Genomic DNA, 114267 nt, shown 5'->3' with positions numbered 1-114267 from the left:
CAACTTGAATGGACTGGCTATGACACACGAGATGGAACAACAACTTCGAATTCGCCAACTGGTGGAAAACTGGGCCGTGTGGCGCGACGCCGGTTTGTGGGACCGTTTTCGCACGGTGTGGCACGACGACGGCGTGATGATGGCCACCTGGTTTCAAGGGCCGTTTGAAGAGTTCATCCGCGTCACCATCGAGGGGTGGAACAAGGGCGTGAGCATTCTGCACTTCTTGGGCGGTTCTTCCATTGATGTGCAAGGCACCCGCGCCATTGCGCAAACCAAGATGACCATTTCGCAGCGCGGCCTGATCGAAGGCGTGTTGTGTGACGTGGTGTGTACCGGGCGCTTCTATGACTTTTTTGAAGAGCGCAACGGCCAGTGGGGCTTGGTGCACCGTCAACCCATTTATGAAAAAGACCGCGTGGACCCGGTGGACTCAGCGGCCACCTTGCAGTTAGACCAAGCCGCCTTGGCCAACTTCCCCGAAGGCTACCGTCACCTGGCCTACATCCAAACCCGCATTGGTTACACCGTGAAGATGGACATGCCCATGCTCAAAGGCGAGGGCGTGCAAGACCTGTACCGTCGTGGTGCCAACTGGTTGGCTGGTAAACCGCTGGAGCGTTGAACATGGCCCACCCACGCCGCACCCACCTGAAACTCTTGGGCAGCCTGCTGGCGGGGGCGCTGCCTTTGCGCGTCTTGGCCCAAGACGCTTACCCCAACCGCGCGATCCGCGTCATCGTGCCGCAGCCCCCAGGCGGCGGTTTCGACTTTGTGGCCCGCGTGTTGGCGGACAAACTGGGCCAGGTGTTCAAACCCGGCGTGGTGGTGGAAAACCGCACGGGTTCGGGCACTTTGGTGGGCACCGATTTGGCCGCCAAAGCGCCGGCCGATGGTTACACCTTGTTGATGGGTTCGGTGTCCAACCTGGTGCTCAATGCGGGCTTGTACAAAAACCTGAGCTACGACCCGGTGAAAGACTTTGAGCCGATTGGCTTGGCCGTCTCCTACAGCTACACCTTGGTGGCGCGCAAAGACTTGCCTTTTGGCAACTTGGCCGAATTGGTGGCTTATGCCAAAGCCAACCCCAACAAAGTGAGCTATGCCTCGGCGGGCAATGGTTCAGGCCAGCACATCTTGGCCGCTGCCTTGTGGCATTTGGCCGGCGTGCAGCTCACCCATGTGCCTTACCGTGGGGCACAACCTGCCTACACTGATTTGATCGGTGGGCGTGTGGATGTGTTCTTTGACTTGGCTTCCACCGCACGCACGCATGTGGATTCGGGCAGCCTCAAGGCCTTGGCCGTGTCGAGTGCGACCCGCTTGCCCATGCACCCTTCGGTGCCCACCATCCGTGAAACCGGTGTGGCGCCCTTGGAGCTGGAGTCGTGGTTTGGTTACTTCGCGCCTGCGCGTACGCCTGCGGCCGAGCTCAACCGCTTGCGCACCGAGCTGCGCAAAGTCATCACCTCGCCCGATGTGATGGAACGTTTTGAAAAAGCCGGCGGCAAACCTTTGGCACTGATTGGCGATGACGCCAAGGCCGTGTTGCGGCGCGACTTGGACCGTTGGTTGCCCTTGATCAAGGCGGCAGGGTTTCAGCCGGAGTGATATGGCTCACACCCTGCGACTTCACCGAGTTCTTCGCGCGCCACCTGAGCGTGTCTACCGTGCGTTTCTTGACGCAGACGCCTTGGTCAAATGGCTGCCGCCCCATGGGTTCACGGCCAAGATGCATCACATCGAACCCATCGTGGGTGGCACGTTTCGCATGTCGTTCACCAATTTCAGTTCGGGCAACAGCCACAGCTTTGGCGGCGAATATTTGGAGCTGGTGCCGCATCAGCGCATTCGCTACACCGACAAGTTCGACGACCCCCATCTGCCAGGCACCCTCACCGTGACGGTTGAGTTAACGCCTGTGTCATGCGGCACAGAACTCAGCGTGGTGCAAGAAGGCATCCCAGAGGTCATCCCCCTAGAGGCTTGCTATCTCGGTTGGCAAGAGTCGCTGACGCTCTTGGGGCTGCTGGTGGAGGCGGACATTCCGGGTTAACCACCTCAAAACCCCTGCTGTCCCGTCCACTTACGCTCGTAGTCGTAGCGCTCAAACTCTTCCACCATGAAGTCGATGAAGCTGCGCACCTTGGCTGACAAGTGCTTGCGGCTGGGGTAGGCCAGGTTGATGTGCAGGCGTGGCAAGTCCCAGTCGTCCAGGATGGGCACCAAGCGCCCGGCCACGATGTCTTCGAACACGATGTAGGTGGGCTGCACCAAGATGCCCGTGCCCTCTAGCGCCGCAGCGCGCAAGATTTGCCCATCGTTGGATTCGAGCAAGCCCGGCGCCGGCACCACCACCGAGGCGTCACCTTGGGTGAAACGCAATTCGTTGGGGTTGTTGGCATGCAGGTACACCAGCAGTTGGTGGGCTGACAAATCGCTCGGGTCTTGGGGTGTGCCCATGCGTGCCAGGTATTTGGGCGAGGCCACCAAAATTCGCCGCGTGGTGGCCAAGCGGCGGATGGTGATGTTGCTGTCGGGCTCCATCTCACGCGTGCGCACCGCCACGTCAATGCCGTTGTCGATCAAATCCAGGTAGCGGTTCGAGGCCTCGATGTGCACCTTGACCTTGGGGTAGCGCTGGGTGTAGTCGCCAATGCGTGGCGCAATGAGTTGCATGGCAAACGACAACGAGGCGCTGATGCGCAGCGTGCCGCTGGGGTCGAGCGTGGCCGAGTTGACTTCGGATTCGGCATCGGCCAAGTCGTTGAGGATGGCGCGAGCCCGGCTGAAAAAAGCCTGACCTTCACCCGTCGGGTAGAGGCGGCGGGTGTTGCGCTCCACCAAACGCACCGCCAAGCGCGCTTCGAGGGAAGCGAGGTGACGGCTGGCAGCCGCATTGGACAGGTCCAGGGCCAAGGCCGCTTTGCTCAGGCTGCCGGTTTCGACCACGCGGACAAACAGTTCTAATTCTTTGAGGCGATCCATGTATCTTTCCGCTAGCCGGAACAATGATTTTCTATTTTGGGTCTTTCAATCGCCTGTCGCAAATCTTAAAGTCGCCGACACGTCATCACCCAAGGATTTGAGACATGCGTAATTTGAACCAAGACACCATCACGCAAGCTGTGATGGCACGCTTTGCCAACACCCCTGACCCGCGCCTGAAAGAAATCATCAACAGCTTGGTGCAACACCTGCATGCGTTTGCGCGTGAGGTGCGCCTGACCGAGAAAGAGTGGGAGCAGGGCATCGACTTCTTGACCCGTGTCGGCCACAAGTGCGACGACAAGCGCCAAGAGTTCATCTTGTTGTCTGACACGCTGGGCCTGTCCATGCTGACGGTGGCCATGAACAACGACAAGCCAGACGGCTGCACCGAAGCCACAGTGGTCGGGCCGTTTCATGTGGAAGATGCGCCGCACTACGAACACGGCGACGATGTGGGCAACGGCGCCGTCGGTCAACCCTGCTCGGTGCGTGGCACCGTGCGTGGCTTGGACGGCAAGGCCATTGCGGGTGCCACGATGGAGGTGTGGCAAGCCGATGCCAATGGCTTGTACGACGTGCAACTGCCCGATTACGCGCACGCGTCTGCACGCGGCATTTTGAAGTCGGGCCCAAATGGCGAGTTTCACTTTCGCTCCATCCTCGCCGAGTCCTACCCCATTCCGCACGACGGCCCGGTGGGCGAGATGCTGATTGCCACCAACCGCCACCCTTGGCGTCCCGCGCACTTGCATTTCATGATCGTGGCCGAGGGCTACGAGACCTTGACCACGCACGTGTTCCGCAACGACGACCAATACCTCGACTCGGACGCCGTGTTTGGTGTGCGCCAGTCCTTGGTGACTGACTGGACACAACAAGCCGATGGCAGCTGGTTGGTGGATTACGACTTTGTGTTGAACCCCGTGGCCGCCTGAGTGCTGGGTGTGTTGCCGGAGCCTTCATGATCTTCACCTTCATCCTGATCGACAAGCCCGACCACGCCGAGTTGCGTGCGCGCATGCGTCCTGAGCACAAAGACTACTTGGCGCAAGTGGCCGAGCACATCGCTTTTGCAGGGCCGCTGACGCATGACGACGGCCAGACCATGCTGGGCAGCTTGCTGGCGATTGACTTTGCCTCGCGCGACGCGGCCCATGCCTGGTTGAGCCAAGAGCCCTTTACCAAAGCTGGTTTGTATGCGCGCACCGAAGTGCACGCCTTCGTCAACCTGTGGCCGCAAAAAGCGGGTTTTCCGCCTGCGGCGCATTGAAAGGCACCCGCTGTGATCAAACACATCGTGATGTGGGACGTGCAGGGCGACACGCCTGCGCAAAAGCAAGCCAACCGCCAGCTGATTCAATCTCAGTTTGAGGCCTTGCGGGGGCATATTCCAGGCCTGTTGCATGTGGAGGTGGGCATTGACCACAGCCATGTCGACTATGCTTGCGATGTGGTGCTCTACACTGAGTTTGATTCGCAAGAGTCATTGGATGCGTATGCATCCCACCCCGCGCATTTACGCGTGAAGCAAACCCTAGGGGCGGTGCGTATTGCCCGCCACCAAGTGGATTTTGTGAGCACATCTGTTGCATAAATTTGTTTTTCTTTTTCTGAGGCTTTCATGACCATTTCCAAAGACGCCATCGACCATCTGTTCACCAACGCACGCACCGCCAACGGCTTCATCGACAAGCCCGTGCCTTTGAGCCTGCTCAAAGAGGTGTACGAGATCGCCAAGATGGGCCCCACCTCGATGAACACCCAACCCACACGCTACGTGTTCTTGACCACCCCCGAAGCCAAGGCTCGTTTGTTGCCCGCCTTGTCTCCCGGCAACGTGGACAAAACCAGCCAGGCACCTGTCACCGTGATCGTGGCCAACGACACCCAGTTCTTCGAGCACATGCCCGTGGTGTTCCCCAACAAACCCGATGCCAAAGAAATGTTCGCGGGCAACGCTGGTTTGGCCGCTGGCACTGCCACGCGCAACGGAACCCTGGGCAGCGCGTACTTCATGATTGCCGCCCGTGCCTTGGGCCTGGACTGTGGCGCCATGAGCGGCTTTGATGTGGCCAAAGTCAATGCCGAGTTCTTCCCCGACGGTCGTTGGCAAGCCAACTACTTGATCAACCTGGGTTACATGGACACCAGCAAGTTGTTCAATCGCAACCCACGCTTGACGTTCGAGCAAGCCACGCAAGTTCTGTAAGACAGCGCGAGACCCACCTCATGGCCACTTTGTTTGACTTCACTGCGTTCGCGCGCCCTTGGGGGCGTGGCTTGTCGGCTGTTGTGTTGGCGTGCATGGCCTCAGCCCCTGCGTTGGCGGCTGAGCCTGCATACCCCACCAAGCCCATCCGCATGCTGCTGGGTTTTCCGGCCGGTGGGGGCTCAGACATCGTGGCGCGTTTGGTGGCCAAGCCGCTCGGCGAGCGCTTGGGGCAAAACGTGGTGGTCGACAACAAGCCTGGGGCTGGGGGCAACATCGCCGCAGAAATGCTGGTCCGCTCGGCGCCAGATGGTTACACCTTGATCTTGCTGCCCAGTGGCCACGCCAGTGGCGCCGCCATGAAAAAGAGTTTGCCGTTTGACCCGGTGAAAGACTTCGCCTGGGTCAGCACCATCACCACCTATCCGCTGGCGCTGACCGTGGCGCCAGGTTCCTCCATCACCTCGTTTGCCGATTTGGTCAAACGCGCCAAGGCCGAGCCCAACAAATACACCTACTCCTCCGTGGGGGTGGGCACCGCCATGCACTTGGTGGCCGAATGGGCCTTCAGTGAAGCCGGTGTGCAAATCACCCATGTGCCGTTCAAGGGTGGCACGGGCCCCTTGACCGAGCTGTTGGCAGGACGTGTGGATGTGATGATCGACACCATGACGCTCACCGCTTCCTTGCTCAAAGACCAGCGCGTGCGCGCCATCGCCGTGACATCGCCTGCCGGCAACAGCCCGGTGCCTGGTGTGCCCACGGTTGCCGACACCTTGCCGCAGGTGGTGTTCGAGTCGTGGTTGGGCATTGCCGCACCGGTGGGCACACCGCCCGCCATCCTGGAGCGAGTCAACAAAGAACTGCGTGCGGTGTTGGCCCAAGACGATGTGCGCCAAAAGCTGATTGACTTTGGCGGTACGCCTCGCGCCAGCAGTCCAGCGGAGTTTCGTCAGCGCGTCGAGCGCGACATTGGCAACCTCAAAAAAGTGGTGGCCGATCGCCGCATTGAGCTGGAGTAAAACCCGTCGCGTTCAAAACGCGCAAGGGCATTCCATCCGCCATGAGCCGGCATCCCCAATGATCAAGGGGTGCTGGTGCGCACCTTGTGCGCTGCGGTTGGGTGTGGGAGCCTCCATGCCAGCACGTTTGTAGTAGCGGCCATAGTCTTTCATCGGCAGCCAGTCTTGGCGAATGGGCGGCGCGGCTTGGGCCAAGCTCTCATAAGTGCCGGCTCCGTACACCACGTTGCCACCCACCATGGTGAGCACTGATTCGAGGTTCTTGATCTCGTCCACCGGCATGTTGAAGTAGTCGCCCGACAAGAACACCAGGTCGGCAAACTTGCCCACTTCGAGCGTGCCTTTTTTGGTTTCTTCGTTGGACATCCAGGCGCCGCCCGTGGTGTACAGGCGCAAGGCTTCGGTGCGATCCAGCAGGTTGTGGTCACCTTGCAGCTTGGCGCCGCCGAGTGTTTTGCCCGTGATCAGCCAGTGCACGCCCACCCACGGGTTGTAGCTGGTGGCACGGTTGCCGTCGGTGCCTGCGGCCAGTGGGATGCCCATTTCGCGAATGCGCTGGATCGGTGGCGCGTTGGCTGAGACCTGGGGGCCATAGCGTTTGAGGAAGGCTTCGCCGTCCAAGGACATGCGGTTTTGGATGTTGATGCTGCCGCCCAGTGCCGCCACACGCTCCAGCGTTTGGGGCGACAGCGTTTCGCAGTGGTCCAAGCCCCAGCGCAGGCCGGTGAGCGGCACTTCGCGGTGCACTTGCTCCAGCACACCCAAGATGCGCTGCGCCGTGGCGTCAAAGCTCGCGTGCATGCGAAACGGCCAGCGTTGCCCGGCTAAAAACTTGCCCACGGCGGTGAGCTGGCTCTCCATCACGGCAGGGATGGTGGGCGGTGCCTTGTCAAAGTTGGTCACGTCACCGGCGGCCCAGACGATGTATTCACCCGCGCCGAGCATGCGGAAGTAGTCGTCGCCTTCGCCCACTTGAACCATCTTGCTCCAGGCTTGGTAGTTGTCGATCTCTTTGCCACCGGCTTGCGCAAACAACTCGTAGCCAATGCGCATGGTCATTTTTTTGTCGCGCGCCAACTGGGCGATGGCGGCGTAGTTGTCGGGGTAATTTTGGCCACCACCGCCGGCGTCGATCACGCTGGTCAGTCCCAGGCGGTTGTTCTCGCGCATGAAATGCTGGGTGGACAAAATTTGGTCATCGGGCGACAGGCGTGGAATCTTCAACCAGGTGTTGACCAGCGCAGGCAGGCCAATGGTGGCGACCAACAAACCGGTGGGGTTGCCCGCGCCGTCGCGCTCGATCTGGCCGCCAAAGGGGTTGGGTGTGTCTTTGTTCCAGCCCAGCACGCGCAAGCCTGCGCGGTTGATCCACGCACGGTCGTACAAGTGCATGATCATGGCGGGGGTATCGCCCGTGGCGGCGTTGATTTCGTCCAATGTGGGGAAGCGCTTTTCGGCAAACTGCGCCCAGGTCCAACCGCCAATCACCTGCACCCAATGCGGTGAGGGTGTGCGTTGCGCTTGGATGCGCAAAATTTCCAGGCCATGGCTGAGCGAGGACAAACCGTCCCAGCGCACTTCCATCGAGTAGGTCAAGCCGCCGCGGATGAAGTGGGTGTGGGCGTCGTTCAGACCCGGCACGATGGTGCGTTTTTGGGCGTCGATGACGCGGGTGTTGGGGCCCTTGTGGCGCATCACCTCGTCCTCGGTGCCAATGGCCAAGATCTTGCCGTCAGCCACCGCCAAGGCCGAGGCGGTCGGTTGCTTGGGGTTGAGGGTGGCCATGCGACCGTTGATGACGATGGTCTCCGCACTCACGCTGGGCGCCAGCATGCTGGCGCAACCGCTGATGGACGACAGGCTGCCGACCGCCACGCCGCCGCCAATCAAGTCACGCAAAAACTGGCGTCGCCCGAAATAACTTTGGGCGTTCTCTGACGGGGTTTGGCAGCTGAGGTCGGTGCAGTCGGGTTGCAGGCAAAGCATGGCGTGTCTCCTTATTTTGCCGCGCATCATGTCTGGCGACGCGGCTGGAGGCTGACACGTTGGTGACTGGACGACCTCAATGCTTTCAGGCAATGCTCGACATGGACAAAAACATGGGCGACGGATCTGGGGACTGATTGCCTTGCAGCAACACAAAACCGAGCTTTTGATAAAAGCCCACAGCGTTGGCGTCGGCATCCAGGTAGACGCCAAAACTGCCCACGTTGACGGCGCTCGCTTGAGCCGCTTGCAAGGCGATCTTGATCAACTGCTGACCCAGACGGTGCTGCTGGTAAGACTTGGCCACACCGAGCATCACCACCCGCGTGCAAGGGATGGTTCGGGGCATAGACCCTAGCTCAAGCACACTCAAGCGAGAGAGTTCGATGCTGTGGTTGGCCAGCGTGACAAAACCCACCAAACGCTGAGCGTCGTCGCTGTCCAGCAAGGCGTAGGCGACGCATACGCCTTGGCGTACTTGCTTGGACAAGTTGTGTCTGGCAAAACGGTTGATGGCATCCAAGCCGCAGTCGAAATCTTTCAGTCCTGGGTATTTGACCGTTGGGTCAAACAGCGATGAAACGATGTTCATTTTTTCTGCTGCGGCAGAGGGGGCAGGGCCATCAAGTCTTTCATGGCTTTGGTGGGCTTGGGGGACTGCATGACCAAACGGGCCAAGTTGAGTTGGCCTTCTTTGGACAAGGTGATGGCTGCATGTGCCAGCAACACTTTGCGCGCCTTTTCGATGGCAGAACTCATGACAAACGAAGACAAGTCCATGCCGTCTAACAGCGCGGCTTTGTTGAGAAGTTCTTTGGCATCCGCGGTGGTTTTGAGTTCCATGCGTGCACTTTTTAAGGCTGTGGCAGTCATCTGTTTCTCCGAATGAAGTGGCGTTAATGTACGGCTATTGGTCGTCTTTGTCAAAGAATGGGGCGATGCAAATACCCTGTCACCAAGGTACACAGCCAAAGGGAAAACGCTGACATCTGCACGGGTGATCTTCTTTAGCATGCTCACAGTTTTTGTAGAAACCTTCCCTCTTCAGGAGACGCCATGCCCAACTATTCACTCAATGTGGACGGAACCCCGCAGACCGTGCAAGCCGAGGTCGATGAACCTCTGCTGTACGCCTTGACCGACAAGCTCAAGCTCAAGGGGCCTAAGTTTGGTTGTGGCTTGGCCCAGTGCGGCACCTGCACCGTGTTGGTCGATGGCAAGCCAGTGCGCTCGTGTGTCACCCCAACCAGCGCGGTGGTGGGCAAGCCCATTCGCACGCTCGATGGCTTGGCCAAAAACGGTCAGCTGCACCCAGTGCAAGAAGCCTTTGTGCACGAACAGGCGGCGCAGTGCGGCTACTGCTCGAACGGCTGGATCATGAACAGCGTGGCCTTGCTGGAGAAAACGCCCAAGCCCACCCAAGCCCAAATCAAACAAGCGTTCGCGAATGTGCAATGCCGCTGCGGCACCCAAATTGCGATCATGCGCGCGGTCAAACGCGCCAGCGACACCATGACCCCCAACGCCAAAGCCTGAAGGAGCCACCATGAACACCCCCAAGCTTTCTCGTCGTGAATTCATGCAGACCCAAGGCGCGCTGATTGTGGGCGCCAGTGGTTCTGTGTTTGTGGGCGATGCCCTGGCGCAAGCCTCGCCACCTGTGGTCATCGGACCCCAACCCACCGCACTCGACACCTGGATTCGCATTGCCACCAATGGCCATGTGACCGCCAACTTTGGCAAGATGGATTGCGGCCAGGGCCTCGATACCGCCATCGCCCAAATCGTGGCCGAAGAACTCGATGTGTCGATGGACGCGGTCACCGTGGTGATGGGCGACACCCGCCTCACCCCCAACCAAGGCGGCGGCAGCGGCAGCACCGGTTTGCGCATGGGCTCCAACCCGCTGCGTAACGCAGCCGCTGAAGCCCGTCGTTTGTTGGTCGAAGCCGCCTCGGCCCGTTTGGGCGTGGCCGCCAGCGAGCTGGCCACCGAGAACGGCCGCGTGTTCGTCAAAGCCAATACGGCACAAAGCGTGAGCTATGCCGACTTGATTGGTGGCAAAGACTTTGGGGCTTCGTTGAAGTGGAACAACGCCATCGGCAACGGCATGAATGCCCAGGGCATGGCCAAACCCAAAGATGTGTCGCAGTACAAGATCGTGGGCCAAGGCATCAAGCGCAAAGACATTGCCGACAAGGTGGGTGCCAAAGAGCATTACACCGCGCACATCCGTCCTGACAACCTGTTGCATGCGCGTGCCGTGCGCCCGCCTGTGGCTGGGGCCATGCCGCTGTCGGTCGATGCGGCGTCGATTGCCGACATCCCCGGTGCCAAGCACTTTGTCAAAGGCGGCTTTGTGGCCGTGTTGGCCGAGACCGAGTGGAATGCGGTGCGTGCATCGCGCCAACTCAAGGTCACTTGGTCTGACGTACAAGGCCCGTTGGGTGGTGGCGAAGGCACGGTGTTTGAGCACATCCGCTCGGCACCTGTGACCGCGTCCAACGCCATCCCCATTTTTGGCGGTAAAAAAGCCTACGACGCCAAGCCCACCTTGACGGCGCTCGCCTCGTCCAAGCGCGTGATCGAGGCCGAGTACGAGTGTTCGTTCCAGTCGCACGCGCGCATCTCACCGTCGTGCGGCGTGGTCGATGTCAAGGGTGACCAAGTGCAAATTTGGGCCGATGTGCAAAAGCCCCACTACTTGCGTGAAGGCATTGCCAAGTTCTTGGGCCTGCCCGAAGCCAATGTGCAGGTGAAGTGGATGCACGGCGCGGGCTCGTATGGTCGCAGCGATGCCGATGAGGCCCCTTATGAAGCCGCGCTGCTGTCCAAAGAGTTTGGCCGTCCCGTGCGCATGCAATGGTCGCGTGCCGAGGGCATCGCCTGGGACCCCAAAGCTCCCGCTGCGGTGATCACCATGAAAGCGGGCCTCGATGAGGCCAACAACGTGACGGGCTGGTTGCTCAAGGCCAAGGGCTTCAACGGCTGGGACGTCAAGTTCAACGCTGAGAGTCCTGAGCACACCTTGGTCGGCATGCAAACCGGCCACAAGAAGTGGACCGCCTACAACTTCAACGTGCCCGAAGAAAGCTACAAGTTCAACAACCATGTGCACTGGTGGGAAACCATTCCTCCGTACTTGGAGCAAGCCTCGCCCATGCGCACCGCGCACATGCGTGCGCCGCAAGAAATGCAAACCCACTTTGGACAAGAGTGCTTCATCGACGAAGTGGCGCACGCCACCGGCATGGACCCGGTGGCATTCCGCATGAAGCACATGCAAGACCCGCGTGAGGCCGACGTGGTGAAAGCGGCTGCTGAAAAACTGGGCTGGGCACCGCGCACCAAAGCACGCGGCAAGTCGACGGCCAAGGTGATGACCGGTCGTGGCATGGCCTTGCACGCGGGTTACCAGTCGTATGCGGCCGTGGCCTGTGAGGTCGAAGTGCACCGCGACACGGGACGCATCTGGGTCAAGAAGCTGGTGATCGCCAACGACTGCGGCCTGATCGTCAACCCGATTGGTGTACGCGCGGCGATGGAAGGGCAAATCATGCAGGGCATCAGCCGCTCGTTGTATGAAGAAGTCCATTTCGATCCCCAGCGCGTCAACAGCGTGGACTGGAACAGCTACCGCATCGCCAGCTTGGACGACATTCCGGGTCAAGTCGAGATCGTCTTGCTCAATCGCCCCGACAAACCCATTGGCGGTGCCGGTGAGCCCGCCATCGTCTGCTTCCCAGCCGCCATCGCCAATGCGGTGTTTGACGCCACGGGTGTGCGCATTCGCCGCTACCCACTGGCGCCCGCCCGCGTCAAGCAGGCCTTGACCACCTGAGCGACGCACACACCATGTTCACGCCGATGCACCGTCGCAACTGGTGGCTGGCCTGTTGGGGCCTGGCACTGTGCAGCCCATGGCTCGCACAGGCGCAAGACAAATACCCAAGCAAAACCGTGACCTTGGTGGTGCCGCAAACCGCAGGCGGTGCCAACGACGCCATTGCCCGCGTGCTGGCGCAAAAGCTCAGCGAGCAATGGGGCCAACCCGTGGTGGTGGAAAACCGCCCGGGCGCCGGTGGCAATGTGGGCACAGCGTCGGTGGCCAAGGCCAAGAACGATGGCTACACCTTGCTGGTCAACGCCGACAGCGCCCAAGTCATCAACCCGTTTCTCTACCAGCGCACCGGCTTTGACCCGGTGAAAGACTTTGACCCCGTGGCACCCTTGGCCAAGGCCGGTTACGTGCTGGTGGCCAACCCGGCGTTGCCTGCCAACACCGTGGCCGAGTTGATTGCATTGGCCAAGTCCAAGCCCGAGCCGCTGGCCATTGCGTCGGCGGGCAATGGCACCTTGAACCACCTGATTGGGGAGATGCTGCAAAAGGCCACGGGCATTCAGTTGCAGCACATTCCCTACAAAGGCGCGGCCATGGCAGCGACCGATGTGGTGGGTGGGCAAGTGCCGCTGTCGGTGCAAAGCATGCCGTCCTCGATTGCCTTCATCCGCTCCGGCAAGCTCAAGGTCTTGGGGGTGGTGAACGAAAAGCGCTTGGCCGCACTGCCCGATGTGCCCACCATTGGCGAGACCGTCAAAGGCTTTGGTGCCACCCCGTGGTACGGCATGTTTGCACCCGCTGGCACGCCCAAGCACATCTTGGCGCAAATTCAAGACGAGGTGGCCAAAGCCCTGGACGCCAAGGAAACCCAAGACAAGTTGGCGACTCTGGGGTGCGAGCCTTTCAAAGGCAGCGCAGAGCAACTCGCTATCATCGTGCGCGACGACTTGCAGCGCTGGTCGCGCATCGTCAAAGATTCGGGTGCGAGAGTCGATTAGCCAGAGTGAGAACACATGAACATACGACAGTTGTTAGCGGCACTTTTGGGTGCCGCTTCTTTTTTGGGGGCCTCGGTTGCGTCAGCCGCTGAGCCTTTTCCCACACGGCCCGTCAAGTTGCTGATTGGCTTTGCGCCCGGCGGCAGCTCGGACACCGTGGCGCGCATCATGGCGCCGCGCATGGGCGAGTTGCTCAAGCAATCGGTGGTGATCGAAAACCGGCCTGGCGCCGGTGGCAACATCGCCTCTGAGCAATTGGTCAAAGCCCCCGCAGATGGCTACACCATCATGCTGGGCACCATCGGCTCGTTGGCGGTGAACCAGCACATCAACAAGCTCAGCTACAACCCCGTCACCGACATGCAGGCCTTGAGCATGGCCATCGTGTTCCCCAACGTTTTGGTGGTCAATGCCAACAGCGACATCCGCACCTTGGACGACTATGTGCGCCAAGGCAAGGCCGAGCGCTCGCGGGTGTCGTTTGGCTCTTCGGGCATCGGCAGTGCAGGGCACTTGGCGGGTGAGTTGTTCAAGGCCACGGCCAACCTCAACAACCAGCACGTGGCCTACCGTGGCGGCGCGCCCGCCATGAACGATTTGCTGGGCGGCGTGCTGCCCTCCATCTTCTCCAGCCCGACCGATGCCATGCAGTTCATCCAAAACGGCAAGCTGCGCCCGCTGGCCGTGACCAGTGCCAAACGCATGGACGTGTTGCCCAACGTGCCCACCATTGCCGAGTTGGGCTATTCGGGCTTTGAGGCCGTCAACTGGTATGCCTTCACCGCGCCCTTGCGCACGCCGCCCGACGTGGTGAAGCGTTTGAACGAGGTCATCACCACCACCTTGAACGACCCCCATGTGGCCGCGCAGCTGCGTAAGCTGGGCTTGGCCCCCACACCCACCTCGCCCGAAGACACCGCGCGCTACATGCGCGTGGAGAGCGACAAGTGGGGCGCGATTGTGCGCAATGCAGGCATCAGCGGAGATTGACATGAGCGCCACCATGGCTGAAAAAATACTGGCCCAACGTTCGGGCCAGACCCAGGTGCACGCGGGCGACATCGTCGTGGCCAACGTGGATTACGCGATGGTGCACGACGCCCGTGCACCCAACGCCATTCGCATGGTCGAGAAGATGGACGCCAAGCTGCCCTTTGCCTCCAAGACCGCGTGGGTGCTCGACCATTACTCACCCCCGCCCACGGTCGAGGCGGCACAAGGCCACAGTGCGATGCGCCGTTTTGCCAAAGAACACGGCAGCCAGCTGTACGACATTGGCGACGGCATTTGCCACCAGGTACTGCCTGAAGGCGGCCACCTGACCTGTGGTGACTTGGTGGTGGGCACGGATACCCACTCGGTCACCTACGGCGCGTTCAACGCGTTTGGCACCGGCATTGAAGGCACCGACGTGAGTGCGGTGATGGCCACCGGCAAGGTGTGGCTGCGTGTGCCCGAGTCGGTGCGCGTCACCCTCAACGGACGTTTGCAACCCGGTGTGTGGGCCAAAGACCTGACGCTGTACATGCTGGGTCGCTTTGGCGCGGAAGGCTTGAACTACCGTGCCATCGAGTACGTGGGCTCAGCCGTGAACGCCATGGAAATCGACGACCGCATGACCCTGGCCAACCACGCCGCCGAACTCGGTGCCAAGGCTGCGTTGCTCGAAGCCGATGACAAAACCTTCGCTTGGCTGGCGGCGCACGGTGCGCGTCCACCTCAGCCTGTGTTTGCCGATGCCGATGCGGTGTATGCCGATCGGCTGGACATCGACGCTTCGCAACTCGCGCCCCAAGTCGCGCGCAAGCATGCGGTGGACGATGTGGTGGCTGCTCACGAGGTGATTGGCCAAAAGATCAACTTCGCGCTGATTGGCACCTGCACCAACGGCCGCTTGGACGACATGCGCCAAGCCGCCGCGATTTTGAAAGGCCGTCGTTTGGCCTCGGGCGTGCGCATGATCATCACCCCGGCTTCGCGGCAAATTTATTTGGCGGCTTTGCGTGAGGGACTGATTGAGACCTTGACCGAAGCCGGTGCCTCGGTGGAAGCCGCAGGCTGCGGCACCTGCGTGGGCATCACCAACCATTTGATTCCAGGCGACCGCGAGGTGGTGATCTCCACCGCCAACCGCAATTTCCAAGGCCGTCTGGGCAACCACGAGGCCGAGATTTGGCTCGGCTCCGCAGCTACGGTGGCCGCGTCTGCCCTGACCGGGCGCATCACCGACCCTCGCACGGTTGAAGGCGGTCAATGGGAGGCCAGCCATGTCTGAGCATTTGATGGAAGCCACCGCCTGGGTGTTGGGTGACGACGTCAACACCGACCTCAACTGCTCGGGCAAATACCTGCCCGGCAAAGACGAGGCCTACATCGCGGCCCACGCCTTTGAAGCCGTCGATCCGAGTTTTGTGCAGCGTTTCAAGTCGGGCGACATCATCGTGGCGGGCACGCACTTTGGCATCAACTCCTCGCGCGAACAAGCGGTACACATCTTGCGCCGCATGGGTGTGGCCGCCATCGTGGCGCCCTCGTTCGGGCGCCAGTTTTTCCGCAACGCCATCAACAACGGGCTGTTGGTGCTGGAGTGCGACACCGCCGGTTTGCCCAACGGCGCGTCAGCGCGTTTGGACCTGCAAGCCCACACCTTCACGGTGACCCCCTCCGACGCCAGCCAGCCACCCATCACGCGCAGTTTCAGGGCTTTGCCTGAGGCCATCTTGGCCATCTTGCGCGAGGGCGGGCTGATTCCGTTCTTGAAAAAATACCCCAACTGGGAAGTCACCGCATGACCACCACCTCTCGCGCCCCGGGCCGCGTCTCGCGCATTCGCCAAGCCTTGCAACAGCGTTTGGCCACGGTCAAGCAGCGCGCCTTGGTGGCGCCTGGCATTTACGACGGCTACGGCGCACGCTTGGTCGCACAAGCCGGGTTCGAAGCCGCGTACATGACCGGCAACGGCGTGTCGGCCTGTTTGTTGGGTCGTCCCGATGTGGGGCTGATTGATTTGACGCAGATGGCCAACCATGCCCGCAACGTGGCCGCTTGCATGGACTTGCCGCTGATTTGTGACGCCGACACTGGCTACGGTGGCATCGTGGCCTTGCAGCGCACGGTGGCTGAGTTCGAGGCCGCAGGCGTGGCCGCCATCCACATCGAAGACCAATGCTCGCCCAAGCGCTGCGCCCAGTTGCCCGGCGCGCGCACAGTGCTGCCTTTTGACGAGGCGGTGGCCAAAATTGCCGCTGCTGTGGCGGCGCGCAACGACCCCGACTTCATGGTGATTGGCCGCACCGACAGCGCGGCCTCCATGGGGCTAGACGAAGCCATCCGGCGTGCCCAGGCCTTTGCGCAGGTTGGCGCGGGGGCGGTGTTTGTGGAACTCAAAGGCCACGCGGGCATCTTGGCTGACATTCGCCGCATCGCCGATGTGGTGCCGGTGCCCTGTGTGGTCAACATCGACGCCGGTGGCGCACTGGCCGAGGTGACCTCAGACCAGCTGCACACCCACGGCATTGGCGTGGCGATTTACCCCGGCATGATTCGCAACGCCGTGGGTTTTGCCATGCGCGAAGCCCTGGGGCATCTCAAGCACGACGGCAGCACCGCCCAAGTGCGCCCACGCATGCTGTCTTCACGCGAGTACACCGACGTGTTGGGTTTGCCCGATGTGGAGGCATGGGAACAGCGCTTCGACCCCAACACTTGAGGGATGTCCTAGGGTTTTTGAAGATGCGCACCCACCGCCCATTGACGCCCACGGTTCTTTGGAGGTTTAAACTTGCTCAATCGTTTCATGGAGAACGTTGATGTCTAGTTTGCTTGCCGAATTGTCTGAACGTGCCCGCCAGCTCTCACCACAAGAGCGGGCGCAACTTGCTGAAGGGCTCCTAGAGTCGCTCCAGGAGTTGTCATCGCCAGAAGTCGATGCCGCTTGGGATGCCGAGATTCTTAAGCGAATTGGTGAGTACGAGCGTGGCGAGGCTTTGCTTTTGCCTGCAGTCGATGTGTTTGCTGAAGCGCGCCGTCTTACTCAGTGATCAACGCACGCTTTCATAGCGAGGCTCGTCTTGAGTTTCTGGACGGGGTTACTTATTACGAAGCCATTGAGCTGGGCCTCGGAAACCGATTCCGTCAATCCGTTGAGGCCGCTGTGTCGCTGGCGCTATCGTTACCACTTGCCGGGTCTCCATACAAGCATGGAACGCGTCGCGTTTTTCCCAAAAAGTTTCCCTTCTCAATTGTCTACATGGTGGAGGAAAACGAAATTGTCATATTCGCCGTCGCGCACTTCAGGCGCAAACCCGGATACTGGAAAAGTCGTCGGCATAACACTTAACGGTCACACCATCGGATGGCAACGCTTATCGCTGAACAGCGCTTCGACCCCAAGATCTGAGGAGTGTCCTAGGGTCTTTACCTAGTATTCACGAGCAAGCCCCACAATAGACCCCCTTGCAGCCTGAGGCTGTGTTGATTTTGAGAGGGTCTATCCATGTTCCTGACTGTTCATCCCTTGTTCAAGCCCCTGGTGGCAGGTCTGTTGTTGGCTGTCTCGGCCTTGGCTTTGGCACTGCCCACCCCCAAAGACATTGAAACTGCGGTTCGCGAAGGCCACATGGCGCAAGCCGAGTCGATGCTGCGCGAAGTGATCCAAGAAAAGCCCCAAAGTGCCAAAGCGCACTACGAGCTGGGCCAAGTGCTGGCGCGCGAAGCGCGCTACCCCGAAGCCCTGACGGAGCTCAAGCAGGCCAAAACCATCGACCCGTCGTTGAAGTTTGCCGGCAGCGATGCCCAGTTCAACGCCGTGTTCGACAAAGTCAGTGCAGCGGCCACGCCCGCCGTGACGCACAGCACGCCGTCCACCGCTATGGTGCAAGCCGCGCCTGCGCCACAAGCCCCTGCGGCCTCTGGCAGCTCGCCGCTGAGCTACATCTGGATTGCCATTGCGCTGGTGGTGGTCGTGGCCTGGTTGGCACGCCGTTTTGTGGCCAACAACCCACCTGCGGGTAGCCCCATGCCCGCGCCCATGCAACCTCAGCCCGCACGTGGCTTTGGCGCGCAGTTCACGCCCAACCAGCCAGGCTACGCCCCCCAGGGCTACCCCGCACAAACGCCCAGTGGTGGCTCCACCATGACCGGCGCTGTGGTGGGGGGCTTGGCCGGTGTGGCCGCAGGTTATGCCTTGTCCAAAGCCTTGGAAGGTGACCACCACAGCAGCACCAGCGCGCCGGTGGTGGACAACAACGGCGGCTATGTGCCATTTGATGCACCTTCACGCCCCGACTTGGGCAGCTTTGATGCGGGATCTGGCAGTGGTTGGGACGACAGCGGCAGCGATGCCTCTGGCGGTGGCGACGACAGCTGGTGATGTCTTGGCTTTTTTCTGCGCGCGTCCGTCTGGCCTGTGGCGCGCTGCTGGTGGGGGTGTTGACGGCGTGTGCCAGCTCTGGCCCTGAGCGACAAGCGGCAATCCCCACCGCTGTTCAAACCTTGGGGCTCAAAGACACTGCCACCCCAGAGGTGGCCGCCGATTGGTGGCGCGCCATGGGGGACCCGGTGTTGAACCAGATCGTGACCCAAGCCCTACAAGGGCAGCCCACCTTGGTGGTGGCGCGTGCGCGCCTGGAGCGCATGCTGGCCATGGCCGATGTGAGCCGCGCCAACGGCCTGCCACAAACCTCGGCCGCAGTAGACCTGTCGCGCCAGCGCTTCACCGAGAACGGCCTCTACCCCAAGCCGATTGCAGGCGGTGTGTACAACACGGGCAACGTGCAGTTGGGGCTGGGCTGGACGCCGGATCTGTTTGGCCAACACACGGCCGAATTGGCGTCGGCCTTGGGGCAGGTGCAAGCCGCCCGTGCCGATGCTGCTGCTGCTGCGGTGACCTTGGCCTCGCAGGTGAGTCGCAGCTACATCGCCTTGGCGCGTGTGGTGGCACAGCACGCGTTGGCGCAAGCCACGCTCACGCAGCGCAGCCAATTGCAAGGCGTCACGCAAATGCGTGTGGCGGCGGGCATTGACAACCAATTGGAGTTGCACCAGTCAGACGTCGGGGTGTTGGAAGCGCGCACCCAGGTGCAGGCGCTGGACGAACAGATGGTTTTGCTGCGCCACCAGCTGGCGGCTTTGAGCGGGCAGGGCCCACAGGCTTATGACAGTTTGACGCCGCAACTCAGTGCCTTGCAACTGGAGGCCTTGCCTTTGAACTTGGGGGCCGATTTGCTGGGTCGACGAGCCGATGTGGTGGCGGCGCGCTGGCGCGTGGAGGCGGCCACACAAGATGTGGCGGTGGCCAAAACCCAGTTCTACCCGAACGTGAATTTGGGCGCTTTCGTGGGCGTGAACGCCATTGGTTTGGACAACTTGTTTGACAACGGCAGCCGCCAAGTGGGCATCAGCCCGGCTTTGCGCTTGCCCTTGTTCGATGCCGGACGTTTGCGCGCCCAACTGCGTGGCCGCGAGGGCGACTTGGACGTGGCCATTGCCAGCTACAACGCTACCTTGCTGGATGCGGTGAAAGAAGCCAGTGACGCCATCAGCAGCAGCCTGTCTTTGCGCGTGCAATTGCGCGACCAACAGCAGGCCCTGGTGTCTGCCCAAGCGGCATTCGCCACCCACCGTGCGCGCTTTGCCGCAGGCTTGGTCAATCAGGGCGTGGTGCTGAATGCGCAAAGCCAATTGCTGGCGCAACAACGTGCGTTCACCGAGGTTCAGGCCCGTGCCCTGGACAACCAGGTGGTGATGATGAAAGCCTTGGGCGGCGGTTGGCGCGAGTCGCCACAAGAACAAAAAAATTGAAAGAAATCGCATGAGCCAACTGTCTGCCAATGAAAAAGCCAACGCACGTCGCCGAGGCTTGCAAGCCATTGCAGCGACGATCGGTGTCGCAGCTTTGGTGTGGGGGGGCTGGCACTGGGTGTCGGGCCGACACCATGTCAGCACCGACAACGCCTATGTGATGGGCCATGTGTTGCAAATCACGCCGCAAATCACCGGCACGGTGGTGGCCATCCAGGCCGATGAAACCGACTTTGTGCGTGCAGGCCAGTTGCTGGTCAAGCTCGACGCGTCGGACGCCCGCGTGGCGCTGGAGCAAGCCCAGGCCCAGTTGGCGCAGACCGTGCGCGAGGCCCGCGCCTTGTTTGCCAACACGGGGGCTTTGGCCGCGCAGGTCAAGCTGCGCGAGGCCGATGTGCAACGCGCCCAAACCGATGTGCAGCGCACCCAAGACGATGTGAACCGCCGTGCACCGCTGGTGCCCAGTGGTGCCGTGAGTCAAGAAGAGTTTCAGCACATCAGCGCCCAACTGAGCGCGGCCAAGAGCGGCCTCAACGTGGCGCAGGCGGCACTCGACGCGGCCAAAGAGCAATTCAATGCCGGTCAAACGCAAACCGAAGGCACCCGCATCGAGAGCCACCCCAACGTGGCGCGTGCTGCGGCCAAGATGCGTGAAGCCTACTTGGGCCTGCAACGCGTGAGCTTGTTGGCGCCCATCGATGGGCACATTGCCAAGCGCAGCGTGCAGGTGGGGCAGCGCGTGCAAGCGGGTGCGCCCCTCATGACCCTGGTGGCGTTGAACCAGTTGTGGGTCGACGCCAATTTCAAAGAGAGCCAGCTCAACGAGCTGCACATCGGCCAAAGCGCCGAGCTGGAAGCCGATGTGTATGGCCACAAGGTGACGTTCCACGGCAAGGTGGCGGGTTTGGGCGCGGGCACGGGCTCGGCTTTCTCACTGCTACCCGCACAAAACGCCACGGGCAATTGGATCAAGGTGGTGCAGCGTGTGCCGGTGCGCATTGTGTTGGACCCCCAGGAGTTGGCCCAGCATCCGTTGCGGGTGGGCTTGTCGATGGATGTGACGGTGGACACCGCGGACCAAAGCGGTAAAAACCTGGCCGACACCCGCCGTGAGGGCGCGGTGTCATCGACCGCCATCTACGACACACTGCAAGCCGCCGCCGATGCCGAGGTGCAACGCACCATTGCCGCCAACCTGGGGACGCACAGCGCCAAACCATGAGCGACACACCTGCCGCTGACGCCGCACCCACTGCACCGCCCTCAGCCCCTGCCAGGCCCGAGCCACTGCATGGCTTGATGCTGCTGCTGGGCACGCTGTCTTTGTCGTTGGCCACGTTCATGAACGTGCTCGACTCATCCATTGCCAATGTGTCCATTCCGGCCATCTCGGGCGATTTGGGGGTGAGTCCGGGGCAGGGCACTTGGGTCATCACCAGCTTTGGGGTGGCCAATGCCATTTCGGTGCCGCTCACAGGCTGGCTCACACAACGCTTTGGCGCGGTGCGTTTGATCACCATGAGCATCTTGCTGTTTGTGTTGACCAGTTGGCTGTGTGGCTTTGCCCCTTCGCTGGAGTGGCTGGTGGTGTTTCGCGTGCTGCAAGGTTTGGTGGCCGGGCCCATGATTCCGCTCTCGCAAACGTTGCTGCTCTCCAGTTACCCGGCGGCCAAGGCCGGCACGGCCCTGGCCTTGTGGGGCGTGACCACGCTGGTGGCACCCGTGGTGGGCCCTTTGCTCGGGGGCTGGATCACCGACAACGTGTCGTGGCCCTGGATTTTTTACATCAACGTGCCGGTGGGCCTGGCCTCGGCGGCGCTGACCTGGGGCATTTACCGCAAGCGTGAAACGCCCACGCGCAAGCTGCCCATCGACAGTGTGGGCCTGACCTTGCTGGTGCTGTGGGTAGGCGCCTTGCAGTTGATGCTCGACAAGGGCAAAGAGCTGGACTGGTTTGCCTCCACCGAGATCGTGGTGCTGGGGCTGGTGGCCTTGATTGGCTTTGCCATTTTTGTGGTTTGGGAGTTGACCGACGAACACCCGGTGGTGGACCTGCGTTTGTTCAAAGGCCGCAACTTTGCGTTTGGCGCGCTGGCCTTGTCGATTGCCTATGGGCTGTTCTTTGGCAACGTGGTGCTGCTGCCTTTGTGGTTGCAGCAGTGGATGGGCTACACCGCCACCTCAGCCGGCATGGCACTGGCACCGGTGGGCATTTTGGCCATCTTCTTCACGCCGCTGGTGGGCAAGAAAGTGAACGCTTGGGACCCACGCTGGATGGCCACCGGAGCCTTCATTGTGTTTTCCATCGTGCTGGTGTTGCGCTCGCACTTCAACACGCAAACCGACTTTGCCCACATCTTGTGGCCCACCTTGATGCAGGGCGCGGCCATGGCGTTCTTCTTCATTCCCCTGACCACGCTCACCTTGTCGGGCTTGTCGCCAGAGCGCATTCCTGCGGCAGCGGGCTTGAGCAACTTTGTGCGCATCACCGCCGGTGCCATGGGCACTTCGATTGCCACCACGCTGTGGGAGAGTCGTGCCGCCTTGCACCACGCCCACCTGACCGAACCGTTGAATCAGGCCAATGGGGTGTACCTGGCCACGCTGGAAGGCTTGAAGTCTGCAGGCCTGAGCAGCGAACAGGCCATGGCGCAGGTCAACCGCTTGATCGATCAGCAGGCATTCACGCGCGCCGCAGACGATATTTTCTTGGCGTCAGCGGGTTTGTTCATCGCCTTGATTGGCTTCATCTGGCTCACCCGGCGGCCCGCCCGCCATGGTGCAGCCTTGGCACCTGATGCGGGCGGCGCGCACTGAATTTGCGTGTTGAGGTCTCAGAGTGTGTGAGCCAACAAGGCTTGGCCCACCACCTCTTGCGTCACACGCTGCGCGGCTTTGTGGGTTGACGTCATGGGGCGACGCGCCGACCACACCAGCATGAGTTGACTCAGCAGCCGCGGCCGCTCGATGCGGTGGGTGCTGAAGTCTTTGGGCTTGGCAAAGTTGCTCAGGGTGTAGGCGGGCAGCACGGCATAGCCCAGGCCTTCTTTGACCAATTCCAAAATCGCATTCAAACCATCGATCTCCAGCACGATGTGGGGCTTGCGGTTGAGGCGCTGCATTTCGGTGTCGATCAGCAAACGAAACGCGTTGGGTCGGCTGGGCAAGATCAGCGGCAAATCAAACAGCGCTGACAAGGCCACCTTGGGTTGCAGTGCAGCACCCGCCAGCTTGGCTTTTTTGCCGGCAATCAAAATCAAGGCATCTTCGTGCAGCACCGTCATCTCTAAATCAGGCGAGGGCGGCGGGTTGTAGAGCACGGCCATGTCCAGGCGGCCCGCTCGCAGGCTCTCAAGCATGGGCACCGAAAACCCTTCGGTCAGCGACAGCTGTGACTGCGGCAACTGGTCGCGAAACGAAAAGGTCAGCGGCACCGTGATCAGCTTGGACAGGCTGGGCGGCAACCCGATGGACACGCGCCCCGTGAGGGCGCCGCGCACCGAGGCCAGTTCTTCTTGTGCCACGCTCACTTGGTGCAAGATGCCGCGCCCGTGCTCCAGCATCACCAAGCCAGCTTCGGTCACGGTGACGCCGCGGCCGTTGCGCAGCAGCAGGTTTTGTCGCAATTCCACTTCCAGCTGGCGCACATGGCGGCTCAGCAGGGGTTGTGGCATGCCCAACGCAATGGCGGCTTTGGTGAAGCTGCCTAGCTCGGCGACCCGGACAAAGGATTCGATTTGCTTGAGTTCCATGGCTTTTTGAAAGTGAATAACCAATTGTCTGTTATTTAAATTCGTTATATCAGCTAGTTCTCCCCAAAACCCCTGACATGGCACCTGAAGCAGGGGGAGGTCTCTAGAATCCAGCCCATGCAAACCTCGACCTCTCCCCTTGTGCTGCGTGGTATTTCTTCCATGGCCACCAAGGCCATCCTGGCCGATTTGACCCAGGTCTACCAAGCTGAAACCGGCGTGGCCGTGCAGATCGAATCGGTGGGCGGCGTGGATGCGGCCAAGCGCGTGCAAGCAGGCGAAGCCTTTGATGTGGTGCTGCTGGCGTCGGACGCGATTGACCGCTTGATCGCCTCGGGCCATGTGTTGGCCGACAGCCGCAGCGACTGGGTGCGTTCGCCCGTGGCGATGGCGGTACAAGCGGGCGCAGCCCATCCCGACATCGGCACAGAAGCGGCGCTCAAAGCCGCTGTGCTGGCCAGTCCCAGCCTAGGGTTCTCCACCGGACCAAGCGGTGTTTACCTGAACCAATTGCTGGCGCGTTGGGGCATTGCCGAGCAGGTGAAGCCGCGCATGGTGGTGCCGCCTCCTGGCACACCCGTGGGCACGTTGGTGGCGCGCGGCGAGGTGGCCTTAGGCTTTCAACAACTCAGCGAACTGATTGCCTTGCCCGGCATTGAGGTGCTGGGCACGCTGCCGCCCGAGGTGGCTTACATCACCACTTTTTCGTCGGGCATTGCGCAAGTGATGGCCCATGATGCAGCGCGTGTTCAGGCGGTGCAGGCATTTTTGAAGTTCTTGGCTTCGGCTGACGTGGAAGACGTCAAGCGTCGCCAGGGCATGGACTGGCTCTGATTTTTTTCTCATCTCCAAACTTTTAGCCCTGAAGGTTTTTTATGTCTCTCATCATCGACGTACACGGTCACTACACCACCGCGCCCAAGGCGCTTGAAGACTGGCGCAACCGCCAAATCGCCGGTATCAAAGATCCCGCGTCCATGCCCAAAGTCTCGGAGCTCAAGATCAGCGACGACGAACTGCGCGAGACGATTGAGACCAACCAGCTCGCCAAGATGAAAGAGCGTGGCTCAGACATCACCATCTTCAGCCCACGCGCCAGTTTCATGGCCCACCACATTGGTGACTTCCAGGTGTCGTCCACCTGGGCGGCCATTTGTAACGAGCTGTGCTATCGCGTCTCGCAGCTCTTTCCCGACAACTTTGTGCCTGCGGCCATGCTGCCCCAGTCGCCTGGTGTGGACCCCGCCACCTGCATTCCAGAATTGGTCAAGTGTGTGGAGCAGTACGGCAATGTGGGCATCAACCTCAACCCCGATCCGTCGGGCGGCCACTGGACCTCGCCCCCGTTGAGCGACAAGTCGTGGTACCCCATTTACGAGAAGATGGTGGAGTACGACATTCCCGCCATGATTCACGTCTCCACCAGCTGCAACAGCTGTTTCCACACCACCGGCGCGCACTACCTGAACGCGGACACCACCGCCTTCATGCAGTGTTTGACCAGCGACTTGTTCAAAGACTTCCCGACCTTGAAGTTCTTGATTCCCCATGGCGGCGGCGCCGTGCCTTACCACTGGGGCCGTTTCCGTGGCTTGGCGCAAGAGCTGAAAAAGCCGTTGCTGTCCGAGCACCTGCTCAACAACATTTACTTCGACACCTGCGTGTACCACCAGCCAGGCATTGACTTGTTGACCAAAGTGATCCCGGTCAAGAACATCATGTTTGCCTCTGAAATGATTGGCGCGGTGCGTGGCATCGACCCTGAAACCGGCCACCCTTTTGACGACACCAAGCGCTACATCGAGGCCACTGCCAACCTGAGCGCCGAAGAACGTCACCAGGTGTACGAGGGCAACGCACGTCGCGTGTTCTCCCGCCTGGACACCAAGCTCAAGTCGCAAGGCCGTTGATTAATTTTCTGGAGAATCACCATGTACGAACTCGGCGTTGTTTACCGCAACATCACCCGCGCTGACCGCGCCACCACCGACAGCTTGGCCGCTTTGGGCTCTGCCACGGTGCACGAAGCCATGGGCCGTGTGGGCTTGATGAAGCCTTATATGCGCCCCATCTACCCCGGCGCGCAGGTGTCGGGCACGGCAGTGACGGTGTTGCTGCACCCCGGCGACAACTGGATGATGCACGTGGTGGCTGAGCAAATTCAGCCTGGCGACATTGTGGTGGCGGCCATCACGGCCGAGTGCACCGACGGTTACTTTGGTGACCTGTTGGCCACCTCGTTCATGGCCCGTGGCGCACGTGCCTTGATCATCGACGCAGGGGTGCGTGATGTGAAAGAGCTCACCAAGATGGGCTTTCCCGCATGGAGCAAAGCCATCAGCAGCAAAGGCACCATCAAGGCCACCATCGGCTCGGTCAACATCCCCGTGGTGTGTGCCGGCATGATCGTGCACCCTGGTGACGTGATCGTGGCCGACGACGATGGCGTGGTCTGCGTGCCCCAAGCCTTGGCTGCCAAAACACTGGCCACGGCACAAGCGCGTGAAGCCAACGAAGGCGAAAAACGCGCCAAGTTGGCCTCAGGCGTGTTGGGCTTGGACATGTACAAAATGCGCGAACCGCTGGCTGCGGCTGGCTTGAAATACATCGACTGATCGGACTTTCCCATGCGCACACTGCACCGCACGTTAGGACCTTGGCTGCTGGCAGCCTTGCTGGGTTTGGCTGGGTGCGTGCGCACCTGGGAGACGGGTGGTTCCTCGGTGCCCGCGCCTGCGCTGTCGCAGGTTGCGCCCGAGGTGCAGCAGGCGCTGGCGCCCACAGGCGTGTTGCGCGTGGGGGTGTATTTGGGCAGTCCTACCTCGTGGGTGCGTGACGCACGCACCGGCGCATCGCATGGTGTGGCGTTTGAGCTAGGCCATGCCTTGGGTTTGGCGCTGGGTGTGCCCGTGCAGGTGGTGAGCTACCCGCGCGTGGCCGAAGTGATTGAGGGACTCAAGCGGGCCGAGGTGGACATGACCTTCACCAACGCCACCGCGTCGCGTGCCAAGGACGTGGACTTCACACCGCCCTTGATTCAGTTGGAGCTTGGCGTGCTGGTGCCTGCCAACAGCCGCATCCAAAGCTTCGCCGATGTGGACCGTGCCGGTGTGCGTCTGGGCGTGAGCCAAGGCAGTTCGTCGCAGGGCGTGTTGGGCCAGCGTTTGAAGCTGGCGCGCTTGGTGCCGGTGGCGTCGTTGGAGGTGGCACAGCAGCAGTTGCAGCGCGGTGAGTTGGATGCCTTTGCCACCAACAAAGCCATCTTGTTTGAACTGTCTGAACAAGTGCCAGGCTCGCAGGTTCTCAAAGACCGCTGGGGTTTGGAGAATTTGGCCATCGCGATTCCGAAGGGGCGCGAGGCGGGCCGGGCTTATTTGAACGACTTTGCCCAAGCGCGTGTGCGCGAGGGCGATGTCAAGCGCATGTCCGAGCGCGCAGGTTTGCGTGGCTTGGCCCAGAACCCATAACCGCTTACAAGGAAGACCCATGAAATTGCTCACACGTTGGATGGCACGGCTGTGCATGTGCCTGGTGGCAGGCCAAGTCTTGGCGCAGGCCTATCCGAGCAAACCCATCAAAGTGGTGGTGGGTTATGCCGCAGGCGGCGCGGTGGATGTGGTGGCACGCACCATCGGGCAGAGTTTGTCCAGCAGCATGGGTCAGCCCGTGTTGGTAGAAAACAAACCCGGCGCGGGCACCAACATTGCGGTCAAGTCGGTGATCGGTGCCGAGCCCGATGGCTACACCTTGATGATGGCCGCCAATGCCTTGGCCGCCAATATGGCGCTGTACCAACCCATGCCCTTTGATGCCGAGCGCGACTTGGTGCCCGTGTCCTTGATTGGTCGCGTGCCGGTGGTGATTGCGGCCAACCCGAATGTGCCCTACGCCACTGTGAAGCAACTCATCGAGGCCGCCAAGGGCAAGCCCAACAGCATTGCCTTTGGCTCGCCCGGCAATGGCTCCACACCGCACATGGCGATTGAGTTGTTTGCACGCGCCGCAGGCATTGACTTGCAGCACGTGCCTTACCGCGGTGGCGCACCGGCCATCACCGACGCCATTGGCGGGCAAGTTGCTCTGGTTGCGGTGAATGCGCTGGAGGTGTTGCCACATGCCAAGAGCGGCAAGCTCAAGGTGTTGGCTGTGCTCAGCCCCAACCGCAGCCCAATTTTTCCGGATGTGCCCACCATTGCCGAGTCGGGCTTTCCAGGCTTTGAGGCCTCGGTGTGGTACGGCTTGGTGGCACCCGCTGCCACGCCCAAACCCATCGTGGCCAAGCTGCACGACGAAGTGCAAAAAGCGCTGCAAACCAAAGAAGTGCGCGAGCGCATGAGCGCGGTGGGCGGCGAAGTGGTGCCCGGCAGCGCGGACATGTTTGCCAACCTGATTCGCTCTGAGCGTCAGCGCTACACCAAGCTGGTGAAAGAAGCCAACATCCAACCCGATTGAGCACCTGCATAGCGATTGAACGATTGATACGAAAGAGAACTGAGATGGAATTTCAAAAAACCCCTGGCTGGCTCGACTGGTACAACGGCCCTACTAAACCCACCTTCAAATTGCCCGCAGGCGCGGTGGACGCGCATTGCCATGTGTTTGGACCCGGTGCCGAGTTTCCCTACGCGCCTGAGCGCAAGTACACGCCGTGCGATGCGTCCAAGCAGCAGTTGTATGCACTGCGTGACCACTTGGGCTTTGCACGCAATGTGGTGGTGCAAGCCACCTGCCATGGTGCCGACAACCGCGCCATGGTGGATGCGTTGGTCAGCTCGGGTGGCAAAGCGCGTGGCGTGGCCACGGTCAAGCGCAGTGTGAGCGATGCTGAGTTGCAAGCCATGCACGACGCCGGTGTGCGTGGTGTGCGTTTCAACTTTGTGAAGCGTTTGGTGGACTTCACGCCCAAAGACGAGTTGCTGGAAATTGCCGGTCGCATTGCCAAATGGGGCTGGCATGTGGTGATTTATTTTGAAGCGGTAGACCTGCCTGAGTTGTGGGATTTCTTCACCGCCTTGCCCACCACCGTGGTGGTGGACCACATGGGCCGCCCTGATGTGAGCAAGCCGGTGGATGGCCCTGAGTTCGAGTTGTTTGTGAAGTTCATGCGCGAGCACCAAAACGTGTGGTGCAAAGTGACATGCCCTGAGCGCTTGTCGGTGGCGGGCCCCAAGGCCTTGCACGGCGAACAAAACGCTTACCAAGACGTGGTGCCGTTTGCCAAGCGCATCGTGGACACTTTCCCAGACCGCGTGATCTGGGGCACCGATTGGCCACACCCCAACCTGAAAGACCACATGCCCGATGACGGCTTGTTGGTTGATTTCATTCCGCACATTGCACCCACAGCAGCCCAACAACAACAACTGTTGGTGGACAACCCCATGCGCCTGTACTGGCCTGAAGAGGTGGCATAAATGGCACTCGACAAACCTTACCTGGACGTGCCAGGCACGACGATTTTTGATGCCGAGCAATCGCGCAAAGGCTACTGGCTCAACCAGTTTTGCATGTCGCTGATGAAGGCTGAGAACCGCACGCGCTTCAAAGCCAACGAGCGTGCCTACCTCGACGAATGGGACATGACCGAGGAGCAAAAGCTGGCGGTCTTGGCGCGTGACTTGAACTGGTGCATCAGCACCGGTGGCAACATTTATTTCCTGGCCAAGATTGGTGCCACCGATGGCAAGAGCTTCCAGCAAATGGCCGGCTCCATGACGGGCATGACCGAAGAGGAATACCGCCACATGATGGTCGCAGGCGGACGTTCGGCCAACGGCAACCGCGTGGTGGGCGAAGACGGTGACGCACAAGCGCAGAACCAGCCCCAAGGCGCCGCAGGAAAGAAGAAAGACTGACATGGCAAAAATTACCGCATCTGTTTACACCTCTCACGTGCCCGCCATTGGCGCCGCGCTCGACTTGGGCAAGACCCAAGAGCCGTATTGGCAGCCTGTGTTCAAGGGTTACGAATACTCCAAGCAGTGGCTCAAGGACAACAAGCCCGACGTGATCTTTTTGGTCTTCAACGACCATGCCACGGCCTTCAGTCTGGAGATGATTCCCACCTTTGCCATTGGCACGGCGGCCCAATACCAACCGGCCGACGAGGGCTGGGGCCCGCGCCCTGTGCCGGTGGTGCAAGGCCATCCTGATTTGGCCGGGCACATTGCCCAGTCGGTGATTCAGCAAGACTTTGACTTGACCATCGTCAACAAGATGGATGTGGACCATGGCTTGACCGTGCCCCTGTCTTTGATGTGTGGCGAGCAAGACCCCCTCAAAGGCGCTTGGCCTTGCCCGGTGATTCCGTTTGCGGTCAACGTGGTGCAGTACCCCGTGCCCAGCGGCCAACGTTGTTTCAACTTGGGCCAAGCCATCCGCAAAGCAGTGGAAAGCTACGACGAAGATTTGAACGTGCAGATCTGGGGCACAGGCGGCATGAGCCACCAGTTGCAAGGCCCGCGTGCAGGCTTGATCAACAAAGACTTCGACAACATGTTTCTGGACAAGTTGATTGCCGATCCTTTGGCTGCTGCGGCCATTCCGCACATCGACTACGTACGCGAAGCCGGCAGTGAAGGCATTGAGTTGGTGATGTGGTTGATCGCGCGTGGCGCGATGTCTGACATCCAAGACGGCAAAGTCACTGGCCCCGCGCCTAAATTGAAGCACCGCTTCTACCATGTGCCCGCTTCCAACACGGCGGTGGGGCACGCGATTCTTGAAAACCAATAAAACCCCGGAGAAAAACGCATGAGTAAAACCATCAAAGTCGCCTTGGCGGGCGCAGGTGCATTTGGCATCAAACATTTGGACGGCATCCAAAACATCGATGGCGTGGAAGTGGTGTCGTTGGTCGGTCGCGAGCTGGATAAAACCAAAGAAGTGGCCCACAAATATGGCATCGGCCATGTGACCACCGACTTGGCCGAGAGCTTGGCCTTGCCCGAAGTGGACGCTGTGATTTTGTGCACGCCCACCCAAATGCACGCCGCACAAAGTTTGGCTTGTTTGAAAGCGGGCAAGCACGTGCAAGTGGAAATTCCCTTGGCCGACAGCTGGAAAGATGCTGACGAGGTGGTGCGCGTGGCCCAAGAAAAAGGCTTGGTGGCCATGTGTGGCCACACCCGCCGCTTCAACCCCAGCCATCAGTGGGTGCACAACAAAATCAAGGCCGGTGAATTCAACATCCAGCAAATGGATGTGCAGACGTATTTCTTCCGCCGCACCAACATGAATGCCTTGGGTCAGGCCCGCAGCTGGACCGACCACTTGCTGTGGCACCACGCGGCCCACACGGTGGATTTGTTTGCCTACCAAGCAGGCAGCCCGATTGTCAAAGCCAATGCGGTGCAAGGCCCGATTCACCCCACCTTGGGCATTGCGATGGACATGAGCATTCAGCTCAAGGCCGCCAATGGCGCCATTTGTACGCTGAGTTTGTCGTTCAACAACGATGGTCCTTTAGGCACTTACTTCCGCTACATCGGCGACACCGGCACTTACCTGGCCCGTTACGACGACTTGTACACCGGCAAGGAAGAGCAAATCGACGTGTCCAAAGTGGCGGTGTCGATGAACGGCATTGAGTTGCAAGACCGCGAGTTCTTCTCTGCCATCCAAGAAGGCCGTGAGCCCAACAGCAGCGTGGCGCAAGTGCTGCCTTGCTACAAGGTGCTGCACGACCTTGAGTTGCAACTGAACGCTTAACCCCACACCACAAGACCTGCCATGCAACAACGTCAGATTGGGCCTTTTTCTGTCTCAGCCATCGGCCTGGGCTGTATGAACCTGAGCCACGCCTACGGTGCGCCGCCTACGCCAGAGGTGGCGACCGCACTGTTGCACCGCGCGCTGGACTTGGGCTGCACACTGTTTGACACGGCAGCCCTGTATGGTTTTGGGGCCAATGAAACGCTGGTGGGCAAGGTGCTCAAGCCGTACCGCCAGCAGATCACGCTGTGCAGCAAAGGCGGCATGGCGGGTGTCACGTTCCCGGATGGGGTCAAGCGTGTGATTGATGGGCGCCCTGAAACCATCCGTCAAAACTGCGAAGACAGTTTGCGCCGCTTGGGCACCGACGTGATTGACCTGTACTACCTGCACCGTTGGGACAAGAAGGTGCCGATTGAAGACAGCGTGGGTGCCTTGAGCGACTTGGTGCGTGCGGGCAAGGTGCGCAGCATTGGTTTGAGCGAGGTGTCAGCCACCACGCTGCGCAAAGCGCACGCGGTGCACCCCATCGCGGCGGTGCAAACCGAGTATTCGCTGTGGACACGCAATCCTGAAATTGCAGTGTTGCAAACATGTCACGAGCTAGGCGCCACGTTTGTGGCTTTCAGTCCGGTGGCGCGCGGATTCTTATGCGGTGACTTGCGCGATGTGGGTGGTTTGGCGGCCAACGACATTCGCCGTGCCATGCCGCGTTTTGTGCCTGAAACCTATGCTGCCAATGTGGCGCTGCTGGACGCGTACCAAGCCTTGGCACGCGAGTTGGGATGCACGCCTGCGCAATTGGCACTGGCGTGGTTGTTGCACAAAGACAGCACGTTGATCCCGATCCCCGGCACACAAAATATTCGCCATCTGGAAGACAACATGGCAGCGGCGGCTGTGGTGCTCACGCCAGAGCAGATGCAGCGCGTGGAAGCCTTGATCAACACCCAGACGGTCAAAGGATTGCGCTACAACGCGCAAAACATGACGGAAGTGGATACCGAAGAGTTTGCGACGCTCTGAGTCTCGTCAAAGCAGGGGGCGTCGATAACCCCCTGTTTTGGTTTTGGGTGACAGCACCCATTGCCACAACTGCATGTCGCGAGCACGAAAGGCCCCGGCACAGGCCATCAGGTAATAACGCCACATGCGCTGAAAGCGCTCCGGGTAGCGTGATTTCAGCTCTGGCCATGCGGCGTCAAAACGTGCCAGCCAAGCCATCAAGGTGTGGTCATAGTCGGTGCCGAAGTTGTGCAAGTCTTCCACCACGAAGAGGCTTTCGCAATGCTGGCTCAGTTCACTGATGGCAGGCAATGCACCGTTTGGAAAAATATAGCGTTCGATCCACGGGTCTAGGCTCAAGGCCGGCGTGTTTTGACCAATGGTGTGCAGCAGGAACAGGCCTTGCTCGTGCAAGGACCGTTGCACGGCCTGGAAATAGGCCGGGTAGTTCTTTGGGCCCACATGCTCAAACATGCCGACAGAGGCCACCCGGTCGAACTTTTCAAGTCCCTGGGGGTTGAACAAGCGGTAGTCGGTGAGTTCAAACCGAATGGGTAAATGCGCTTTTTGTGTTTGTCCCCAAGCGGCTTGTTCACGCGACACCGTCAGGCCCACACATGACACGCCATGGTGTTGCGCGGCATAGCGCATCAGGCTGCCCCAGCCGCAGCCAATGTCCAGCAGACGCATGCCCGGTTGCAGTTGCAGCTTTTGACAGATCAATTCCAGTTTGGCTTCTTGCGCTTGTGCCAAGTTGTGGCTGTTGGCCCAATAGCCACAGCTGTAGGCCATGTAGGGGTCCAGCATGGCCTGAAACAAATCGTTGCCAAGGTCATAGTGCTCTTGGCCCACTTGCCAGGCGCGTGGCACCGATTGGCGATTCATCACCCGGGCTTTGAGTGCCGCCAACAGCAGTCCCGGTGGGCGGACTTGCTGGTCTAGCTTGGCGCGCAAGATCCGGTGCATCAACTCATCAATGCGTTCGCAATCCCACCACCCATCCATGTAGCTTTCTCCCAAACCCAGACTGCCCGAGCGCAGCACGCGGTGGTAGGTGTCTTCATGGTGTACCTGCATGTCCCAGGGACGGGTGCCATTGAGCGCGATATCTGCACGTGCCAGAAGCCGCACAAAAAGGTCGCGTACCTGGGGGCTTTGGGGGGGTGTGAAGGCTGTTTGTGGCATGGTCAGTTCAAAAGTGAATGAGCAGCAGATCGCCTGACAAGCCCGAAATTTAGCGCAAATTGCCTATTTGCGGGAGGCTGTTTCACACCGATTTCACGCCGATTGAACCAAGGTCAATGACGTGACTTTTCTTTCAGCAGCCTTGCAGGTGCGTCGCTTAAGATCAGGGGTTGTGAATCTCACTTCTTGACCCGTCAACCAACGTAACAAAGACACCATGGCTGCTGACAAATCCAAAATTATTTACACCCTGACCGACGAAGCGCCCTTGTTGGCCACTTACTCGTTTTTACCCATCGTTCGCACCTTTGCTGCACCTGCTGGCATTGAAGTGGCTGAGAGCGACATTTCGGTGGCGGCCCGCGTGTTGGGCGAGTTCCCAGAGTTTTTGACCGAAGCGCAAAAAGTGCCCGACAACTTGGCCGAGCTGGGCCGTTTGACCTTGCTGCCCGACACCAACATCATCAAGTTGCCCAACATCAGCGCTTCGGTGCCCCAGTTGATTGCGGTGATCAAAGAGTTGCAAGGCAAGGGCTACCACCTGCCCAACTTCCCAGAAGATCCAAAGACCGATGCTGACAAAGCCATTCGTGCGCGCTACTCCAAGTGCCTGGGCAGTGCTGTGAACCCTGTGCTGCGTGAAGGCAACTCGGACCGCCGTGCACCGCTGGCCGTGAAAAACTTTGCCCGCAAGAACCCCCACAGCATGGGCGAGTGGAGCATGGCGTCGCGTACCCACGTGGCGCACATGAAGCACGGTGACTTCTACCACGGTGAAAAGTCGATGACCCTCGACAAAGCCCGTGATGTGAAGATGGACCTGGTGACCCAGAGCGGCAAAACCATTGTGCTCAAGCCCAAGGTGTCGTTGCTGGCAGGCGAGATCATCGACAGCATGTACATGAGCAAAAAAGCTTTGTGCGACTTCTACGAAGAGCAGATGGAAGACGCACGCAAGACCGGCGTGATGCTGTCCTTGCACGTCAAGGCCACCATGATGAAGGTGTCGCACCCCATCGTGTTCGGCCACGCGGTGAAGATTTTCTACAAAGACGCTTTTGCCAAACACGGCCAGTTGTTTGACGAGCTGGGTGTGAACGTCAACAACGGCTTGGTCAACCTGTACGAAAAACTGGAGAGCTTGCCCACCACCAAGCGTGAAGAGGTCATCCGTGATCTGCACGCTTGCCACGAGCACCGCCCTGAGTTGGCCATGGTTGATTCGGCCAAAGGCATTTCTAACCTGCACGCACCCAACGATGTGATCGTGGACGCGTCGATGCCCGCCATGATCCGCATCGGCGGCAAGATGTGGGACGCCAACGGCAAACCCAAGGACACCAAGGCGGTCATCCCCGAGTCGACCTTTGCCCGTATCTACCAAGAGATCATCAACTTCTGCAAGACCAACGGCAACTTTGACCCCACCACCATGGGCACTGTGCCCAACGTGGGCTTGATGGCCCAACAAGCTGAAGAGTACGGCTCGCACGACAAAACCTTTGAAGTGCCTGAAGCCGGTGAAGCCCGCATCGTGGACATCGCCACGGGCGAGGTGCTGTTGACACAAAACGTGGAAGAGGGCGACATCTGGCGCATGTGCCAGGTCAAGGACGCACCGATTCGCGACTGGGTCAAACTGGCCGTCACGCGTGCGCGCAACTCGGGCATGCCGGCTGTGTTCTGGCTCGACCCCTACCGTCCACACGAAGCCGAGTTGATCAAGAAGGTTGAGCTGTACCTGAAGGACCACGACACCACGGGCTTGGACATTCAGCACATGTCGCAAGTGCGCGCCATGCGCTACACGCTGGAGCGTGTGGTGCGCGGCATGGACACCATCTCGGTGACCGGCAACATCTTGCGCGACTACCTGACCGACTTGTTCCCCATCATGGAGCTGGGCACCAGCGCCAAGATGTTGTCGATCGTGCCTTTGATGGCCGGTGGTGGCATGTACGAAACTGGTGCTGGTGGTTCTGCGCCCAAGCACGTCAAACAGCTGGTGGAAGAAAACCACCTGCGTTGGGACTCGCTGGGTGAGTTCTTGGCTTTGGCTGCCAGCTTGGAAGAGTTGGGCATCAAAACCAACAATGACAAAGCCAAAATTTTGGCCAAAGCCTTGGATGCCGCCACGGGCAAACTGCTGGACAACAGCAAAAACCCATCGCCTAAGACAGGTCAGCTCGACAACCGTGGCAGCCAGTTCTACTTGGCCATGTACTGGGCCCAAGAGTTGGCGGCACAGACCGAAGACCAAGAGTTGCAAGCCAAGTTCGCAAGCTTGGCCAAGACCTTGACTGACAACGAGCAGAAGATTCTGGCCGAGTTGCAAGCGGTGCAAGGCAAGCCTGTGGACATCGGTGGCTACTACATCTTGGATGCCAAGAAGGTCTCCGAGATCATGCGACCCAGCGCGACCTTGAATGCCGCCTTGAGCGCTTTCTGATCAAGACCTCGCGTTGATCGCATCAAGCGCCACCTCTTTGGAGGTGGCGCTTTTTTATGTCTTTGCATTGGGTGTTGCAAAAAGTTGCTCGCGCAACCAGGTATGTACAGGGTCGTTGTGGTGCCTCAAGTGCCAAATGGCGTACATCGGCATGGCAGGCGTCTCAAACGGGGCAGGCGCATCGGCCAGGCCATGCAACAAACCTTCGCGCAGCAGACCGGGCAGGGTGGTCAAGCGGTCAGTGCCGCGCACGAACGCCGCAATGCCCGCAAAACTGCTCAAGGTCACGGCAAAGTGGCGTTGCACGCCGCGTTTGAGCAGCAAATCGTCAATGTCCAACGCCCGTTTGGGTTGGTAGACCACGCTGACGTGCTCAGCGGCTTCATAGGCTTTGAGCGAGCGTGGCGCTTTGCGGACCTGAGGGTCATAAAACACGCGGTAGTTGTCGCTGAACAAGCGTTTGTGTTTGATGTCGGTGGCGTCAGGGGGGCGCGGGCTGATGACCAGTTGGCACTCTTCGTCACGCAACATGTCGGCGCTGGGAATGTCCGAGGCCAGTACCCGTAGCGTGACGTCTGGGGCCTGCGCACGCAAGCGGTTCAAGAGGCCAGGCAGCAGCAAGTCGCGTTGCATGTCGTTGGCGGCGATGGTGAAGCATTGCCGCAACCGGGCGGGCACAAAGCCCCCCGCATGGACGAAGCCTTGCATTTGCGTCAGCAGCCCTTGGGCTTGCTGCGCCAAGGCTTCGGCGCGCGCCGTGGGCACAATGCCGCGTCCCGATTTGACAAACAGGGCATCGCCCAGGATGGCGCGCAAGCGGTCGAGCTGATGGCTGACAGCCGACTGCGTGACGCCCAGCGTGCTGGCGGCGCGGGTGACCGAGCCTTGTTCGATGACGGTGCTCAAGAGCTTGAGCAAATGGCCATCCAAATCTAAATGATCGAATTTTTTCATGAAATAGATGAGCTTTACGCTGTTTATTTTATGAGTGAACCTCGCCACACTTCAACCTATCGCACCACTGCGTTGTTTGAGGAGACGACATGAGCACCCCCCTTGCCCCCATTCCAGGCACCACCTTGTTTGACGGCGAGCAAGCCCAAAAAGGCTATGCACTCAACAAGATGTGTTTTTCATTCAACAGCGCGGACAACCGCCATGCCTTCAAGGCCGACGAAGAGGCCTACATGCGCCACTACGGCTTGAATGCGCAACAAGCCGATGCCATTCGCACACGCAATGTGCTGGGCTTGATTGCTGCGGGTGGCAATGTGTACTACTTGGCCAAATTTGCCGGCATCTTGGGGCTGGATGTGCAAGACCTGGGCGCGGCACAAACCGGCATGAGCAAAGAAGAATTCAAAGCCAAGCTGCGTGCAGCGGCCAACCAATAACACGTAGGAGCACACACCATGGCACACATCGTTGGCGGTCTCGCCACTTCACACATTCCTTCCATTGGCAGCGCGATTGCCAAGGGCTTGCAGCAAGACCCGTACTGGAAACCATTCTTTGATGGTTTCCCCCCTATCCGTGAATGGTTGGGCAAAGCCAAGCCCGATGTGGCGGTGGTGTTTTACAACGACCATGGGTTGAACTTTTTCCTCGACAAAATGCCCACGTTTGCGGTGGGAGCAGCGGCGCAATACAACAACGCCGATGAAGGCTGGGGCATTCCCACCTTGCCACCGTTCAAAGGTGCGCCTGACTTGTCATGGCACATCATCAACCAATTGGTTGAGAAAGAGTTTGATGTGGTGACCTGCCAGGAAATGCTGGTGGATCACGCCTTCACGCTGCCTTTGAAGTTGTTTTGGCCAGACGATGTGTGCCCGGTGCTGACGGTGCCGATTTGCATCAACACCGTGCAGTTCCCACTGCCTTCGGCAAAGCGCTGCTACAAACTCGGCCAAACCGTGGGGGACGCCATTCGCAGTTGGGACAGCGATTTGAATGTGGTGGTGGTGGGCACCGGTGGCTTGAGCCATCAGCTCGATGGTGAGCGTGCCGGTCACATCAACAAAGCCTTTGATTTGGAGTTCATGCAAAGCTTGCAGAACAACCCTGAGTGGGCCACACAGTTCAGCATCCACGAGTTGGTGGAGAAGGCCGGCACCCAAGGCATTGAGCTGTTGAACTGGTTGGCCATGCGCGGTGCCTTGGGGCAAACCGTATCGACGGTGCATCAGAACTATCACATTCCAATTTCCAACACGGCGACGGGTGTGTTGGCGTTGCAGGCGGTGTGATACGTCGGGTATCACTTTTCAATAATTTCCACGAGATTTAAGTAGCTATTTTGTTTTTTAAACTAACTAAAATTAATACATAAATTATCAAAATATGAACTATGCTTTCCCGCAGGAGGGTTCGCATGGTGGCTTGGGGCAAACTAAATCAGAAGGGTGAAAGTCATTCGCTGATTTTTCATATGCTGGATGTCGCAGCTTGTTTTTATGCCGTTGCTCAGGTCAATTGCATCCGCCGTGCCATGGCGTCTGTAGCAGGTCGACAGCTATCCGATGTAGATGTGATGCGACTCGCTGCGCTGGCGTTCTTGCACGATGTGGGCAAGGCCAATGCAGGCTTTCAATCTAAGCGCTGGCGATCCACATCGCAACCAATACCACCGGGCTGGCCTGCCCCTGCTGGGCATACCAACGAAGCTCTGTACCTATTCAGCGAAGAAAATTTGCTCACCCAGTTGCCTGTGGATGAAATGGATGACTGGGGATCGGCATGCATGAGTCTGTGGCGAGCCTCCATCAGTCATCACGGACGTCCGGTAGAAGACTCGAGCTTGATTGATCGCAGAATTTGGCGTCCGGTTGTCTGTGACGGTCAAGTGCGTTACGACCCGCAGGCTACTTTGTGCGACATCGGGCAATGTTTGAAGAAATGGTTCGCTCCTGCATTTGATGCAGGCTCAACATTACCGGACAGTCCACAGTTCGCGCATTTGTTCGCAGGCTTGGTGCAGTTTGCCGATTGGCTGGGATCGGATACGCGTTTCTTCCCTTATGCCGAAGCAGGCGAAGACCGCAATCAATGGGTTTGGCAGTGCGCTTGCGAAGCAGTGCAAAAAATTGGTTTTGATCCCACACAGTGGCGACGTGTATTGCCCAGCACACCCAATTTTTCCGCGATTTTTAACGTACCGTCACCGCGACCTATTCAAGCCAAGATGGCGCAGCCAGGTTTAGGGCCATTGCTGATTTTGGAGTCCGAAACGGGTAGCGGAAAAACGGAAGCTGCCTTATGGCGCTTTGCGCAGCTTTTCCAAGCGGGCCAAGTGGATGGCTTGTACTTCGCATTACCCACCCGCGTAGCAGCAACCCAGCTATACAACCGCACGCTGCAATTCGCTGCCAACTTATGGCAAGACACAGGGCAGCCCCCCCCGTTGGTGGTGCGTGCACTGGCTGGCTATGAAAGCGCTGATGGACATAGCGTTGAAAAATTACCTGATTTCAAAGTGCTGTGGGCAGATCATCCAGCCGATCAAAAAGCCCACACCCGCTGGGCCGCTGAATCCAGTAAACGCTTTTTGGCTGCACCGTTGGCGGTGGGCACGATCGACCAAGCGCTGTTGGGTGCTTTGCAAGTTCGACACGCACACATGCGGCACAGTCTGCTGTCGCGAAGCCTTTTGGTGGTTGATGAGGTGCACGCCTCGGATGCCTACATGGCCACGCTGTTGGCGCATTTGCTCAAAGCGCATTTGAGCGCTGGTGGTCATGCGCTTTTGCTTTCTGCGACCTTGGGTTCTAGCGCTCGCCACCGTTATCAGCGGCTGATCTCACCTTCGGTGCCTATGCCTACATTGGCGGACGCCATGGCACAGCCTTATCCCGCACTCACCGATGGTGCTGCAATCAACGGATTGCCCGACTCTGGACGCAGCAAGCGTGTGCACTGGCAAGTCAACGACTGTATCGATAACGCTGAGGCCATTGCCACTTTGGCGATTGATGCAGCCAAGCAAGGAGCCAAAGTTCTGGTGATTCGCAACACAGTACCTACTGCATTGGCCACATTTCTCGCCATAGAAAACATGGCTCAGAAAAATGACTTGCAAGAAGTGCTGTTCAATATCAACGGCATCGCCACTGTGCATCACAGCCGCTACAGCCGTGAAGACCGTCCCAAGCTGGACGCAGCGGTAGAGCAACAGATCGGCAAGCACCGTACCAAACGCTTGCAAGCATGCATCGTCGTGGGAACGCAAACGTTGGAGCAAAGCTTAGACATTGACGCGGACTTGCTGATCACCGACTTGTGCCCCATGGACGTGCTATTGCAGCGCGTGGGCCGCTTGCACCGACATGAGAGAGCCCCTGAGGAGCGACCTGAAAGCTATAGACAAGCCAAAGCCGTGGTGCTGTTGCCTGCCGGTCACAGCTTAGAGGGGTGCCTCAAAAAATCACGCCATGGTTTGGGGCGATTTCACAACGGCGGGGGCATTTATACGGACTTGCGAATTCTTGAAGCAACGCGACGACTTATCAGTGGTGCAGACAGTCACCTTATTCCAAAAGATAACCGCGAATTGGTTGAGTGGGCGACGCATTCCGATGCACTGAGTGCAATCGAAGAAGAGCTAGGAGAGCCTTGGAAAGAGCACGGTCAGGCGGTGGATGGAAAGACTCAAGCAGAGCGTGTGATTGCCAAACTGAGTCAGTTGCAGTTCGAAAGTCCTTTTATTGACGAAGCAGGTAATGAACTTAGATTTTCGGATGCCGAGTTCAAAATTTCTAGCCGTCTCGGAGCTGCCGACTATCTCTTGACATTCGATCCAGCTATGCCTGGACCATTTGATCAGCCAGTGTGTCAGTTGCCTGTGCGTCACCACATGTGGCCTAAAGATGTGTCGCCTGATACCCAGCCGATGGTTCAAACCACTTGCCGCGAAGGCAGCTTCACTTTCACATTGGGCGCAGCCGCCTATCGCTACAGCCGCTTGGGGCTTGAGCGCATCACCGAACCCACGACCGGAGCAAATCCATGAATCTAAAAAACAGTGAGCCCAATGCTGAGCAAAAGCTGTTTGGCAATTTGCTTGATGAGCAAATCCTGCATTACCGACGAACCGATACGGGCAAGCGTATGGCAACCACATTGCCAGAGTTGTTCATAGCTATGGCCCAAGACCATGTGCGGGACTTTCCTGCGCTGCGCCCGCATCAACGTCACCCATGGCATGCTTTTTTGGTTCAGTTGGCCGCTATTGCCTTGCACCGATCCGGGCGCACAGAGCCTTTTGGTACAGCCTCGCAATGGCGTGCTGCATTACTGGCGCTTACGCCCGATGACCCGGATGGCGCTGCTTGGTGCCTGATCAGCCCGGTGAGTAGACCTGCTTTTATGCAAGCACCAGAACCTAGTGGAAGCATCAGTGACTGGAAGAACTCTCTTGTGGCCGCAGACGAGTTAGACATGCTGGTGACTTCAAAAAATCATGATTTGAAGGCTGCACGGATGTTGCGCTGTACACATGAAGAGTGGGTCTATGCCTTGGTTAGTTTGCAAACTCAAGAGGGTTTTTTAGGTTCAGGAAACTACGGTGTTTCTCGGATGAATGGCGGTTTTGCCAACAGGTGTGGTGTTGGCATCCATCCGAATGGGGGTTGGGGATCACGGTGGATACGAGACTTAGATGCTGTTTTTGGCTCTAGAGAAGTCGCAACAGAATCGTTTGGATTTTCAAGTGTTGACGGTCACGCGTTAGTGTGGATCATTCCATGGGATGGCGGAAATAGCTTGTCATTTGCAAGTCTTGACCCTTGGTATATCGAAATTTGCCGGCGTGTGAGATTGACTCAGGGTGATGGACTAAATGCTCACGTCATAGGTAGCAAAGTGGCTCGTATTGCGGCGAAAGAACTCAACGGTGTTACGGGCGATCCATGGATGCCCGTGGAAACTTCTGCTGCAAAGGCGTTGACCATCGGCGCTCGCGGCTTTGATTACAAATTGGCAACAGAGCTTTTGTTAGGCTCAAAGTACACCAAGTCCTTGGCACAGACTTGGTTGTCGACCGACGACACAGAAGGTGTTTGTTTGATCGCTCAAGGCGTGGCTCGTGGACAAGGAAAGACGGAGGGCTATCACGAAAGACGTATTCCTATTTCTAAGAAAGTACGACAGGCCTTGCTAACAAAGCACACGGATGACTTGGCAAAGTTGGCCGATGAACGTATAGCTGCAATTGGAGAGGTTCGAAAAATGCTTTGGGCTGCTTTAGCGGTCTTGTTTGGTAACGGTGCTAAAGATGACAGTGGTAAAGACAAAGAGGCTAACGATGCAGCCAAAGATCGCGCCAGTGCTTTCGCGCAGCCTTTCGAAGCCCTATGCGACGCACAGTTTTTCCCTGAACTGATGAGCGAAATCGAAGCAGATGATCGCGAAGCAGTACGCAATCAATGGCTTTTGGCTTTGGCCACGCGTGCAGAGCGAGTCTTGCAATCTGCTTTCGTTGCTGGCCCGCGCAACGGTCAACTTCGTTATCGCGCGCAATCCTCAGCACTTGGCCGCTTGCACTCAATGATGCGAGGTAACAAATTACCTGCTCTAGCCAACGCTCTGAAATTCAAAAAATCAAACCCACTCACACCATCTGACGAGGAGACCCATGAGCACACTTGAACTTTCAGAGCCTGATACAGAGCAAGCATTGCCTGCACCTGTAACTACTGCGGGCAATCCTATTGGCAAGCTCGCAGGCTTTATTGACCGCGCCGATCCGGGCACCCGCGCTGCGCTGGCGCGGCTAGACCCACAAGCCATGCGGCCTCATCAAATCGCCGCTTTGTCTCGGGCGTTGATTGAGGCAGGGTTGTCACCAGATACATGGCACACCACCACATGGAAGCGTTGGGCTTTGGTGGCGCACGGCATGGCGTTGGCAAGGCATGACAGTAAGGAACGTATTGGCATCCAACTGGCTAAGGCCGGGGTTGCCGAGGCGCGCGTCACTAAATTATTGGTTTCACGTGGCGATGCCTTCTTGCAAATCGTGCCGCGTTTATTGCGTTTATTGGCCAGCAAACAGGTCAAGCCTAACTGGTACGACCTGAGTCAGCTCATTCACAAGAACGACGCCAAGGAACCCGCACTTCAAGAGGACGCAGAAGCTCTGCGACTTCGCATTGCTGGTGATTACTTCAGCGCCATCGCGCGGTCCAAATAACTCAATTCCGAACTACTTCAACAAGGACATTCATCATGACAACGCTGCCCCGTTTCATCCAAATTCACACGCTGCACAACTACCCCGCAGCATTACTTAACCGCGACGATGCTGGTTTGGCCAAGCGCTTGCCTTATGGCAACGCCATTCGCACACGCATTTCTTCGCAGTGCCTGAAGCGTCACTGGCGCGTTGCAGATGATGTGTTTTCACTATCTAGTCTTGGCGTGCCTATGGCTATTCGCTCGCGTGAACTGCCCCGACAAATGCGCGACATGATGATTGCTCAAGGTATGACCGAAGCGTTGGCACAGGCCGCAGTCGAAGGTATGCGCAATGCAGGATTTTTGGATAAAGCAGGTAAGAGTCCACAAGGTGAAGATGCGTTAAGCACAGGGCAAGCCGTTTTACTTGGCAAAGCTGAACGCGACTACCTAATTGCCAAGTGTGTTGCTCTCGGTCAAGAACACACTGAGATCAAAGCCTTGAAAGAAGCTGTTGCTGCGTGGTTGAAAGAAAAAGACGAGAAGAAAAATATCGAAGCTATGAAACTGGGTAGCGGCTTGGAGTCTGCTTTGTTTGGCCGCATGGTCACGTCTGATGTGTTGACCAGCCGCGATGCCGCTGTGTATGTGGCTCATGCTTTCACCGTTCATGAAGCTCAGGTAGAAAACGACTACTTCACTGTTGTCGATGATTTGCTGCGAGAGTCGGGTGAGCTTGGCTCTGCTGGCATCTTTGACACTGAGTTGGCCTCTGGGCTTTATTACGGATACGTGGTGGTGGATGTGCCGCAGTTGGTGGCCAACCTAGAAGGCGTGAAGATAGAAGACTGCTTCAAGGTCAGTGCAGATCAGCGTGAATTGGCTGCTAAGGTTGTGCACCATTTGTTGCATTTGATTGCCACGGTCAGCCCTGGTGCTAAACGTGGCAGTACTGCACCGTTCGAATGGGCCAAGCTGATGCTGGTGGAGGCGGGTGATTGGCAGCCTCGCAGTTTGGCGGGCGCATTTCAAAATGCATTGAACACTGATGGCGACAAGATTCGCGAGCGTGCAGTCGGTCAATTGGCTGACGAGTTGCAACGACTTGATGCTGCCTATGGCGCACCCAGCGAACGCCGCTTTCTGAGTGTTGATGATTGCCAAGTTCCTGGAGCAGAGCGTTTGCCGTTGGCTAACTTGACGCAGTGGGTGCAAGACCGCATTGTGAGCGGCGCTGTGCAAGGGGTCTGAGATGGCTCGGCATTTGTTGATTCGGTTGCGAGCGCCTTTGATTGCGTTTGGTGGCGAGACGATAGACAACTACGGCGTCATCCGTGACTTTCCTGCCTTGTCTATGGTGACTGGTTTATTTGGTAATGCCCTGGGCTGGGACCGTAGCGATGACGTCAAACACAACCGCTTGCAAGAGCGGATGGTGATGGGTGCAAGGCTTGATGCAGGTGGGCAACGCTTGGTGGATTTTCAGACTGCGCAGCTTCAGGCCAACGACAAGGGCTGGACGACAAGAGGTTTGGTTGAAGAACGGGCTGGTGGGGCTGGTACTTACACAGGACCACACCTGCGTTACCGCCACTACCACGCAGACATGAACGTATTGGTTGCCTTGCGCCTCCAGTCTGCCGATGAATCGCCGACCTTGGACGAGTTGGCTGCTGCGCTCGATAAGCCTGCACGGCCATTGTTTGTTGGGCGCAAGAATTGTTTGCCCACAGACCGCTTGATGGCGGGTTGGGTTGAGGCTGACAATATGTTGAGTGCATTGCAATTGGCAGAGCCCGCTTTGCTAGGCGATGTTCGTGCGCAATGGCCAGACGGCGAAGGCCACCTACTGGGCCAACAAGATCGAAGCTTGGACGTGTGCGATGAACGTAACTGGACCAGCGGCGTCCACGGTGGCTGGCGTCCTGTGCGTGAGGGGCTGTTGCGTTTCGCACTTCTTAGCCCCGCTCACCAGGAGGTTGTATGAGTCAAGACCTTCATTTGATTCACTTGCGCCCTAACTTAAACCGTCTAGTGCCTTGGGCTCAACGGCAAGGCTTGGTCCCAGATCGGGGGCAGGGTGATTTGGGATACGCATTCCATGCGGCACTCAAGGCGGCATTTGGTGAATCGGCTCCTAAGCCTTTTAGCTACCGTACTGGTCAGGGCCTGCTGGCCTACACCGCGAAGGCTGAAGCCATGCGTTCAGCTGTAACCATGGCTACCCCCGAAGTGGCTGACATGCTGGGCCTTGATGTAAAAGCACAATCTCCCGGCTTACTCATTCGTCCATTCCCGCAAAGCTGGAAGGTCGGGCAGTTGCTGTCGTTTGAGGTACGCGTGCGCCCCGTGGTCCGCAAAGATGACAAAGAGTTGGATGCATTTTTGTCAGCAGCTCAACGCATGCCCGATGCCGTTTTGTCGCGTGAGGCGGTATATGCCGATTGGCTCAAGAGACAGTTTCAAAACGCCACTGATTTGCATGAAGTTCGTATGACCGAGTTCAGTCTTAGCACGGTAGTGCGTCGCGCTGCTCCCCACGCCAAGGGCAATCGCCCCAAGCGGCCAGTGCAAGGTCCTGCCGCCGTATTCACGGGGGTGCTGCAAGTTCGTGACAGTGATGCATTTGCGGCACTTATCTCGCGGGGCATTGGTCGACACCGTGCCTTTGGGTTTGGCATGCTATTGCTTAAACCCGCCGCCGCAACCTAGGACTGACGATGCTTAAAGGGCGCTTAGGTCTTGAAACAGCGCGGGTGCCGCATGCCGATAGACATGGCCTGATCTGGCTAGAGCGTGGCGAGTTGTGCGTGGTCAATGGTTGCTTGCACTTTGCACGCAATAAGGACACGTTGACGCCCACGTTTGACCAGATTCCACATCAAGCCGTGTCGATGATCTTGTTGGGACCGGGTAGCAGTGTCACGCACGATGCTTTGCGACTATTGGCAAGGCACGGCACCCTAATGGCGGCTGTTGGTATGGATGGCGTGCGCAGTTACACCGCACCACCCATGATGCCGGATAGGTCAGACATTGCTCGAAGGCAAGCAGAGTTGTGGGGTAATCCAAGACGGCGTATCAGTGTGGCCCGCCACATGTATGCGCTGCGTCTTGGTGAAGTTTTGCCGCACCGCGACTTAGACACATTGCGCGGCATTGAGGGCAGCCGAGTCAAAGCAACTTACCGACTAATGGCTGAAAGGTTTGGCATTGACTGGAAGGGGCGGCACTTTGATCGGGCCAACCCGGAAGCAGACGATCTGCCCAATCAAGCGATCAACCATGCCGCCACAGCCGTGCAAGCTGCAGCGGCTATTGCTGTGCAAGCGGTGGCTGCGATTCCACAACTTGGTTTTATTCACGAAGACTCAGGACAAGCCTTTGTGCTGGATATCGCAGACTTGTATCGTGACCACATCACACTAACGATTGCGTTTTCGGCAGTTAATCAAAGCGAGAAATCTGGCGAACTGATGGATCGAGTGGTTCGGCGTGAAGCAGCGCGGGTCTTTCGCAAGGAGTCGGTCATTCCATCAATGATTGATCGGATCAAACAAGTACTACGCATGGACGAGGTAGCTCATGGCTCTGGTAACGATAGTGACTCGTGATGTGACAGATCGCTTTCGTGGGTTTTTGGCGTCTGTGATGTTAGAGGTGGCTCCCTGCACTTATGTCAGTCCGCGCATGAGCAAAGGTGTGCGAGAACGAGTGTGGAGTGTGATGACTCAGTGGCATGGTGTTGAGCCACGGGGGAGCATTGTCATGATCTGGCGAGAAAGAGAAGCCACTGGTGGTGTGGGGCTTGCTCATTTAGGGACGCCAGTCAAAACATTGTTTGAATTGGATGGCATGTGGATTGCCCGTGCTGGGGTTTAGGCCCAACTGCTCTTTAAAAACTGAATCGAAATAGTGAAATTTATTTCTGGATCAATGACTTGCGATCTAGAGGTTCCCCCGCGCACGCGGGGATAGGCCCGGATATAGGCAGACTCTGCATTGTCTGCAAAGGGTTCCCCCGCGCACGCGGGGATAGGCCCGTCGTGATTACCGAAGACGATGCAGGAAATAAGGTTCCCCCGCGCACGCGGGGATAGGCCCGCGCCCTTATGGTGCAGGCCCGCACCATGGAGGGTTCCCCCGCGCACGCGGGGATAGGCCCGTAGACCGTGCGCTCATTCGCCCATACCTGGGGGTTCCCCCGCGCACGCGGGGATAGGCCCTCCTTGAGGGGAAACCCCTAGCATTCACGAGAGGTTCCCCCGCGCACGCGGGGATAGGCCCCTTTGCGGGCATGCCAACCACCACCCGAGATTGGTTCCCCCGCGCACGCGGGGATAGGCCCTTCACCGACATCACCTACGAGGTGGTGGCCCCGGTTCCCCCGCGCACGCGGGGATAGGCCCTGGCAGTCAGCCTTTTGCGCTACCGCGATATGGGTTCCCCCGCGCACGCGGGGATAGGCCCTGCCGCCACGCCTGAATATCGGTCTGCGCACTGGTTCCCCCGCGCACGCGGGGATAGGCCCCCAAACTAACACCGCACAGTGGCCCACACGCTGGTTCCCCCGCGCACGCGGGGATAGGCCCACGGCGCGTCCTGATTGATCGATTGACCTGATGGTTCCCCCGCGCACGCGGGGATAGGCCCCACTGATTTGTAAATGCTCAACGTGTTATCAGGGTTCCCCCGCGCACGCGGGGATAGGCCGTCGGCACACCTCGCTTGAGCGGTACCGCTCACGGTTCCCCCGCGCACGCGGGGATAGGCCCCTCTGGCAAGAGGCCGAGGCTGGCACCAGCGAGGTTCCCCCGCGCACGCGGGGATAGGCCCGTGTTCACTGTCAGCGGGGGTGGCAATTGACAGGTTCCCCCGCGCACGCGGGGATAGGCCCCTACACTGTGGATACCAGCCAGACAGTGGCGTGGTTCCCCCGCGCACGCGGGGATAGGCCCTGATGTTTATGACGTTGATATGCCTGATAAGGGGTTCCCCCGCGCACGCGGGGATAGGCCCTATGACTTTGCGGCGCAAGGTCAATTTGGAGCGGTTCCCCCGCGCACGCGGGGATAGGCCCGGCACCGTGTCGCTTTTCCCGGTGGACGTGGTGGTTCCCCCGCGCACGCGGGGATAGGCCCACGGCTTGGGCGTCGTACACCGTCAAAGCCAAGGTTCCCCCGCGCACGCGGGGATAGGCCCAGACGAGCCGCTAGAAAAGCCGAGACGAGACCGGTTCCCCCGCGCACGCGGGGATAGGCCCAGCCGTGAGCCTCGGCATGATGGCAATGGGAAGGTTCCCCCGCGCACGCGGGGATAGGCCCTACTTGTTTGCGACGAACAACGCAACTACCCTGGTTCCCCCGCGCACGCGGGGATAGGCCCTTGAGAAAGCGATTGACAGACATGCCCGGCGCGGTTCCCCCGCGCACGCGGGGATAGGCCGCGGGCGAAGGCCTAGCTTCAGCATGAAGGTAGGGTTCCCCCGCGCACGCGGGGATAGGCCCTTTCGGTCATGCGCTGAAATGACTGCGCGACAGGTTCCCCCGCGCACGCGGGGATAGGCCCGAGCTGCTGGACCCGCTGATCGACATGACGTTGGTTCCCCCGCGCACGCGGGGATAGGCCCCATGTGGCGGGATGTTGCAAACTTGCGCGTCAGGTTCCCCCGCGCACGCGGGGATAGGCCCCTTGAATTAGTTCGAGCTGAATTGATCAAAGCGGTTCCCCCGCGCACGCGGGGATAGGCCCTTGATGGCGTCTAAGTCGCGGCTCCTCAAATAGGTTCCCCCGCGCACGCGGGGATAGGCCCGGGTAAAGCGTTTTGCGAGAAAAGAGGATGGCGGTTCCCCCGCGCACGCGGGGATAGGCCCCAGATGTCTGGCCAGCGCGCGACGAGAGGCACGGTTCCCCCGCGCACGCGGGGATAGGCCCTTCAAAGGTGAAGGCGGCGTGGACGGCATTGTGGTTCCCCCGCGCACGCGGGGATAGGCCCGTCCAGCCCTCCACCGTATAGCGTATGCCTAGGGTTCCCCCGCGCACGCGGGGATAGGCCCTACACCAACGCGATCAAAACACAAGACATGGTAGTTCCCCCACGCACGCGGGGATAAGCACGCTGACATCGCGCGCTGATATTTATAAGAGGTCGATTCAGAGTTGTTAGAAGCGGATCAGACACTTGATGGTTCAAGATAGAGCCTTTGTGGTGATGACCACCAAGTAGCGCTGCATCAATTAAAAACCCCCGCAAGCGTTGGCCGCTTACGGGGGTTATGTGGGGTCCCAACGCATGGTTGGGAGGCTCAGGCTTAGATGGTGTCGATGAAGCTGCGCAGTTTGTCGCTGCGGCTGGGGTGCTTGAGTTTGCGCAAAGCCTTGGCTTCGATTTGACGGATGCGTTCGCGCGTGACGTCAAACTGCTTGCCCACTTCTTCCAGCGTGTGGTCGCTGGTCATCTCGATGCCGAAACGCATGCGCAGCACTTTGGCTTCGCGTGGGGTGAGGCCGTCCAAGATGTCTTTGACCACATCGCGCAAGCCCGCTTGCATGGCGGCTTCGATGGGGGCGGTGTTGACGCTGTCTTCGATGAAGTCGCCCAAGTGGCTGTCGTCATCGTCGCCGATGGGGGTTTCCATCGAGATCGGCTCTTTGGCGATCTTCATGATCTTGCGGATCTTGTCTTCTGGAATTTCCATCTTCTCAGCCAAGACGCTGGCATCAGGCTCAAAGCCAAACTCTTGCAAGTGTTGGCGGCTGATGCGGTTCATCTTGTTGATGGTCTCGATCATGTGGACCGGGATGCGGATGGTGCGCGCCTGGTCAGCAATGGAACGGGTGATGGCCTGACGGATCCACCAAGTGGCGTAGGTGGAGAACTTGTAACCACGGCGGTATTCAAACTTGTCGACGGCCTTCATCAAGCCGATGTTGCCTTCTTGGATCAAGTCGAGGAACTGCAAGCCACGGTTGGTGTACTTTTTGGCGATCGAGATCACGAGGCGCAAGTTGGCCTCGATCATTTCTTTCTTGGCGTTGCGCGAGTTACGCTCGCCTTCGTTCATGCGTTTGTTGATGTCTTTCAGTCGTTCCAGGGGCACGACCACGCGCGACTGCAAGTCCATCAATTTTTGTTGCAGTTCTTGAATCGGTGGAATGTTGCGGCCCATGGTGGCTGACCAAGGCTTGCCCGCAGCGGCTTGTTTTTCGACCCACTTCAAGTTGAGCAGGTTGGGTGGGAAGTCTTTGACGAAGGTGGCTTGTGGCATGCCACATTTGTCCACGATGATGCGGCGCAGTTCGCGTTCTTTTTTACGCACTTCGTCGACTTGGCCACGCACCATTTCGCACAGTTTTTCAATGGTCTTGGCGGTGAAGCGGATGGTCATCAGCTCCAAGGTCAGGGCCGTTTGTGCTTTTTCGTAGGCGGGTGTGCCATAGCCTTCTTTGTCGTAGATCTTGCGCAGTTTTTCAAACAGCGAGGACATGCGGTCAAAGTGTTCCAAGGCTTGGTTCTTGAGTTCTTCAAGCTTCTTGGTCAGGGCTTTGGAGCCGCCTTTGCCATCGTCGTCGTCGGCTTCATCGAACTCGTCAAAGTCTTCTTCGGCCACATAGTCGTCGGCTTCGTTGAGGTTGTTGAAGCCGTCCACCACGGTGGAGATCACCACCTTGTTTTCACGGATGTCGTTGGCCATTTCCAAAATGGCTGCGATGGTGGCTGGTGAACCGCTGATGGCTTGCATCATGTCCATCAAGCCGCCTTCGATGCGCTTGGCAATTTCAATTTCGCCTTCGCGCGTCAACAACTCCACCGTGCCCATTTCGCGCATGTACATGCGCACGGGATCGGTGGTGCGCCCGAATTCGCTGTCCACGGTGGACAGGGCGGCTTCGGCTTCTTCTTCGGCTTCTTCTTCGGTGGCTGCGGTGGGGGTGTTGTTGTTGAGCAGCAGGGTTTCTGCGTCAGGGGTGTGTTCGTACACCGCCACGCCCATGTCGTTCAACATGGAGATCACAACTTCCAGGGTTTCGGCATCGACCAACTTGTCGGGCAAGTGGTCGGAGATTTCGCCATGGGTCAGGTAGCCGCGTGTTTTGCCCAGCTTGATCAGGGTTTTCAGGCGCTGACGGCGTTTTTGCATGTCTTCTTCAGACAGCACGGTCTCGTCAAGACCAAACTCTTTCATCAAGGCGCGTTCTTTGGCCTTGCTGATTTTCATGCGCAGGGGTTTGACCTTTTCGGTCGTTGCCACTTCTTCGACTTCGAGGTCAGCCTCGATGTCGCTCATGTCTTCGTCGAGCACAGACTTACCGGCTTTGGCTTTGCCTGTTTTTTTGGCGGCAGCTTTGGGTGCTTTGCCTTCTACGGCAGCTGCTTTCTTTTTCGGTTCTTCGACTTTGGCCTTGGGTGCTTTGGGGATGGATTTGACGACGACGGGTTTGGCGTCAGCTTTGGCTTTGGATGCGGGCACTGGTTTGGCTTTCGTGGCAGGCTGAGTTGCTGTTTTGGCAGCAGATTTCGCAACGGGTTTTGTGGTGCTCTGGGTAACTGCCTTGGCGGCGGCTTTGACGGCAGGTTTCGCCGCAGTTTTGACGACAGGTTTGGCTGTCGTTTTGGCTGCTGGTTTGGCTACCGTTTTGGCCACTTTGGGGGCAGGCTTCTTGGACTTGTGGTCAGCGGGCATGGAAACTCCTAGACATCAAAGAAACAAATACACAGCACCACGCAACCCGGTGCAGGTAAAAAATGGGGGCAGTGGGTTTCAAAGGCAAGGGGGATGGGCGAACATTTGGTATGCAGTCCTTGCGGTAATTTGGCGAGTCGTGCGCTGTGTGTCACGTTTGGCCGGTCCGGAGGTGTTGCTGTCGCTCTTGCCGAGAAAGTTGGATTATACCCAACGAGCGGGGGGATGCCGCGCCAACAGGCGCTTTGTCTCTTAAGTTTCTTGTGAGGCGAGTTGCGCTGATTCGAGTTGGCGGCGACGCATTTGCAGGCTGCGGTAGCGCTGTAGGGCGGTCGGATCGTCTTTGGCGGCTGCAATTGCTTCGGTTTCTTGCGCTTTGAGGCTCTCAATCAGCATGCGGTTGAGCATGCCGCGCAGTTCCATCTGCGCTTCATGGGCCAAAGCTTCGGGCGTGGGGGCATCTTTGGGCAAGTTGCCATCTTCATCAAGCACAGGGGTGAAGGCGGTGGCCATGACTCGCACGGCCAAGTCTTCAGACTCGTGCCCGCGCAAGCCTTCGCGCAAGGCTCCCCAGGGTTGGCTGCCGTGTTCATGGTGTTGGTGGTCGAGCCACGCAAACAAGGGGCCATGGGGCGGAGCGAGGTCGCACAGCAGGTTGTGGTCTTCGCTGGAGAGGTCTTCCCAGATGGACATGTCGGACAGCAACACCCGTGCCGCGTGGTCAGCGCGACCCGCTGGAATTTGACGTGTGTTGCTGCGCCTCCAGCTTTGCGGAGCGCGTTCGCGCGGGCGGTAGTCTTTGGATTTTTGAAAGCTACCAGAGCGTGCAGCGGGTGCAGCCACTGGGGTTGGCAGCCAAAGCTCTTGCAGCTCGTGGGTACCCAGGTCGGCCAAGCTGGCAATTTCGCCCAGCAACTGTCGTTTGAGTGCGCCCTCAGGCAGCGCCATCCACAGGGGCTTGGCATTGCTGGCCATGTGGGCGCGGCCCTCCGCCGTGTGCAGGTCGCAGCCTTCGCGTGCCACCTCAATCAAAAAGCGGCTCAGCGGCATGGCTTCGGTCACGCAGTGGGCAAAGCCCTCTTTGCCGAATTCGCGGATGTAGCTGTCGGGGTCGTGCTCTGCCGGCAGGAACAAAAACTTCACACTGCGCACGTCGCTGGCGTAGGGCAGGGCGCCGTCCAGGGCTTTGCGTGCGGCACGCCGTCCGGCACTGTCGCCATCAAAGCTGAAGACCACCGCATCGGTGAAGCGAAAGAGTTTTTGCACATGGTCCGCGGTACACGCGGTGCCCAGTGTGGCCACGGCATTGGGAAAGCCCAGCTGGGCCAGGGCCACCACGTCCATGTAGCCTTCGGTCACCAACACATAGCCTGCATCGCGTAAGGCATGACGGGCTTCAAACAGGCCGTAGAGTTCGCGGCCTTTGCTGAACACGGGGGTTTCGGGCGAGTTGAGGTACTTGGGGGTGCCTTCGCCCAGCACTCGACCGCCAAAACCAATGCATTCACCTTTGACGTTGCGAATCGGGAACATCACGCGATCCCGGAAACGGTCATAACGTTTCTCGTCTTGGCCGTCTTCTTGGTTCACGATGACTAGGCCACTTTCGGCCAGCAGCGGGTCTTGGTAATCGGGGAACACACTGGCCAAGCTGCGCCAGCCTTCGGGGGCATAGCCGAGGCCAAATTGTTTGGCGATTTCGCCGCTCAGGCCGCGCCCTTTGAGGTATTCCACGGCTTTGGGCGACGACTTGAGGTGCTTGCGATAGGCTTCGCCCGCCTTTTCCAGCACGTCGGTGAGCGTGGCTTGTTTCTCGCGCTGTTGGGCGGCGCGCTCGCGGTCTTGGGGCGAAATGTCTTCTTCGGGCACTTGCAGACCCACGCCTTGGGCCAGGTCTTTGACGGCTTCGACAAAGTTCATGCCGGCGTGCTCCATCAAGAAGCCAATCGCGTTGCCGTTTTTGCCACAGCCAAAGCAGTGGAAGAACTGTTTGGCTGGACTGACCGAGAAAGAGGGCGATTTCTCGCCGTGGAAGGGGCACAAACCCATGAAGTTGGCGCCGCCCTTTTTCAGCTGCACATAGCGGCCGACCACCTCGACCACGTCAACGCGTGCGAGAAGTTCTTGGATGAAGGATTGTGGAATGGCCATGTGAAAAAAGGGTGAAGCCTGATTTTAGGCTCCACCCTTTGCATGGACTTGTTGACGTTACTTCGGTGCCAAGCGGATGGCGCCGTCCAAACGGATCACTTCCCCGTTGAGCATGTCGTTTTCAAAAATATGCAGCGCCAGTTTGGCGTAGTCCTGAGGGGTGCCCAAGCGCGACGGGAAGGGCACGCCAGCTGCCAGCGCGTCTTGTACTTCCTGGGGCATGCCAAACAACATAGGGGTGCCAAAGATGCCGGGTGCGATGGTCATGTTGCGAATGCCGTTGCGGGCCAGGTCGCGTGCGATGGGCAAGGTCATACCCACCACGCCGCCCTTGGACGCGCTGTAAGCCGCTTGGCCAATTTGCCCGTCATAGGCAGCGACCGAGGCGGTGGAGATCAACACACCGCGCTCCCCAGTGGCTTCGGGCTCGTTGTGGCACATGGCCTCGGCGGCTAAACGAATCATGTTGAAGCTGCCCACCAAGTTGACCATGATGGTTTTTGTGTAGACGCTCAAACTGTGCGCGCCGTTTTTGCCCACGGTTTTCTCCGCAGGTGCAATGCCTGCGCAGTTGACCAGGCCCATCAGCTTGCCCATGGACACGGCTTTGGCCACCACGGCCTGGCCGTCGGCTTCACTGCTGACATCGCATTTGACAAACGCACCACCTATGTCTTGGGCCACGGCTTCTCCCTTGTCGCTTTGCATGTCGGCGATGACCACTTTGCCGCCACGTGCCGCCAAAGCGCGTGCTGTGCCTTCGCCCAAGCCCGATGCGCCGCCTGTGACGATGAATACTTTGCCGTTGATGTCCATGAGTGATCTCCTGCTTAAAGGGTTGATGTTTGATGATTGACGTTTACGTTAACGTCAATTATCAGCCAAGTGCGGCATCCGGGACAATCGGCCACTCTTTGCATGCAACTGAAACGTTTGATGGCTTCTTTGTTTACTTTTTCCCACGCACTTTTCCCTGCTTTGCGCCGCAGCATGTGCGCGCTGTGCGTGTTGGCTCTAGCGGCTTGCACCACCTCTGGACCCGTGGCGCCGGTGGGGGACTCTCAGGGCGGAGCCAGTGCTCCGTCGGTGGAGGCACCAGCGCCCAAACGTCCTCCGCGCTTGGGGTTGGCATTGGGTGGGGGCGCTGCACGAGGGTTTGCCCATGTGGGGGTGTTGCAAGTGTTGGAAGAGGCGGGCATCAAGGCTGATTTGGTGGTGGGGACGTCGGCGGGCAGTGTGGTGGCTGCTTTGTATGCGAGCGGCAAAACGGGCGCACAGATGCAGACGGTGGCCGAGACGATGGAGGAGGCGACCATCACCGACTGGACCGTGCCCTTGCTTGGCCGCGGCATGATGCGCGGCGATGCACTGGCGCGCTATGTCAACGCCCAAACCGGTGGGCGACGGATTGAAGATTTCAAAATGCCGCTGGGCATCGTGGCGACCGATCTGCACTCGGGGCAGGGGGTGTTGTTTCAGCGTGGCGACGTGGGCACTGCGGTGCGTGCGTCGAGCTCGGTGCCGTCGGTGTTTGAGCCGGTGCGCATCGGTACCCGCGAGTATGTCGATGGTGGTTTGGTATCACCCGTGCCGGTGCGTTATGCGCGCCAGATGGGGGCCGAGTATGTCTTGGCCGTGGATATTTCAAGTGCGCCAGAAAGCGGCAAAACCGGCGATATTTTTCAAATCTTGTTACAGACCTTCACCATCATGGGCAAGAGCATCAATGCCTTTGAACTGCGTGAGGCCGATTTGGTGGTGCGCCCCGCTTTGGCCAATGTGGGCAGCGCCGAATTCAGCGCCCGCAGGCGTTCGATTGAAGCTGGACGAGCTGCCATGTTGCAGGCGCTGCCCAAACTGCGTGCCGCATTGGCCATGCCATAAAAAAAGGGGCCCGCCTTGCGGCGAGCCCTTGAAGGGATCCCTGCACCCGATGGTGACGAAAGGATCCGAGGAGACAATCGTTGACGAATTAACGCTTTTTGGTAGCGGTTTTCGTGGCTTTCACAGCCGTGTCGGTGACGGCTTGCAGATTGGTTTCAGCCAGGTCAGTGGCTTGTTTGACAACTTTTTGAACCGATTCCACAGCGTTGTTGCTGGCGGTCACGGCTTGCTTGAAGAAGGCCACGGCTGACTCAGAGCCAGCAGGTGCGTTTTTCAAAGCAGCGTCGATGTAACCCAACACAGCTTGTTGACCTTCTGTGGCTTTGGCTTCAATGGCCTTGCTCAGGTCAGCGCTTGTGCTGGAGGCGATGTCATAAATGTGGCGGCTGTAAGCAGCAGATTTTTCAGCCAAGGGCTGGATCAAACCAGCTTGCAGGGCCAACAGCTCTTGCGCGTCTTTCACGCTCAACACGGCTTTGGCGTGGTCAGCAGATTCAGACATGGCGGCGCGAGCAGCGGTCAGGTTGAGTTCAACCAGTTTTTCCACGCCAGCGAAGGCTTGGTTGGTCAGGCTGAACAGGTTGTTCAGGTTAGCTTTGTTGGTGGCGATGACTTGTTCAGCATTCAGCATGGGGTGACTCCAGAGGGTTGAGGTTGGAAATATGTTGCAGTGCAGCATGGGTTGAAGTTTAGGGTTATCCCTGGGTTTTGCAAGTCACTTTGACATGTTTAGAGGTGACGTTCTAAATCTTGATGGGCGTGGAGATTGGCCACAATGGCGGCCATCTCTCTTGTGATCAAAACGTCGATGCGTGCTTTTTATTCCGACCAGTTTGTGTTGCCCTTGCCACCCGGCCACCGCTTCCCAATGGCCAAGTACGCGTTGCTGCGTGAGCGCTTGGCCGTGGAGTTGCCAGACATTGTGTTGAACCCAGCTGAACCCGCCAGCAATGGGGAGCTGGCGTTGGTGCATTCCCCGGCTTATATCCAGTCGGTGATTGCAGGCACCCTCAGCGACGCTGCACAGCGCGAGATTGGATTTCCCTGGACACCTGCGATGGTGGAGCGCTCGCGTCGCTCGGCTGGTGCCACCGTGATGGCCGCACGTACCAGCTTGTTTGGAGCTGAAGGTATTGCGGCCAATTTAGCGGGAGGCACACACCACGCCTATGCTGAGCGTGGCAGTGGTTTTTGTGTGTTCAACGACGCCGCCGTGGCCGCGCGCTTGATGCAAGCTGAATGGGCACGCCAGCATGTGCAGCCGTTGAAGGTGGCGATCATTGATTTGGATGTGCACCAGGGCAATGGCACGGCGCATATTTTTGCCAATGACCCCCATGTGTTCACGCTGTCTCTGCATGGCGCACGCAATTTTCCGTTCGCCAAAGAGATGAGCAACTTGGATGTGGAGTTGCCCGATGGCTGCGGTGACGACGCTTACCTGGAGGCTTTGGATCAAGCCATGAGTACGCTGGAGACGCAGTTTGATCCAGGGTTGGTGATTTACCTCGCCGGTGCCGATCCACACGAAGGTGACAGGCTGGGCCGTTTGAAGTTGAGTTTTGATGGTTTGGAAGCGCGTGATCGACGTGTCTTTGACTGGGCGTTTCAACGCCGTGTGCCCTTGGCCTTTGCCATGGCGGGCGGTTATGGCAACGCCATCGAAGACACAGTTCAGGTGCAAGTCAATACCTACCGTGTCGCCCAAGCGTACTGGCGGGGCTGGCAAAATCTGCCCAGATGACACACACCTCCCAAGTTCGCATTCAGCCTGAGCCGCGCAGCGCGTTCAAGGCCTTTCGCCGCATTGATACGCGGTGGATGGACAACGATGTGTATGGGCATGTCAACAACGTTGTGTACTACAGCTGGTTTGACACGGCGGTGAATGCGCATCTCATAGAGCAAGGTGCGTTGGATATTCATCAAGGCGAGACGATTGGCTTGGTGGTCGAAACCCAGTGCAACTACTTTGCGCCACTGGCTTTTCCGCAGGTGGTGGAGGCGGGCATTCGGGTCGCACGCATGGGGGCGTCTAGCGTGCGTTACGAAGTGGGCTTGTTTGCCCAAGGGGAAGACTTGTGTGCAGCACGTGGCCACTTTGTGCATGTGTATGTGAGCAAAGAAACGCGGCGTCCTGTGACAGCTTTACCGATGAATTTAAAAACAGTTTTGGAGCAACTTGTATGAATGCAACGTCAACTTCTCACGATGTGGCTGCGGTCGACCATGCCATCACTTCGCGCATGTCGGTGCGTGCCTTTACTCAGCAGCCTGTGCCTCGGGAGTTAATTGCCGAGGTGTTGCAGGTGGCTAGCCGCGCGCCATCAGGCACCAACACGCAGCCTTGGAAGGTGTATGTGTTGCAAGGGGCCAGTCGCGACAGCTTGGTGGACAAGGTGTGCGCGACCCATGAGGCCATGCGCACCAACCCCGAGTTGGCCAAGGATTACCAAGAGCAGTACGACTATTACCCGGCGCAGTGGGTCAGCCCCTACATTGACCGCCGCCGTGAAAACGGGTGGAGCTTGTATGGCTTGTTGGGGATTGGCAAGGCCGACAAAGACAAGATGCACCAACAGCAGCAGCGCAATTTCCGCTTCTTTGATGCGCCTGTTGGCTTGATGTTCACGATGGACCCGGTGATGGGGCGCGGCTCGTTGTTGGACTTCGGTATGTTTTTGCAAAACATCATGGTGGCGGCACGTGCACGTGGTTTGCACACCTGCCCGCAGGCAGCTTGGAATGCGTTTCACAGCATCATCTTGCCGCACATCGGTGCAGGCGAAGGAGAGCGCATGGTCTGTGGCATGTCCTTGGGGTGGGCCGATGAGAGTGACAAGGTCAACACCTTGGTCACGCCGCGAGTGCCGGTAGAAGAATTTACACGTTGGGTGGATTGAACGTCATGATCATCACGAGCCTGCTTGACACCGATTTGTACAAGTTCACCATGATGCAAGCGGTGTTGCATCAGTTCCCCAGCGCGCAGGTCTCTTACAAGTTCAAGTGTCGCAACCCCGGCGTACAACTGGCCCCGTATGTGCAGGAAATTCGAGACGAAATTCGCTCGTTGTGCAGCTTGCATTTTCAAGATGCCGAGCTGGCTTGGTTACGCACCTTGCGCTTTATCAAGAGCGACTTTGTCGATTTTTTGGGACTGTTTCGCCTGAACGAAAAGTACATCCAAGTCACCGCCCTACCCAATGGGGAGATTGACATCAGCATCCAGGGCCCATGGCTACACACCATCTTGTTTGAAATTCCTGTGCTGGCCATCGTCAACGAAGTGTACTTTCGCAACACCCAGAAAGTGCCTGACTTTTTGGAGGGACGCAAACGCCTGGATCAAAAAATTGAAGCCTTGCACGCGGAGCGTTTGAGTGATTTGAAGATCGCCGACTACGGAACACGGCGACGTTTTTCGAAGGCCTGGCACGAAGAGTTGTTGCGAGTGCTCAGTGCCAAGTTGGGGACCGGGCCGCAAGGTCAGCTGGCAGGTACCAGCAACGCCCTGTTTGCCATGAAGCTCAACCTCACGCCCTTGGGCACGATGGCCCATGAGTATTTGCAAGCCTGCCAAGCGTTGGGGCCACGGTTGCGTGACAGTCAGGTGTTTGGTTTTGAAACTTGGGCCCGTGAGTACCGCGGCGACTTGGGCATTGCGCTCAGCGATGTGTACGGCATTGAGCCATTCCTGCGCGATTTCGACATGTACTTTTGCAAGTTGTTCGATGGCGCCCGCCACGACAGTGGCGATCCGTTCACTTGGGGCGAACGCATGATTGCGCACTACCGAAACAACCGGGTAGACCCCATGACCAAGACCTTGATTTTCAGCGATGGTCTGACGGTGGAGCGCATCATTGCGCTGTACCAGCAGTTTCGAGGTCGTTGTCAGTTGGCGTTTGGTATTGGCACCAACTTGACCAACGACCTGGGTTACGAGCCGTTACAAATTGTCATCAAGATGGTCAAGTGCAACGGTCAGCCGGTGGCCAAATTGTCGGATACCCCTTCGAAAAACATGTGTGAGGATGAAAAATACTTGGCTTATTTACGCCAGGTGTTTGACATTGCGCAGCCGGTCTAAAACAAACACGTATGTTGACTGCACTGGTTGTTATTTTTGTGCTGGCTTATGCCGCGATTGCGTTTGAGCACCCTCTCAAGATCAACAAATCAGCCTCAGCCTTGGTTGGTGCGGGTTTGTTGTGGACGATTTATGCGGTCAGCACTGGCGATGCACACAAGGTGGGAGAGCACTTGAACGAGTCGCTCATCAGTGCGGCTCAAATTGTGTTTTTCCTGATGGGCGCGATGGCCATCGTTGAAGTGGTTGACGCACACAATGGTTTTGAAGTCATCACATCGCGAATCAAAACCACCCAGCTTTCTGCTTTGATGTGGTTGGTTGGTTTTGTGTCTTTTTTCCTCAGCGCAATTTTGGACAACTTGACCACGACCATTGTGATGGTCTCTTTGATGAAGAAGTTGCTTGACCAACGTGAGGATCGGTTGTTCTTTGCCGGCATCATTGTGATTGCAGCCAATGCTGGTGGTGCTTGGTCACCCATTGGTGATGTGACGACAACCATGTTGTGGATTGGTGGGCAAATCACTGCGTTGGAAATCATCAAAGGGTTGTTTTTGCCGTCACTGGTGAATTTGCTGGTGCCTTTGTTGGTGACGGGTTTTTGGCTCAAAGGTCAACCGGTTGTTGCACCCGCAGCTTCTCAGGCCGACCAGTCCTCGTACGTCACCACGGCGTTTGAGCGAAACCTGATGTTCTTTTTGGGCTTAGGGATTTTGGTGGCCGTGCCTGCGTTTAAAACATGGACACATTTACCGCCATTCATGGGGGTGTTGTTTGGCCTGGGTGTTTTGTGGCTGGTCGGTGATTTGGTGCACCGTGATAAGGGCGATGAGGACAAGGCGCATTTGTCGCTCACACATGCGCTCACACGCATCGACATGTCATCGATTGTTTTCTTTGTCGGGATTTTGTTGTCGGTTGCTGTTTTAGAGCACACACATGTTCTGTCGAGTTTGGCAACCTGGCTTGATGAAACAGTAGGACGCCAAGATGTGATCGTGATGATCATTGGCGTGGTGAGTGCCATTGTGGACAACGTGCCATTGGTCGCAGCGTCGATGGGCATGTACAGCCTGACGCAATACCCCGCAGATAGCTTCTTATGGGAGTTCTTGGCCTATTGCGCAGGCACTGGCGGGTCTATTCTGATCATTGGCTCCGCGGCAGGTGTCGCTGCAATGGGGCTGGAGAAAATAGATTTTGTTTGGTACGTCAAAAAAATCAGTGCGCTTGCTTTGCTCGGTTACTTTTCTGGCGCTGTGTTCTACATCGCTCAATACACACTCACTCATTAATTGAAAGCTGTTTATGAAACCCAAAATCATCGTCGCCCGTCCTATTTTTGAAAGCGTCATACAGCGTCTGTCAGACCACTTTGACGTGACCGACAACCAAGCAGACCATCCATGGACCAAGGCGACTTGGACGGCGGCGTTGGCACAACACGCGGGTGCTTTCACCACTGGCTCTGACCCTGTGGACGCTGAGGTGTTGTCTGCTTGTCCTAATCTCAAGATGTGCGCCAACATGGCGGTGGGATTCAACAACTTTGATGTGCCTAACATGACCGCGCGTGCTGTACTGGCCTCTAACACGCCTGATGTGTTGACCGAGACCACAGCCGATTTCGGGTTCGCGTTGCTGATGGCCACTGCACGTCGCATGACCGAGAGCGAACATTATTTGCGCCGTGGTGAATGGAAACAATGGCGTTATGACATGTTTGCTGGTGCTGAGGTGCATGGCAGCACGATGGGTATTTTGGGCATGGGTCGCATTGGTCAAGCCATTGCACGCCGGGGTGCACATGGCTTTGGCATGAAGGTCATCTATCACAACCGTTCACGCCTGTCGTCAGAGCTAGAGACGGAATGCAAAGCCACCTATGTGAGCAAGGAAGAGTTGCTGCGCACGGCTGACCATGTGGTGTTGGTGGTGCCTTATTCGGCGGCTTCGCACCACACCATTGGTGCGGCAGAACTGGCGCAGATGAAGCCCACAGCCACCCTGGTGAATATTGCGCGTGGCGGCATTGTGGATGATGCGGCCTTGGCCGTGGCTTTGCGTGAGCGTCAAATTGCAGCGGCTGGTCTGGATGTGTTTGAAGGCGAACCCAAGGTGCATCCTGATTTGTTGACGGTGCCCAATGTGGTGTTGACACCGCACATCGCCAGCTCCTCGATTCAAACCCGCTTGGCGATGGCGAACTTGGCTGCAGACAATCTGATTTCTTACTTCACACAAGGCAAGGCCTTGACGCCCTTGAACACGCTGCCATGAATTTTGAGCTTGGATGGGGACTGGCGCTTGGCGTCTTGAACGCTGTGTTGTTGCTGGTTTTGTTGCGACGTTCGGGGTCGAGTAGCTCGGATGCTCAGACTGCGTGGGTGCTCAGTTTGCAGAACATGCAAGACAAACTGGAGCGCATGGAGCGCGAGTTGCGTCATGACATCAGTGAGTCATCACGGGGTGGACGCCAAGAGTTGACCCAAAGCTTGGCCACGTTTCAGCAAAGCCAAGTGCAGCAATTGACCTTGATGCAAAAGTCCATCAGCGACACCTTGAACCAGCAACTGCAACAGCTGCAACGCAGCAACGCCGAAAAGTTGGACGAAATGCGTCGCACCGTGGACGAGAAGTTGCAAACCACGTTGGAGAAGCGCTTGTCCGAGAGCTTCAAGCAAGTGGCCGAGCGTTTGGAGCAGGTACACAACGGTTTGGGCCAAATGCAAAAGTTGGCCGACGGTGTGGGCAGTTTGCAGCGCGTGTTGACCAACGTCAAAACGCGCGGCATGTTTGGCGAGGTGCAGCTAGAGGCCTTGTTGGAACAGGTGCTCACCGTCGAGCAATACGCCAAGCAGGTCGAAACCAAGCCTCGCAGCAACCAGCGGGTGGATTTTGCGATTCGCTTTCCAGGTCGAGGTGGCCATGACGGGGAGCCGGTGTGGCTGCCAATTGATGCCAAGTTCCCACGCGATGATTACGAGCGCTTGCTGGACGCTCACGACCGCGCCGATGCTTTGGCGGCCGAATTGGCCGCCAAAGCCCTGGAGACTCGCATTCGTACCGAAGCCAAGAGCATTGCTGAGAGTTATCTGGCACCACCGCACACCACCGATTTCGCCATTTTGTTTTTACCCGTGGAGGGCTTGTATGCCGAGGTGCTGCGCCGCCCAGGGTTGATGGACAGTTTGCAGCGCGATTACCGTGTCACGTTGGCGGGCCCCACGACCTTGTTGGCCATGCTCAACAGTTTGCACATGGGCTTTCGCACCTTAGCTTTGGAGCAGCAAGCCTCGGAAGTGTGGAAGGTTTTGGGGGCGGTCAAAACCGAATTCGAACGCTATGGCGATTGGGTGGAGAAGGTGCGCGAGCAAGTGCAAAAGGCTGCCGATACCTTGGACCGTGCCGATACCCGTAGCCGACAAATGCGCCGTGCGCTGAAAAATGTCGAGGCCTTGCCTGAGGGTGAAGCACAAGCGCTGCTGCCCAAGTTGGACGAGCCAGACGATACGGACGCTGCGTGAAACGCGAACTCGCCAAGTTGATTGCTGGGCAGGTTTGCCTGCATGCTTGCATGACAGGCATGCGCATGGCAGCCCCTTTGATGGCCTTGCGCAGCGGACAAAGCGAGGCTGCTGTGGGGGTGTTGCTGGCCTTGTTTGCCCTGACCCAAGTTTTCTTGGCCTTGCCAGCAGGGCGCTATGCCGATCGGCATGGCTTGAAACGACCTGTGATGTGGAGTGTGTTGACCTCTTTTGTGGGCGCGGGCATCGCTGCGATCTGGCCCATATTTCCCGTCCTGTGCGTGAGTGCGCTGTTGACGGGCGGTGCGACGGGCGCTGCGGTTATCGCCTTGCAGCGTCACGTTGGGAGAGCGGCACAAGACCTAACTCAACTCAAGCAGGCCTTCAGTTGGCTGGCCATTGGCCCCGCCATTTCTAACTTTATTGGTCCTTTCACTGCGGGTTTGTTGATTGACCATGCTGGGTTTCAATGGGCGTATGGCGCGATGGCTGTGTTGCCCCTGTTGACTTGGGCCTGGGTGCGTCAAACCCGTGAATTGCCCACTTTCGTCAAGCCCGAAGGACATGAAAAAAACAGAGCCTGGGACTTGTTGAATGCCCCCATGTTTCGCCGCCTGATGTTGGTGAACTGGTTTTTGTCGGCTTGCTGGGACGTGCATACCTTTGTGGTGCCGATCATGGGGCACGAGCGGGGTTTGAGTGCGTCGGCCATTGGCTCGATCTTGGGAGCCTTTGCGATTGCTGCTGCGTTGATTCGCATTGGCTTGCCATTTTTAGTCGCTCGCTTGCACGAGTGGCAGGTGCTGACCGGGGCAATGTTGATCACGTCGGTATTCTTGGCGCTATACCCGTTCATGAACACCGCCCTGAGCATGGGCTGTTGTTCGGTTCTGTTGGGTTTTTCGTTGGGTTCGGTGCAACCCATGGTGATGAGCACCTTGCACCAAATCACACCCGAGTCGCGCCATGGTGAAGCGATTGGCTTGCGTTTGATGGGCATCAACGCATCCAGTGTGGTCATGCCCATTGTGTTTGGTGCCGCAGGGGCTGTGGTGGGCATTGGCGGCGTTTTCTGGTGTGTTTCAGCCGTGGTGGGGCTGGGGTCGCGCAGCGCTTATCTGCTCAGAATTGGTAAAAAGCACGGATGACGTGCCATGCGTCCTCCACGCTGTCGACGTACTTGAACAGATCCAAATCTTCGGCGGATACTGCGCCTTCTTCGACCAACACCTGTGGGTTGAACAGGCGCTTCCAGTAGTCCGTGCCGAATAACACAATCGGCACAGGCTTGGCTTTTTTGCATTGAATCAATGTGAGCGTTTCAAACAGCTCGTCCAATGTGCCGAAGCCACCCGGAAAGGCCACCAAGGCTTTGGCGCGCATCATGAAATGCATTTTGCGCAAAGCAAAGTAATGGAACTTGAAGCTCAAGCCCGGCGTGATGTAGGGGTTGGGCGTTTGCTCATGGGGCAGGGCGATGTTGAGCCCCACGCTGATGCCGCCCGCTTCATGGGCACCACGGTTGGCAGCCTCCATGATGCCTGGACCACCGCCCGTGCAGATGAACATCTTGTTGCCATTGGTTTGCGTCAAGGTGTGTTGAGTGATGGTTTTACCCAGCGCACGCGCTTGTTCATAGAAATGGGCATTGCGCACCAAGGTGTGGGCGCGTGCCAAGGCCTCGGGCGAACCTTCTTGTTGTGCCAAGGTCAATTGCTGGGCTGCGACTTCTGCGCTGCGGAATCGGGCACTGCCAAACACCACCACCGTGTGCTCGATGCCCAAGGCCTGCTGTGCCAGGTCTGGCTTGAGCATTTCGAGTTGAAAGCGAATGCCACGCGTCTCTCGGCGCAGCAAAAACTCGGGGTCGGCAAAGGCCAGTCGGTTCGATTCGGGGACCAGCGCATCGGCATTTTCGTGTTGCGCCTTGAGAATTTCCCAGGCTTCGGCCAAGCGTTTGTCGTGAGGGTCAAGCATTCCATCCATGCACGGATGTTACTGGCATGCCGACGTGAAAAAGGCTCCCGAAGGAGCCTTTCTCAAAGAACACACGATAGGTTTAGACGCGTTTGCGGTATTCGCCCGTGCGGGTGTCGATTTCGACCTTGTCGCCTTGCGCCACAAAGATTGGCACACCGATTTCAAAGCCCGTGGAGATCTTGGCAGGCTTGAGCACCTTGCCAGAAGTGTCGCCTTTGACGGCAGGCTCTGTCCAGGTGATCTCACGCACCACGGTGGTGGGCAGTTCAACGGAAATAGCTTTTTCGTCGTAGAACACCACTTCGAGTGACATGCCGTCTTCGAGGTAGTTCAGGGCGTCGCCCATGTTGCTGGCTTCGACTTCGTACTGGTTGAACTCGGTGTCCATGCAGACATACATGGGATCAGCGAAGTAGGTGTAAGTGCACTCTTTTTTGTCCAAGATGACTTGGTCCATCTTGTCGTCGGCCCTGAACACGACTTCGGTGCCGAAGTTGGCGATCAGGCTCTTGAGCTTCATGCGAACGGTGGATGAGCCACGGCCGCCACGTTGGTATTCGGTGCGCAGGACAACCATGGGGTCTTTGCCGTGCATGATGACGTTGCCAGCGCGGATTTCTTGAGCGGTTTTCATAGTGTGTAGGGTTGATGAGTGAAATAGGGCCCACAAGCAACTCAAGCTGAGCAGGGCGAACTAAGCCTCTTATTTTAGCGGGTTTCAAAGTCGCCCCCGACGCTGCGATACCCAGCCGATCAACTGGGTACATAAATCGGTTTGTTTTCGCAATTGATCGCGACACGCTTGGCTCCAAGTCAACCAATCGGGGGGCAGTGTGTCAGGCCAATTGAGGGGTGTCGACGGGGGCACATGGTTCCAAACCTCATGGATTTGGCGCAGGTGACTTGGCATGCCGGTCGTTTGGCAGAACGCGCGCAGTTTGTCGTGGTGCGCCAAATCATCTTGTGGGTAGATGTGCCAAACCAAGGGCTTGCCCGCCCACAGGGCGCGAACCAGAGAGTCTTCACCTCGCACAAAGTTCAGGTCACAGGCCCAGAGCAGGTGGTCGAACTCGGTCTGACTCATGTAGGGCAAGTAGGTGATGTGCAAATGACCAGCACCTTGTGATGGCCATGCCAGCGTTTGGCAGGCTTGCGTTGTGGCCGCTTGCGCACGACCCGCAGTGACGCACAGGTACGTGGGTTGGGGGGCGCAGCTCAGGGCATGCAGCAGCGCCGGCAAGCCATGGGGTTCATAGCAAAACAGCGACATCCAGCGTTCTTGCGCGTGTAAGGGGTGCTGTCCACGTCGGACCGTACGCCAGGCGTGTGTGTCAAATTTTTGCTGCCGTGAGTCCAAATCAGGCTCGCGCAGCAACCCCCCTGTGCCTTCAGTAAAGCCAGGGTAAAAAAACCATTTGGTGGCACCGCGTGCGGGGCCCTGCATCACTGGGGAGGGCAAGCCGTGAGAGCGGCCGACATAGTCTTCGGCGCTGAGGTATTCGAGGTTGACCCATACCGTGCGCGGCTGTTTGGCAATGGCGCATTCGACCGCTTCGGGCAAATGACAGCCAAAGGCTTCAATGACCACGTGGCCGACTTCGGTGGTCTGTTCGGCCGCGGTCCATGGATGGACTTCAACGCCAGCGCAGCCAGAGGGGGCCATCCAAGCCAAGGCCGACGCATCGTCGACCCACAGGCGTACTTGGTGGCCGCGCGTGCCAAGGTCGGCGCACAGCCGCCAGCACACACCCAAGTCACCGTGGTTGTCGATGACGCGGCAAAAAATATCCCAAGTCCATGTGGTTTGTTTCACGCAGGGGATTGTCCACAATACGGGGATGCAAGAAGAACCCGTTTCCCGTCATTCGCCTGAGTTGTTGCAACAAGTGGCGGCCCTGCCTGCGTTGCCTGGTGTGTACCGCTACTTCGATTCGCAAGATCAAGTGTTGTATGTGGGCAAGGCCATCAGCCTGAAGAAGCGGGTGGCGAGTTATTTTCAAAAAGACCATGGCGGCACACGCATCGGGCACATGGTGAGCAAGATCGTGCGTCTGGAGACCACGGTGGTGCGCTCAGAAGCAGAGGCTTTGCTGCTTGAAAACAACCTGATCAAGTCACTCAAACCCAAGTACAACATCTTGTTTCGTGATGACAAGAGTTACCCCTATCTCAAGCTCACACGCGCCTTGCCCGTCAAGACAAAGGACGATGTGACAACGGCAGGCGTTGCCACGCCGAGCGCGACGCAAGTGCCGCGCGTGGTGTATTACCGCGGGGCGGTGGATAAACGGCACGACTACTTCGGACCTTACCCCAGCGTGTGGGCGGTGCGTGAAGCGATTCAGTTGCTGCAAAAAGTATTTCGTCTGCGCACCTGTGAGGACACCGTGTTCAGCAACCGCACCCGACCCTGTTTGCTGTTTCAAATCAAACGTTGCTCGGCGCCGTGCGTGGGGCATATTTCTGTGGCCGACTACCAACGCGATGTGGACAGTGCCATGCGTTTGCTACGCGGCCAAACGCAAGAGGTGATGACCTCGATTGAGCAGCGCATGATGGCGCATGCCGAGCGGCTGGAGTTTGAGCAAGCGGCTGAGTTGCGCAATCAAATGAGCGCCTTGTCCAAGGTGCTGCACAGTCAAGCCATGGACACGGTGGGTGATCAAGACGTGGACATTTTGGCCGTCAAGGTGCAAGGCGGCAAAGCCTGCGTGAACCTGGCGATGGTGCGCGGGGGGCGCCACCTCGGCGACCGGCCTTACTTTCCGGTGCATGTGGACGATGCCGAGCCAGTGGAGGTGTTAGAGGCGTTCTTGAGTCAGCATTACCTGGAGGTGCCGGTGCCTCCCGCGCTGATCACCAGCCATGCGGTCGACAAGGAGCTGATCCATGCGTTGATTGAGCAGACGGGGGTCAAGATATCGGCGGTGCATAACCCTCGCGAACAGCGTCGCGTGTGGCTGGAGATGGCGCAACAAAATGCCGACATTCAATTGGCGCGGTTACTGGCCGAGGAAGGGTCGCAACAGGCACGCACGCGTGCCTTGGTGGACGCGCTGGATTTGGCCCCCGAAGACATCGACAGCTTTCGCATGGAGTGTTTTGATATTTCGCACACGGCGGGTGAATCCACCCAAGCGTCATGTGTGGTGTTTCATCACCACAAGATGCAAAGCAGCGAATACCGCCGATACAACATTGAGGGCATCACGCCAGGAGACGATTACGCGGCCATGCGCCAAGTGCTGACGCGTCGTTACAGCAAATTGGCCGAGGCGGTGCGTGCAGGTGAGGGCAAGTTGCCTGACTTGGTGCTGATCGATGGCGGCAAAGGCCAGGTGTCGATGGCGCGCGAGGTGTTTGAGTCGCTGGGTTTGGACTTGTCGCGCATCGTGGGGGTGGAAAAAGGCGAAGGCCGTAAGGTGGGCCTGGAAGAGTTGGTGTTTGCCGATGGCCGTGAGAAGGTGTATTTGGGCCGTGACTCGGCGGCCTTGATGCTGGTGGCCCAGGTGCGCGATGAGGCGCACCGCTTTGCCATCACGGGCATGCGCGCTGCACGTGCCAAGGTGCGTGTGGGAGGCAGCAAGCTGGAAGAAATTGCAGGAGTTGGCCCCAAGAAACGCGCCAAGTTGTTGCAACGGTTTGGTGGCGCGCGTGGCGTGGCGGATGCCAGCGTGCAAGACTTGATGTCGGTGGATGGCATCTCGGCCGAGCTGGCACAAACGATTTACCAAGCCTTGCGTTGATCACCGGTGGCTGTCTGCGGGCGATGGCTTAAGCCTTCAATACCTCAAGCAAGCGGTCCAAGCCACCGGCATTGATGGCCACCATGGCTTGCTCTCGTACTCTGGGCTTGGCGTGGTAGGCCACGGACAAACCGGCTGCGCCCATCATCAACAGATCATTGGCACCGTCACCCATGGCGATGGCTTGTTGGGGGCTGATGCCCAGCTGAGCGCAGGTCTCCAACATCATCTTGCGTTTCTCAGCGCCGTCACAGATGTCACCCCAGGGTTGATCAACCATGCGACCCGTGAGGTGACCGTCGATGATTTCGAGCACGTTGCTGCGCGAATAGTCAATGTTGAGCAAGCCGCAGACACGCTCGGCAAAAAAAGTGAAGCCGCCGCTGACCAACAGCACTTTCATGCCGTGTGCTTTGCAGGTGTCGATCAGTGTTTTTGCGCCAGCGTTCACACGCAGACGCTTGTCGTACACCTCCCCCAGGGCCTGTTGAGGAACCCCTTTGAGCAGGGTGACGCGGCGACGCAGGCTTTCTTTGAAGTCTGTAATTTCGCCGCGCATGGCGGCTTCGGTGATGGCGGCTACTTCGGCTTTGCGGCCGGCTGCATCGGCGACTTCATCAATGCATTCGATGTTGATGAGGGTCGAGTCCATGTCGAACGCAATGAGCTTGAAGTCCTGCAAGCGCAATGGCGGGGTGAAACCTTGGAGAACCAAATCGGGGGCGAATTCGTAAGACATGTCTTGTCAGGAAAAAAATTAAACCTTGAGGTACATCTGGTCAGACCAAGTGGCCAACCATTGTGGGCGATAGGCGAGGAAGATGGCGCAGACCATGCCAGTGATGAACGCGTCACCCCAGGCCATGAGCCACAGTCCAATCATGGACAAGCTGCTGCTGACGTAGGGCACTTCATGTCCCAGGGATTGAGCCAGCACACTGGACAAAAAGATGCACAGCACGGCACCTAAAAAACCTCGTCCCAACACGTAAACAAACGGATGGTGGCTGACCCATCGCCGCAGTGCGGCGCCTAGCAGCAAGGTGAAGGTGGCAGGGACCAGGCCTTGCCATACCACCAAACCCAAGGCGGCTTCTGCACTGGTGCTGGAAATCACGGTGGTGATCGCCCCAATGGCGGTCAAGGTCAAGACGGCCAGGGGCCAGCCTAGCATCAGCGTGACCAGCGGCGCTCCCGACCAATGAAGTTGCAACGGCATGTGGTGCAAGTTGGGCAAGGCCCACAGCCAGGGGAGAAGCACCACGCTGGCCAGCATGGGGGTGAGTAATGCGGAGCCCGCACCCAGCATGCGCCAAGGCCGCATCCAAAGCGATGCGCCCAGTGCCAGCAGGGTCAGTGCAAGTTCGAGTCCCATCAGGCTTCAGTGCACGGTGGTTGCAGGGGCGGGCGGTGCAGCCGCTGTGGGTGTGCCCAGTGAGCGCAAGGCATCACGCACCATGTGTGCCCTTGCCTTGGGCTCAGGCAGATCACGTTCAATACGCAAGCGGTCATTGCCAGCAAGTTTGATGTGCTTGTTTTTTTGTACCAACTCGATGATGCGCATGGCGTCAAAGGGTGGGTTGGCTTTGAAGCTGATGTGGATCACGCCAGGTGCCGCATCGACTTTGGTGACCCCGTAGCTACGCGCCAGCACGCGCAAGCGGTGCACGTCGATCAAGGTCTGGGCTTGTGTCGGCAGTTTGCCGAAACGATCCACAATTTCTTCCAGCAAGGCGTCGATTTGGTCGGAGGTTTTGGCCGTGGCCAATTTTTTATAGAAGGACAAACGCAGGTGCACGTCGCCGCAATAGTCGTCAGGCAACAAGGCTGGGGCGTGCAGATTGATGTCGGTGGTGGCGCTCAAAGGGCTGAGCAAGTCTGGCTCTTCACCATTTTTGAGCGCACGCACGGCTTCGTTGAGCATTTCGTTGTAGAGCTGAAAGCCAACTTCCAGCATATTGCCGCTTTGGTTTTCGCCCAACACTTCGCCGGCGCCTCGAATTTCGAGGTCGTGCATCGCGAGGTAAAAGCCCGAGCCCAATTCTTCCATTTGCTGAATCGCATCCAAGCGTTGGGCGGCTTGCTTGGTCAGCCCTTGGGTGTCTGGCACCATCAGGTACGCATAGGCTTGGTGGTGGCTGCGTCCGACGCGCCCGCGCAGTTGGTGCAGTTGGGCCAAGCCAAATTTGTCGGCACGGCTCATGATGATGGTGTTGGCGCTTGGCACATCAATGCCGGTCTCAATGATGGTGGAGCACAACAGCACGTTGAAGCGCTGGGCCACGAAGTCGCGCATGACGCGCTCTAGCTCACGCTCTGGCATCTGGCCGTGCGCCACGGCAATGCGCGCTTCAGGTAAGAGTTCTTCCAGGCGCGCACGGCGGTTTTCGATGGTGTCGACTTCGTTGTGCAAAAAGTAGCACTGGCCACCACGTTTGAGTTCGCGCATCACGGCTTCGCGGATGACGCCATTGCCCTCGTTGCGTACAAAGGTTTTGATGGCCAGTCGGCGTTGAGGTGCGGTGGCAATGACGCTCAAGTCACGCAGGCCTTCGAGCGCCATGCCCAAGGTCCTGGGAATCGGCGTGGCAGTTAAGGTGAGCACATCCACTTCGGCGCGCATGGCTTTCATGGCTTCTTTGTGACGCACGCCAAAACGGTGTTCTTCATCGATGATGAGCAGACCGAGGTTTTTGAATTTGACCGATTCGCTCAACAGCTTGTGGGTGCCCACCACGATGTCGACTTGTCCTTCGGCCAAACCTTTGGCAGCGGCGGTGATTTCTTTGGTCGAACGAAAACGGCTCATCTCGGCAATCTTGACCGGCCATTTGCTGAAGCGGTCGGTGAGCGTTTGGTAGTGCTGCTCAGCCAACAAAGTGGTGGGGGCCAGCAAGGCGACTTGCTTGCCGCCCGTGACCGCCACAAAGGCCGCGCGCAAGGCGACTTCTGTTTTACCGAATCCCACATCACCGCAGACGAGGCGGTCCATGGGGCGTGGGCTGATCATGTCTTGTATGACGGCGTGGATGGCGGCGCGTTGGTCTGCCGTTTCTTCAAAACCAAAGTCGTTGGCGAAGGTTTCGTAGTCTTGTGGCGAGTAGCGGAAAGGGTGGCCTTGGCGCGCCGCACGACGGGCGTAAATGTTGAGCAATTCTGCGGCTGCATCGCGCACTTGCTCGGCGGCGCGGCGTTTGGCTTTGTCCCACTGCGCCGAGCCCAGTTTGTGCAACGGGGCCTCGTCGGCGCTGACGCCGGTGTAGCGTCCAATCAAATGCAATTGGCTCACCGGCACGTAGAGCACGGCCTGGTCGGCGTATTCCAGATGCAAGAATTCTTGCAGGGCAGGCGTGCCATCCGGGTTCTTTTCGCCCAAGTCCATGTTGACCAAACCACGGTAGCGACCAATGCCGTGGGCGTTGTGTACCACCGGATCTCCGAGGTTGAGCTCAGACAAGTCTTTGATGAGTGACTCGACGTCGCTGATTTGTTCTTGTTTTTTACGCCGACGTGTGGTGGCCCCTGCGGCAAACAACTCGGTCTCAGTGATCAGGTCGATGCCTGCTTCGGTCCAACTGAAGCCGACTTGCAGAGCCGATGTAGCAATGCCAATTTTTTCGTCGCTGGCTTGGAATTCAGCCAGTGAGTCAAAGGCAGGCGGGCTGAACTGGGACGCGCGCAAGAAGTCCAGCAGGCTTTCACGCCGGCCATCGCTCTCGGCCAGCACCAGCAAGCGTTGGGTGGTGTGCTTGGCGTGATGTTGCAATCGCTGCAAGGGCTCTGCCGCACCACGCACGACGGTCAGGTCTGGCAGTGTTTGGACAAAGGCATTGTCTGGAACGTCGGTGACCTGCGGCCGCAGCGAGAACTGGGCGTAGACGTTGGCTGCCGCATAAAACTGCTCAGCATTGAGGAATAAGTTGATGGGCGGCAGTGCGGGTCGTTCAGGGTCGCCTTGCACCAATCGGTAGCGGTCTTGGGTGTCTTGCCAAAACTGCTGAATGACGGGCTCCAAATCACCGTGCAACACCACGGTGGCGTGGGTGCCCAGGTAATCAAATACGGTGGCGGTTTCTTCAAAAAACAAGGGCAGGTAGTACTCAATACCCGCAGTCGCCACGCCATTGCCAATGTCTTTGTAGATCCGGCTTTTGGTGGGGTCACCCTCTAGCAGCTCTCGCCAGCGGCTTCTGAATTGCGTGCGTGCTGTGTCGTCCATGGGAAATTCACGGCCGGGCAGTAAGCGCACTTCTGCAACGGGATACAGGCTGCGTTGGGTATCAGGGTCAAAGGTTCTGATGGAGTCGATCTCGTTGTCAAACAGATCGACGCGATAAGGCACCAGAGAGCCCATGGGGAAGAGGTCAATCAAGCCCCCGCGTACAGCATATTCGCCCGGACTCACCACTTGGGTCACATGGCTGTAGCCTGCAAGCGTGAGTTGTGCTTTGAGCTTGGCTTCGTCTAAAGCTTGGCGGACTTTGAAGTGAAAGGTATAGCCGGCTAAGAAGGCGGGTGGCGCCAAACGGTAGAGGGCGGTGGTGGCTGGAATCAACACCACATCGGCTTCGCCTTGGGAGATGCGCCACAAAGTTGCCAGGCGCTCGCTGATCAGGTCTTGATGCGGTGAAAAGCTGTCATAGGGCAAGGTTTCCCAATCGGGGAACAGCACGCAACGAAGATCAGGCGCAAAGAAGGCCATTTCGTCTTGTAGACGTTGCGCATCGGTCGCGTTCGCGGTGATGATGGCAACCCGTTGTTGGTTGGTTTTTTCGCGTGCGCTGAGTTGTGCCAACAGCAAAGCGTCCGCAGAACCAACAGGGCGGGGCATGGCAAATCGCTTGCCGGGACTCAAAGAGGGCAGATGCATTGCCGCAATTCTAGAATGGTGGACCGGATGAAGATCCGCATTTATCCCTCTATAACCCTCATGCCCCATTCCTCTGCCCGCTTCTTCGCTTTGATTCCGTGTGCAGGCTCAGGTAGCCGTGCAGGCACATCGCGTCCCAAACAGTACCAAGAGATTGCTGGTTTGCCGATGGTGATGCATACGCTCAGGGCTTTTGCGGCTGTGTTACGCCTTACGCGAGGGTTGTTGGTTGTGGCACCCGATGACTCCCACATGGAGGAGGTGATGGCAGCCGATCCTCAACCTTTGTTCACGGTGGCCCATGTGGGTGGGGCTAGCCGTGCCGCCAGTGTGATGGCCGGTTTACGTGAACTTTCTGCACTAGGCGCGCAAGAGACAGACTGGGTACTGGTCCACGATGCCGCGCGCTGTTTGGTGACACCAGAACAAATCAATGCCCTGATCGACGCCTGCCAAGGCGATGCTGTGGGTGGATTGTTGGCACATCCGGTGGCTGATACGCTCAAGCAAGAGTTTCGTGGCCGTGTGAGCAGCACCATTGCGCGTGACAGCAAATGGCTTGCTCAAACGCCGCAAATGTTTCGCAAGGGCGAGCTGTGGGCTGCGCTAACGCATGCCGGTCATGACGTGACGGATGAGTCCAGCGCCATGGAGGCTGCAGGTTTTGCGCCTCGACTGGTTGCGGCAAGTGCCCAAAATTTCAAAGTGACTTATCCAGAGGATTTTGCTTTGGCGCATGCCGTTTTTATGTTGCGATTGGAAAAGAGATGAAACGATGACAACACCTAGATTTCGTGTTGGTGAAGGTTGGGATGTCCATGCGTTGGTCGAAGGTCGTCCACTCACGATTGGAGGCGTGCAAATTCAACACACGCATGGATTACTTGGGCACTCAGACGCCGATGTGTTGATGCACGCCATCACAGATGCCTTGCTAGGTGCCGCTGCCCTTGGAGATATTGGGCGCCATTTCCCTGATACAGACGCACGCTTTAAAGGTGCCGATTCTTGGGGTTTGTTGCAACAGGCAGGGGCCCGGGTACGCGAGGCTGGCTGGCGTATAGGCAACGTGGACAGCACGGTGATTGCCCAGGCACCTAAGTTGGCCACGTACATACCAGCGATGTGCTTGCGGATTGCACAAGCCTTAGCGATCGAAGTCGATCAGGTCAATGTGAAAGCAAAAACAGCTGAAAAAATGGGCCCCGTTGGTTTGGGGCAGAGCATCGAAGCCCGTGCGCTGACTTTGATTTACTGATCTTTTGCGCTCAAGGCCGCCAATCCGTCAACGACTTCACGAATGACCCGGCGGTGCTCGGGTTGAAGGGCAAAGTAACTGGCGATCAACTGCTGGTCAACCAAGTTCATGGCTTCTTCTTTGCCGGCAGCGTTGTTGGTGCCTACTGGGGGGGTGCCAAATAGTAGGCCTTCTGGAGATACCTTCAGCCATCTCGACAACACCAATAGTTTGTCTTGTTTGGGAATGGATACGCCCATCAGCCAATTGCGCGCGGCATGGGATGAAATGCCATCCCCCCAATAACGCAAATTGAATTCGCTGGCGACGATGGTTGCTGAGACACGAACGCCTGCATCTTTCAAAGCCTCACGGAGGCGGTCTGCAAACGTTCCCGGTACTTTTCTGTTGCTTTTTGTCATGACTCAAGCCTAAAAGGTAATCCGATGAATGAACTAATTCTAAGTTAAAAAACATAGTAAGTTACACCTAAAGAATTACTTCGATGCTTGGTGTTGTCTATGGCTAGATTTATTGTGCGGTCCAGCCACCATCCATGTTCCAAGCTACGCCGCGAACGTTGTTGGCGGCTGTTGAGCACAAAAAGACAGCCAGTTCACCCAACTCTTCTGGTGTCGTGAACTGCATGGACGGCTCCTTTTCTCCCAACAATAGTTTGGTTGCCTCTTCGTTGGAGAGTGACAGTTCGTGGGCTTTGGCGTCGACTTGTTTTTGGACCAAAGGTGTCAGCACCCAGCCAGGACAAATGGCATTGCATGTGATGCCTGAGGTGGCGTTTTCCAGGGCGGTCACTTTTGTGAGTCCCACGATGCCGTGTTTGGCGGCGACATAGGCCGACTTCTGTGCGGAGCCGACCAAGCCATGTACGGATGCCACATTGAGGATGCGGCCCCAATTTTTTTGTTGCATGTACGGCAATGCCAACCGTGAGGTATGAAACGCACTACTTAGGTTGATGGCAATGATGGCATCCCAGCGTTCGACTGGGAAATTCTCAACAGCTGCCACGTGTTGAATTCCTGCGTTATTGACCAAGATGTCTACACCCCCAAAGGCCTCGCTGGCGAACTGCATCATGGCCTGAATTTCTGACGCCTTGCTCATGTCTGCACCGTGGTAGCGAACTTGGACGCCCAAAGCCTCCACCTCGGCTTTGGGGGCTTGGTAGTCACCAAATCCATTCAGCACAATATTGGCGCCTTGTTTTGCCAAGCACTTGGCAATGCCTAAGCCTATACCGCTGGTGGAACCGGTGACCAATGCTGTTTTACCTGAAAGCGTGCGTTCAGCCATGAAAAACTCCATATGAATTACGATGAGAATCGTTTGACATTATGGAGTTTTCAGTTGTCAGTTAACTGAATGCATTTTTCGCTTTTATGAAACAAACTTCAGCCATCTCCCCACAGCCCTTGATGCTGAATGCGACGTTGCAGGACTTGCCTGATCAGCCGGATGCACTGGCGCGTGCGCGAGCATTCGTCGAACCTTTGTTCAGTGGCGCGAGCCTGGATACCGGCGAAGATGTTTTGCAGCATGCAGATGGTGTGGCCACTATTCTGGGTCAAATTGGTGGGTCAGAAGCCATGCAAGCAGCCTGCTATTTGGTTTATGCGACAGAGTTTCTCAACAAACCTGAAGATGTGATCTCCAAGGCGTTTGGCCCCAGTTATGCCGAGCTTGCTTTAGAGACTGTACGTTTGATCCGTGTGCAACGACAGGCACGTGTTGTTGCCTCTGACAAACCTGCTGCGAACTTGCAAACCGAGAATGTGCGAAAAATGCTCTTGGCATTTTCCCGGGACCTGCGTGTTGTCCTTTTACGTTTAGCTTCGCGTTTACAAACCTTACGCTATTACGCAGCCAGCAAGAAAAGTGTGCCTCATGGTTTGGCTCATGAGTCGTTGCATGTTTTTGCCCCTCTTGCCAATCGTTTGGGTATTTGGCAAATCAAATGGGAAATCGAGGACTTATCCCTGAGATTTCTTGAGCCTGAGACATACCGTGAAGTCGCGCGTTGGTTGGATGAGAAACGTGCTGAGCGAGAAAAGTACATGGTTGAGTTGCAGCAACAACTCTCCAGTGCATTGAAAGAGCAACGGATTGAGGCAAGTGTTCAAGGACGGCCCAAGCACATTTACAGCATTGTCAAAAAAATGCGTGGCAAGTCGTTGGGTTTTGAGCGTGTGTTTGATGTGCGCGCATTGCGTGTGATTGTGCCCTCCGTGCCAGATTGCTACGCCGTATTGAGTTGGGTTCATACACATTTCACTCCTATCGTTGAAGAGTTTGACGATTACATTGCGCGTCCTAAGTCGAATGGGTACCAGTCTTTGCATACGGTCGTGCGCGATGCACAAGGACGACCCATCGAAGTGCAAATAAGAACTCGTGCAATGCACGAACATGCAGAGCAGGGCGTTGCTGCACATTGGGCGTACAAAGAAGCCGGAGCACGCGGGTATGCCGGGGTATCTGCTTCAGGTGCTTATGACGCCAAGATTGCTGTCTTGCGTCAATTGCTGGCCTGGGAGCGAGAGTTGGTATCTGCATCCCAGAATGGTTCTGCGGCACCGTCCACCAAGACCGATGCTCTGAGTGATCGCATTTATGTTTTGACGCCTGATGCTGCTGTGGTGGAGTTGCCGCAAGGTGCAACGTCCATTGACTTTGCCTATGCGTTACACACGAATTTAGGTCACCGCTGCCGCGGTGCTCGTGTGGATGGCGCGATGGTGCCCCTTCATACCGTGTTGAAAAATGGTCAAACTGTTGAGGTCACTGCTGTGAAAGAAGGCGGGCCTTCGCGGGACTGGCTGAATACCGAATTGGGGTTTCTTGCGAGTCCAAGAGCGCGTTCAAAAGTACGGGCATGGTTCAACGCACAAGCGATGCAAGACACTGTCGCAAAGGGTCGAGAGGCCGTTGAGAAGTTGTTGCAACGTGAGGGAAAGACGGCCATCAAGCTGGATGACCTTGCGTCTCAACTTGGCTTCAAATCCTCGGATGCTCTGTTTGAGGTTGTGGGTAAAGATGAATTTTCTTTGCGTAACATTGAGACGCTGCTGAATCCACCGGAACCCAGCTTGGCGCCAGATGACTACGTGCTGTTAAAGAAGTCGCGCCATACGGAACAAAATCCCAAAGGCGGCGTGTTGGTTGTCGGCATTGATTCTTTGTTGACCCAATTGGCAAAGTGCTGCAAGCCAGCGCCACCTGACGATATACGGGGGTTTGTGACGCGTGGCAAAGGTGTCAGCATTCACCGTGCTGATTGCGGTAACTTTCGCCAAATGGCGCTGCGTAATGTTGAGCGTGTGATTGAGGTCGACTGGGGTAAATCAAAGCAGGCCCAAGATCAGATCTACCCTGTGGATGTGTATATCGAAGCGTTTGATCGTCAAGGTTTGCTGCGTGACATATCGGAGGTTTTTTCCAAAGAGAAAATGAACGTGATCGGCGTCCAAACACAATCGATCAAAGAGTTGGCTTTGATGACATTCACGGTCGAGGTCAGTGACTCGGGACGTTTGCAGAAAGTTTTGACGGCTGTGCGCGATGTTTCTGGTGTACGTTCTGCCCGTCGTCGCTGAGTCTGCTATACTCACGACTTCGAACAATTAGGCGCGTAGCTCAGCTGGTTAGAGCACCACCTTGACATGGTGGGGGTCGTTGGTTCGAGTCCAATCGCGCCTACCAATTGTTACCCGTCCAGCCCGGCACTGTCAGAGCAGTGACGGGCTTTTGTTTACAACGGGAGCTGACTCATGAGCAGCAAAAATTACATGCGCCCTGCTGAAGACGACAGACGCATCATCAAAAAATACCCCAATCGTCGGCTTTACGACACATCTTCGTCCAGCTATGTTGCGTTGGGTGACATCAAGCGCTTGGTCATGGAAAACACACCTTTTGTGGTGCGCGATGCCAAGACTGGGGCAGATCTAACCCGTAGCATCTTGCTGCAAATCATTCTGGAAGAAGAGTCTGATGGTTCTCCGATTTTGACGGAGCCCATGTTGGCCAACATCATTCGCTTTTATGGCCACGCCATGCAAGGATTCATGGGGTCGTATCTGGAAAAGAACGTGCAGACCTTCATGGATTTTCAAGCTCAGTTGGCTGGAACATCCAAGGATTTGGCGCCCCTTCCCATGATGCAGGGCTTGGTTGGGCGATATGTCGACCAATCAACACAAGTTCTGACAGAAATGCAAGAACAGATGCAGCAACAATTTAAGAAACAAACCGAGCAGATGATGGATGTGATGAGGCTGAAACGCTGATGAATGACGTGACGACACCAAAAGTGGGTTTTGTCAGCTTGGGCTGTCCCAAAGCATTGACAGATTCCGAATTGATCTTGACTCAGCTCAGTGCTGAGGGATACCAAACATCGAAAACCTTTGCCGGTGCTGATTTGGTCATTGTGAATACCTGTGGATTCATTGATGACGCTGTCAAAGAAAGTCTCGACACGATTGGCGAGGCCTTGGCTGAAAATGGCAAAGTTATTGTCACGGGATGTTTGGGTGCGAGAAGCGGTGAAGGTGGAGCCAATCTGGTTCAGCAAATTCATCCGCGCGTGTTGGCTGTCACTGGCCCCCATGCCACGCAAGAGGTGATGGATGCGGTGCATGCACATTTGCCTAAGCCACATGATCCTTTTCTGGATTTGGTGCCCCAAGCTTTTGGTGAAGCAGGTATCAAGCTCACGCCCAAGCATTACGCATATTTGAAAATCAGTGAAGGCTGTAACCATCGCTGTACGTTTTGCATCATCCCTTCAATGCGCGGAGACTTGGTGAGTCGCCCCATCGGTGATGTGCTCAAAGAAGCGCGTGCTTTGTTTGAAGGAGGTGTCAAAGAGTTGCTGGTGATCAGCCAAGACACATCGGCGTACGGCGTTGACGTCAAATACCGCACAGGTTTTTGGGATGGACAGCCGATCAAAACGCGGACCTTGGAGTTGGCGCAGACCTTGGCACAGCTGGCGCAAAGCTATGGTGCGTGGATTCGTTTGCATTATGTGTACCCATATCCCAGCGTGGATGACATCATTCCCTTGATGGCGACTGGACATGTGTTGCCCTATTTAGACGTGCCGTTTCAGCACAGCCATCCGGACGTCTTGAAACGCATGAAAAGACCTGCAAGTGGTGAGAGGAACCTAGAGCGTATTGCTCGTTGGCGAGAGTTGTGTCCTCAGATCGTGATTCGCAGCACATTCATTGCAGGCTTTCCTGGTGAAACAGAGGCTGAGTTTGAACATTTGTTAGATTTTGTCCGTGAAGCCGAAATCGATCGCGCCGGTTGCTTTGCTTATAGCCCGGTAGATGGCGCAACAGCCAACGAATTACCGGGCATGTTGCCTCAAGAGGTTCGTGAGGCGCGCCAAGCGCGTTTCATGGCAGTGGCAGAAGAGGTGTCCATCCAGAAGCTCAAGCGTCGCATAGGTTCTACTTTGCAAGTTTTGGTAGATGAGGCACCGGGTAATGGACGCAAAGGTGGCGTGGGGCGCAGCTACGCAGATGCGCCTGAAATTGATGGTGTGGTCAAGCTGTTGCCATCTGAAAAAATCAGCAAAGTTTTGCGAGTTGGTGAATTCACACGTGCACGTGTGGTGGCCACTGACGGGCATGATCTTGTTGCGTTGCCTGTTTGAAGAGCAAAAACACAAAAGCCACCGTGAAGGTGGCTTTCATTTAACTTATATTGGTGCCCAGGAAGGGACTCGAACCCCCACGATGTTACTCGCTAGTACCTGAAACTAGTGCGTCTACCAATTCCGCCACCTGGGCATTTCAGGAAAGAAAGGCATTGTATCAAAAATTTATCAACAACCAGCGGATTGCTGGAAGAGTTTGAAGGCACCGTCTTCGGTCACCGTGATGGTCATGGCTTTGTGCAGCGCGATGATGGAGCGGCAGATATTTATCTGCCTCCAAATGAAATGCGTGCTGTGCTGCATCGCGATCGTGTCAAAGCACGCGTGGTACGTTTCGATAAAAAAGGGCGTCCAGAAGGACGCGTGGTCGAAATCATGGAGCGTTCGAATCAGCCGATCATTGGCCGCCTACTTCAAGAAAGCGGCGTATGGTTAGTTGCGCCTGAGGACAAGCGCTATGGTCAAGATGTGTTGATTCCCAAAGGGGCGACCGGTCGCGCGAGCACGGGGCAGGTTGTCGTGGTCGAGTTGACCGAGCCTCCGAGCTTGTATGGACAGCCCGTAGGTCGCATCAAAGAAGTTTTGGGCGAAGTTGATGACCCAGGCATGGAGATCGAAATCGCGGTTCGTAAATACGGCGTACCGCACGAATTCTCTGAAGCTTGCTTGGCTTTGGCCCGCGGGTTGCCTGACAAGGTACGTCCTCAAGATAAAAAAGATCGCGTTGATTTGACCGATGTGGCTTTGGTCACGATCGATGGCGAAGATGCGCGTGACTTTGACGATGCTGTGTATTGCGAGCCTGCCAAAGTGGGCCGTGGCAAAGGCTGGCGTCTGTTGGTGGCTATTGCCGATGTGAGCCACTATGTGGAGACGGGCAGTGCGATTGATATTGACGCTTATGACCGCGCCACCAGTGTGTACTTCCCACGTCGGGTCATTCCGATGTTGCCTGAGAAACTATCAAATGGCTTGTGCTCACTCAACCCCGACGTTGAGCGCTTGTGCATGGTGTGTGACATGTTGATCACGGCTAGCGGTGAGATCCATGCCTATCAGTTCTATCCGGCGGTCATGCATAGCCATGCACGTTTTACCTACACCGAAGTGGCGGCTATTTTGGCTAACACACGCGGGCCAGAGGCTGCCAAGCGCAAAGAACGTGTGCCAGATCTGATCAACTTGCACGATGTCTACGGCGCTTTGCTGAAATCACGCCGTGTCCGTGGTGCCGTAGATTTTGAAACCACCGAAACACAAATTGTGTGCGATGACAGTGGTCGTATTGAAAAAATTATTCCTCGTATACGTAACGACGCCCATAAGTTAATTGAAGAAGCGATGTTGGCTGCCAATGTGTGCAGTGCAGACTTCATTTTGCAAAGCAAGCACCCAGGTTTATTTCGAGTTCACGAAGGGCCAACGCCTGAGAAAAAGGACATCCTTCGCAATTACTTGAAGGCGACGGGTGTGGGGTTGACGATCACCGATAACCCCAAGCCTGGAGAGTTTCAGGCGATTGCAGAAGCGACCAAAGAGCGTCCTGATGCGCAGCAAATTCATTCGATGCTGTTGCGTTCAATGCAGCAAGCGATTTACACCCCGATTAACAGCGGTCACTTTGGTTTGGCCTTTGAGGCCTACACCCACTTCACCAGTCCTATTCGGCGCTACCCCGACTTGCTTGTGCACCGTGTGATCAAGGCTATTTTGCTCAAGCGCCGTTACCAATTGCCGGTGTTGCCCACGCCGGGTGAAGCACATGCCAAACTGGCACGTCGCTTGGCAACGCGTGTCCGGGAACCGTCACAAAAGCTGGAGCTAAAAACCAAACCGACACCCGATCAGCAGGCATGGGAAGCTGCGGGCCTGCATTGCAGTGCCAATGAGCGTCGCGCAGACGAGGCCAGTCGCGATGTAGAGGCTTGGCTCAAGTGCAAATACATGCGTGAACATTTGGGAGAAGAGTACGGTGGGGTGGTCACTGCGGCTACAGGCTTTGGCTTATTTGTGACCTTGGATGCGATGTATGTAGAGGGCTTGGTCCACATCACCGAACTGGGAGGCGAGTACTTCCGCTTTGATGAAGCCCGACAAGAGTTGCGTGGCGAACGAACTGGCATTCGTTATGCCATTGGCTCACGAGTTCGGATTCAGGTCAGTCGCGTGGATTTAGACGGTCGAAAAATTGACTTTCGTTTGGTCCGTGACAGCGAGGATGTGTTGCCACGTTCACCCAAAGAGACGACCAAATCTCCGATGCAAAACTTCAAGGCCGCTGTCAAAAAAGCGTTCACAAAGACAAATGATAAGTCGGGTAAACCCAGTGTCAAAAAGTCCGGTGGGGTGAAGAGTAAGAGTCGCAGATCCCGTTGATCGGTTAGCGAATGGATGCTGCCAATAAGGCAGCATCCAACGCTGGGCCTGTTGTTGGCCAAGTGTCTGCGATCAGCCCGTGTGCATGTGCGCCATGGCAAGCAGCTTCAAACGCGCTTTGTCCTTGTGCCATTTTGGCCCCAATGAAACCGGCAAGGACGTCGCCCGTTCCTGCTGTCGCTAGTAAAGCACTCCCTGTGTGGTTGATCACAGGCGTCATCCCTGAGCAGGCAATCACTGTGCCGGAGCCTTTGAGAACGACTACAGCACCGGTCAACTCTGCGAGTTGCTGAGCGGAATGCAGGCGGTTGTTTTGTATGTCGAGCGTGCTGCATTTGAGCAATCGGGCGGCCTCCCGTGGATGTGGCGTGAGCACGGTGGGACGCCTGTTTTGTGTTCGATTCCTCACTAGTTGCAAGAGCGATGCATCGCTCGCAATGGCATTCAATGCATCTGCGTCCAACACCAATTGTGCGGCTGTGCTCAACACCTTTGGCAAGATGGCGCGTACGTCATCTCCTGCGCCGCAGCCACAAACGACACATGCTGTTTTTGGTTCCAGCGTGTCCACCGCGCGAACCATCAAGGCCGGATGCTGAGCTGTCACGCTGGATCGTGAGGCTGCATCCAGCAAGCCCAAATACACGCGACCAGCACCTCCATGCAGTGCCGCCACGCCTGCCAACACGGCCGCACCTGTCATGCCAGATGCTCCACCCATCACGATGAGTTCCCCGAAACTGCCTTTATGGCTGTTGTGTGGGCGCTGTGTGCTCGGGTGGACTGAGACTTGAAGGTACGCAACAGGCGGTGTTGAATGAACTGTTTTGTCAGTTGGAGTGGATACCAAATCGTCAAACCAAACTTGGCCTGCGGCGTCTCGCCCGTCGGCCGTGAAAAGACCCGGTTTGAGGGTGAGTAAGCTCAAGGTATGACGTGGTGATGTGCTTTGATGTGTGTTGTCGCTGCGAAGCCATTCCCCCGTGTCTGCGCACAAGCCGGTGGGCAGATCTATACACAAAACGGGGACATTGCTGGTTTGCATGGTGTGGAGCCAATTGGCGATGGTGCCATCCGGCGCTCTGTTCACACCTAATCCCAGCAAGGCGTCTATGGCCAAATCAAAAGTTTCTGGTGGATCTTCTGCAAAAGTTATGCCTGCTTTGATAGCTCGCTGTCCAGCTCTTTGGGCGTCACTTGGCGTGTTTTGCTTGTTTCCTAGCCAAGTGACCACCACTTGTTTGCCCCAATGCTGGAGGCGAATCGCAGCTTCAAGCCCATCGCCGCCGTTGTTGCCTGGGCCGCAAGCGATCCAAATTCTTTGTGCGTGCGGTGCAATGGCCAATGCCAATTGTGCTGTCGCAAGACCTGCGCGTTCCATCAAGGTGTGCTCAGGTAAAGCCGTCTTGAGTTCGGCCTCAATGTGTTGCGTGCTCAATGTGTCATACAGCGGCCATGCTTGATACGCCGTGAGGGGACAAACAGTCACTGTAGGACGTGTCATCTCTGCGGCTTCAATCGCTCAATGCCAAGACCTTCAAGGTCAATTTCTGGCGTCAGTCTTGACATGCTGTCTGCCAGTGCCTTTGCGCTGCCACACGACAGTGCCCAACCGCTGGATCCGTGGCCTAAATTCAACCAAATACCAGGAATACCACTAGGTCCTATGACAGGTGGTCCATCAGGCAACATGGGACGAGAACCTTTCCATACTTGCACACTGTCTTGTGTGCGCGCTGCGCCGGGAAACCAGTCGTCCAGCACCCGATAGAGCGTCTTGACGCTGGCTGCGTGGTGCTGGCGAGCATTTCCACCAATTTCCGCACTTCCTGAAACGCGCACTCTCTGTCCAAGTCTTGAAATCGCAACTTTATAGCGTTCATCCATGACGCCGCTGCGAGGGGCATCCAGCGGTTCGCGCACAGATGCACTCACAGAATAACCGTGAACAGCTGCCAATGGAATATGCAGGCCCACAGGTGCCAAAAGACGCGCGCTGCCCAAACCGGCGCACACCACAACCTCATCGAACACGATGCCTGGATCTGCTGTGCCGATTCGGATTCGACGCGGCTCACTGGGAGAAAGCGCTTGTACGCTTGCATTGAAATGAAATTTCACACCCTTAGATTCCGCAATGTTTTTCAGCAGCAAGGTGAATTGGCGGCAGTTCCCTACTTCATCGTTGGGAAAATGCAAGGCATAGGCCAGGGGCGTGTCGGGGTTCAACGCTGGTTCGATGCTGCGTGCTTCTGATGCGCTCAAGGTTTTAAAGCTCAAGCCTGCGTCACGCATGATTTTTAGCGACGGTTGCACCATTTGGTGCTCCTGTTCGCCGCGCAACAACACCATATAACCTGGTGTTCGGTCGTGCTCTATGTGAAGACGCTCCGTCAAGCGCTGCAGCCTTTGATGGCTGTAGGTTGATAGGCGTAATAAATGCGCTCGATTTTGGATAAAGGTGTTCTCGTCACAGGCACGCCACCATCGCCACAGCCACTTGACTTCGTCCCAGCTCGGGTGCGACAAGCGGACGGGGCTGTGAGCCCTCCACAAATGTTTCAAGATATGCAGGGTCATCCCTGGTTTTGCCCACGGTGTTACATACCCCGGAGAAATAACGCCTGCATTGGCAAAGCTGCAGCCTTCGGCTGATGAACTGCTGCGTTCATAGACGCTGACATCATGGCCCTGGGCCGCCAGTTCGTACGCTGTTGTCACCCCTATAACACCAGCCCCAATCACTGCGACTTTCATGCACTATGCCTCGCGATGCGTGGTCGTACCTGGGAGTGCTGGGGGGCTTGCTGTGCTAGAATCATTGGGTTTTGTAAGTGTCTCCTTGTTGGGGAGACTTGTTAAAACATCACTCGCAAATCAGCCCACTCAAGGTGTTGCCAAAGATTTTCAAATGAAAATTAGCGGCGATGACGGGCTGAATTTTAGACTCAACCTTTGGAGTAATCACATGTCAGTCACTATGCGCGAAATGCTCGAAGCCGGCGTCCACTTTGGTCACCAAACTCGCTTCTGGAACCCCAAAATGGCGCCGTTCATTTTTGGGCATCGCAACAAAATTCACATTATCAACCTTGAAAAATCGCTTCCGATGTTTCAAGATGCAGCCAAGTTCGTCAAGCAACTGGCTGCCAACCGTGGCACCATTTTGATGGTGGGTACCAAGCGTCAGTCGCGCGAAATCGTTGCTGCTGAAGCGCAACGTGCTGGTGTTCCCTTTGTCGACCAACGTTGGTTGGGTGGTATGTTGACCAACTTCAAAACTGTCAAAACCTCTATCAAGCGTTTGAAAGACATGAAAACGCAGCAAGAAGCTGGTTTGGACGCGCTGTCGAAAAAAGAACAGCTGATGTTCAAGCGCGAGATCGAGAAGCTCGAAAAGGATATCGGTGGTATTCAAGATATGGCAACTTTGCCGGATGCCATTTTTGTCATCGACGTGGGCTATCACAAAATTGCGATCGCAGAAGCCAAAAAGCTTGGGATTCCTTTGATTGGTGTGGTGGACTCTAACCACTCGCCTGAAGGCATCGATTATGTGATTCCAGGTAACGATGACTCTTCCAAAGCCGTGACCTTGTACGCCCGCGGTATCGCTGACGCGATCCTTGAAGGTCGTGCCAACGCTGTCAATGACGTGGTCAAGGCAGTTGCCGAAGCTGGTGACGAATTCGTTGAAGTCGCTGCGTAAGCGACTCCCCAACTTTGAGAAGGGGCTCGTGCAGCCCCTTTTTCACACCCTGATTGAATTGAACTGAAGACGGAGAAACATATGGCAGCTATTACTGCAAGCATGGTCGCTGAACTACGCGCCAAAACAGATGCCCCCATGATGGAGTGCAAAAAGGCCTTGACTGAAGCCGATGGTGACATGGCCAAAGCTGAAGAACTGCTGCGCGTTAAACTTGGCAGCAAAGCAGGCAAGGCCGCAAGTCGTATCACTGCAGAAGGCGTGATCGCCAGCTTCATTGACGGCAACAAAGGTTCGTTGCTTGAAGTGAATTGCGAAACAGACTTTGTGACTAAAAATGACAGCTTCTTGGCGTTGGCCCAAGCAGCAGCCAAGTTGATTGTTGAGCACAACCCCGCCTCTTTAGAGGCCTTGGGTGCTTTGTCTTACAGCCAAGATGGTTTTGGCCCTACGCTAGAAGATGTGCGCAAGGGCTTGATTGGCAAGATCGGCGAGAACATGAGCTTCCGTCGTTTCAAGCGTTTCGAAGGTGCTCAAGTGGCTTCTTACCTGCACGGCACACGCATTGGTGTGGTTGTGGAGTTTGATGGTGACATGACTGCTGCCAAAGACGTTGCCATGCATGTGGCTGCGATGAAACCAGTGGCTTTGACCAGTGCCGATGTGCCTGCTGAGTTGATTGAGAAAGAGCGCTCAGTCGCCACAGCCAAAGCTGCGGAGTCTGGCAAGCCAGCTGACATCGCCAGCAAAATGATTGAAGGCTCTGTGCAGAAATACCTCAAAGAGGTGTCTTTGTTCAATCAGCCTTTTGTCAAAAACGACAAGCAAACCGTTGAGCAAATGCTCAAAGCTGCGAACACCAACGTCAAAGCATTTACTTTGTATGTGGTGGGCGAGGGCATTGAGAAAAAGGTAGACGACTTTGCTGCCGAAGTGGCGGCTCAAGTCGCCGCGGCCAAGCAGTCGGCCTAATCACAAAAAGGGGAGCATCGGCTCCCCTTTTGACGTCAACCTCGCACCCCCATCAAGATAGACCAAGGAGTTTTCTCATGACATCAGTCCAGCCAGCCCACAAGCGTATTTTGCTCAAGCTGTCCGGCGAAGCTTTGATGGGGGACGATGCATTTGGTATCAACCGGGCCACGATTGTGCGCATCGTGGATGAAGTGTCTGAGGTCATTCGTCTCGGGGTTGAGGTCGCCATCGTGATTGGTGGCGGCAACATCTTTCGCGGTGTTGCCGGTGGTGCCGTCGGTATGGACCGTGCAACGGCAGATTACATGGGTATGTTGGCCACGGTGATGAATTCATTGGCTTTGGCAGACACCATGAACAAGGCTGGTTTGACGGCACGGGTCATGTCAGCGATTGCCATTGACCAAGTGGTCGAGCCTTATGTCCGTCCCAAAGCGCTGCAATACCTTGAGGAAGGTAAAGTTGTTATTTTTGCGGCGGGTACAGGCAACCCATTTTTCACCACTGACACAGCAGCAGCTTTGCGTGGCGCTGAAATTGGGGCTGAAATGGTGCTCAAGGCTACCAAAGTGGACGGTGTGTATACCGCTGATCCCAAAAAAGACCCGACAGCAACTCGCTACAGCGAGCTGAGTTTTGACGATGCCATCAGCCAAAACCTTGGCATCATGGATGCCACGGCATTTGCGTTGTGTCGCGATCAAAAATTACCAGTGAAAGTCTTTTCAATTTTTAAAAATGGTGCGCTCAAACGCGTGGTCTTGGGTGAGGATGAAGGCACGCTTGTGCACGCTTGAGCCCACGGTTTTTGAGACTTTTCACGCCTAGATTCAGGAGGAACACATGACGATTGCTGACATCAAGAAAAATATCGAAACCAAGATGGATCAGTCCATTGCGTCTTTCAGCAGTAGCCTGACGAAAATCCGTACGGGTCGCGCCAGTCCAGCTTTGCTGGATGCTGTGCAAGTTGATTACTACGGTTCGATGGTGCCAATCAGTCAAGTGGCCAACGTGTCCTTGCTTGATGCGCGCACCATCAGCGTTCAGCCTTGGGAGAAAAGCATGTCTGCCAAGATTGAAAAAGCCATTCGCGACAGCGACCTAGGTTTGAATCCCTCGTCAATGGGTGAGCTCATTCGCGTGCCCATGCCACCGATGTCTGAAGAGCGTCGCAAAGAGTTGACCAAGGTGGTTCGCTCTGAAGGTGAAAACGCCAAAGTTGCGGTACGTAACCTGCGTCGCGACGCCAATGAGTCCGTTAAGAAATTGGTCAAAGATAAATTGGCATCAGAAGACGATCAAAAACGTGCGGAAGCAGACATTCAAAAAGTGACCGACAAACACATTGCTGACATTGACAAAGTGATCGCCAGCAAAGAACAAGAAATCATGGCGGTCTAAGCACCCCATGCTCAAGCAACGCATCATCACGGCACTTGTGTTGTTGGCGCTTTTGTTGCCAGCACTTCTGGCTTCCACGGCGGAACCGCTTGCCACCTTCACCTTGGTGTTGATTGCTGCCGGTGCTTGGGAGTGGGGCCGTTTGAATGGTTTGGGCATGCGCGGTGCATTGCGATGCGCCGCGGTTTGTTTGTTCGCTTGCTTTTTGACTTGGGCCGCGCATTGGGCTTACCACCCCCCCGTCTGGGTCTGGCCGATTGCTGGTGGTTTGTGGGTGTTGGGGGGCGGAGCGTTGATTCGTGGCGGGGTTGAGGCATGGCCTCGCATTCCGCGTATGTTGCGTTTGATCGTTGGTTTGTTGGCCTTGTGGGCGACTTGGCTTGCTCTGTACCAAGCCAAGGTTATGGGTACCAACTTTTTGCTGTCTTTGCTGCTGATTGTTTGGATGGCCGATATAGCTGCTTACTTTTTTGGGCGTGCCTTTGGTCGTCGTAAGTTGGCGATCCACATCAGTCCCGGTAAAAGTTGGGAAGGTGTGTGGGGTGGGATGGCCGGGGTGCTTCTGATGGCCTTGGTTTGGATCTGGCTCGATACCCAATACCCCATGGATAGCCAGAGTTTATTCACGCACTTACAAGCGCGTGGTTGGCCATTCTTGCTGTTGGCCACTTTATTTTTAGTGGCAATGAGTGTGATGGGGGATTTGGTAGAGTCTTTGGTCAAACGCAGTGCCGGTATGAAAGACAGCAGCCAGTTATTGCCCGGACACGGAGGGGTGTTGGATCGGGTGGATGCCTTGCTGCCTACCTTGCCGATTGCCCTCATGCTGATGCAGTCACTGTGATGAACGCATTGGACCGACTCAAGCCGCAAAAGCTCACCGTATTGGGCTCAACGGGCTCCATTGGCACCAATACTCTGGACGTGGTCGCACGTCACCCAGATCGATTCCAAGTCTTTGCTTTAACGGGTGCCTCTCAAGTGGACTTGATGCTGCAACAGTGCGTGCAATTCAAACCCCAGGTTGTCGTGATGGCGCACGCGCAGGCCGCACGCTCACTCCAAGACAAAGTGCACGCGCAAGGCTTGGATGTGCAGGTGCGTACCGGTGCGCAAGCACTTGAAGACGTGGCCTCACATCCCGAGGTTGATGCCGTGATGGCGGCCATCGTTGGCGCTGCTGGATTGGCACCTTGTTTGGCTGCTGCACGAAGCGGTAAGCGTTTGTTGCTGGCCAACAAAGAGGCTTTGGTCGTTGGAGGTGAAGTCTTTTTGTCTGCTGTCAAACGCGGTGGTGCCACTTTGTTGCCTATCGACAGCGAGCACTCTGCGATTTTTCAATCCTTGCCTGAAGATCCTCACACGTGGGATTCACGCGTCGAAAAAATCATTTTGACGGCGTCGGGTGGCCCGTTTCGCACCCGCGATGTGAAGACCCTCAAAGACGTCACGCCTGAGGAAGCTTGCGCTCATCCCAATTGGGTCATGGGGCGAAAGATTTCAGTGGATTCAGCCACGATGATGAACAAAGCCTTGGAGGTCATTGAGGCGCGTTATTTGTTTGGCTTGCCGCCAGAGCGGATTGATGTCGTGATACATCCGCAAAGCGTTATTCATTCGATGGTGCAATACCGCGACGCTTCGGTGGTTGCGCAGTTGGGGACTCCGGATATGCGAGGTCCTATCGCTTATGGTTTGAGTTGGCCTGAGCGCATTGCTTCGGGGGCTCAAGCGCTGGATTTCCACACGCTGTCAGCGATGACGTTTGAGGCATTGAACGACCATGGCCATCCCGAGCGGTTCGCTGGTTTGCGCTTGGCGTGGGACGCCTTGCGTGGTCCCTCAGGCACCACTGCAATTTTGAATGCGGCCAATGAGGTTGCTGTGGCTGCATTCTTGGATCGTCGCATCCGATTTGACCAAATCCATCATCTTAATGTGGCCTGTATCGATCAATTACAGCCTTCGCCACCACACGACTTGATGGATTTATTAGCGCTCGATGCACAAGCTCGCGTCACAGCTGAAACGCTCGTTCAAAAATTTGCATTGCCATGACCGTGTTGGTCTTTCTCGGCACTTTGGGTTTGTTGGTTGCCGTACATGAATGGGGGCATTACAGAATGGCTGTGGCCTGCGGGGTCAAAGTGCTCACGTTTTCTGTGGGTTTTGGTCGACCCTTGCTGAGATGGCGCGCTCGCCGTCCTTTCCCTGGACAGAGTACCGAGTTCATGATTTGTCTCATTCCCTTGGGCGGCTACGTCAAGATGTTGGATGAAAACGAGGAAGTCGTTGCTCCCGGTGATGTCTCCATGGCCCTGAACCGTCAGAGCTTATGGCGACGTGCAGCCATCGTCTCAGCAGGACCCTCGGCCAACCTGTTGCTCGCGGTGGTGTTGTATGCCGCGACTTTTTGGTTAGGGCAGTATGAGTCAAAACCGCTACTGGCGTCGCCTGCCTTGGGTTCTGTGGCCGAGTCCGTGGGTTTGCGCGGTGGCGATTTGGTACTGCGTGTCGGTTTGTCTGAAGCGACCTTGCACGAGGTCGAATCTATGGAGGCCTTGCGTTGGTGGGCCCTGCAAGAAGACACCCTCCATGAGCCATTGGTGTTGGAAGTTGAGTCAGCACACAACCATCGCATTCATACCGTGTCATTGCTGGCTCCTGCTTCGATAGCCGAGAACGCGCAAGATCTATCAGGCTTGTCTGTCTATGGGCTAGGACAGCTCTGGAGCCCTGCTGTTATCGGTAACGTACAGGAGGGGAGTGCAGCGCAGCGTGCCGGTTTGCAACGCGGCGATGTGGTGTTGCACATTGATGGACACCGCATGGAAGACGCTGCCATGCTGCGCGCATGGGTGCGTGCCGCTGGCGAGCGTGGCCCTGTGCCTCTTCAAGTATGGGCGATTCGACGACCTCACCAAGGTGAGCTGATGGTAGAGGTCACGCCTGAGCGCGTGTGGGACAAGGACCGCTATGTCGGGCGTATCGGTGCGTATGTGGGCGAGCCACCCGCGCGTGTTTGGGTGCAAGCTGGGTTCATCGATGGCGTAAGCCGTGCATTTGTACGCACGTCGGAAGTGATCGGACTGACGTTGGACATGGTGGGGCGCATGGTCGTTGGCAGTGCTTCACTCGATAATCTGAGTGGGCCTTTGTCAATGGCTGATTACGCGGGACGCTCAGCCAGTATCGGCTTGTCTGCGTATTTGTCGTATTTGGCCTTGATCAGCATCAGTCTTGGGGTGCTCAATCTGATGCCTTTGCCCGTCCTCGACGGGGGGCACCTGTTGTATTATCTTTATGAGGCTTTGACCGGCCGTCCCCCCGCAGCACAGTGGCTCGACGTTTTACAACGCTTGGGTTTGTTGATGTTAGTGGCACTCATGTTTTTTTCTCTCTTCAATGATTTGGTCCGTCTGGGCTGGCTCAGTTAAGCTCCTTCATCATTCACCCAGACCCTGAAGTTTTCTCTTCATGAACAAGCAACCTATCAGTTTCACCCGCGCTCCGCTGTCTTATGCTGCTGCTTTGTTGGCGGGCACTGCGCTGGCTTTCAATGCTTGGGCCGTCGATCCTTTCACAGTTCGCGACATCCGTGTCGAGGGCTTACAGCGTGTGGAGCCTGGGACGATCTTTGCATCTATTCCTTTCCGCGTTGGGGATGATTACACCGACGACAAGGGCGCTGCTGCCATTCGCAGTTTGTTTGCCCTGGGGCTCTTCAAGGACGTTCGCATTGAAGTCACGGGTGATGTGTTGGTGCTGATTGTGGAAGAGCGTCCGAACATCGCTGCGGTGGAGTTCATTGGCACAAAAGAGTTTGACAAAGACATATTGCGTAAAGCTTTGCGCGACATCGGCTTGGCCGAAGGACGGCCTTTCGACAAAGCGTTGGCTGATCGTGCAGAGCAAGAACTCAAGCGTCAGTACGTCAGCCGCAGTCTGTACGGTGCTGAGGTGATCACCACCGTGACGCCGAGCGACCGTAACCGGGTCAATTTGTCTTTCACCGTCGTGGAAGGCGATCTGGCCAAAATCAAAGAAATCCGAGTCGTTGGTAGCAAAACCTTCAGTGAATCCACACTGCTTGATCAGTTTGACCAAAGTACGGGCAATTGGCTGAGCTGGTACACCAAGTCAGATCGCTATTCGCGTGCCAAACTGAATGCTGACCTGGAAACTTTGCGTGCTTGGTACATGTCTCGCGGTTATTTGGAGTTTCGAATTGATTCCACGCAAGTGGCCATTTCACCTAACAAGCAAGACATCAGCATCACCATCAGCATCACAGAGGGTGACCGTTTCGTGGTGTCTGAGGTGGCTCTGGAGGGGTATTACCTGGGCAAAGATGACGACTTCAAGTCATTGATTGAAATCAAAGCAGGTCAACCCTACAACGCAGACGATGTCGCCAAAACCACCAAAGCCTTCAATGAATACTTTGGCAACTTCGGGTTTGCGTTTGCCCGCACCGATGTGCGACCTGAGATTGACCGAGCGACCAATCGCGTCAAGCTGGTCTTGGTGGCAGATCCGTCACGTCGTGCCTATGTGAGGCGTATCAACATTCTGGGGAATAACCGAACCCGAGATGAAATTGTGCGCCGTGAGTTCCGCCAGATGGAGTCATCTTGGTATGACGGCGAGCGCATCCGCTTGTCACGCGACCGCATCAATCGCTTGGGCTACTTCAAAGAGGTTGATATAGATACCCAAGAAGTTGCCGCTTCACAAGATCAGGTGGACTTGAATGTCAATGTGACGGAAAAGCCCACAGGCATGCTCACACTGGGCGCTGGGTTTTCGAGTGCTGAAAAGGTCACCTTTTCTTTTGGCATTCAGCAGGAAAACGTTTTTGGTTCGGGCCAAAACTTAGGACTCCAAGTCAGCACCAGCAAGTACAACCAGTACTACGTGATCAGTACAACCGATCCGTACTTCACCCAAGACGGTGTGTCGCGCACCTTTGATTACTACCATCGGTCGAGCAAACCTTACGTGGAGCAGGGCGGAGATTACCGACTTGTGACTTCTGGCCTTGGCATCCGTTTTGGCGTTCCATTTAGTGAGCTGGACCGCGTTTTCGTAGGTACATCGCTCGAACAGACCGAAATTATTCCCGGCACCAATTTGCCAGCCTCTTGGCTGGTGTACGCATACAACCACGGGTACACCACCAAAACTGTGCCTGTGACTTTGGGCTGGGCGAGAGATGGTCGTGACAGTTACCTGAATCCATCGACGGGTAAGTTGATTCGAGCCAACACCGAAGTGGGGGCAGCAGGCGACACGCGCTACGCCAAGATCGGTGGTCAATACCAACAGTACTTCGCACTCAGCAAGCAATACACATTTGCATTCAATGCCGATTTAGGCGTTGGTAAAGGCTTGCAAGGGCAAAGCTTCCCAGTTTTCAAGAACTACTTCTCGGGTGGTTTAGGCTCCGTGCGTGGCTTTGAGCAAGGCACCCTGGGCCCTCGTGACGTCTACGGCATTGTGTCGGGTGGTACCAAAAAAATCACCCTCAACAGTGAGTTTTTGATGCCATTCCCAGGTGCGGGTAACGACAGAAGTCTGAGGCTCTATGGCTTCTATGACATGGGTAACGTGTTTGGTGAGTTCGACAAAGTTCAGTTGAACCAACTTCGTAGTTCATATGGCGTGGGGCTGAGTTGGGTCTCTCCCATGGGGCCTCTGCGCTTTGCCTGGGCCTTACCCGCCAGAACCTTCACTGGCGATAGAATTCAAAGATTGCAATTCCAAATCGGGACATCTTTCTGATGAAAAAGTTTTTTAGCCAACTTTCTTTGGCGTTGATGGTGGGCGTGGTCAGCTTGACTGCCTATGCTGACGAAATTCGTATTGGCTTTATCAATACAGACCGTATTTTCAAAGAAGCCAACACGGCCAAGCAGGCACAGCAGAAATTAGAGCAAGAGTTCTCCAAGCGCGACAAAGAACTCAATGATGCGGGTGCTGCCTTGAAATCTGCTGTTGAAAAGTTCGAACGTGAAGCCCCCACTTTGTCAGAGTCACAGCGCTTGAGCCGACAAAAGCAATTGGGCGAGCAAGACCGCGACTTTCAACGCAAGCGTCGTGAATTTCAAGAAGAACTCAATGCGCGCAAAAACGAAGAGTTCCAACTGGTTCTTGAGCGCACCAACCGCGTGATCAAGCAAGTGGCTGAAGCCGAAAAATACGACCTCGTTTTGCAAGAGGCGGTCTATATCAGCCCTAAGCACGACATCACTGACAAAGTGCTCAAGGTCATCAATTCGACCAAGTAATCTGCCGTGGCACTGCGTCTCGGCCAAATCGTTGAAAGTCTTGGGGGCCAGCTGCATGGAAACCCCGAGCAATGGATTCAAAAACTCGCACCGCTTGACACTGCGCATGCCGATGCCTTGAGTTTTCTAAGTAATCCCAAATACCAATCTCAACTCACGACGTCTCAGGCAGCTTGCGTGATTGTGTCGCCCATGATGGCGACACTGGCGCAAGCACGTGGTGCCTGCATCGTGACCGACAACCCCTACCACTACTTTGCACGTTTGACGCAGTTGTGGCGTGCTCAGCATCAGCAGCACGATGAGCCGATGGTTCATCCAAGCGCCGTGATTCATCCCTTTGCACACGTTGACGCCAGCGCACGCATTGGTCCTTTGTGTGTGATTGAACGCGGTGCACGTATTGGTGCGCACACTTGGCTCAAGTCTGGTGTGACTGTGGGTGAAGATTGCGTCTTGGGGCAACGCTGCATCGTGCATGCTGGTGTTGTCATCGGTGCAGATGGGTTCGGTTTTGCGCTGTTTGAAGGGCGCTGGGAAAAAATTGAACAACTCGGTGCAGTGCACATTGGCAACGATGTCGAGATCGGTGCCAATACCTGCATTGACCGTGGCGCTCTAGATGACACCGTGATTGAAGATGGTGTGAAGCTCGATAACTTGGTGCAAATAGGCCATAACGTTCACATTGGCGCACACACGGCCATGGCTGGTTGCGCAGGCGTGGCAGGTAGCGCACGCATCGGCGCTCACTGCACGGTCGGTGGTGGAGCCGTGGTGTTGGGGCATTTGGAGTTGGCCGATGGTGTGCATATTTCTGCTGCATCGGTCGTGATGCGTTCAATTCGTCAGCCTGGACAGTACAGCGGCGTGTTTCCCATCGACGACAATGCCTCGTGGGAAAAAAATGCTGCCACCTTGCGTCAACTGCACCGTTTGCGTGACCGCATCAAATCTCTTGAATCAGCTTTAGAAAGTCAAAAAAAATGAGCATGGACATCCATCAAATCCTGAAGCAATTGCCGCACCGCTATCCCATCTTGCTGGTTGACCGCGTGTTGGAGATCGAAAAAGGTAAACGCATCAAGGCGCTCAAGAATGTCTCAATCAACGAACCGTATTTCACCGGTCACTTTCCGCATCGCCCTGTGATGCCGGGTGTGTTGATGCTGGAGGCCTTGGCCCAAGCAGCCGCTTTGCTGGCATTTGATGCCGTGGGCGTGACCCCAGATGACAAAACGGTGTACTACTTCGCTGGCATCGATGGTGCGCGTTTCAAACGACCAGTTGAGCCAGGCGACCAGCTGATTTTGGAAGTTGAGCTGGACCGCATGAAAGCTGGCATTTTCAAATTCAAAGCCCGAGCCAAAGTGGGGGATGAAATTGCCACCGAAGCCGAGTTGATGTGCACCATGCGCACCATTGCCTGATCAACACCCTGCGACGATGAGTCTTATCCATCCCTCGGCGATTGTTGACCCCCGAGCCGAGCTCGACAGCTCGGTGCAAGTGGGGCCATACACCATCATTGGCCCCCATGTGTGTATAGGGGCGGGTACCACGGTCGGTGCCCATTGCGTGATCGAAGGCCACACCACCATTGGGCACGACAACCGTATTTTTCAATTCAACTCTTTGGGCGCGATCCCGCAAGATAAGAAATACGCGGGGGAGCCCTGCGAATTGGTGATCGGTGACCGCAACACCATCCGCGAGTTTTGTACCTTCAACATCGGTTCTCCCGGCGACACGGGTGTGACGCGTGTGGGTGATGACAACTGGATCATGGCCTATGTGCATTTGGCGCACGATTGTGTGGTGGGCAACCACACAATCTTTGCCAACAGTGCGCAATTGGCTGGCCACGTGCACGTGGGTGATTGGGTGATCTTGGGTGGGTTTACCGTGGTGCATCAGTTTGTGCGTATTGGCGCTCACAGTTTCACGGCTATGCATTCGTTGCTGTTTGCAGATTTGCCACCTTTTGTGATGTGCCAAGGGCAGCCGGCAGAGGCGCGCTCCATGAATTACGAAGGGCTGCGTCGTCGCGGCTTTTCCCCTGAGCGTATCAGCGCAGTCAAGGCCATGCACAAGGCCTTGTACCGTGAAGACTTGACGCTCGACAAAGCCAAAGAGCGCATCGCAGCGCTGGTGCAATCCAAACCTGAATCTGCACCCGATGTGCAGATGATGCTCGACTTCTTGAACCAGACCTCGCCACAACGTGGCATCGTGCGCTGAGCCTATGTCGGCACTTGTGACCTTCTCGCTTGTCGCTGGCGAGGCCTCGGGTGATTTGCTCGCAGGCCTGTTGCTGCAGGGAATGCACCAAACATGGCCCGAGATGCGAAGCACCGGCATTGGGGGGCCGCGCATGGCGCAGCAAGGGTTTGAAGCTTGGTGGCCCTACGAAAAATTAGCTGTGCGTGGCTATGTGGAAGTGCTGCGGCACTACCGTGAAATTGTGGGTATTCGTCAGCAGCTCAAAGCGCGTTTGTTGGCCCAACCACCCAGCGCCTTCATTGGTGTGGATGCGCCAGACTTCAATCTTGACTTAGAGCATGATCTGAAGGCGAGCGGCATTCCGACAGTGCATTTTGTGTGTCCTTCTATTTGGGCTTGGCGTGCTGACAGAGTCGACAAAATTCGACGCAGCGTAGACCATGTGCTGTGCATCTTTCCGTTTGAAAAAGCCTTGCTCGAAGCGCACGGCATTGCTGCCACCTACGTGGGGCATCCACTGGCACAAACGATTCCTGAACATGTTGACCGTGCTGCGGCACGTGTTGCACTGGGCTTGCCACAAGACGCGACTGTGGTTGCGTTATTGCCTGGCAGTCGACATTCTGAAATTGAATATTTGGCACGTCGTTTTTTACAAGCGGCGCAGCGCATGGCCCAGCAACAGCCTGGGCTGATCTTTGTCTTGCCCGCCATGTCTGCGTTACGTGCCCGCATCGATGCGCTGGTTCGCGAGGTAGGTGGCGTGCCTGGGCTGACGGTGTTGACCGGACAATCGCACACTGCTCTGGCCGCTTGCGATGTGACACTGATTGCCAGTGGTACCGCCACGCTGGAAGCCGCGCTTTTCAAACGTCCGATGGTCATCGCTTACAACATGAACTGGATCAGTTGGCAAATCATGCGTCGTAAAAAACTCCAACCCTGGGTGGGTCTGCCCAATATCTTGTGCCAGGAGTTTGTGGTGCCTGAGTTGTTGCAAGACGCTGCCACCCCGGACGCCATGGCGCATGAGGTATTGCAGTGGCTGGCACAACCCGCCGCCATGACCGCCGTTCAACAACGTTTTGCCGCACTGCATGACAGTTTGCGCTGTGACACCCCTGCATTGGCTGCCCATGCGATCCAAAAAATTCTTGCGCGCTGAACAGGCTTCGCTGGTCTGGGATGCCCCGGGTCTGATTGCCGGCGTGGATGAGGCTGGGCGAGGTCCTTTGGCTGGGCCCGTCGTGGCCGCTGCCGTCATCTTGGATGACTTGAACCCAATCGTGGGCTTGGCGGACTCCAAAAAACTCACGGCCTTGAAGCGCGAGCGTTTGTATGAGGAGATCCGTGCCAAAGCTCTGTGTTGTTCGATTGCTGAGGCCTCGGTGGAGGAAATTGACAGTCTGAATATTTTGAATGCCACCCTTCTCGCGATGCGTCGGGCGGTAGAAGGGTTGCGCCTCAAGCCGCACAAAGTGTTGGTGGATGGCAACCGTCTACCTGTCCTCGATGTGTTGGCCGAAGCCATTGTCAAAGGCGACAGCAAGGTACCCGCCATTTCTGCCGCATCCATCTTGGCCAAGGTACACCGTGACCGCTGGTGTCTGCAATTGCATGCTCAATACCCAGAGTACGGCTTTGACCGTCACAAGGGATACGGCACCGAAGCACATTTGCAGGCTTTGCGTACCCATGGGGCCACGCCCTGGCATCGTCACAGTTTTTCACCCGTTGCCGAGGTGCTGCGATGAACGTGATTACTTCGCGTGACAACCCCTTGGTCAAAGAGCTGCGTCGCCTGTCGCAAGACAGCACGGCCTATCGCAAACTCGGTCGTGTTTGGTTGGAAGGCGACCACCTGTGTCGTGCGGCGTTGGCACGTGGTGTTCGGCCTGAGCATGCCGTGTTTGCACAATCGCAATGGGACATCGCTCCGCGCGACTGGACCGAGGCTGCCCCCCGCAACACGGTGTTGCCCGATGCCCTGTTTGCCGAGGTGAGTGGACTCGAATCCCCCGCGCGGATGGGGTTTGTGATGACGGTGCCAGTGGCACCCGACATCTTGCGTCACACCCCCACCGTGGTGCTGGATCGGGTGCAAGACGCGGGCAACGTTGGCTCAATTTTGCGCAGCGCGTCCGCCTTTGGTTTTGGCCAGGTGTTGGCCATCAAAGGTGCTGCTGCCCTGTGGTCTCCTAAAGTCTTACGCGCTGGCATGGGCGCGCATTTTGGTTTGCATTTGGTGGAGGGCCTGGAGCCTTCGGCGTTGGACGCACTGGACATGCCTTGGGTGGCCACCAGTTCGCACCAAGGCCCATTCCTGCACCAGTTGCTCGCTCAGCAGGCATTGCCCATGCCGTGCGCCTGGCTGATGGGGCATGAGGGGCAGGGCGTTTCACCTCAGCTCGCCGACCATGCGGCATTGTCGGTGCGTATTGCGCAACCCGGTGGCGAAGAGTCATTGAATGTGGCCGCTGCTGCCGCGATTTGTTTGCACGCCAGTGCCACTTGTCGTGTGACGTGACGCAAGGGTAAACGAGTGCCTCGGATATAATGAGAGGCTTTCCCGCATCAACCTGTACGCCCCAGCTCAACCAAGGCCCATTCCTCGAACAAGCAGCCAAAAAGAGACCCGTTCTCTTGTAAGCGCTGAGGCGTACCCGAACTACTCCGGAGAACCCAGTGCTTTTGTCTCTTCAGGGAACCTTCCCGCCCGCCATCTTGGCGCTTGCAGACGGCACGGTCTTTATCGGCAATTCGATTGGAGCCTCTGGCTCCACCGTAGGCGAGGTGGTGTTCAATACATCGCTCACCGGCTACCAAGAAATTCTGACCGACCCCAGCTATTGCCAGCAGATCGTCACCTTGACGTACCCGCACATTGGCAACTATGGCGTCAACGTGGAAGACATCGAAGCTGACAAAGTCCATGCTGCTGGCCTGATCATCAAAGACCTTCCTTTGGTGGCCAGCAACTTTCGATCACATCAAACCTTGTCGGCTTATCTGACCGAGAGTGGCACGGTGGCGATTGCCAATATCGATACCCGTCAATTGACACGCATCTTGCGTACCAAAGGGGCGCAAAACGGTGCGATCTTGGCCCTGGCGCCAGGTCAGCAAGTCAGCCAAGCGCTGAAAGAACAAGCCATTGTCGCCGCCCAAGGGGCACCCAGCATGGCCGGTCTCGATTTGGCACAACAAGTCACCGTGACCGCGCCCTATGCCTGGACGCAAACCGAATGGGCGCTGGGCAAGGGTTATGGCGAACAAACCACGCCTAAGTTTCACGTCGTGGCGTACGACTTTGGCGTCAAGAAAAATATCTTGCGTATGTTGGCCGAGCGCGGTTGCAAAGTGACCGTGGTGCCCGCCAAAACTTCGGCAGCCGAAGTGCTCAAACACCAGCCGGATGGGATCTTTTTGTCCAACGGTCCCGGCGACCCGCAGCCGTGCGACTACGCCATTGCCGCTACGGCCGAGTTGATTGAAACAGGTATCCCGACTTTTGGTATCTGTTTGGGTCATCAAATCATGGCCTTGGCCAGCGGTGCCAAAACCTTCAAGATGAAATTTGGACACCACGGTGCCAACCACCCGGTCAAAGACCTTGACAGTGGCCGCGTGTCGATCACCAGCCAAAACCACGGTTTTGCGGTGGATGAAAAAACATTGCCTGCCAATTTACGAGCCACCCACGTGTCCTTGTTTGACGGCACCTTGCAGGGCTTGGCCCGCACAGACAAACCCGCGTTTTGTTTTCAGGGACACCCCGAGGCATCGCCTGGTCCTCATGACATCACCTATCTTTTCGACCGCTTCATCAACTTGATGGAGAAAAAATAAATGCCTAAGCGCACCGACCTAAAAAGCATCCTCATCATTGGCGCTGGCCCCATCATCATTGGGCAGGCGTGTGAATTTGACTACTCTGGTGTGCAGGCTTGCAAAGCCTTGCGTGAAGAGGGATACAAAGTCATTTTGATCAACAGCAATCCCGCCACGATCATGACTGACCCCGCCACGGCAGACGTCACGTACATCGAGCCCATCACCTGGCAAACGGTTGAAAAAATCATTGCCAAAGAGCGTCCAGACGCTATCTTGCCCACCATGGGTGGGCAGACCGCTTTGAACTGCGCTTTGGATTTGTGGCACCACGGGGTGCTTGATAAATACAAAGTGGAATTGATCGGTGCCACACCCGAGGCGATTGACAAAGCGGAAGACCGCTTGAAGTTCAAAGATGCCATGACCAAAATTGGTCTGGGCTCAGCACGTTCTGGCATTGCCCACAGCATGGAAGAAGCTTGGGATGTGCAACGGCAGGTGGGCTTTCCTACCGTGATTCGTCCCAGCTTCACCTTGGGTGGCACCGGTGGTGGCATTGCCTACAACCCGGAAGAGTTCGAGGTCATCTGCAAGCGTGGCCTGGAAGCTTCGCCTACCAATGAGTTGTTGATTGAAGAGTCGCTGCTGGGGTGGAAAGAGTACGAGATGGAAGTGGTGCGCGACAAAGCGGACAACTGCATCATCATTTGCTCGATCGAGAACTTGGATCCCATGGGGGTGCACACCGGTGACTCGATCACCGTGGCTCCGGCCCAAACCTTGACCGACAAGGAATACCAAATCATGCGCAACGCCTCGTTGGCTGTGTTGCGTGAAATTGGTGTGGACACGGGGGGCTCGAACGTGCAGTTCTCCATCAATCCCAAAGATGGTCGCATGGTGGTGATTGAGATGAACCCGCGCGTGTCGCGTTCATCTGCTTTGGCGTCCAAGGCCACGGGCTTTCCGATTGCCAAGGTAGCGGCCAAGTTGGCCGTGGGTTACACGCTTGATGAGTTGCGCAACGAAATCACCGGTGGTGCTACGCCCGCGAGCTTTGAGCCCAGCATTGACTACGTGGTCACCAAAATCCCACGTTTTGCCTTTGAAAAATTTCCCACAGCCGACAGCCGCTTGACCACCCAGATGAAATCGGTGGGCGAAGTCATGGCCATGGGCCGTACCTTCCAAGAGTCGTTCCAAAAAGCCCTGCGCGGCTTGGAGGTTGGCGTGGACGGGATGAACGAAAAGACCCAAGACCGCGAAGTGCTTGAAAAAGAGCTGGGTGAGCCCGGCCCTGAGCGCATTTGGTATGTGGGCGACGCGTTCGCCCAGGGCCTGAGCGTCGACGAGGTGTTTGAGTTGACCAAAATTGACCGCTGGTTCTTGGTGCAAATCGAAGAGATCGTGAAAATTGAGTTGGAACTCGAAACTACGACGCTGGATGCCATCACCGCTGACGAGTTGCGCGCCTTGAAGAAAAAAGGCTTTTCCGACCGTCGTTTGGCCAAGCTGCTCAAAACCACTGAGCATGTGGTGCGCGCCAAGCGTCATGCCTTGAATGTGCGCCCTGTCTACAAACGCGTGGACACCTGCGCCGCAGAGTTCTCCACCGATACCGCCTACATGTACTCCAGCTACGAAGGCAACGGAGACGGCGAGTGCGAGGCTGAGCCGACACAGAACAAGAAGATCATGGTGTTGGGCGGAGGCCCCAACCGCATTGGTCAAGGCATTGAGTTTGATTATTGCTGCGTCCATGCCGCACTCGCCATGCGCGAAGACGGCTACGAAACCATCATGGTCAACTGCAACCCAGAAACGGTGTCGACCGACTACGACACGTCGGACCGTCTGTATTTCGAGCCTTTGACACTGGAAGACGTGTTGGAGATTGTGGACAAAGAAAAGCCTACCGGTGTGATTGTTCAGTACGGTGGCCAAACCCCCTTGAAACTGGCCCTGGGTCTTGAGGCGGCAGGCGTGCCCATCATTGGCACCAGCCCAGACATGATCGACGCAGCCGAAGACCGCGAGCGCTTCCAGCACCTGTTGCAAGAGCTGGGGCTGCGTCAACCGCCCAACGCCACCGCACGCACCGAACCCGAAGCTTTGGAAAAAGCGGCTGCCTTGGGCTATCCCCTGGTGGTGCGTCCCAGTTATGTGCTGGGTGGACGCGCCATGGAGATCGTGCACGAGCAACGCGACTTGGAGCGCTACATGCGCGAAGCCGTCAAAGTGAGCCACGATTCACCGGTGTTGTTAGATCGCTTTTTGAACGATGCCATCGAGTGTGATGTGGACTGCCTACGTGATCCAGAAGGCAAAACATTCATCGGTGGCGTGATGGAGCACATCGAACAAGCTGGCGTGCACAGTGGTGACTCGGCTTGCTCGTTGCCACCGTACTCGCTGTCTGCAGAGACCGTGAACGAACTCAAGCGTCAATCTGCCGCCATGGCCGGTGCCTTGAACGTGGTGGGCTTGATGAACGTTCAGTTCGCCATTCAGCATGTGGATGGCAAAGACGTGATCTATGTGTTGGAAGTCAATCCACGCGCTTCACGCACGGTGCCCTACGTGTCCAAGGCCACAGGCATTCAGCTGGCCAAAGTGGCTGCGCGTTGCATGGCCGGTCAGACACTGGCCTCGCAAGGCATTCTTCATGAAGTGACGCCACCTTATTTCAGCGTCAAAGAGGCGGTGTTCCCGTTCGTCAAGTTCCCTGGCGTCGACACCATCCTGGGCCCTGAGATGAAGTCCACGGGTGAAGTGATGGGGGTTGGCAAAACCTTTGGCGAAGCTTTTGTCAAAAGCCAATTGGGCGCTGGCACCAAGTTGCCCCGCCCACACCAAGCCGACGGCTCATCCACGGGCAAAGTGTTCATTTCGGTCAAAAACAACGACAAGGTGCGAGCCATTGAGGTGGCTCGTCAACTGGTCGCCCAAGGTTTTGAGTTGATCGCCACCAAAGGTACTGCTTTGGCCATCACCACAGCGGGTGTCGCCTGTGCCACGGTGAACAAGGTGACCGAAGGTCGTCCGCACATCGTGGACATGATCAAGAACAATGAGATCGCCTTGGTGATCAACACCGTCGAAGAGCGCCGCAACGCGATTGCGGACTCGCGTCACATTCGCACCTCTGCCTTGCTCAACCGTGTCACCACCTTCACCACCATCGCAGGTGCTGAAGCGGCGGTGGAGGGGATGAAGTACATGGACCAACTCGATGTCATTTCTGTGCAAGAGATGCACGCTCAGTTGACTGCTTAAAGAACACAAGCTTATGACCACCATTCCTATCACCAAGCGCGGTGCCGAAAAGCTCAAAGAAGAGCTGCACAAACTCAAAACTGTGGAGCGTCCTTCAGTCATCAATGCGATTGCTGAGGCACGCGCTCAAGGCGACTTGAGCGAAAACGCTGAGTACGACGCAGCCAAGGACCGTCAAGGTTTCATCGAAGGACGCATTCAAGAAATTGAAGGCAAGCTGTCTGCCGCTCAAATCATTGATCCAGCTGCCGTCGATGCGGGTGGTCGTGTGGTGTTTGGGGCCACGGTTGATTTGGAAGACGAAGACTCAGGCGACGCCGTGACGTATCAAATCGTGGGTGAAGACGAAGCCGATCTGAAGCTCGGTCTGATCAATATCAGCAGCCCGATTGCCCGCGCCTTGATTGGCAAGGAGGAGGGCGACGTGGCTGAAGTTCAGGCGCCTGGCGGTATCAAACGTTACGAAATCGTCGCGGTGGCTTACCGCTGATCATCCCGTGGCGCGGTTGCAAATTTATTTGGCAGCGCTGTGGTGGGGCAGCATGACGACCATCGGCTTGCTGGTGGTGCCCTTGTTGTTTGTGCATTTGGACACGCCAGCCATGGCCGGCCTTATGGCGGCCAAGCTGTTTGCAGCGCAAACCTGGCTGTCTCTCGCATGTGGCATGTTGCTGGTGCTGTCGGCGCAGCGGCAAGCCCGTGCAAAAGGGCTGACACAGTCCCCCTCACCTTGGGTGTTGGGCGGGGTGTTGCTGGCTTTGCTGTTGGAGTTTGCGGTGGCACCACACATCGTGGCGCGTGACAACTTGAAACTTTGGCACAACCTGGGCAGTGCTTTGTATTTGGCGCAGTGTTTGTGTGCTGCGAAAGTGCTCTGGGACACTCAATCGCCAGTTGCTTGAGCTGGCCTGAGTGCGGGCCGATTAGCCCAGCGTGCGCTTTTTGACCGATGTTTTCTTCGGCTTGGCGCGTTTGACTTGACCGCCAGAGGTCAGTCGTTGGTTGCCCAATACGCGCAACATCTTGACTTCGGGGCGTTGGCCACCACGTTTGCTGTACTTGAGCACTTTGACATCGCGTGGGCCTGGCAAACGATCTTCGTCCACTTCGCGGACTTTTTCAGGTTGTGGGCGCCACAGAACCAGCAACTTGCCAATGTGTTGAATCGGTGCTGCATTGAGTTGGTCTGCCAAGGCGGCAAACATCTCTTCGCGCGCGGCGCGGTCATCGCCCAAGACGCGAATTTTGATCAGGCCGTGGGCGCTGAGCGCCATCTCGGCTTCTTTGAGGACGGCAGGCGTTAAACCATCATTGCCGATCATCACGACGGGGTCGAGATGGTGGGCTTCTGAGCGGTGGATTTTGCGTTGTGCAGGGGTGAGTTGAATTGCGGGCATGGGGGTATTATCCCCGCTCGTTCAAAGGTATGAATTGAAAGTTAAAACTAAAAGCAAAAAGGTCAACAAGTCATGGCTCAACGACCATGTCAACGACCCTTACGTCAAGATGGCGAAGAAGGATGGCTACCGCGCGCGTGCTGCGTTCAAGCTGAAAGAAATTGACGAGCAACTGGGCTTGATCAAGCCGGGCCATCTGGTGGTTGATCTGGGTTCCACGCCTGGTGCCTGGAGTCAATATGTGCGACGTCGCTTATCACCCGAAGGGGCTGCGGTTGGCACCTTGAATGGCACCATCATCGCGTTGGATATTTTGCCGATGGAGCCTGTAGAAGGCGTTCAATTTTTGAACGGTGACTTTCGCGAGCCTGAGATGTTGGTTCAGCTCGAGCAGGCCTTGCAAGGTCGTCTGGCCGATGTGGTGGTGTCTGACATGGCCCCCAATTTGTCCGGCATCGAGTCAGCAGACGCGGCCCGTATTACCCATCTGGTGGAGTTGGCGGTCGATTTCGCACAACACCATATGAAAGACGAAGGCGCCTTGGTGGTCAAACTCTTTCATGGCAGTAGCTACGGCCCACTCACCAAGTTGTTCAAGGACACTTTTCACGTAGTCAAACCGATCAAACCCAAAGCCAGCCGTGATAAATCAAGTGAAACCTTTTTGGTTGGTATCGGCCTGAAACATCGCCATGTGGCAAACCCTTGACGCCGGGATGGCTGATTCCTGCAAATAACGCGGGTTGATGGCTTGAAAGGCCTAAAATGGGGCGCATCTAAGTACGACCCGTACTCTCTTTCTATTCGGAGCCCACATTGAACAATCAATGGTTCTCAAAAGTCGCTGTTTGGTTGGTGATCGCCTTGGTGCTGTTCACCGTGTTCAAACAATTTGAAACACGTCCCGGCGCTGGCTCTGGCTACATGGGCTATTCGGACTTCCTTGAAGAAGTTCGAGCTAAGCGCATCAAGACCGCCACCATTCAAGAAGGTCAAGGGGGCACCGAAATCGTCGCTGTCACCAACGACGAACGAAAAATCCGCACCACCGCTACTTACCTGGACCGTGGTTTGGTGGGCGACTTGATTGCCAATGGTGTCAAGTTCGATGTCAAACCGCGCGAAGAAGGCTCTTTGCTCATGACCTTGTTGGTCAGTTGGGGCCCCATGTTGCTGTTGATTGGCGTGTGGGTGTACTTCATGCGTCAAATGCAAGGCGGCGGTAAAGGCGGGGCCTTCAGCTTTGGCAAAAGCAAAGCGCGCATGCTCGACGAGAACAACAACACCGTGACCTTTGCCGACGTGGCCGGTTGCGATGAGGCCAAAGAAGAAGTCAAAGAAGTGGTCGACTTCCTCAAAGACCCGCAAAAATTCCAAAAGCTCGGTGGACGTATCCCTCGTGGCTTGCTGCTGGTCGGGCCTCCAGGTACAGGTAAAACCTTGTTGGCCAAAGGCATTGCTGGCGAAGCCAAGGTGCCGTTCTTCAGCATTTCAGGCTCGGACTTTGTGGAGATGTTCGTTGGTGTCGGTGCAGCCCGTGTGCGCGACATGTTTGAGAACGCCAAGAAAAATGCACCTTGCATCATCTTCATCGATGAGATCGACGCAGTAGGTCGCCAACGTGGCGCAGGTTTGGGTGGCGGCAATGATGAACGCGAACAAACCCTGAACCAAATGCTGGTGGAGATGGATGGTTTCGAAACCAACCTCGGCGTGATCGTGGTCGCGGCCACCAACCGTCCCGATATTTTGGATGCTGCCTTGCTGCGTCCAGGCCGCTTTGACCGCCAGGTCTACGTGACACTGCCCGACATCCGTGGCCGCGAACAAATCTTGAACGTTCACATGCGCAAAGTGCCTTTGGGCCAAGATGTCAACGCCAGCGTGATCGCGCGCGGTACACCCGGCATGAGCGGTGCTGACTTGGCCAACCTGTGTAACGAAGCCGCCTTGATGGCCGCGCGTCGCAACGCCCGTGTGGTTGAGATGGTCGACTTTGAAAAAGCCAAAGACAAAATCTTGATGGGGCCTGAGCGCAAGAGCATGGTCATGCCGGAAGAGGAGCGTCGCAACACGGCGTATCACGAGTCTGGTCATGCCTTGATTGGCAAGCTCTTGCCTAAGTGCGACCCTGTGCACAAAGTGACCATCATTCCCCGTGGCCGCGCCTTGGGTGTGACCATGAGTCTGCCGGCGCAAGACCGCTACAGCTACGACCGTGAATACATGTTGAACCAAATCAGCATGCTCTTTGGTGGCCGTATTGCAGAAGAAGTGTTCATGCACCAAATGACCACCGGTGCGAGCAACGACTTTGAACGTGCCACCTCGATCGCCCGTGACATGGTGATGCGCTACGGCATGACCCAGGCATTAGGACCCATGGTGTACGCCGAAAACGAAGGCGAAGTGTTCTTGGGCCGCTCGGTCACCAAGACCACCAACATGTCCGAAGCCACCATGCAAAAAGTGGACATGGAAGTGCGCAGCATCATTGACGCGCAATATGCCTTGGCGCGCGGTCTGATTGAAGAGAACGCCGACAAAATGCACGCCATGGCCAAAGCGCTGCTGGAATGGGAAACCATTGACACCGAGCAGCTCGATGACATCATGGCTGGCCGTGAGCCACGTCCTCCCAAAGACTGGACACCTCGCACCCCTTCGTCGGGTGGTGGCAGTGGTGGCACGCCGGCTGTTCAACCTGATCCAGCCCCATCGGCTGCGTGATGGAGGTTCAGTCAGTGGATGACATCAACCAACGGGGCGCAAGCCCCGTTTTTCATGGACGCTTTATGTTTTGGCAAACCACACGCTTTCGCATTGACCTGAGCCGCCCCCAAGTGATGGGCATCGTCAACGTCACACCAGACTCCTTTTCAGACGGTGGCCAGCACCCCACCACACAAGCCGCCTTGGCGCATGCCGAGCAATTGCTCAAAGAAGGGGCCGATATGCTGGACATTGGCGGGGAGTCAACCCGTCCTGGAGCGCCTGCGGTGTCGTTGGAGGAGGAATTGGCGCGCGTGCTTCCCGTGGTGCGAGAGGCTTTGCAGTGGCAGGTGCCGCTGTCGATAGATACCTACAAACCACAGGTCATGCAAGCCGTGTTGGATGCGGGGGTTGACATCGTGAACGACATCTGGGCTTTGCGCCAACCGGGTGCCCAGGCCGTGCTGGCAGCACACCCGAGTTGTGGTGTGTGTCTGATGCACATGGCGGGTGAACCACGCACCATGCAATTGCGTCCGATGGAAGGTTTGGCCTTGCCTGTTGTCCGTGAGTTTTTGAACGAACAGGCGCAACAACTACATGCTTTGGGCGTATCCCGTGAGCGCATCACGCTTGATCCGGGGGTAGGGTTTGGCAAAACAGTGGCACAGAATTTTGAATTGCTGTCTGGCCAAGCCGAGTTGCTTGCTTTGGGTTATCCCTTGCTGGTGGGGTGGTCGCGCAAGTCCTCGCTCGGTGCTGTGACTGGCTGTGAGGTGCACGAGCGCTTAGTGCCCAGTGTGGCGGCTGCGCTGTTGGCGGTTGAGCGAGGCGCACGCATTGTGCGTGTGCATGACGTTGTGCAAACTGTCCACGCCTTGAAGGTCTGGCAGTCAGCCACTCTTTGAGACAATCTCTCCATCATTCCTCAAAAAACAAAAAATATGACACGTCAATACTTTGGCACCGATGGCATTCGTGGCACCGTGGGGCAAGCTCCCATCACGCCTGACTTTGTGTTGCGTTTGGCTCATGCCGTGGGCCGTGTGCTCAAACAAACCGAGGCCAACCCCACGGTGTTGATTGGCAAAGACACCCGCATTTCAGGCTACATGCTGGAGTCTGCCCTGGAGTCAGGCTTTAACTCTGCGGGTGTTCATGTGGTGCTGCTGGGCCCTTTGCCTACGCCGGGTGTGGCCTATCTCACACGTGCGCAGCGTGCGAGCTTGGGCGTGGTCATCAGTGCCAGTCACAACCCTTTTGCTGACAACGGCATCAAGTTCTTCAGTGCCCAAGGCACCAAACTCAGCGACGCGTGGGAACAAGCCGTGGAGACCGCGTTAGAAGAAGCCCCCGTCTGGGTGGATTCCGCGAACCTGGGCAAAACCCGCCGTTTGGACGATGCGGCAGGTCGCTACATCGAGTTTTGCAAAAGCACCTTTGCACATGACTTGACCCTCAAAGGCCTCAAAGTCGTGGTCGATGCCGCGCACGGTGCGGCCTATCACATCGCCCCCAAAGTGTTCCATGAGCTCGGCGCAGAGGTGGTGGCGATTGGTTGTAGCCCCGATGGCCTCAACATCAACCACGAGGTGGGGGCTACCCACCCCGAGGCGTTGGTACGCGCGGTCAAAGCCAACCATGCTGACTTCGGCGTGGCTCTGGATGGCGACGCCGACCGTCTGCAAATCGTGGATGACCAAGGTCGCCTGTACAACGGTGATGAGTTGCTGTATCTCATGGCCGATGACCGCTTGGCCAGAGACGAGGTGTTACCTGGCGTGGTGGGCACACTCATGACCAACATGGCCGTTGAAGTGGCCTTGACCCGCCGTGGTGTGCAATTTGTGCGTGCCAAGGTCGGCGACCGTTATGTGTTGGAAGAGCTTGAAAAACACCATTGGATCTTGGGAGGCGAGGGCTCCGGGCATTTGCTGGCGTTGGACAAGCACACCACGGGCGATGGCTTGGTCAGCGCTTTGCAGGTGCTGCAAACTTGCGTGCGCAGTGGCCGCACCATGGCTGATTTGCTCAAGGATGTCACCTTGTTCCCGCAAACGCTGGTCAATGTGCGCTTGCGTCCAGGCCAAGACTGGCAGGCCAACACCCGCATGCAAGAAGAAACCGAGAAAGTTCGCACCGAGTTGGGCCAGAGCGGACGCGTGTTGATTCGCGCCAGTGGCACCGAGCCTCTGGTGCGCGTGATGGTGGAAGCACAAGATGCAGACCAAGCCCAGCGCTGCGCACAGCGTATTGCCGACACCTTGCTTGTCTGAGCATGATCAAGCGATGCGCTGGCTTGGTACTGTGGTGTGCGCTGGGTTGCAGCAGCACACAGGCTGAGGAGCCTTCGTACAAGTTCACCACCGGTGTGTACGCCTTATCTGGCGGGGGGCTGTCCAACAGCCATGGGTTGGACATCAATGTCCGGCAAACGTCCCAGCTAGGCAATATCTGGGGGGCTTGGTACCGTTCACCCGAGCAGCAAGTGTCTCAACCTCGCATGGGGTGGGACAAAAGCTTCGAGGCCTCGCACTGGCGCATCATGCCTTCGGTGCAAACCGCTTCCGGTGGTTTTTGGGGGGGGAGTTTGCCGGTTGAAACGGGCGACACATTGTTTGCGGGGGTCGGCTTAGGACGTACCAACCTGCACCCCTACGTCAACCTCAACTTTGACCCCAACGATGCCTGGATGGCCTCTGTGGGCTACCGTTGGTCGTCCTTGCAATCGGTGTCTGTGCAAGTGGTGCGAGACAACCGCCAAAACCCCGATCAACAGCATCTGCACTTGCTGTATCGCACCCCCATGCCTGATGGTCAGCGCTTGACGCTCGATGTGTTGTTCAAAAGTGGTCTGGTCGAAGACCGCATGGTGCACCGCACGGGCCTGAGTGTGACGTATGACTTTGCGCACTTCTTCACCCGCATTGCTTATGACCCGGTAATCAACTTCACACCGCAGACCATGTGGCGTTTCTCGGTGGGGCATCGTTATTGAGTGCTTGAACGTGTAAGTTAGGGTTTTCGTCACGAAGCTGTCACAAAGTGTTCATACAGTACACACATCTCTTCATGACCTACAAGGAAACTCCATGAAATCAAATGTCATTCAATCACTGCTGGCCATCACCGCTCTGGCTTTTGGCGGTGTCACCGCTTCGGCGCAAGACATCACGGGCGCTGGCGCCAGTTTTCCTGCCCCCATCTACAGCAAATGGGCGGCTGAGTACAACAAAGCCACGGGCCACAAGGTCAACTACCAATCAGTGGGTTCAGGTGCTGGCATCAAGCAAATCGATGCCAAGACGGTGGACTTTGGCGCGTCGGACATGCCCTTGAAAGATGAAGAGCTGGCTCAGAAAAACCAAATGCAATTCCCCACTGTCATTGGTGGTGTGGTGCCTGTCGTCAACATCGCCGGTCTGACTCCTGGTCAGTTGAAGCTAACGGGCGAGGTGCTGGGTGACATTTACCTGGGCAAGATCACCAAGTGGAGCGACGCTGCCATCAAGGCCTTGAACCCTAACGTCAAATTGCCCGATGAGACGATTGCTCCAGTGCGCCGCTCTGACGGTTCCGGCACCACCTTCTTGTTCACCAACTACCTGAGCAAAGTCAATGCCGATTGGAAAGCCAAAGTCGGTGACGGTACAGCTGTGAACTGGCCCACAGGTGCAGGTGGCAAAGGCAACGAAGGCGTGGCAGCGTTTGTGAGCCGCTTGCCCAACTCCATTGGCTACGTGGAATACGCTTATGTGAAGCAAAACAAAATGGTTTTTGCGCAAGTCAAAAATGCTTCTGGCAACTTTGTCTCGCCTGACGACTCAGCCTTCAAGGCGGCTGCTGCCGGTGCCGACTGGTCCAAGAGCTTCTACCAAATTTTGACCAACCAAGCTGGCAAAGATGCATGGCCCATCACTGGCGCCACTTTCATCTTGATGCACAAAGTGCAAGACAAGCCTGACAACGGCTCTGCAGCGCTCAAGTTCTTTGACTGGGGTTACAAAAACGGTGACAAGATTGCCGACGATCTGGACTATGTGCCCATGCCCGACAAGGTGAAAGACGTCATCCGTAAGTCGTGGAGCCAAATCAAAGACGCTTCCGGCAAGTCGGTCGCGTTCTAAATTTATTCATCTTGAAACCAAGACCCCAGACGTGACGAGTCATACACTCTCAGACCGTGGGCCTGCTGTTTCCGGCGGCCCCTTTTCACGACGTGACGAGCGAGACATGAATCCACCACCTTTACCTCCCAGTTTGCGCATGGGGTCCTTCATTGACCGTTTGTTTGGCTGGGCGGCACTTGCTGCGGCATGTCTGACCTTGGCGTTGTTGTTTGGTATTTTGTTGTCCTTGGTGGTGGGAGCATGGCCTGCCATTGATGCCTATGGCCTGGGCTTTTTGACCCGCACCGTGTGGGACCCCGTGAAGAACGACTACGGCGGCTTGGTCATGATTTATGGCACGCTGACCACCTCGTTCATCGCGTTGTTGATTGCAGTGCCGGTCAGTTTTGGCATTGCCTTGTTTTTGACTGAGCTGTCGCCCGCCTGGCTCAAACGTCCTCTGGGGACTGCCATCGAGTTGTTGGCCGCTATTCCCTCTATCGTCTATGGCATGTGGGGCCTGCTGGTGTTTGGCCCCATTTTGTCGACCTATGTGCAAGTGCCCTTGCAAAAGTTGTTGACGGGCGTGCCGTATTTGGGGGCCATGGTTTCCGGGCCGCCAGTGGGGATTGGTATTTTGTCTGCTGGCATTATTTTGGCCATCATGATCATTCCGTTCATCGCATCGGTCATGCGAGATGTGTTTGAAGTCACGCCTCCTTTGTTGAAAGAGTCTGCCTACGGCTTGGGGGCGACCACTTGGGAAGTGGTGTCCACCGTGGTGTTGCCCTACACCAAAGCGGGTGTCATCGGCGGCATCATGTTGGGGTTGGGCCGTGCCTTGGGCGAGACGATGGCCGTGACTTTTGTGATTGGCAACATGAACCAACTCAACTCCCTGAGTGTGTTTGAGGCCGCCAACAGCATCACGTCTGCATTGGCCAATGAGTTTGCAGAAGCTTCAGAAGGGCTG

The 114267-nt window shown here is 56.9% G+C and carries 106 protein-coding genes, 2 tRNA genes and 1 CRISPR repeat array (1 of these 109 running past the window's edge); of the genes, 85 read left to right on the top strand and 23 right to left on the bottom strand.

The window, feature by feature from the left end:
• Positions 1-19: 19 nt before the first annotated feature.
• From B9Z41_RS09640 to B9Z41_RS09630, 3 genes are read left to right on the top strand one after another with little or no spacing between them, the layout of a single operon-like run.
• The gene (locus B9Z41_RS09640) at positions 20-625 is read left to right on the top strand and encodes a nuclear transport factor 2 family protein (RefSeq protein ID WP_100146851.1); all 606 of its coding nucleotides are present in this window, start codon (positions 20-22) and stop codon (positions 623-625) included.
• A 2-nt stretch (positions 626-627) separates the two neighbouring features.
• Positions 628-1611 (top strand): tripartite tricarboxylate transporter substrate binding protein, encoded by a 984-nt coding sequence (locus B9Z41_RS09635; protein WP_100146850.1) that lies wholly within the window; start codon positions 628-630, stop codon positions 1609-1611.
• Between the two features lies 1 nt (position 1612).
• Complete coding sequence (locus B9Z41_RS09630) at positions 1613-2056, top strand: SRPBCC family protein (protein WP_100146849.1); 444 nt, start codon at positions 1613-1615, stop codon at positions 2054-2056.
• Positions 2057-2061: 5 nt separating this feature from the next.
• On the opposite strand, the gene B9Z41_RS09625 is transcribed toward B9Z41_RS09630, so the two are convergent.
• Positions 2062-2988, bottom strand: coding sequence for a LysR family transcriptional regulator (locus B9Z41_RS09625; protein WP_100146848.1), 927 nt, complete (start codon positions 2986-2988; stop codon positions 2062-2064).
• Between the two features lie 104 nt (positions 2989-3092).
• Between B9Z41_RS09625 and B9Z41_RS09620 the strand changes: the two genes are divergently transcribed.
• From B9Z41_RS09620 to B9Z41_RS09600, 5 genes are read left to right on the top strand one after another with little or no spacing between them, the layout of a single operon-like run.
• Positions 3093-3926 carry an intradiol ring-cleavage dioxygenase gene (locus B9Z41_RS09620; RefSeq protein WP_100146847.1) on the top strand — a complete coding sequence of 278 codons (834 nt, stop codon included), beginning with the start codon at positions 3093-3095 and terminating at the stop codon, positions 3924-3926.
• 26 nt (positions 3927-3952) lie between these two features.
• Entirely contained in the window at positions 3953-4261 is a 309-nt protein-coding gene (locus B9Z41_RS09615; RefSeq protein ID WP_100146846.1) for a YciI family protein, read from the top strand.
• 12 nt (positions 4262-4273) lie between these two features.
• The gene (locus tag B9Z41_RS09610) at positions 4274-4585 is read left to right on the top strand and encodes a Dabb family protein (RefSeq protein ID WP_100146845.1); all 312 of its coding nucleotides are present in this window, start codon (positions 4274-4276) and stop codon (positions 4583-4585) included.
• A gap of 27 nt (positions 4586-4612) precedes the next feature.
• Positions 4613-5200 (top strand): malonic semialdehyde reductase, encoded by a 588-nt coding sequence (locus B9Z41_RS09605; protein ID WP_100146844.1) that lies wholly within the window; start codon positions 4613-4615, stop codon positions 5198-5200.
• Positions 5201-5220: 20 nt separating this feature from the next.
• Positions 5221-6222, top strand: coding sequence for a tripartite tricarboxylate transporter substrate binding protein (locus B9Z41_RS09600; RefSeq protein WP_100146843.1), 1002 nt, complete (start codon positions 5221-5223; stop codon positions 6220-6222).
• A 12-nt stretch (positions 6223-6234) separates the two neighbouring features.
• Here B9Z41_RS09600 and B9Z41_RS09595 read toward each other — a convergent pair whose 3' ends face one another.
• The 3 genes from B9Z41_RS09595 to B9Z41_RS09585 form a co-directional block, all read right to left on the bottom strand.
• Positions 6235-8208, bottom strand: a complete 1974-nt coding sequence (locus B9Z41_RS09595) for an amidohydrolase (RefSeq protein WP_233202614.1) — start codon at positions 8206-8208, stop codon at positions 6235-6237.
• 85 nt (positions 8209-8293) lie between these two features.
• The gene (locus B9Z41_RS09590) at positions 8294-8800 is read right to left on the bottom strand and encodes a GNAT family N-acetyltransferase (protein WP_100146842.1); all 507 of its coding nucleotides are present in this window, start codon (positions 8798-8800) and stop codon (positions 8294-8296) included.
• Positions 8797-9081 (bottom strand): DUF1778 domain-containing protein, encoded by a 285-nt coding sequence (locus tag B9Z41_RS09585; RefSeq protein WP_108301181.1) that lies wholly within the window; start codon positions 9079-9081, stop codon positions 8797-8799. Before B9Z41_RS09585 ends, B9Z41_RS09590 begins: the two co-directional genes overlap by 4 nt.
• Positions 9082-9264: 183 nt before the next feature.
• On the opposite strand from B9Z41_RS09585, the gene B9Z41_RS09580 reads away from it, so the two are divergent.
• The 13 genes from B9Z41_RS09580 (at position 9265) to B9Z41_RS09520 (ending at position 22665) form a co-directional block, all read left to right on the top strand.
• A complete protein-coding gene (locus B9Z41_RS09580; protein WP_100146840.1) occupies positions 9265-9744 on the top strand; it encodes a (2Fe-2S)-binding protein in 480 nt (159 codons plus the stop codon).
• Positions 9745-9754: 10 nt separating this feature from the next.
• A complete protein-coding gene (locus B9Z41_RS09575) occupies positions 9755-12049 on the top strand; it encodes a molybdopterin cofactor-binding domain-containing protein (RefSeq protein ID WP_100146839.1) in 2295 nt (764 codons plus the stop codon).
• A 14-nt stretch (positions 12050-12063) separates the two neighbouring features.
• Positions 12064-13047: a tripartite tricarboxylate transporter substrate binding protein gene (locus B9Z41_RS09570; RefSeq protein ID WP_100146838.1), complete on the top strand. Its 984-nt coding sequence runs from the start codon at positions 12064-12066 to the stop codon at positions 13045-13047.
• 15 nt (positions 13048-13062) lie between these two features.
• Positions 13063-14037 carry a tripartite tricarboxylate transporter substrate binding protein gene (locus B9Z41_RS09565; RefSeq protein WP_100146837.1) on the top strand — a complete coding sequence of 325 codons (975 nt, stop codon included), beginning with the start codon at positions 13063-13065 and terminating at the stop codon, positions 14035-14037.
• 1 nt (position 14038) lies between these two features.
• Positions 14039-15322, top strand: coding sequence for a 3-isopropylmalate dehydratase large subunit (locus tag B9Z41_RS09560; RefSeq protein WP_108301176.1), 1284 nt, complete (start codon positions 14039-14041; stop codon positions 15320-15322).
• On the top strand, positions 15315-15839 hold the full coding sequence (locus B9Z41_RS09555) for a 3-isopropylmalate dehydratase (protein WP_199172967.1): 525 nt from the start codon (positions 15315-15317) through the stop codon (positions 15837-15839). The genes B9Z41_RS09560 and B9Z41_RS09555 overlap by 8 nt, the downstream gene beginning before the upstream one ends.
• The gene (locus tag B9Z41_RS09550; RefSeq protein ID WP_100146835.1) at positions 15836-16756 is read left to right on the top strand and encodes an oxaloacetate decarboxylase; all 921 of its coding nucleotides are present in this window, start codon (positions 15836-15838) and stop codon (positions 16754-16756) included. The genes B9Z41_RS09555 and B9Z41_RS09550 overlap by 4 nt, the downstream gene beginning before the upstream one ends.
• 100 nt (positions 16757-16856) lie before the next feature.
• Positions 16857-17087: an addiction module protein gene (locus B9Z41_RS09545; protein ID WP_100146834.1), complete on the top strand. Its 231-nt coding sequence runs from the start codon at positions 16857-16859 to the stop codon at positions 17085-17087.
• Positions 17084-17386 carry a type II toxin-antitoxin system RelE/ParE family toxin gene (locus tag B9Z41_RS17335; RefSeq protein ID WP_100146833.1) on the top strand — a complete coding sequence of 101 codons (303 nt, stop codon included), beginning with the start codon at positions 17084-17086 and terminating at the stop codon, positions 17384-17386. Before B9Z41_RS09545 ends, B9Z41_RS17335 begins: the two co-directional genes overlap by 4 nt.
• Positions 17387-17542: 156 nt before the next feature.
• Positions 17543-18418 (top strand): tetratricopeptide repeat protein, encoded by an 876-nt coding sequence (locus tag B9Z41_RS09535; RefSeq protein WP_100146832.1) that lies wholly within the window; start codon positions 17543-17545, stop codon positions 18416-18418.
• Entirely contained in the window at positions 18418-19848 is a 1431-nt protein-coding gene (locus tag B9Z41_RS09530; RefSeq protein WP_100146831.1) for an efflux transporter outer membrane subunit, read from the top strand. The genes B9Z41_RS09535 and B9Z41_RS09530 overlap by 1 nt, the downstream gene beginning before the upstream one ends.
• 10 nt (positions 19849-19858) lie before the next feature.
• Complete coding sequence (locus B9Z41_RS09525) at positions 19859-21070, top strand: efflux RND transporter periplasmic adaptor subunit (protein WP_100146830.1); 1212 nt, start codon at positions 19859-19861, stop codon at positions 21068-21070.
• The gene (locus tag B9Z41_RS09520) at positions 21067-22665 is read left to right on the top strand and encodes a DHA2 family efflux MFS transporter permease subunit (RefSeq protein WP_100146829.1); all 1599 of its coding nucleotides are present in this window, start codon (positions 21067-21069) and stop codon (positions 22663-22665) included. Before B9Z41_RS09525 ends, B9Z41_RS09520 begins: the two co-directional genes overlap by 4 nt.
• A gap of 17 nt (positions 22666-22682) precedes the next feature.
• Here B9Z41_RS09520 and B9Z41_RS09515 read toward each other — a convergent pair whose 3' ends face one another.
• Positions 22683-23600 carry a LysR family transcriptional regulator gene (locus B9Z41_RS09515; RefSeq protein WP_100146828.1) on the bottom strand — a complete coding sequence of 306 codons (918 nt, stop codon included), beginning with the start codon at positions 23598-23600 and terminating at the stop codon, positions 22683-22685.
• A gap of 117 nt (positions 23601-23717) precedes the next feature.
• On the opposite strand from B9Z41_RS09515, the gene B9Z41_RS09510 reads away from it, so the two are divergent.
• The 10 genes from B9Z41_RS09510 to B9Z41_RS09465 are packed head-to-tail and all read left to right on the top strand — an operon-like array spanning position 23718 to position 32339.
• Positions 23718-24434, top strand: coding sequence for an extracellular solute-binding protein (locus B9Z41_RS09510; protein ID WP_233202613.1), 717 nt, complete (start codon positions 23718-23720; stop codon positions 24432-24434).
• 41 nt (positions 24435-24475) lie between these two features.
• Positions 24476-25510, top strand: coding sequence for an amidohydrolase family protein (locus B9Z41_RS09505; RefSeq protein WP_100146826.1), 1035 nt, complete (start codon positions 24476-24478; stop codon positions 25508-25510).
• 21 nt (positions 25511-25531) lie between these two features.
• Entirely contained in the window at positions 25532-26215 is a 684-nt protein-coding gene (gene ligK, locus B9Z41_RS09500; protein WP_100146825.1) for a 4-carboxy-4-hydroxy-2-oxoadipate aldolase/oxaloacetate decarboxylase, read from the top strand.
• A gap of 12 nt (positions 26216-26227) precedes the next feature.
• On the top strand, positions 26228-27067 hold the full coding sequence (locus B9Z41_RS09495) for a transporter substrate-binding domain-containing protein (RefSeq protein ID WP_100146824.1): 840 nt from the start codon (positions 26228-26230) through the stop codon (positions 27065-27067).
• 19 nt (positions 27068-27086) lie between these two features.
• The gene (locus B9Z41_RS09490; RefSeq protein WP_100146823.1) at positions 27087-28052 is read left to right on the top strand and encodes a tripartite tricarboxylate transporter substrate binding protein; all 966 of its coding nucleotides are present in this window, start codon (positions 27087-27089) and stop codon (positions 28050-28052) included.
• A gap of 44 nt (positions 28053-28096) precedes the next feature.
• Positions 28097-29014, top strand: coding sequence for an amidohydrolase family protein (locus tag B9Z41_RS09485; protein ID WP_100146822.1), 918 nt, complete (start codon positions 28097-28099; stop codon positions 29012-29014).
• Entirely contained in the window at positions 29015-29455 is a 441-nt protein-coding gene (gene ligA, locus B9Z41_RS09480; RefSeq protein WP_100146821.1) for a protocatechuate 4,5-dioxygenase subunit alpha, read from the top strand.
• Between the two features lies 1 nt (position 29456).
• Positions 29457-30335 carry a class III extradiol dioxygenase subunit beta gene (locus B9Z41_RS09475; RefSeq protein WP_100146820.1) on the top strand — a complete coding sequence of 293 codons (879 nt, stop codon included), beginning with the start codon at positions 29457-29459 and terminating at the stop codon, positions 30333-30335.
• Positions 30336-30353: 18 nt separating this feature from the next.
• Positions 30354-31310 carry a Gfo/Idh/MocA family oxidoreductase gene (locus tag B9Z41_RS09470; protein ID WP_100146819.1) on the top strand — a complete coding sequence of 319 codons (957 nt, stop codon included), beginning with the start codon at positions 30354-30356 and terminating at the stop codon, positions 31308-31310.
• Positions 31311-31331: 21 nt separating this feature from the next.
• The gene (locus B9Z41_RS09465) at positions 31332-32339 is read left to right on the top strand and encodes an aldo/keto reductase (protein ID WP_100146818.1); all 1008 of its coding nucleotides are present in this window, start codon (positions 31332-31334) and stop codon (positions 32337-32339) included.
• Between the two features lie 6 nt (positions 32340-32345).
• Here the strand turns inward: B9Z41_RS09465 and cfa are convergent, their stop codons facing one another.
• Positions 32346-33503, bottom strand: coding sequence for a cyclopropane fatty acyl phospholipid synthase (cfa, locus tag B9Z41_RS09460; RefSeq protein ID WP_100146817.1), 1158 nt, complete (start codon positions 33501-33503; stop codon positions 32346-32348).
• Positions 33504-33720: 217 nt separating this feature from the next.
• On the opposite strand from cfa, the gene B9Z41_RS09455 reads away from it, so the two are divergent.
• Positions 33721-35952, top strand: coding sequence for an NADP-dependent isocitrate dehydrogenase (locus B9Z41_RS09455; protein ID WP_100146816.1), 2232 nt, complete (start codon positions 33721-33723; stop codon positions 35950-35952).
• A 54-nt stretch (positions 35953-36006) separates the two neighbouring features.
• On the opposite strand, the gene B9Z41_RS09450 is transcribed toward B9Z41_RS09455, so the two are convergent.
• Complete coding sequence (locus B9Z41_RS09450) at positions 36007-36906, bottom strand: LysR family transcriptional regulator (protein WP_100146815.1); 900 nt, start codon at positions 36904-36906, stop codon at positions 36007-36009.
• Positions 36907-36995: 89 nt separating this feature from the next.
• Here B9Z41_RS09450 and B9Z41_RS09445 point away from each other — a divergent pair, with 89 nt between their 5' ends.
• From B9Z41_RS09445 to cas2e, 10 genes are all read left to right on the top strand, one after another.
• Positions 36996-37346, top strand: a complete 351-nt coding sequence (locus B9Z41_RS09445; protein ID WP_100146814.1) for a protocatechuate 4,5-dioxygenase subunit alpha — start codon at positions 36996-36998, stop codon at positions 37344-37346.
• Positions 37347-37364: 18 nt separating this feature from the next.
• Positions 37365-38201 (top strand): class III extradiol dioxygenase family protein, encoded by an 837-nt coding sequence (locus B9Z41_RS09440; RefSeq protein ID WP_100146813.1) that lies wholly within the window; start codon positions 37365-37367, stop codon positions 38199-38201.
• 101 nt (positions 38202-38302) lie between these two features.
• A complete protein-coding gene (locus B9Z41_RS09435) occupies positions 38303-40960 on the top strand; it encodes a CRISPR-associated helicase/endonuclease Cas3 (RefSeq protein WP_100146812.1) in 2658 nt (885 codons plus the stop codon).
• On the top strand, positions 40957-42597 hold the full coding sequence (locus B9Z41_RS09430; protein ID WP_100146811.1) for a type I-E CRISPR-associated protein Cse1/CasA: 1641 nt from the start codon (positions 40957-40959) through the stop codon (positions 42595-42597). Before B9Z41_RS09435 ends, B9Z41_RS09430 begins: the two co-directional genes overlap by 4 nt.
• On the top strand, positions 42584-43141 hold the full coding sequence (casB, locus tag B9Z41_RS09425) for a type I-E CRISPR-associated protein Cse2/CasB (RefSeq protein ID WP_100146810.1): 558 nt from the start codon (positions 42584-42586) through the stop codon (positions 43139-43141). The genes B9Z41_RS09430 and casB overlap by 14 nt, the downstream gene beginning before the upstream one ends.
• Positions 43142-43176: 35 nt before the next feature.
• Positions 43177-44376, top strand: coding sequence for a type I-E CRISPR-associated protein Cas7/Cse4/CasC (gene cas7e / locus B9Z41_RS09420; RefSeq protein ID WP_100146809.1), 1200 nt, complete (start codon positions 43177-43179; stop codon positions 44374-44376).
• A gap of 1 nt (position 44377) precedes the next feature.
• The gene (gene cas5e / locus B9Z41_RS09415; protein WP_100146808.1) at positions 44378-45112 is read left to right on the top strand and encodes a type I-E CRISPR-associated protein Cas5/CasD; all 735 of its coding nucleotides are present in this window, start codon (positions 44378-44380) and stop codon (positions 45110-45112) included.
• On the top strand, positions 45109-45837 hold the full coding sequence (gene cas6e, locus B9Z41_RS09410) for a type I-E CRISPR-associated protein Cas6/Cse3/CasE (protein WP_100146807.1): 729 nt from the start codon (positions 45109-45111) through the stop codon (positions 45835-45837). Before cas5e ends, cas6e begins: the two co-directional genes overlap by 4 nt.
• A gap of 8 nt (positions 45838-45845) precedes the next feature.
• A complete protein-coding gene (gene cas1e / locus B9Z41_RS09405) occupies positions 45846-46739 on the top strand; it encodes a type I-E CRISPR-associated endonuclease Cas1e (protein WP_100146806.1) in 894 nt (297 codons plus the stop codon).
• On the top strand, positions 46711-47007 hold the full coding sequence (gene cas2e / locus B9Z41_RS09400) for a type I-E CRISPR-associated endoribonuclease Cas2e (RefSeq protein WP_100146805.1): 297 nt from the start codon (positions 46711-46713) through the stop codon (positions 47005-47007). Before cas1e ends, cas2e begins: the two co-directional genes overlap by 29 nt.
• Before the next feature lie 71 nt (positions 47008-47078).
• A CRISPR array of direct repeats spans positions 47079-49242; the repeat unit is 29 nt; unit sequence GGTTCCCCCGCGCACGCGGGGATAGGCCC.
• A 194-nt stretch (positions 49243-49436) separates the two neighbouring features.
• Here the strand turns inward: cas2e and rpoD are convergent.
• The 3 genes from rpoD to B9Z41_RS09385 all read right to left on the bottom strand — a co-directional run bounded on the left by rpoD (position 49437) and on the right by B9Z41_RS09385 (position 54776).
• Entirely contained in the window at positions 49437-51809 is a 2373-nt protein-coding gene (rpoD, locus tag B9Z41_RS09395; RefSeq protein WP_100146804.1) for an RNA polymerase sigma factor RpoD, read from the bottom strand.
• 252 nt (positions 51810-52061) lie between these two features.
• A complete protein-coding gene (dnaG, locus tag B9Z41_RS09390) occupies positions 52062-53960 on the bottom strand; it encodes a DNA primase (protein ID WP_100146803.1) in 1899 nt (632 codons plus the stop codon).
• Positions 53961-54017: 57 nt separating this feature from the next.
• Positions 54018-54776, bottom strand: a complete 759-nt coding sequence (locus B9Z41_RS09385) for a 3-hydroxyacyl-CoA dehydrogenase (RefSeq protein WP_100146802.1) — start codon at positions 54774-54776, stop codon at positions 54018-54020.
• 174 nt (positions 54777-54950) lie between these two features.
• Here B9Z41_RS09385 and B9Z41_RS09380 point away from each other — a divergent pair, with 174 nt between their 5' ends.
• Positions 54951-55844 carry a patatin-like phospholipase family protein gene (locus B9Z41_RS09380; RefSeq protein ID WP_100146893.1) on the top strand — a complete coding sequence of 298 codons (894 nt, stop codon included), beginning with the start codon at positions 54951-54953 and terminating at the stop codon, positions 55842-55844.
• 88 nt (positions 55845-55932) lie between these two features.
• On the opposite strand, the gene B9Z41_RS09375 is transcribed toward B9Z41_RS09380, so the two are convergent.
• Positions 55933-56475 (bottom strand): phasin family protein, encoded by a 543-nt coding sequence (locus B9Z41_RS09375; RefSeq protein ID WP_100146801.1) that lies wholly within the window; start codon positions 56473-56475, stop codon positions 55933-55935.
• Positions 56476-56652: 177 nt separating this feature from the next.
• Between B9Z41_RS09375 and B9Z41_RS09370 the strand changes: the two genes are divergently transcribed.
• The 8 genes from B9Z41_RS09370 to B9Z41_RS09335 are packed head-to-tail and all read left to right on the top strand — an operon-like array spanning position 56653 to position 64615.
• Positions 56653-57588 (top strand): histone deacetylase, encoded by a 936-nt coding sequence (locus tag B9Z41_RS09370; protein WP_100146892.1) that lies wholly within the window; start codon positions 56653-56655, stop codon positions 57586-57588.
• Positions 57585-58034 carry a thioesterase family protein gene (locus tag B9Z41_RS09365; protein ID WP_100146800.1) on the top strand — a complete coding sequence of 150 codons (450 nt, stop codon included), beginning with the start codon at positions 57585-57587 and terminating at the stop codon, positions 58032-58034. The genes B9Z41_RS09370 and B9Z41_RS09365 overlap by 4 nt, the downstream gene beginning before the upstream one ends.
• Entirely contained in the window at positions 58031-58747 is a 717-nt protein-coding gene (locus B9Z41_RS09360) for a nitroreductase (RefSeq protein ID WP_100146799.1), read from the top strand. Before B9Z41_RS09365 ends, B9Z41_RS09360 begins: the two co-directional genes overlap by 4 nt.
• A gap of 5 nt (positions 58748-58752) precedes the next feature.
• Positions 58753-59937, top strand: coding sequence for a nicotinate phosphoribosyltransferase (gene pncB / locus B9Z41_RS09355; protein WP_100146891.1), 1185 nt, complete (start codon positions 58753-58755; stop codon positions 59935-59937).
• 11 nt (positions 59938-59948) lie between these two features.
• Entirely contained in the window at positions 59949-61235 is a 1287-nt protein-coding gene (nhaD, locus tag B9Z41_RS09350; protein WP_100146798.1) for a sodium:proton antiporter NhaD, read from the top strand.
• Between the two features lie 13 nt (positions 61236-61248).
• Positions 61249-62220 carry a D-glycerate dehydrogenase gene (locus B9Z41_RS09345; RefSeq protein WP_100146797.1) on the top strand — a complete coding sequence of 324 codons (972 nt, stop codon included), beginning with the start codon at positions 61249-61251 and terminating at the stop codon, positions 62218-62220.
• Positions 62217-63467, top strand: a complete 1251-nt coding sequence (locus tag B9Z41_RS09340) for a DNA recombination protein RmuC (protein ID WP_100146796.1) — start codon at positions 62217-62219, stop codon at positions 63465-63467. The genes B9Z41_RS09345 and B9Z41_RS09340 overlap by 4 nt, the downstream gene beginning before the upstream one ends.
• Positions 63464-64615 carry an MFS transporter gene (locus tag B9Z41_RS09335; protein WP_100146795.1) on the top strand — a complete coding sequence of 384 codons (1152 nt, stop codon included), beginning with the start codon at positions 63464-63466 and terminating at the stop codon, positions 64613-64615. Before B9Z41_RS09340 ends, B9Z41_RS09335 begins: the two co-directional genes overlap by 4 nt.
• Here the strand turns inward: B9Z41_RS09335 and B9Z41_RS09330 are convergent.
• From B9Z41_RS09330 to earP, 3 genes are all read right to left on the bottom strand, one after another.
• Positions 64590-65453 carry a TIGR00730 family Rossman fold protein gene (locus B9Z41_RS09330; protein WP_100146794.1) on the bottom strand — a complete coding sequence of 288 codons (864 nt, stop codon included), beginning with the start codon at positions 65451-65453 and terminating at the stop codon, positions 64590-64592. The two genes, B9Z41_RS09335 and B9Z41_RS09330, sit on opposite strands and share 26 nt — an antisense overlap.
• Before the next feature lie 73 nt (positions 65454-65526).
• Entirely contained in the window at positions 65527-66081 is a 555-nt protein-coding gene (gene efp, locus B9Z41_RS09325) for an elongation factor P (RefSeq protein WP_100146793.1), read from the bottom strand.
• 84 nt (positions 66082-66165) lie between these two features.
• A complete protein-coding gene (gene earP / locus B9Z41_RS09320) occupies positions 66166-67260 on the bottom strand; it encodes an elongation factor P maturation arginine rhamnosyltransferase EarP (protein WP_199172966.1) in 1095 nt (364 codons plus the stop codon).
• Positions 67261-67285: 25 nt separating this feature from the next.
• Here earP and uvrC point away from each other — a divergent pair, with 25 nt between their 5' ends.
• Positions 67286-69193 (top strand): excinuclease ABC subunit UvrC, encoded by a 1908-nt coding sequence (gene uvrC / locus B9Z41_RS09315; RefSeq protein WP_100146791.1) that lies wholly within the window; start codon positions 67286-67288, stop codon positions 69191-69193.
• Positions 69194-69221: 28 nt separating this feature from the next.
• Here uvrC and serB read toward each other — a convergent pair whose 3' ends face one another.
• From serB to mfd, 3 genes are read right to left on the bottom strand one after another with little or no spacing between them, the layout of a single operon-like run.
• Positions 69222-69932, bottom strand: coding sequence for a phosphoserine phosphatase SerB (serB, locus tag B9Z41_RS09310; RefSeq protein WP_100146790.1), 711 nt, complete (start codon positions 69930-69932; stop codon positions 69222-69224).
• Between the two features lie 18 nt (positions 69933-69950).
• Complete coding sequence (locus tag B9Z41_RS09305; RefSeq protein ID WP_100146789.1) at positions 69951-70568, bottom strand: hypothetical protein; 618 nt, start codon at positions 70566-70568, stop codon at positions 69951-69953.
• A gap of 6 nt (positions 70569-70574) precedes the next feature.
• A complete protein-coding gene (gene mfd / locus B9Z41_RS09300) occupies positions 70575-74063 on the bottom strand; it encodes a transcription-repair coupling factor (RefSeq protein WP_100146788.1) in 3489 nt (1162 codons plus the stop codon).
• A gap of 60 nt (positions 74064-74123) precedes the next feature.
• Here mfd and ispD point away from each other — a divergent pair, with 60 nt between their 5' ends.
• Both ispD and ispF read left to right on the top strand, forming a co-directional pair.
• Positions 74124-74834: a 2-C-methyl-D-erythritol 4-phosphate cytidylyltransferase gene (gene ispD, locus B9Z41_RS09295; protein WP_369823315.1), complete on the top strand. Its 711-nt coding sequence runs from the start codon at positions 74124-74126 to the stop codon at positions 74832-74834.
• Between the two features lie 4 nt (positions 74835-74838).
• A complete protein-coding gene (ispF, locus tag B9Z41_RS09290; protein WP_100146786.1) occupies positions 74839-75321 on the top strand; it encodes a 2-C-methyl-D-erythritol 2,4-cyclodiphosphate synthase in 483 nt (160 codons plus the stop codon).
• On the opposite strand, the gene B9Z41_RS09285 is transcribed toward ispF, so the two are convergent.
• Both B9Z41_RS09285 and B9Z41_RS09280 read right to left on the bottom strand, forming a co-directional pair.
• Complete coding sequence (locus B9Z41_RS09285; protein WP_100146785.1) at positions 75315-75722, bottom strand: hypothetical protein; 408 nt, start codon at positions 75720-75722, stop codon at positions 75315-75317. The genes ispF and B9Z41_RS09285 overlap by 7 nt on opposite strands.
• Before the next feature lie 109 nt (positions 75723-75831).
• Positions 75832-76614, bottom strand: coding sequence for a 3-hydroxybutyrate dehydrogenase (locus B9Z41_RS09280; protein ID WP_100146890.1), 783 nt, complete (start codon positions 76612-76614; stop codon positions 75832-75834).
• 86 nt (positions 76615-76700) lie between these two features.
• Here B9Z41_RS09280 and B9Z41_RS09275 point away from each other — a divergent pair, with 86 nt between their 5' ends.
• From B9Z41_RS09275 to rimO, 4 genes are all read left to right on the top strand, one after another.
• Positions 76701-78914, top strand: coding sequence for a bifunctional (p)ppGpp synthetase/guanosine-3',5'-bis(diphosphate) 3'-pyrophosphohydrolase (locus tag B9Z41_RS09275; RefSeq protein WP_100146784.1), 2214 nt, complete (start codon positions 76701-76703; stop codon positions 78912-78914).
• Positions 78915-78943: 29 nt separating this feature from the next.
• Positions 78944-79020, top strand: a tRNA-Val gene (locus tag B9Z41_RS09270).
• A 68-nt stretch (positions 79021-79088) separates the two neighbouring features.
• Positions 79089-79607, top strand: a complete 519-nt coding sequence (gene phaR, locus B9Z41_RS09265) for a polyhydroxyalkanoate synthesis repressor PhaR (protein WP_100146783.1) — start codon at positions 79089-79091, stop codon at positions 79605-79607.
• Positions 79608-79615: 8 nt separating this feature from the next.
• Positions 79616-80986 carry a 30S ribosomal protein S12 methylthiotransferase RimO gene (gene rimO, locus B9Z41_RS09260; protein WP_369823314.1) on the top strand — a complete coding sequence of 457 codons (1371 nt, stop codon included), beginning with the start codon at positions 79616-79618 and terminating at the stop codon, positions 80984-80986.
• 51 nt (positions 80987-81037) lie between these two features.
• Here the strand turns inward: rimO and B9Z41_RS09255 are convergent.
• Positions 81038-81122: transfer RNA gene (locus tag B9Z41_RS09255), tRNA-Leu, on the bottom strand.
• A gap of 50 nt (positions 81123-81172) precedes the next feature.
• Between B9Z41_RS09255 and rnr the strand changes: the two genes are divergently transcribed.
• Positions 81173-83365, top strand: a complete 2193-nt coding sequence (gene rnr / locus B9Z41_RS09250; protein ID WP_100146781.1) for a ribonuclease R — start codon at positions 81173-81175, stop codon at positions 83363-83365.
• Between the two features lie 4 nt (positions 83366-83369).
• On the opposite strand, the gene B9Z41_RS09245 is transcribed toward rnr, so the two are convergent.
• Positions 83370-84869, bottom strand: a complete 1500-nt coding sequence (locus B9Z41_RS09245; RefSeq protein WP_100146780.1) for an NAD(P)H-hydrate dehydratase — start codon at positions 84867-84869, stop codon at positions 83370-83372.
• Positions 84866-86122: a D-amino acid dehydrogenase gene (locus B9Z41_RS09240; RefSeq protein WP_100146779.1), complete on the bottom strand. Its 1257-nt coding sequence runs from the start codon at positions 86120-86122 to the stop codon at positions 84866-84868. Before B9Z41_RS09240 ends, B9Z41_RS09245 begins: the two co-directional genes overlap by 4 nt.
• A gap of 211 nt (positions 86123-86333) precedes the next feature.
• Here B9Z41_RS09240 and rpsB point away from each other — a divergent pair, with 211 nt between their 5' ends.
• The 19 genes from rpsB to B9Z41_RS09145 all read left to right on the top strand — a co-directional run bounded on the left by rpsB (position 86334) and on the right by B9Z41_RS09145 (position 105978).
• Entirely contained in the window at positions 86334-87074 is a 741-nt protein-coding gene (gene rpsB / locus B9Z41_RS09235) for a 30S ribosomal protein S2 (protein ID WP_100146778.1), read from the top strand.
• Between the two features lie 81 nt (positions 87075-87155).
• Positions 87156-88046, top strand: a complete 891-nt coding sequence (tsf, locus tag B9Z41_RS09230; protein ID WP_100146777.1) for a translation elongation factor Ts — start codon at positions 87156-87158, stop codon at positions 88044-88046.
• A 77-nt stretch (positions 88047-88123) separates the two neighbouring features.
• Positions 88124-88846 (top strand): UMP kinase, encoded by a 723-nt coding sequence (gene pyrH / locus B9Z41_RS09225; RefSeq protein WP_100146776.1) that lies wholly within the window; start codon positions 88124-88126, stop codon positions 88844-88846.
• A 46-nt stretch (positions 88847-88892) separates the two neighbouring features.
• Positions 88893-89453 (top strand): ribosome recycling factor, encoded by a 561-nt coding sequence (gene frr / locus B9Z41_RS09220; protein WP_100146775.1) that lies wholly within the window; start codon positions 88893-88895, stop codon positions 89451-89453.
• Positions 89454-89460: 7 nt separating this feature from the next.
• Positions 89461-90297: a phosphatidate cytidylyltransferase gene (locus B9Z41_RS09215; RefSeq protein WP_100146774.1), complete on the top strand. Its 837-nt coding sequence runs from the start codon at positions 89461-89463 to the stop codon at positions 90295-90297.
• Positions 90297-91511 (top strand): 1-deoxy-D-xylulose-5-phosphate reductoisomerase, encoded by a 1215-nt coding sequence (gene ispC, locus B9Z41_RS09210; RefSeq protein WP_100146773.1) that lies wholly within the window; start codon positions 90297-90299, stop codon positions 91509-91511. The genes B9Z41_RS09215 and ispC overlap by 1 nt, the downstream gene beginning before the upstream one ends.
• On the top strand, positions 91508-92890 hold the full coding sequence (gene rseP / locus B9Z41_RS09205) for an RIP metalloprotease RseP (RefSeq protein ID WP_369823313.1): 1383 nt from the start codon (positions 91508-91510) through the stop codon (positions 92888-92890). The genes ispC and rseP overlap by 4 nt, the downstream gene beginning before the upstream one ends.
• Positions 92891-92930: 40 nt before the next feature.
• Positions 92931-95237: an outer membrane protein assembly factor BamA gene (gene bamA, locus B9Z41_RS09200; RefSeq protein ID WP_100146771.1), complete on the top strand. Its 2307-nt coding sequence runs from the start codon at positions 92931-92933 to the stop codon at positions 95235-95237.
• Positions 95237-95743: an OmpH family outer membrane protein gene (locus tag B9Z41_RS09195; RefSeq protein WP_100146770.1), complete on the top strand. Its 507-nt coding sequence runs from the start codon at positions 95237-95239 to the stop codon at positions 95741-95743. Before bamA ends, B9Z41_RS09195 begins: the two co-directional genes overlap by 1 nt.
• A 6-nt stretch (positions 95744-95749) precedes the next feature.
• A complete protein-coding gene (gene lpxD / locus B9Z41_RS09190; RefSeq protein ID WP_100146769.1) occupies positions 95750-96733 on the top strand; it encodes a UDP-3-O-(3-hydroxymyristoyl)glucosamine N-acyltransferase in 984 nt (327 codons plus the stop codon).
• A gap of 2 nt (positions 96734-96735) precedes the next feature.
• Positions 96736-97173: a 3-hydroxyacyl-ACP dehydratase FabZ gene (fabZ, locus tag B9Z41_RS09185; RefSeq protein ID WP_100146889.1), complete on the top strand. Its 438-nt coding sequence runs from the start codon at positions 96736-96738 to the stop codon at positions 97171-97173.
• A gap of 16 nt (positions 97174-97189) precedes the next feature.
• Positions 97190-97984 carry an acyl-ACP--UDP-N-acetylglucosamine O-acyltransferase gene (gene lpxA / locus B9Z41_RS09180; protein WP_100146768.1) on the top strand — a complete coding sequence of 265 codons (795 nt, stop codon included), beginning with the start codon at positions 97190-97192 and terminating at the stop codon, positions 97982-97984.
• A gap of 4 nt (positions 97985-97988) precedes the next feature.
• A complete protein-coding gene (gene lpxB / locus B9Z41_RS09175) occupies positions 97989-99131 on the top strand; it encodes a lipid-A-disaccharide synthase (RefSeq protein WP_100146888.1) in 1143 nt (380 codons plus the stop codon).
• Positions 99103-99720, top strand: a complete 618-nt coding sequence (rnhB, locus tag B9Z41_RS09170; protein ID WP_100146767.1) for a ribonuclease HII — start codon at positions 99103-99105, stop codon at positions 99718-99720. Before lpxB ends, rnhB begins: the two co-directional genes overlap by 29 nt.
• Complete coding sequence (locus B9Z41_RS09165; protein WP_100146766.1) at positions 99717-100493, top strand: RNA methyltransferase; 777 nt, start codon at positions 99717-99719, stop codon at positions 100491-100493. Before rnhB ends, B9Z41_RS09165 begins: the two co-directional genes overlap by 4 nt.
• 158 nt (positions 100494-100651) lie before the next feature.
• Positions 100652-101815, top strand: a complete 1164-nt coding sequence (gene carA, locus B9Z41_RS09160) for a glutamine-hydrolyzing carbamoyl-phosphate synthase small subunit (RefSeq protein ID WP_199172965.1) — start codon at positions 100652-100654, stop codon at positions 101813-101815.
• A complete protein-coding gene (gene carB / locus B9Z41_RS09155) occupies positions 101816-105076 on the top strand; it encodes a carbamoyl-phosphate synthase large subunit (RefSeq protein ID WP_100146765.1) in 3261 nt (1086 codons plus the stop codon). It abuts the gene before it with no gap.
• Positions 105077-105089: 13 nt separating this feature from the next.
• The gene (gene greA, locus B9Z41_RS09150; protein WP_100146764.1) at positions 105090-105566 is read left to right on the top strand and encodes a transcription elongation factor GreA; all 477 of its coding nucleotides are present in this window, start codon (positions 105090-105092) and stop codon (positions 105564-105566) included.
• 7 nt (positions 105567-105573) lie between these two features.
• On the top strand, positions 105574-105978 hold the full coding sequence (locus B9Z41_RS09145) for a DUF4149 domain-containing protein (RefSeq protein WP_100146763.1): 405 nt from the start codon (positions 105574-105576) through the stop codon (positions 105976-105978).
• Between the two features lie 21 nt (positions 105979-105999).
• Here B9Z41_RS09145 and B9Z41_RS09140 read toward each other — a convergent pair whose 3' ends face one another.
• On the bottom strand, positions 106000-106473 hold the full coding sequence (locus B9Z41_RS09140) for a YhbY family RNA-binding protein (RefSeq protein ID WP_100146762.1): 474 nt from the start codon (positions 106471-106473) through the stop codon (positions 106000-106002).
• A 34-nt stretch (positions 106474-106507) separates the two neighbouring features.
• On the opposite strand from B9Z41_RS09140, the gene B9Z41_RS09135 reads away from it, so the two are divergent.
• The 7 genes from B9Z41_RS09135 to pstC form a co-directional block, all read left to right on the top strand.
• Positions 106508-107182, top strand: a complete 675-nt coding sequence (locus tag B9Z41_RS09135; RefSeq protein ID WP_100146761.1) for an RlmE family RNA methyltransferase — start codon at positions 106508-106510, stop codon at positions 107180-107182.
• A gap of 107 nt (positions 107183-107289) precedes the next feature.
• Positions 107290-109203: an ATP-dependent zinc metalloprotease FtsH gene (gene ftsH, locus B9Z41_RS09130; protein ID WP_100146760.1), complete on the top strand. Its 1914-nt coding sequence runs from the start codon at positions 107290-107292 to the stop codon at positions 109201-109203.
• A 65-nt stretch (positions 109204-109268) separates the two neighbouring features.
• Positions 109269-110093 (top strand): dihydropteroate synthase, encoded by an 825-nt coding sequence (gene folP / locus B9Z41_RS09125; RefSeq protein WP_100146759.1) that lies wholly within the window; start codon positions 109269-109271, stop codon positions 110091-110093.
• A gap of 36 nt (positions 110094-110129) precedes the next feature.
• Positions 110130-111461: a phosphoglucosamine mutase gene (gene glmM / locus B9Z41_RS09120; RefSeq protein WP_100146758.1), complete on the top strand. Its 1332-nt coding sequence runs from the start codon at positions 110130-110132 to the stop codon at positions 111459-111461.
• A 2-nt stretch (positions 111462-111463) separates the two neighbouring features.
• On the top strand, positions 111464-112183 hold the full coding sequence (locus B9Z41_RS09115) for a hypothetical protein (RefSeq protein WP_233202607.1): 720 nt from the start codon (positions 111464-111466) through the stop codon (positions 112181-112183).
• A gap of 94 nt (positions 112184-112277) precedes the next feature.
• The gene (pstS, locus tag B9Z41_RS09110) at positions 112278-113312 is read left to right on the top strand and encodes a phosphate ABC transporter substrate-binding protein PstS (protein WP_100146757.1); all 1035 of its coding nucleotides are present in this window, start codon (positions 112278-112280) and stop codon (positions 113310-113312) included.
• Between the two features lie 106 nt (positions 113313-113418).
• Positions 113419-114267: the 5' portion of a phosphate ABC transporter permease subunit PstC gene (gene pstC, locus B9Z41_RS09105; RefSeq protein WP_100146756.1), read on the top strand. Its footprint extends 117 nt past the window's final position; 849 of the gene's 966 nt are visible here — the first part of the coding sequence; the start codon lies at positions 113419-113421; its stop codon lies beyond the right edge, outside the window.

It is taken from the genome of Limnohabitans sp. JirII-31 (assembly GCF_002778315.1).
In the GTDB taxonomy this organism is placed as follows: domain Bacteria; phylum Pseudomonadota; class Gammaproteobacteria; order Burkholderiales; family Burkholderiaceae_C; genus Limnohabitans.
The sequence above is the reverse complement of the archived record's forward strand: the minus strand, read 5'-3'. Positions and strand labels throughout refer to the sequence as shown.

Bases quoted from the DNA above. Each gene is read 5' to 3' on its own strand.
- cas5e (WP_100146808.1), top strand. From the start codon at position 44,378: ATGGCTCGGCATTTGTTGATTCGGTTGCGAGCGCCTTTGATTGCGTTT.
- B9Z41_RS09470 (WP_100146819.1), top strand. From the start codon at position 30,354: ATGAGTAAAACCATCAAAGTCGCCTTGGCGGGCGCAGGTGCATTTGGC.
- B9Z41_RS09640 (WP_100146851.1), top strand. From the start codon at position 20: ATGACACACGAGATGGAACAACAACTTCGAATTCGCCAACTGGTGGAA.
- tsf (WP_100146777.1), top strand. From the start codon at position 87,156: ATGGCAGCTATTACTGCAAGCATGGTCGCTGAACTACGCGCCAAAACA.
- greA (WP_100146764.1), top strand. From the start codon at position 105,090: ATGACCACCATTCCTATCACCAAGCGCGGTGCCGAAAAGCTCAAAGAA.
- B9Z41_RS09330 (WP_100146794.1), bottom strand. From the start codon at position 65,453: ATGGATGGAATGCTTGACCCTCACGACAAACGCTTGGCCGAAGCCTGG.
- B9Z41_RS09600 (WP_100146843.1), top strand. From the start codon at position 5,221: ATGGCCACTTTGTTTGACTTCACTGCGTTCGCGCGCCCTTGGGGGCGT.
- B9Z41_RS09305 (WP_100146789.1), bottom strand. From the start codon at position 70,568: ATGGGACTCGAACTTGCACTGACCCTGCTGGCACTGGGCGCATCGCTT.
- B9Z41_RS09455 (WP_100146816.1), top strand. From the start codon at position 33,721: ATGGCTGCTGACAAATCCAAAATTATTTACACCCTGACCGACGAAGCG.
- phaR (WP_100146783.1), top strand. From the start codon at position 79,089: ATGAGCAGCAAAAATTACATGCGCCCTGCTGAAGACGACAGACGCATC.
- pstS (WP_100146757.1), top strand. From the start codon at position 112,278: ATGAAATCAAATGTCATTCAATCACTGCTGGCCATCACCGCTCTGGCT.
- B9Z41_RS09465 (WP_100146818.1), top strand. From the start codon at position 31,332: ATGCAACAACGTCAGATTGGGCCTTTTTCTGTCTCAGCCATCGGCCTG.
- B9Z41_RS09550 (WP_100146835.1), top strand. From the start codon at position 15,836: ATGACCACCACCTCTCGCGCCCCGGGCCGCGTCTCGCGCATTCGCCAA.
- B9Z41_RS09140 (WP_100146762.1), bottom strand. From the start codon at position 106,473: ATGCCCGCAATTCAACTCACCCCTGCACAACGCAAAATCCACCGCTCA.
- B9Z41_RS09590 (WP_100146842.1), bottom strand. From the start codon at position 8,800: ATGAACATCGTTTCATCGCTGTTTGACCCAACGGTCAAATACCCAGGA.
- ispD (WP_369823315.1), top strand. From the start codon at position 74,124: ATGCCCCATTCCTCTGCCCGCTTCTTCGCTTTGATTCCGTGTGCAGGC.
- B9Z41_RS09520 (WP_100146829.1), top strand. From the start codon at position 21,067: ATGAGCGACACACCTGCCGCTGACGCCGCACCCACTGCACCGCCCTCA.
- B9Z41_RS09440 (WP_100146813.1), top strand. From the start codon at position 37,365: ATGGCACACATCGTTGGCGGTCTCGCCACTTCACACATTCCTTCCATT.
- B9Z41_RS09585 (WP_108301181.1), bottom strand. From the start codon at position 9,081: ATGACTGCCACAGCCTTAAAAAGTGCACGCATGGAACTCAAAACCACC.
- lpxB (WP_100146888.1), top strand. From the start codon at position 97,989: ATGTCGGCACTTGTGACCTTCTCGCTTGTCGCTGGCGAGGCCTCGGGT.
- B9Z41_RS09620 (WP_100146847.1), top strand. From the start codon at position 3,093: ATGCGTAATTTGAACCAAGACACCATCACGCAAGCTGTGATGGCACGC.
- B9Z41_RS09555 (WP_199172967.1), top strand. From the start codon at position 15,315: ATGTCTGAGCATTTGATGGAAGCCACCGCCTGGGTGTTGGGTGACGAC.
- ligK (WP_100146825.1), top strand. From the start codon at position 25,532: ATGTACGAACTCGGCGTTGTTTACCGCAACATCACCCGCGCTGACCGC.
- B9Z41_RS09575 (WP_100146839.1), top strand. From the start codon at position 9,755: ATGAACACCCCCAAGCTTTCTCGTCGTGAATTCATGCAGACCCAAGGC.
- B9Z41_RS09625 (WP_100146848.1), bottom strand. From the start codon at position 2,988: ATGGATCGCCTCAAAGAATTAGAACTGTTTGTCCGCGTGGTCGAAACC.
- B9Z41_RS09280 (WP_100146890.1), bottom strand. From the start codon at position 76,614: ATGGCTGAACGCACGCTTTCAGGTAAAACAGCATTGGTCACCGGTTCC.
- cas7e (WP_100146809.1), top strand. From the start codon at position 43,177: ATGACAACGCTGCCCCGTTTCATCCAAATTCACACGCTGCACAACTAC.
- ligA (WP_100146821.1), top strand. From the start codon at position 29,015: ATGGCACTCGACAAACCTTACCTGGACGTGCCAGGCACGACGATTTTT.
- B9Z41_RS09505 (WP_100146826.1), top strand. From the start codon at position 24,476: ATGTCTCTCATCATCGACGTACACGGTCACTACACCACCGCGCCCAAG.
- mfd (WP_100146788.1), bottom strand. From the start codon at position 74,063: ATGCATCTGCCCTCTTTGAGTCCCGGCAAGCGATTTGCCATGCCCCGC.
- dnaG (WP_100146803.1), bottom strand. From the start codon at position 53,960: ATGGCCATTCCACAATCCTTCATCCAAGAACTTCTCGCACGCGTTGAC.
- B9Z41_RS09245 (WP_100146780.1), bottom strand. From the start codon at position 84,869: ATGACACGTCCTACAGTGACTGTTTGTCCCCTCACGGCGTATCAAGCA.
- B9Z41_RS09510 (WP_233202613.1), top strand. From the start codon at position 23,718: ATGCAAACCTCGACCTCTCCCCTTGTGCTGCGTGGTATTTCTTCCATG.
- bamA (WP_100146771.1), top strand. From the start codon at position 92,931: ATGAACAAGCAACCTATCAGTTTCACCCGCGCTCCGCTGTCTTATGCT.
- lpxA (WP_100146768.1), top strand. From the start codon at position 97,190: ATGAGTCTTATCCATCCCTCGGCGATTGTTGACCCCCGAGCCGAGCTC.
- B9Z41_RS09560 (WP_108301176.1), top strand. From the start codon at position 14,039: ATGAGCGCCACCATGGCTGAAAAAATACTGGCCCAACGTTCGGGCCAG.
- carB (WP_100146765.1), top strand. From the start codon at position 101,816: ATGCCTAAGCGCACCGACCTAAAAAGCATCCTCATCATTGGCGCTGGC.
- pncB (WP_100146891.1), top strand. From the start codon at position 58,753: ATGATCATCACGAGCCTGCTTGACACCGATTTGTACAAGTTCACCATG.
- efp (WP_100146793.1), bottom strand. From the start codon at position 66,081: ATGAAAACCGCTCAAGAAATCCGCGCTGGCAACGTCATCATGCACGGC.
- B9Z41_RS09630 (WP_100146849.1), top strand. From the start codon at position 1,613: ATGGCTCACACCCTGCGACTTCACCGAGTTCTTCGCGCGCCACCTGAG.
- B9Z41_RS09485 (WP_100146822.1), top strand. From the start codon at position 28,097: ATGGAATTTCAAAAAACCCCTGGCTGGCTCGACTGGTACAACGGCCCT.
- B9Z41_RS09615 (WP_100146846.1), top strand. From the start codon at position 3,953: ATGATCTTCACCTTCATCCTGATCGACAAGCCCGACCACGCCGAGTTG.
- B9Z41_RS09385 (WP_100146802.1), bottom strand. From the start codon at position 54,776: ATGGACATCAACGGCAAAGTATTCATCGTCACAGGCGGCGCATCGGGC.
- B9Z41_RS09580 (WP_100146840.1), top strand. From the start codon at position 9,265: ATGCCCAACTATTCACTCAATGTGGACGGAACCCCGCAGACCGTGCAA.
- B9Z41_RS09445 (WP_100146814.1), top strand. From the start codon at position 36,996: ATGAGCACCCCCCTTGCCCCCATTCCAGGCACCACCTTGTTTGACGGC.
- B9Z41_RS09515 (WP_100146828.1), bottom strand. From the start codon at position 23,600: ATGGAACTCAAGCAAATCGAATCCTTTGTCCGGGTCGCCGAGCTAGGC.
- B9Z41_RS09380 (WP_100146893.1), top strand. From the start codon at position 54,951: ATGTGCGCGCTGTGCGTGTTGGCTCTAGCGGCTTGCACCACCTCTGGA.
- B9Z41_RS09285 (WP_100146785.1), bottom strand. From the start codon at position 75,722: ATGACAAAAAGCAACAGAAAAGTACCGGGAACGTTTGCAGACCGCCTC.
- frr (WP_100146775.1), top strand. From the start codon at position 88,893: ATGACGATTGCTGACATCAAGAAAAATATCGAAACCAAGATGGATCAG.
- ispF (WP_100146786.1), top strand. From the start codon at position 74,839: ATGACAACACCTAGATTTCGTGTTGGTGAAGGTTGGGATGTCCATGCG.
- nhaD (WP_100146798.1), top strand. From the start codon at position 59,949: ATGTTGACTGCACTGGTTGTTATTTTTGTGCTGGCTTATGCCGCGATT.
- cas2e (WP_100146805.1), top strand. From the start codon at position 46,711: ATGGCTCTGGTAACGATAGTGACTCGTGATGTGACAGATCGCTTTCGT.
- B9Z41_RS09345 (WP_100146797.1), top strand. From the start codon at position 61,249: ATGAAACCCAAAATCATCGTCGCCCGTCCTATTTTTGAAAGCGTCATA.
- B9Z41_RS09565 (WP_100146837.1), top strand. From the start codon at position 13,063: ATGAACATACGACAGTTGTTAGCGGCACTTTTGGGTGCCGCTTCTTTT.
- B9Z41_RS09450 (WP_100146815.1), bottom strand. From the start codon at position 36,906: ATGAAAAAATTCGATCATTTAGATTTGGATGGCCATTTGCTCAAGCTC.
- B9Z41_RS09530 (WP_100146831.1), top strand. From the start codon at position 18,418: ATGTCTTGGCTTTTTTCTGCGCGCGTCCGTCTGGCCTGTGGCGCGCTG.
- B9Z41_RS09375 (WP_100146801.1), bottom strand. From the start codon at position 56,475: ATGCTGAATGCTGAACAAGTCATCGCCACCAACAAAGCTAACCTGAAC.
- B9Z41_RS09635 (WP_100146850.1), top strand. From the start codon at position 628: ATGGCCCACCCACGCCGCACCCACCTGAAACTCTTGGGCAGCCTGCTG.
- pyrH (WP_100146776.1), top strand. From the start codon at position 88,124: ATGACATCAGTCCAGCCAGCCCACAAGCGTATTTTGCTCAAGCTGTCC.
- B9Z41_RS09605 (WP_100146844.1), top strand. From the start codon at position 4,613: ATGACCATTTCCAAAGACGCCATCGACCATCTGTTCACCAACGCACGC.
- rseP (WP_369823313.1), top strand. From the start codon at position 91,508: ATGACCGTGTTGGTCTTTCTCGGCACTTTGGGTTTGTTGGTTGCCGTA.
- cas1e (WP_100146806.1), top strand. From the start codon at position 45,846: ATGCTTAAAGGGCGCTTAGGTCTTGAAACAGCGCGGGTGCCGCATGCC.
- B9Z41_RS09475 (WP_100146820.1), top strand. From the start codon at position 29,457: ATGGCAAAAATTACCGCATCTGTTTACACCTCTCACGTGCCCGCCATT.
- B9Z41_RS09570 (WP_100146838.1), top strand. From the start codon at position 12,064: ATGTTCACGCCGATGCACCGTCGCAACTGGTGGCTGGCCTGTTGGGGC.
- uvrC (WP_100146791.1), top strand. From the start codon at position 67,286: ATGCAAGAAGAACCCGTTTCCCGTCATTCGCCTGAGTTGTTGCAACAA.
- B9Z41_RS09360 (WP_100146799.1), top strand. From the start codon at position 58,031: ATGAATGCAACGTCAACTTCTCACGATGTGGCTGCGGTCGACCATGCC.
- B9Z41_RS09195 (WP_100146770.1), top strand. From the start codon at position 95,237: ATGAAAAAGTTTTTTAGCCAACTTTCTTTGGCGTTGATGGTGGGCGTG.
- B9Z41_RS09435 (WP_100146812.1), top strand. From the start codon at position 38,303: ATGCTTTCCCGCAGGAGGGTTCGCATGGTGGCTTGGGGCAAACTAAAT.
- glmM (WP_100146758.1), top strand. From the start codon at position 110,130: ATGACACGTCAATACTTTGGCACCGATGGCATTCGTGGCACCGTGGGG.
- fabZ (WP_100146889.1), top strand. From the start codon at position 96,736: ATGGACATCCATCAAATCCTGAAGCAATTGCCGCACCGCTATCCCATC.
- B9Z41_RS09215 (WP_100146774.1), top strand. From the start codon at position 89,461: ATGCTCAAGCAACGCATCATCACGGCACTTGTGTTGTTGGCGCTTTTG.
- B9Z41_RS09365 (WP_100146800.1), top strand. From the start codon at position 57,585: ATGACACACACCTCCCAAGTTCGCATTCAGCCTGAGCCGCGCAGCGCG.
- folP (WP_100146759.1), top strand. From the start codon at position 109,269: ATGTTTTGGCAAACCACACGCTTTCGCATTGACCTGAGCCGCCCCCAA.
- rnhB (WP_100146767.1), top strand. From the start codon at position 99,103: ATGCGATCCAAAAAATTCTTGCGCGCTGAACAGGCTTCGCTGGTCTGG.
- B9Z41_RS09490 (WP_100146823.1), top strand. From the start codon at position 27,087: ATGAAATTGCTCACACGTTGGATGGCACGGCTGTGCATGTGCCTGGTG.
- B9Z41_RS09340 (WP_100146796.1), top strand. From the start codon at position 62,217: ATGAATTTTGAGCTTGGATGGGGACTGGCGCTTGGCGTCTTGAACGCT.
- B9Z41_RS09595 (WP_233202614.1), bottom strand. From the start codon at position 8,208: ATGCTTTGCCTGCAACCCGACTGCACCGACCTCAGCTGCCAAACCCCG.
- B9Z41_RS09275 (WP_100146784.1), top strand. From the start codon at position 76,701: ATGAAACAAACTTCAGCCATCTCCCCACAGCCCTTGATGCTGAATGCG.
- B9Z41_RS09165 (WP_100146766.1), top strand. From the start codon at position 99,717: ATGAACGTGATTACTTCGCGTGACAACCCCTTGGTCAAAGAGCTGCGT.
- B9Z41_RS09115 (WP_233202607.1), top strand. From the start codon at position 111,464: ATGATCAAGCGATGCGCTGGCTTGGTACTGTGGTGTGCGCTGGGTTGC.
- B9Z41_RS09370 (WP_100146892.1), top strand. From the start codon at position 56,653: ATGCGTGCTTTTTATTCCGACCAGTTTGTGTTGCCCTTGCCACCCGGC.
- cfa (WP_100146817.1), bottom strand. From the start codon at position 33,503: ATGCCACAAACAGCCTTCACACCCCCCCAAAGCCCCCAGGTACGCGAC.
- casB (WP_100146810.1), top strand. From the start codon at position 42,584: ATGAGCACACTTGAACTTTCAGAGCCTGATACAGAGCAAGCATTGCCT.
- B9Z41_RS09535 (WP_100146832.1), top strand. From the start codon at position 17,543: ATGTTCCTGACTGTTCATCCCTTGTTCAAGCCCCTGGTGGCAGGTCTG.
- B9Z41_RS09525 (WP_100146830.1), top strand. From the start codon at position 19,859: ATGAGCCAACTGTCTGCCAATGAAAAAGCCAACGCACGTCGCCGAGGC.
- ispC (WP_100146773.1), top strand. From the start codon at position 90,297: ATGAACGCATTGGACCGACTCAAGCCGCAAAAGCTCACCGTATTGGGC.
- B9Z41_RS09240 (WP_100146779.1), bottom strand. From the start codon at position 86,122: ATGAAAGTCGCAGTGATTGGGGCTGGTGTTATAGGGGTGACAACAGCG.
- B9Z41_RS09545 (WP_100146834.1), top strand. From the start codon at position 16,857: ATGTCTAGTTTGCTTGCCGAATTGTCTGAACGTGCCCGCCAGCTCTCA.
- B9Z41_RS09495 (WP_100146824.1), top strand. From the start codon at position 26,228: ATGCGCACACTGCACCGCACGTTAGGACCTTGGCTGCTGGCAGCCTTG.
- rpoD (WP_100146804.1), bottom strand. From the start codon at position 51,809: ATGCCCGCTGACCACAAGTCCAAGAAGCCTGCCCCCAAAGTGGCCAAA.
- cas6e (WP_100146807.1), top strand. From the start codon at position 45,109: ATGAGTCAAGACCTTCATTTGATTCACTTGCGCCCTAACTTAAACCGT.
- rpsB (WP_100146778.1), top strand. From the start codon at position 86,334: ATGTCAGTCACTATGCGCGAAATGCTCGAAGCCGGCGTCCACTTTGGT.
- serB (WP_100146790.1), bottom strand. From the start codon at position 69,932: ATGTCTTACGAATTCGCCCCCGATTTGGTTCTCCAAGGTTTCACCCCG.
- B9Z41_RS09430 (WP_100146811.1), top strand. From the start codon at position 40,957: ATGAATCTAAAAAACAGTGAGCCCAATGCTGAGCAAAAGCTGTTTGGC.